Annotated in this window: 93 protein-coding genes, 3 tRNA genes and 1 pseudogene (2 of these 97 running past the window's edge); 60 read left to right on the top strand and 37 right to left on the bottom strand. The window is 73.2% G+C overall.

Features of this window, described 5'->3' with window-relative positions; translation table 11 throughout:
• The 3 genes from BUE45_RS17855 to BUE45_RS17845 form a co-directional block, all read left to right on the top strand.
• Positions 1–398 carry the 3' portion of a type II toxin-antitoxin system PemK/MazF family toxin gene (locus BUE45_RS17855; RefSeq protein WP_073380473.1) on the top strand. Its footprint begins 49 nt before the window's first position, so only the last 398 of its 447 coding nucleotides appear in the window; the start codon falls outside the window, past its left edge; its stop codon occupies positions 396–398.
• Positions 399–567: 169 nt separating this feature from the next.
• Positions 568–1,842 carry a glutamate-5-semialdehyde dehydrogenase gene (locus tag BUE45_RS17850; protein WP_073380472.1) on the top strand — a complete coding sequence of 425 codons (1,275 nt, stop codon included), beginning with the start codon at positions 568–570 and terminating at the stop codon, positions 1,840–1,842.
• Between the two features lie 275 nt (positions 1,843–2,117).
• Positions 2,118–3,089, top strand: a complete 972-nt coding sequence (locus BUE45_RS17845) for a hypothetical protein (protein WP_073380471.1) — start codon at positions 2,118–2,120, stop codon at positions 3,087–3,089.
• An 80-nt stretch (positions 3,090–3,169) separates the two neighbouring features.
• Here BUE45_RS17845 and BUE45_RS17840 read toward each other — a convergent pair whose 3' ends face one another.
• The 5 genes from BUE45_RS17840 to BUE45_RS17820 form a co-directional block, all read right to left on the bottom strand.
• Entirely contained in the window at positions 3,170–4,165 is a 996-nt protein-coding gene (locus BUE45_RS17840) for an ABC transporter permease (RefSeq protein WP_084737434.1), read from the bottom strand.
• Positions 4,165–5,130 (bottom strand): ABC transporter permease, encoded by a 966-nt coding sequence (locus BUE45_RS17835; RefSeq protein WP_073380470.1) that lies wholly within the window; start codon positions 5,128–5,130, stop codon positions 4,165–4,167. Before BUE45_RS17835 ends, BUE45_RS17840 begins: the two co-directional genes overlap by 1 nt.
• On the bottom strand, positions 5,130–6,725 hold the full coding sequence (locus tag BUE45_RS17830; RefSeq protein ID WP_073380469.1) for a sugar ABC transporter ATP-binding protein: 1,596 nt from the start codon (positions 6,723–6,725) through the stop codon (positions 5,130–5,132). The genes BUE45_RS17835 and BUE45_RS17830 overlap by 1 nt, the downstream gene beginning before the upstream one ends.
• Positions 6,726–6,764: 39 nt before the next feature.
• The gene (locus BUE45_RS17825; RefSeq protein ID WP_073380468.1) at positions 6,765–7,871 is read right to left on the bottom strand and encodes an ABC transporter substrate-binding protein; all 1,107 of its coding nucleotides are present in this window, start codon (positions 7,869–7,871) and stop codon (positions 6,765–6,767) included.
• A 185-nt stretch (positions 7,872–8,056) separates the two neighbouring features.
• On the bottom strand, positions 8,057–10,408 hold the full coding sequence (locus BUE45_RS17820) for an AbfB domain-containing protein (protein ID WP_073380467.1): 2,352 nt from the start codon (positions 10,406–10,408) through the stop codon (positions 8,057–8,059).
• Positions 10,409–10,685: 277 nt separating this feature from the next.
• Here BUE45_RS17820 and BUE45_RS17815 point away from each other — a divergent pair, with 277 nt between their 5' ends.
• Together BUE45_RS17815 and BUE45_RS17810 are read left to right on the top strand one after the other, a co-directional pair.
• Positions 10,686–11,699, top strand: a complete 1,014-nt coding sequence (locus BUE45_RS17815) for a LacI family DNA-binding transcriptional regulator (RefSeq protein WP_073380466.1) — start codon at positions 10,686–10,688, stop codon at positions 11,697–11,699.
• Between the two features lie 45 nt (positions 11,700–11,744).
• Positions 11,745–12,467, top strand: coding sequence for an alpha/beta hydrolase family protein (locus BUE45_RS17810; RefSeq protein WP_073380465.1), 723 nt, complete (start codon positions 11,745–11,747; stop codon positions 12,465–12,467).
• A 54-nt stretch (positions 12,468–12,521) separates the two neighbouring features.
• On the opposite strand, the gene BUE45_RS17805 is transcribed toward BUE45_RS17810, so the two are convergent.
• Positions 12,522–13,577, bottom strand: a complete 1,056-nt coding sequence (locus BUE45_RS17805; protein WP_073380464.1) for a M48 family metallopeptidase — start codon at positions 13,575–13,577, stop codon at positions 12,522–12,524.
• A gap of 327 nt (positions 13,578–13,904) precedes the next feature.
• Between BUE45_RS17805 and nadD the strand changes: the two genes are divergently transcribed.
• From nadD to BUE45_RS17775, 6 genes are all read left to right on the top strand, one after another.
• A complete protein-coding gene (gene nadD / locus BUE45_RS17800) occupies positions 13,905–14,537 on the top strand; it encodes a nicotinate-nucleotide adenylyltransferase (protein ID WP_245833321.1) in 633 nt (210 codons plus the stop codon).
• A gap of 17 nt (positions 14,538–14,554) precedes the next feature.
• A complete protein-coding gene (gene rsfS, locus BUE45_RS17795; RefSeq protein ID WP_073380463.1) occupies positions 14,555–14,953 on the top strand; it encodes a ribosome silencing factor in 399 nt (132 codons plus the stop codon).
• Between the two features lie 61 nt (positions 14,954–15,014).
• The gene (locus tag BUE45_RS17790; protein ID WP_178378564.1) at positions 15,015–15,638 is read left to right on the top strand and encodes a histidine phosphatase family protein; all 624 of its coding nucleotides are present in this window, start codon (positions 15,015–15,017) and stop codon (positions 15,636–15,638) included.
• 80 nt (positions 15,639–15,718) lie between these two features.
• Positions 15,719–15,791: transfer RNA gene (locus BUE45_RS17785), tRNA-Ala, on the top strand.
• 2,186 nt (positions 15,792–17,977) lie between these two features.
• A complete protein-coding gene (locus tag BUE45_RS17780; protein ID WP_073380462.1) occupies positions 17,978–18,217 on the top strand; it encodes a hypothetical protein in 240 nt (79 codons plus the stop codon).
• Positions 18,218–18,274: 57 nt separating this feature from the next.
• Positions 18,275–19,246, top strand: a complete 972-nt coding sequence (locus BUE45_RS17775) for a zinc-dependent alcohol dehydrogenase family protein (protein WP_073380461.1) — start codon at positions 18,275–18,277, stop codon at positions 19,244–19,246.
• 30 nt (positions 19,247–19,276) lie between these two features.
• On the opposite strand, the gene BUE45_RS17770 is transcribed toward BUE45_RS17775, so the two are convergent.
• The 3 genes from BUE45_RS17770 to BUE45_RS17760 form a co-directional block, all read right to left on the bottom strand.
• Complete coding sequence (locus tag BUE45_RS17770) at positions 19,277–19,666, bottom strand: RidA family protein (RefSeq protein WP_073380460.1); 390 nt, start codon at positions 19,664–19,666, stop codon at positions 19,277–19,279.
• Between the two features lies 1 nt (position 19,667).
• Complete coding sequence (locus BUE45_RS17765; RefSeq protein WP_073380459.1) at positions 19,668–20,264, bottom strand: CGNR zinc finger domain-containing protein; 597 nt, start codon at positions 20,262–20,264, stop codon at positions 19,668–19,670.
• Between the two features lie 89 nt (positions 20,265–20,353).
• Positions 20,354–21,361, bottom strand: coding sequence for a helix-turn-helix transcriptional regulator (locus BUE45_RS17760; RefSeq protein WP_073380458.1), 1,008 nt, complete (start codon positions 21,359–21,361; stop codon positions 20,354–20,356).
• A gap of 110 nt (positions 21,362–21,471) precedes the next feature.
• Between BUE45_RS17760 and BUE45_RS17755 the strand changes: the two genes are divergently transcribed.
• Positions 21,472–21,894, top strand: a complete 423-nt coding sequence (locus tag BUE45_RS17755; RefSeq protein WP_073380513.1) for a VOC family protein — start codon at positions 21,472–21,474, stop codon at positions 21,892–21,894.
• Between the two features lie 82 nt (positions 21,895–21,976).
• On the opposite strand, the gene BUE45_RS17750 is transcribed toward BUE45_RS17755, so the two are convergent.
• Positions 21,977–22,819: an alpha/beta fold hydrolase gene (locus tag BUE45_RS17750; RefSeq protein WP_073380457.1), complete on the bottom strand. Its 843-nt coding sequence runs from the start codon at positions 22,817–22,819 to the stop codon at positions 21,977–21,979.
• A 93-nt stretch (positions 22,820–22,912) separates the two neighbouring features.
• Between BUE45_RS17750 and BUE45_RS17745 the strand changes: the two genes are divergently transcribed.
• From BUE45_RS17745 to BUE45_RS17730, 4 genes are all read left to right on the top strand, one after another.
• Positions 22,913–23,497 (top strand): TetR/AcrR family transcriptional regulator, encoded by a 585-nt coding sequence (locus BUE45_RS17745; protein WP_073380456.1) that lies wholly within the window; start codon positions 22,913–22,915, stop codon positions 23,495–23,497.
• Positions 23,498–23,676: 179 nt separating this feature from the next.
• Positions 23,677–25,008: an ABC transporter substrate-binding protein gene (locus tag BUE45_RS17740; RefSeq protein ID WP_084737432.1), complete on the top strand. Its 1,332-nt coding sequence runs from the start codon at positions 23,677–23,679 to the stop codon at positions 25,006–25,008.
• 165 nt (positions 25,009–25,173) lie between these two features.
• Positions 25,174–26,022 carry a carbohydrate ABC transporter permease gene (locus tag BUE45_RS17735; protein WP_073380511.1) on the top strand — a complete coding sequence of 283 codons (849 nt, stop codon included), beginning with the start codon at positions 25,174–25,176 and terminating at the stop codon, positions 26,020–26,022.
• Positions 26,019–26,930: a carbohydrate ABC transporter permease gene (locus tag BUE45_RS17730; protein ID WP_073380455.1), complete on the top strand. Its 912-nt coding sequence runs from the start codon at positions 26,019–26,021 to the stop codon at positions 26,928–26,930. The genes BUE45_RS17735 and BUE45_RS17730 overlap by 4 nt, the downstream gene beginning before the upstream one ends.
• On the opposite strand, the gene BUE45_RS17725 is transcribed toward BUE45_RS17730, so the two are convergent.
• Positions 26,920–27,522, bottom strand: a complete 603-nt coding sequence (locus BUE45_RS17725; protein ID WP_073380454.1) for a TetR/AcrR family transcriptional regulator — start codon at positions 27,520–27,522, stop codon at positions 26,920–26,922. The two genes, BUE45_RS17730 and BUE45_RS17725, sit on opposite strands and share 11 nt — an antisense overlap.
• A 54-nt stretch (positions 27,523–27,576) precedes the next feature.
• Between BUE45_RS17725 and BUE45_RS17720 the strand changes: the two genes are divergently transcribed.
• Entirely contained in the window at positions 27,577–28,626 is a 1,050-nt protein-coding gene (locus BUE45_RS17720) for an FAD-dependent monooxygenase (protein ID WP_073380453.1), read from the top strand.
• A 90-nt stretch (positions 28,627–28,716) separates the two neighbouring features.
• Here the strand turns inward: BUE45_RS17720 and BUE45_RS17715 are convergent, their stop codons facing one another.
• Complete coding sequence (locus BUE45_RS17715) at positions 28,717–30,495, bottom strand: ABC transporter ATP-binding protein (RefSeq protein ID WP_073380452.1); 1,779 nt, start codon at positions 30,493–30,495, stop codon at positions 28,717–28,719.
• Positions 30,496–30,645: 150 nt separating this feature from the next.
• On the opposite strand from BUE45_RS17715, the gene BUE45_RS17710 reads away from it, so the two are divergent.
• Positions 30,646–31,245, top strand: coding sequence for a TetR/AcrR family transcriptional regulator (locus tag BUE45_RS17710; RefSeq protein ID WP_073380451.1), 600 nt, complete (start codon positions 30,646–30,648; stop codon positions 31,243–31,245).
• Positions 31,246–31,284: 39 nt separating this feature from the next.
• On the opposite strand, the gene BUE45_RS17705 is transcribed toward BUE45_RS17710, so the two are convergent.
• Positions 31,285–31,578, bottom strand: a complete 294-nt coding sequence (locus BUE45_RS17705) for a GroES family chaperonin (RefSeq protein WP_073380450.1) — start codon at positions 31,576–31,578, stop codon at positions 31,285–31,287.
• Positions 31,579–31,741: 163 nt separating this feature from the next.
• Between BUE45_RS17705 and BUE45_RS17700 the strand changes: the two genes are divergently transcribed.
• From BUE45_RS17700 to BUE45_RS17680, 5 genes are all read left to right on the top strand, one after another.
• Positions 31,742–31,814, top strand: a tRNA-Ala gene (locus tag BUE45_RS17700).
• A 1,354-nt stretch (positions 31,815–33,168) separates the two neighbouring features.
• A complete protein-coding gene (locus BUE45_RS17695) occupies positions 33,169–34,722 on the top strand; it encodes a pectate lyase family protein (RefSeq protein ID WP_073380449.1) in 1,554 nt (517 codons plus the stop codon).
• Positions 34,723–35,096: 374 nt separating this feature from the next.
• Complete coding sequence (locus BUE45_RS17690; protein ID WP_073380448.1) at positions 35,097–35,963, top strand: alpha/beta hydrolase; 867 nt, start codon at positions 35,097–35,099, stop codon at positions 35,961–35,963.
• Positions 35,960–36,931 carry an ATP-binding cassette domain-containing protein gene (locus BUE45_RS17685; RefSeq protein ID WP_073380447.1) on the top strand — a complete coding sequence of 324 codons (972 nt, stop codon included), beginning with the start codon at positions 35,960–35,962 and terminating at the stop codon, positions 36,929–36,931. The genes BUE45_RS17690 and BUE45_RS17685 overlap by 4 nt, the downstream gene beginning before the upstream one ends.
• Positions 36,928–37,734, top strand: coding sequence for an ABC transporter permease (locus BUE45_RS17680; RefSeq protein WP_073380446.1), 807 nt, complete (start codon positions 36,928–36,930; stop codon positions 37,732–37,734). Before BUE45_RS17685 ends, BUE45_RS17680 begins: the two co-directional genes overlap by 4 nt.
• A gap of 128 nt (positions 37,735–37,862) precedes the next feature.
• Here the strand turns inward: BUE45_RS17680 and BUE45_RS17675 are convergent, their stop codons facing one another.
• Together BUE45_RS17675 and BUE45_RS17670 are read right to left on the bottom strand one after the other, a co-directional pair.
• The gene (locus BUE45_RS17675) at positions 37,863–38,042 is read right to left on the bottom strand and encodes a hypothetical protein (RefSeq protein ID WP_073380445.1); all 180 of its coding nucleotides are present in this window, start codon (positions 38,040–38,042) and stop codon (positions 37,863–37,865) included.
• Positions 38,039–39,052, bottom strand: a complete 1,014-nt coding sequence (locus BUE45_RS17670) for a LacI family DNA-binding transcriptional regulator (protein ID WP_073380444.1) — start codon at positions 39,050–39,052, stop codon at positions 38,039–38,041. Before BUE45_RS17670 ends, BUE45_RS17675 begins: the two co-directional genes overlap by 4 nt.
• A gap of 153 nt (positions 39,053–39,205) precedes the next feature.
• Here BUE45_RS17670 and BUE45_RS17665 point away from each other — a divergent pair.
• From BUE45_RS17665 to BUE45_RS17645, 5 genes and pseudogenes are all read left to right on the top strand, one after another.
• Positions 39,206–40,903 (top strand): annotated as a pseudogene (locus BUE45_RS17665) (HAD-IA family hydrolase); the annotation flags it as partial.
• A gap of 55 nt (positions 40,904–40,958) precedes the next feature.
• Entirely contained in the window at positions 40,959–41,891 is a 933-nt protein-coding gene (locus tag BUE45_RS17660) for a DUF8171 family membrane protein (RefSeq protein WP_073380442.1), read from the top strand.
• Positions 41,888–43,612, top strand: a complete 1,725-nt coding sequence (locus BUE45_RS17655) for an ABC transporter ATP-binding protein (protein WP_073380441.1) — start codon at positions 41,888–41,890, stop codon at positions 43,610–43,612. The genes BUE45_RS17660 and BUE45_RS17655 overlap by 4 nt, the downstream gene beginning before the upstream one ends.
• The gene (locus tag BUE45_RS17650; protein WP_073380440.1) at positions 43,599–44,453 is read left to right on the top strand and encodes an energy-coupling factor transporter transmembrane component T family protein; all 855 of its coding nucleotides are present in this window, start codon (positions 43,599–43,601) and stop codon (positions 44,451–44,453) included. The genes BUE45_RS17655 and BUE45_RS17650 overlap by 14 nt, the downstream gene beginning before the upstream one ends.
• A gap of 111 nt (positions 44,454–44,564) precedes the next feature.
• Positions 44,565–44,637, top strand: a tRNA-Ala gene (locus tag BUE45_RS17645).
• Between the two features lie 616 nt (positions 44,638–45,253).
• On the opposite strand, the gene BUE45_RS17640 is transcribed toward BUE45_RS17645, so the two are convergent.
• Positions 45,254–46,201: an AraC family transcriptional regulator gene (locus BUE45_RS17640; RefSeq protein WP_073380439.1), complete on the bottom strand. Its 948-nt coding sequence runs from the start codon at positions 46,199–46,201 to the stop codon at positions 45,254–45,256.
• Between the two features lie 112 nt (positions 46,202–46,313).
• Between BUE45_RS17640 and BUE45_RS17635 the strand changes: the two genes are divergently transcribed.
• Together BUE45_RS17635 and BUE45_RS17630 are read left to right on the top strand one after the other, a co-directional pair.
• On the top strand, positions 46,314–47,114 hold the full coding sequence (locus BUE45_RS17635; RefSeq protein WP_073380438.1) for an NAD(P)H-dependent oxidoreductase: 801 nt from the start codon (positions 46,314–46,316) through the stop codon (positions 47,112–47,114).
• 197 nt (positions 47,115–47,311) lie between these two features.
• Entirely contained in the window at positions 47,312–47,701 is a 390-nt protein-coding gene (locus tag BUE45_RS17630) for a hypothetical protein (protein ID WP_245833319.1), read from the top strand.
• A gap of 1 nt (position 47,702) precedes the next feature.
• Here the strand turns inward: BUE45_RS17630 and BUE45_RS17625 are convergent, their stop codons facing one another.
• Positions 47,703–48,380: a hypothetical protein gene (locus tag BUE45_RS17625; RefSeq protein ID WP_073380437.1), complete on the bottom strand. Its 678-nt coding sequence runs from the start codon at positions 48,378–48,380 to the stop codon at positions 47,703–47,705.
• A gap of 114 nt (positions 48,381–48,494) precedes the next feature.
• Between BUE45_RS17625 and BUE45_RS17620 the strand changes: the two genes are divergently transcribed.
• The 3 genes from BUE45_RS17620 (at position 48,495) to BUE45_RS17610 (ending at position 51,435) form a co-directional block, all read left to right on the top strand.
• The gene (locus BUE45_RS17620) at positions 48,495–48,845 is read left to right on the top strand and encodes an ArsR/SmtB family transcription factor (protein ID WP_073380436.1); all 351 of its coding nucleotides are present in this window, start codon (positions 48,495–48,497) and stop codon (positions 48,843–48,845) included.
• Positions 48,842–49,315 carry an SRPBCC family protein gene (locus tag BUE45_RS17615; protein WP_073380435.1) on the top strand — a complete coding sequence of 158 codons (474 nt, stop codon included), beginning with the start codon at positions 48,842–48,844 and terminating at the stop codon, positions 49,313–49,315. The genes BUE45_RS17620 and BUE45_RS17615 overlap by 4 nt, the downstream gene beginning before the upstream one ends.
• Positions 49,316–49,380: 65 nt before the next feature.
• Entirely contained in the window at positions 49,381–51,435 is a 2,055-nt protein-coding gene (locus BUE45_RS17610; RefSeq protein ID WP_073380434.1) for an ATP-dependent DNA helicase, read from the top strand.
• Positions 51,436–51,492: 57 nt separating this feature from the next.
• Here BUE45_RS17610 and BUE45_RS17605 read toward each other — a convergent pair whose 3' ends face one another.
• The gene (locus BUE45_RS17605; RefSeq protein WP_073380433.1) at positions 51,493–52,017 is read right to left on the bottom strand and encodes a DUF6315 family protein; all 525 of its coding nucleotides are present in this window, start codon (positions 52,015–52,017) and stop codon (positions 51,493–51,495) included.
• Between the two features lie 277 nt (positions 52,018–52,294).
• Entirely contained in the window at positions 52,295–52,639 is a 345-nt protein-coding gene (locus BUE45_RS17600) for a hypothetical protein (protein ID WP_073380432.1), read from the bottom strand.
• 177 nt (positions 52,640–52,816) lie between these two features.
• On the opposite strand from BUE45_RS17600, the gene BUE45_RS17595 reads away from it, so the two are divergent.
• Positions 52,817–54,340 carry a hypothetical protein gene (locus BUE45_RS17595; protein ID WP_073380431.1) on the top strand — a complete coding sequence of 508 codons (1,524 nt, stop codon included), beginning with the start codon at positions 52,817–52,819 and terminating at the stop codon, positions 54,338–54,340.
• 290 nt (positions 54,341–54,630) lie between these two features.
• Here the strand turns inward: BUE45_RS17595 and BUE45_RS17590 are convergent, their stop codons facing one another.
• Positions 54,631–55,431 carry a glutamate racemase gene (locus BUE45_RS17590; protein ID WP_245833318.1) on the bottom strand — a complete coding sequence of 267 codons (801 nt, stop codon included), beginning with the start codon at positions 55,429–55,431 and terminating at the stop codon, positions 54,631–54,633.
• A 232-nt stretch (positions 55,432–55,663) separates the two neighbouring features.
• Between BUE45_RS17590 and BUE45_RS17585 the strand changes: the two genes are divergently transcribed.
• From BUE45_RS17585 to BUE45_RS17560, 6 genes are all read left to right on the top strand, one after another.
• Positions 55,664–57,112, top strand: coding sequence for an FAD-binding oxidoreductase (locus BUE45_RS17585; protein ID WP_073380429.1), 1,449 nt, complete (start codon positions 55,664–55,666; stop codon positions 57,110–57,112).
• Between the two features lie 66 nt (positions 57,113–57,178).
• Positions 57,179–58,468 (top strand): SAM-dependent methyltransferase, encoded by a 1,290-nt coding sequence (locus BUE45_RS17580; RefSeq protein ID WP_073380428.1) that lies wholly within the window; start codon positions 57,179–57,181, stop codon positions 58,466–58,468.
• A 147-nt stretch (positions 58,469–58,615) separates the two neighbouring features.
• The gene (locus BUE45_RS17575; RefSeq protein ID WP_143173395.1) at positions 58,616–59,098 is read left to right on the top strand and encodes a hypothetical protein; all 483 of its coding nucleotides are present in this window, start codon (positions 58,616–58,618) and stop codon (positions 59,096–59,098) included.
• A gap of 271 nt (positions 59,099–59,369) precedes the next feature.
• Positions 59,370–60,656, top strand: coding sequence for a sugar ABC transporter substrate-binding protein (locus BUE45_RS17570; protein WP_073380426.1), 1,287 nt, complete (start codon positions 59,370–59,372; stop codon positions 60,654–60,656).
• A gap of 125 nt (positions 60,657–60,781) precedes the next feature.
• On the top strand, positions 60,782–61,660 hold the full coding sequence (locus BUE45_RS17565) for a carbohydrate ABC transporter permease (protein ID WP_073380508.1): 879 nt from the start codon (positions 60,782–60,784) through the stop codon (positions 61,658–61,660).
• Positions 61,661–61,812: 152 nt separating this feature from the next.
• On the top strand, positions 61,813–62,553 hold the full coding sequence (locus tag BUE45_RS17560; RefSeq protein ID WP_394328522.1) for a carbohydrate ABC transporter permease: 741 nt from the start codon (positions 61,813–61,815) through the stop codon (positions 62,551–62,553).
• Positions 62,554–62,621: 68 nt separating this feature from the next.
• Here BUE45_RS17560 and BUE45_RS17555 read toward each other — a convergent pair whose 3' ends face one another.
• Positions 62,622–64,199 (bottom strand): long-chain-fatty-acid--CoA ligase, encoded by a 1,578-nt coding sequence (locus BUE45_RS17555; RefSeq protein ID WP_073380425.1) that lies wholly within the window; start codon positions 64,197–64,199, stop codon positions 62,622–62,624.
• A 406-nt stretch (positions 64,200–64,605) separates the two neighbouring features.
• Here BUE45_RS17555 and leuS point away from each other — a divergent pair, with 406 nt between their 5' ends.
• The 3 genes from leuS to BUE45_RS17540 all read left to right on the top strand — a co-directional run bounded on the left by leuS (position 64,606) and on the right by BUE45_RS17540 (position 68,427).
• Complete coding sequence (gene leuS, locus BUE45_RS17550; RefSeq protein WP_073380424.1) at positions 64,606–67,101, top strand: leucine--tRNA ligase; 2,496 nt, start codon at positions 64,606–64,608, stop codon at positions 67,099–67,101.
• A gap of 79 nt (positions 67,102–67,180) precedes the next feature.
• On the top strand, positions 67,181–67,768 hold the full coding sequence (locus BUE45_RS17545; RefSeq protein ID WP_073380423.1) for a hypothetical protein: 588 nt from the start codon (positions 67,181–67,183) through the stop codon (positions 67,766–67,768).
• 26 nt (positions 67,769–67,794) lie between these two features.
• Complete coding sequence (locus tag BUE45_RS17540; RefSeq protein WP_084737449.1) at positions 67,795–68,427, top strand: hypothetical protein; 633 nt, start codon at positions 67,795–67,797, stop codon at positions 68,425–68,427.
• Between the two features lie 430 nt (positions 68,428–68,857).
• Here BUE45_RS17540 and BUE45_RS17535 read toward each other — a convergent pair whose 3' ends face one another.
• A complete protein-coding gene (locus BUE45_RS17535) occupies positions 68,858–69,928 on the bottom strand; it encodes an alpha/beta hydrolase family protein (protein WP_073380421.1) in 1,071 nt (356 codons plus the stop codon).
• A 168-nt stretch (positions 69,929–70,096) separates the two neighbouring features.
• Entirely contained in the window at positions 70,097–70,822 is a 726-nt protein-coding gene (gene lexA / locus BUE45_RS17530) for a transcriptional repressor LexA (protein ID WP_073380420.1), read from the bottom strand.
• A 544-nt stretch (positions 70,823–71,366) separates the two neighbouring features.
• Between lexA and nrdR the strand changes: the two genes are divergently transcribed.
• The 5 genes from nrdR to BUE45_RS17505 all read left to right on the top strand — a co-directional run bounded on the left by nrdR (position 71,367) and on the right by BUE45_RS17505 (position 79,069).
• Positions 71,367–71,855 (top strand): transcriptional regulator NrdR, encoded by a 489-nt coding sequence (nrdR, locus tag BUE45_RS17525; RefSeq protein WP_073380419.1) that lies wholly within the window; start codon positions 71,367–71,369, stop codon positions 71,853–71,855.
• Between the two features lie 91 nt (positions 71,856–71,946).
• Positions 71,947–77,094, top strand: coding sequence for an LAGLIDADG family homing endonuclease (locus tag BUE45_RS17520; protein WP_073380418.1), 5,148 nt, complete (start codon positions 71,947–71,949; stop codon positions 77,092–77,094).
• Positions 77,095–77,512: 418 nt separating this feature from the next.
• Positions 77,513–77,878, top strand: coding sequence for a hypothetical protein (locus BUE45_RS17515; RefSeq protein WP_245833317.1), 366 nt, complete (start codon positions 77,513–77,515; stop codon positions 77,876–77,878).
• A complete protein-coding gene (locus BUE45_RS17510; RefSeq protein ID WP_073380417.1) occupies positions 77,860–78,294 on the top strand; it encodes a type II toxin-antitoxin system VapC family toxin in 435 nt (144 codons plus the stop codon). Before BUE45_RS17515 ends, BUE45_RS17510 begins: the two co-directional genes overlap by 19 nt.
• Positions 78,295–78,640: 346 nt before the next feature.
• The gene (locus tag BUE45_RS17505; RefSeq protein WP_073380416.1) at positions 78,641–79,069 is read left to right on the top strand and encodes a CBS domain-containing protein; all 429 of its coding nucleotides are present in this window, start codon (positions 78,641–78,643) and stop codon (positions 79,067–79,069) included.
• Positions 79,070–79,085: 16 nt separating this feature from the next.
• Here the strand turns inward: BUE45_RS17505 and BUE45_RS17500 are convergent, their stop codons facing one another.
• Entirely contained in the window at positions 79,086–79,382 is a 297-nt protein-coding gene (locus tag BUE45_RS17500) for a hypothetical protein (protein WP_073380415.1), read from the bottom strand.
• 277 nt (positions 79,383–79,659) lie between these two features.
• Between BUE45_RS17500 and BUE45_RS17495 the strand changes: the two genes are divergently transcribed.
• Positions 79,660–81,423, top strand: a complete 1,764-nt coding sequence (locus BUE45_RS17495; protein ID WP_073380414.1) for an SPFH domain-containing protein — start codon at positions 79,660–79,662, stop codon at positions 81,421–81,423.
• Positions 81,424–82,866: an SPFH domain-containing protein gene (locus BUE45_RS17490; RefSeq protein ID WP_073380413.1), complete on the top strand. Its 1,443-nt coding sequence runs from the start codon at positions 81,424–81,426 to the stop codon at positions 82,864–82,866.
• 69 nt (positions 82,867–82,935) lie between these two features.
• Here the strand turns inward: BUE45_RS17490 and BUE45_RS17485 are convergent, their stop codons facing one another.
• From BUE45_RS17485 to BUE45_RS17475, 3 genes are all read right to left on the bottom strand, one after another.
• The gene (locus BUE45_RS17485) at positions 82,936–83,127 is read right to left on the bottom strand and encodes a hypothetical protein (protein WP_073380412.1); all 192 of its coding nucleotides are present in this window, start codon (positions 83,125–83,127) and stop codon (positions 82,936–82,938) included.
• 175 nt (positions 83,128–83,302) lie between these two features.
• The gene (locus BUE45_RS17480; protein ID WP_073380411.1) at positions 83,303–83,959 is read right to left on the bottom strand and encodes a hypothetical protein; all 657 of its coding nucleotides are present in this window, start codon (positions 83,957–83,959) and stop codon (positions 83,303–83,305) included.
• A gap of 81 nt (positions 83,960–84,040) precedes the next feature.
• Entirely contained in the window at positions 84,041–84,655 is a 615-nt protein-coding gene (locus BUE45_RS17475) for a DoxX family protein (RefSeq protein WP_073380410.1), read from the bottom strand.
• Positions 84,656–85,024: 369 nt separating this feature from the next.
• On the opposite strand from BUE45_RS17475, the gene BUE45_RS17470 reads away from it, so the two are divergent.
• From BUE45_RS17470 to BUE45_RS17455, 4 genes are all read left to right on the top strand, one after another.
• Complete coding sequence (locus BUE45_RS17470) at positions 85,025–85,723, top strand: ribonuclease HII (RefSeq protein ID WP_084737429.1); 699 nt, start codon at positions 85,025–85,027, stop codon at positions 85,721–85,723.
• A 171-nt stretch (positions 85,724–85,894) separates the two neighbouring features.
• Positions 85,895–88,333 carry an AAA family ATPase gene (locus BUE45_RS17465; protein ID WP_073380409.1) on the top strand — a complete coding sequence of 813 codons (2,439 nt, stop codon included), beginning with the start codon at positions 85,895–85,897 and terminating at the stop codon, positions 88,331–88,333.
• Positions 88,334–88,391: 58 nt separating this feature from the next.
• Positions 88,392–89,123 (top strand): nucleotidyltransferase family protein, encoded by a 732-nt coding sequence (locus BUE45_RS17460; RefSeq protein ID WP_073380408.1) that lies wholly within the window; start codon positions 88,392–88,394, stop codon positions 89,121–89,123.
• Positions 89,124–89,154: 31 nt separating this feature from the next.
• Positions 89,155–89,952 (top strand): tyrosine-protein phosphatase, encoded by a 798-nt coding sequence (locus tag BUE45_RS17455; RefSeq protein WP_073380505.1) that lies wholly within the window; start codon positions 89,155–89,157, stop codon positions 89,950–89,952.
• A 114-nt stretch (positions 89,953–90,066) separates the two neighbouring features.
• Here the strand turns inward: BUE45_RS17455 and BUE45_RS17450 are convergent, their stop codons facing one another.
• Both BUE45_RS17450 and BUE45_RS17445 read right to left on the bottom strand, forming a co-directional pair.
• The gene (locus BUE45_RS17450; protein WP_073380407.1) at positions 90,067–91,659 is read right to left on the bottom strand and encodes a hypothetical protein; all 1,593 of its coding nucleotides are present in this window, start codon (positions 91,657–91,659) and stop codon (positions 90,067–90,069) included.
• Positions 91,660–91,869: 210 nt separating this feature from the next.
• Complete coding sequence (locus BUE45_RS17445) at positions 91,870–92,175, bottom strand: hypothetical protein (RefSeq protein ID WP_073380406.1); 306 nt, start codon at positions 92,173–92,175, stop codon at positions 91,870–91,872.
• Positions 92,176–92,737: 562 nt separating this feature from the next.
• Between BUE45_RS17445 and BUE45_RS17440 the strand changes: the two genes are divergently transcribed.
• Both BUE45_RS17440 and BUE45_RS17435 read left to right on the top strand, forming a co-directional pair.
• Positions 92,738–94,783 carry a SpoIIE family protein phosphatase gene (locus tag BUE45_RS17440; RefSeq protein ID WP_084737427.1) on the top strand — a complete coding sequence of 682 codons (2,046 nt, stop codon included), beginning with the start codon at positions 92,738–92,740 and terminating at the stop codon, positions 94,781–94,783.
• Between the two features lie 315 nt (positions 94,784–95,098).
• Positions 95,099–96,808, top strand: coding sequence for an RNA polymerase sigma factor (locus BUE45_RS17435; protein ID WP_084737425.1), 1,710 nt, complete (start codon positions 95,099–95,101; stop codon positions 96,806–96,808).
• A gap of 316 nt (positions 96,809–97,124) precedes the next feature.
• Here BUE45_RS17435 and yaaA read toward each other — a convergent pair whose 3' ends face one another.
• Positions 97,125–97,916: a peroxide stress protein YaaA gene (yaaA, locus tag BUE45_RS17430; RefSeq protein WP_073380405.1), complete on the bottom strand. Its 792-nt coding sequence runs from the start codon at positions 97,914–97,916 to the stop codon at positions 97,125–97,127.
• 131 nt (positions 97,917–98,047) lie between these two features.
• Between yaaA and BUE45_RS17425 the strand changes: the two genes are divergently transcribed.
• Positions 98,048–98,719, top strand: coding sequence for a GNAT family N-acetyltransferase (locus tag BUE45_RS17425; protein ID WP_073380404.1), 672 nt, complete (start codon positions 98,048–98,050; stop codon positions 98,717–98,719).
• 357 nt (positions 98,720–99,076) lie between these two features.
• Here BUE45_RS17425 and BUE45_RS17420 read toward each other — a convergent pair whose 3' ends face one another.
• Positions 99,077–99,280: a DUF7455 domain-containing protein gene (locus BUE45_RS17420; protein ID WP_073380403.1), complete on the bottom strand. Its 204-nt coding sequence runs from the start codon at positions 99,278–99,280 to the stop codon at positions 99,077–99,079.
• Positions 99,281–99,767: 487 nt separating this feature from the next.
• On the opposite strand from BUE45_RS17420, the gene BUE45_RS17415 reads away from it, so the two are divergent.
• Positions 99,768–101,876, top strand: coding sequence for a DNA gyrase/topoisomerase IV subunit B (locus tag BUE45_RS17415; protein ID WP_073380402.1), 2,109 nt, complete (start codon positions 99,768–99,770; stop codon positions 101,874–101,876).
• Between the two features lie 238 nt (positions 101,877–102,114).
• On the opposite strand, the gene BUE45_RS17405 is transcribed toward BUE45_RS17415, so the two are convergent.
• The 5 genes from BUE45_RS17405 to BUE45_RS33870 form a co-directional block, all read right to left on the bottom strand.
• Entirely contained in the window at positions 102,115–103,242 is a 1,128-nt protein-coding gene (locus tag BUE45_RS17405) for an L-cysteine desulfhydrase Cds1 (RefSeq protein WP_073380400.1), read from the bottom strand.
• 80 nt (positions 103,243–103,322) lie between these two features.
• Positions 103,323–103,649 carry a tetratricopeptide repeat protein gene (locus BUE45_RS17400; protein ID WP_073380399.1) on the bottom strand — a complete coding sequence of 109 codons (327 nt, stop codon included), beginning with the start codon at positions 103,647–103,649 and terminating at the stop codon, positions 103,323–103,325.
• 114 nt (positions 103,650–103,763) lie between these two features.
• Positions 103,764–104,294, bottom strand: a complete 531-nt coding sequence (locus BUE45_RS17395) for a beta-class carbonic anhydrase (RefSeq protein WP_073380398.1) — start codon at positions 104,292–104,294, stop codon at positions 103,764–103,766.
• Positions 104,295–104,369: 75 nt separating this feature from the next.
• Positions 104,370–106,856 (bottom strand): DNA gyrase/topoisomerase IV subunit A, encoded by a 2,487-nt coding sequence (locus BUE45_RS17390; RefSeq protein ID WP_073380397.1) that lies wholly within the window; start codon positions 106,854–106,856, stop codon positions 104,370–104,372.
• A 298-nt stretch (positions 106,857–107,154) separates the two neighbouring features.
• Complete coding sequence (locus tag BUE45_RS33870) at positions 107,155–110,037, bottom strand: glycosyl hydrolase (RefSeq protein ID WP_073380396.1); 2,883 nt, start codon at positions 110,035–110,037, stop codon at positions 107,155–107,157.
• A gap of 221 nt (positions 110,038–110,258) precedes the next feature.
• Here BUE45_RS33870 and BUE45_RS17380 point away from each other — a divergent pair, with 221 nt between their 5' ends.
• Positions 110,259–112,427, top strand: coding sequence for a RecQ family ATP-dependent DNA helicase (locus BUE45_RS17380; RefSeq protein WP_073380395.1), 2,169 nt, complete (start codon positions 110,259–110,261; stop codon positions 112,425–112,427).
• A gap of 84 nt (positions 112,428–112,511) precedes the next feature.
• Here the strand turns inward: BUE45_RS17380 and BUE45_RS17375 are convergent, their stop codons facing one another.
• Positions 112,512–113,456 (bottom strand): carbohydrate kinase family protein, encoded by a 945-nt coding sequence (locus tag BUE45_RS17375; RefSeq protein ID WP_073380394.1) that lies wholly within the window; start codon positions 113,454–113,456, stop codon positions 112,512–112,514.
• Positions 113,457–113,734: 278 nt separating this feature from the next.
• On the opposite strand from BUE45_RS17375, the gene BUE45_RS17370 reads away from it, so the two are divergent.
• Positions 113,735–115,343, top strand: the 5' portion of a protein-coding gene (locus BUE45_RS17370; RefSeq protein WP_073380393.1) for a bifunctional acetate--CoA ligase family protein/GNAT family N-acetyltransferase. 1,103 nt of this gene lie beyond the right edge of the window; 1,609 of the gene's 2,712 nt are visible here — the first part of the coding sequence; it begins with the start codon at positions 113,735–113,737; the stop codon falls past the right edge of the window.

Genomic DNA, 115,343 nt, shown 5'->3' with positions numbered 1-115,343 from the left:
AGGTGCGGGAGGTCCCCACCTCGGAGAACGCCACCAGACTCGTCTACGCCCCCGAGAGGGACGGCCTGGCCGACGCGGGCGAGATCGTGTGGACCTGGGTCCCCTACGAGGAGGACCCCTCCCGGGGCAAGGACCGCCCGCTGCTGGTGGTGGGCCGCAAGGGCCGCCGCCTGCACGGGCTGATGCTGTCCTCCCAGCGCCCCGAGCAGTGGGAGCGCCAGGACTGGCTGCCGATCGGCTCGGGCCCCTGGGACCGCGAGGGCCGCGACTCCTTCCTGCGGGTGGACCGCCTCTTCGAGTTCGACGAGGACGACATCCGCCGCGAGGCCGCCGTCCTGGAGGAGAAGACCTTCTGGCTGGTCGCCGACGTGCTGCGCAGCCGCTACGGCTGGAGCTGACCGCACCGCGGGCCCGGGCGCGCGGGCCCGCACCGCGCCCGCCCCGTGCGGTCCCGGGCGGGGACCGGGGAGGGCGGATAGGCTGGGCGGACCACCCCGGCCCGCTCCCGCGAAGCGGCGGGACCCCGGGCGCGCGGGTGGCCCTCCCGAATCCCGAGAGAGTAACGCCATGAGTGACATCGAGCGCGAGGTCCGCGCGGTAGCCGAACGTGCAGGGGACGCGGCGGCCGACCTCGCCCCGCTCAGCCGGGCGGTCAAGGACGCCGCCCTGGAGGCGATCGCCGAGGCCCTGGTGAAACGGGCCGACGAGATCACGGACGCCAACGCCCGGGACGTGGCGCGGGCCCGCGAGGACGGCACCTCCGAGGCGATGGTCGACCGCCTCACGCTGACCCCGGCGCGCATCGGGGCGATCGCCGACGCCGTCCGCGAGATCGTCGAGCTGCCCGACCCGGTGGGCGAGTCCGTCCGCGGCGGGGTGCTCCCCAACGGCCTGGACCTGCGCCAGATCCGGGTCCCGCTGGGCGTGGTCGGCATCATCTACGAGGGCCGCCCCAACGTCACCGTGGACGCCGCGGCGCTGTGCCTCAAGAGCGGCAACGCCGCCCTGCTGCGCGGCTCCTCCTCGGCCTACGACTCCAACACCGCCATCGTGGCCGTCATCCGCGACGCCCTGGCGGGCACCGGCGTCCCGGTGGACGCGGTGCAGCTGGTGCCCGGCCGCACCCGCGAGTCCTCCCAGGCGCTGATGCGGGCCCGCGGCCTGGTCGACGTCCTCATCCCGCGCGGCGGCGGCTCCCTCATCCAGGCCGTGGTCCGCGACTCCACCGTCCCGGTCATCGAGACCGGCGAGGGCCTGTGCCACGTGTACGTGGACGCCGCGGCCGACCTCGACAAGGCGGTCGCCATCACGGTCAACGCCAAGGCCCAGCGCTGCTCGGTGTGCAACTCCGCCGAGACCCTGCTGGTGCACGAGGCCGTCGCCGAGGCGTTCGTGCCCCGGGTGCTGGCCGCGCTGGCGGACGCCGACGTGACCGTGCACGGGGACGACCGCGTGCGCGCGATCGCCGCCGCCCACTCCTCGCCCGCCACCGTGGTCGGGGCCACCGAGGAGGACTGGGCCGCCGAGTACCTGTCCCTGGACCTGGCGGTCCGGGTCGTGCCCACGGTCGACGACGCGCTGGCGCACATCCGCCGCTACTCCACCCGGCACACCGAGGCCATCGTCACCGACTCGCTCCCGACCTCCCGGTACTTCGTGTCCCGGGTGGACGCGGCCGCGGTGATGGTCAACGCCTCCACCCGGTTCACCGACGGCGGCGAGTTCGGGTTCGGCGCGGAGATCGGCATCTCCACCCAGAAGCTCCACGCCCGCGGCCCCATGGGCCTGGCGGAGATGACCTCCACCAAGTACGTCGTGACCGGAGACGGCCACGTGAGGTGAGCCCGCGCGCTCGCGAAGGCCGCCCGGGACCCCGTCCCGGGCGGCCTTCGCCGTTCCCGGCGGGACGGACGGGCACGTCACCGAGGGTGGCGGGGACGCGTTGTCACCTGGAACGTTTTCTCAGAGGAAACCTGGACAGAAGCGAATCTTCTCTCAGCAAGTATTCCCAAAGCGACGGTGGGTCGGTAATTTCACTGAGGTGTCTTCCGACGCTCTTCCCCGCTCAGAGAACCAGAGCGTCGCCCCCACGGTCACGACGAAAGGAATCCCCCCGCATGAAGATCCGGAGTTCGGTCGCGGCTGCGGCCACGGCCGCTTTGGCCGTCGGCGGCGTCACGCTCATGGCCGCTCCCGCTCAGGCGGACCTTGTCACGCTCTGCTCGGGCCACGGCGGCGCCATCACGCTGCCCACGGACCTCGCGGTCCCCGCCGGCAAGAGCTGCTTCCTGGACGGCACGGTCATCCAGGGCGACGTCACCGTCCGCAAGGGCGGGAACCTGCACATCCTGGGCGGTGAGATCCAGGGCGAGGTGATCGTCCAGCAGGACGGCTACTTCGACGCCTCCGACACGTCCGTCGACGGCCGTGTGGTCAACCGCGGCTCGTACGGCACCTACCTGGAGGAGAGCAGCGCCGGTGCGGCCCTGCGGACCGTCCCGGTCGAGGGCGCCGCCAACGACGGCTTCGCCTTCGTCGTCGACTCCTCCGTCAAGAACATCAACGCCGAGACCGGCGCCGTCTACGTCGAGGGCTCCCGCATCGGCGGCGCCGTCAAGGGCACCGGTGTCGAGTACGTCGACATCTACGACTCCGTCGTGCGCGGCGCCCTGACCGTCAGCGGCTCCGCCTCCGGCGGCATCCTCTGCGACAGCGAGGTCATCGGCGCGGCGTCCTACACCGACGGCGCCGGCCCGGTGGCCGTCGGGACGGGCGAGCAGGAGGGCTTCTGCTCGTCGGTCAACTACATCGACGGCACGCTGACCGTCACCGGCATCTCCGGTGGCGCCTACATCGACAACAACATCGTCGGCGGCGACCTGGTCGCGTCGGGCAACACCCCGACCGCCCAGATCGGCGACGCCAACCGCGTCCGCGGCGACATCCTCACCCAGGAGGTGGCGCTGCGCTCCTTCAGCACCGCCGTGGTGGAGGAGTTCGAGGCGCACCAGGACGACCTGGCCGGAGAGGTCGAGGCCGCCCGCGCCGAGACCGTCGACGCGGCCCTGGCCGCCGGCCCGGCCTTCTAGGACCGGCGACCGCACCACCGCTCCACGCGCATCGGCGCCGCCGGCCCCCGCCGGCGGCGCCGAGCTTCATGTGCGCGGGGTCAGGGGGCGCCCGTCCGGGCCGGCCCGGAGGGACCGTGCGGGGCCGTGGGGGCCGCCGCGCCGGGCCGGCTCAACCACTTCTGGGCCAGCACCACGACCACCAGGAACAGTCCGCTGACGACCTCCTGGTAGGCGGAGGACAGCCCGCCCACGGCGTTGATGACGTTCTGCACCACCTTGAGGAGCAGGACACCGGCCAGCGTCCCGGCGACGAACCCGTAGCCGCCGGTCAGCAGGGTGCCGCCGATGACGACGGCGGCGATCGCCTCCAGCTCGGTACCGATGCCGAAGATGGTCACGCCCGACCCGAGCCACACCGCGTTCAGGGTGCCCGCCAGGCCGGCGCACAGGCCCGACAGCGTGTACACGGCGGCCTTGACGCCTCCGACGGGCACGCCCATCAGCGCCGCCGACTGCTCGTTGCCGCCGACCGCGTACACGTACTGGCCCCACCGGGTGCGGCCCAGGACGACGCCGCCCGCGGCGAACAGCACGACCACCAGCAGCACCGGGTGGCCGACCAGGCCGAGCAGCCGCCCGTGCACCAGCGGGGTCAGCGCCAGGCCGTCGGGCACCAGGTGGGTGACGGTGCCCTCCCGGGAGACCGCCAGCATCAGCCCGAGCGAGCCGAGCATGCTCGCCAGGGTCACGATGAACGGGGCCAGCCCCGCCCGGGCGATCAGCGCGCCGTTGAGCGCCCCGATCGCCCCGCACACCACCAGCGGCACCAGCAGCGCCGCCGCGGACCCGTACTGGGAGGCCCAGGCCGCCAGCACGCCGGCCAGGGCGAACACCGTGCCCACGGACAGGTCGATGCCGCCGGTGACGATCACGAAGGTCATCCCCAGGGCGATGACCGCCAGGAACGACGCGCCGACCGCCACGTTGTCGAGATTGCCCGCGGTCAGGAAGCCGTCCAGGCCGGCCCCCGCCGCGACCACCACGGCCGCCAGCACGATGAGGGCGCCGTGCCGCTGGAACAGGTCACGCCACATCAGGTCCGCCTCCGATCCCTGGCCAGGTACACCGCGCCGATGATGACCGCGGCCTGGGCCATCTGCGTCCACGACGGCGGCAGGTCGTGTTTGATGAGCGTCGCCACCAGCAGCTGCATCAGCACCGCCCCCGCGATGGTCCCGGCGATGCGCACCCGCCCGCCGGTGAGCGGGGTCCCGCCCACCACCACGGCGGTGATCGCCGACAGCTCGATCAGCACGCCCACCGAGTTGGGGTCGCTGGCCTGGAGCCGGGCCGTGGTCAGCACCCCGGCGACCGCCGCCAGCACCCCGCACAGCACGTACACCAGCAGCAGGGTCCGCCGCACGGGCAGCCCCGACAGCTCGGCGGCCCGCCGGTTGCCGCCGATCGCCACCAGCCCCCGGCCGAACACGGTGCGCCGCACCAGGAACACCACCACGGCGACCAGCACCGCGGCGATCCACACCACGTACGGAACCGCGAGGAACGACCCCGAGCCCAAGGCCCGCAGGTCCTCGTTGCGGATGCCCTGGAGCCGGGGGACCAGCACCAGTGCCAGTCCCCGCCCGCCGATCATCAGCGCCAGGGTCGCGATGATCGCCTGGATCCCCGCGAACGCCACCAGCAGGCCGTTGACCGCCCCCGCCGCGGCGCCCGCCACGAGCGCCACCAGCACCGCGACCACCGGCCCGTAGCCCAGGTACAGGGCGATTGCCGAGGCGGACAGGGCCATCACCGCGCCCACCGACAGGTCGATGCCGCCGGTGGCGATGACCAGGGCCATGCCCAGAGCCACGATGAGCACCGGGGCCACCTGGACCGCCTGCACCCGGAAGTTCTCCAGGGAGAGGAAGTTGGGTGTGAACACGATGTTGAACAGCACGATCACGGCGACGCCGACGTACACGCCGTAGTCGCGCGTCCAGGCGAGCAGCGTCGCCCGGTCCACCCGGGGCCGGACCCCGGAGACGGCCCGCACCATCACCGCACCTCCTCTCCGCCGCGGACGGCCGGTGCGCCGTCCCCGGCGCGCTCCCCGGCCGCCGTGACCGGCTCCCCGGCGATGACGGCCATGAGCGCCCGCTCGGTGACCTCCCCGCCGGACAGCTCACCCACGACCGCGCCGTCCTTGAGGACCAGCACCCGGTCGGCCCCCTCCACCAGTTCCTCCAGGTCGGAGGAGATCAGCAGCACGCCCAGCCCCTCCGCGGCCAGCTCGTCGACCAGCCGCTGCACCTCGGCCTTGGCGCCGACGTCGATGCCGCGGGTCGGCTCGTCCAGCAGCAGCACCCGAGGTTCGAGCGCCAGCCAGCGCGCCAGCAGCACCTTCTGCTGGTTGCCGCCGGACAGCTCCTCCACCTTCTGCTCCGGTCCCACCGCCTTGATACGCAGGCGCTCCATGAACACCCGCACCACGCGGTCCACCCGCCGCTCCGACACCAGGCCGAACCGGCTCAGCCGGGGCAGCGCCGCCAGCGCGATGTTCTCCCGCACCGACGAGCCCGGGACGATGCCCTCGTGCTTGCGGTCCTCGGTGAGCATCCCGATCCCGGCGGCGATCGCCGCCGCCGTGGACCGGCGCCGCACCGGGACCCCCAGCACCGAGACCCGGCCGGAGTCCAGGGGCAGCGCGCCCGCGATCGCCTGCGCGGTCTCGGTCCGGCCCGAGCCGAGCAGGCCGCCCAGGCCCACCACCTCGCCGGGCCGGATCCGCAAGGACACCCCGTGCAGCCGGTGGCGGGCGGCCAGGTCCGCGGCCTCCAGCACCGGTTCCGACGACACCTCCGTGTGCTCGCCGGAGAACGTGGTCACGCCCTCCCCGGCGACGTCGGCGACGTCCCTGCCCAGCATCAGCGAGATGAGCCGCAGCCGCTCCAGCTCCGCCATCGCCCCCGTGTGCACCACCCGGCCGTCCCGCAGGACCGTGACCCGGTCGCAGATCCGGTACAGCTCGTCCAGCCGGTGGCTGACGTAGACCACCCCGATGCCGCGTTCGCGCAGGGTGCCGATGACCTCGAACAGGGTCTCCACCTCGCGCGGCTCCAGGGACGAGGTCGGCTCGTCCATGATCACCACGCGGGCGTCCGAGCCCACCGCGCGGGCCAGCGCCACCATCTGCCGGGCGCCCATCGACAGCTCCCGCAGCGGGCGGCGCACGTCCACGTGCACGCCGTACCCGGACAGCGCCTCCCGCGCCTCGCGGTGCATGCGGGCGAAGTCGATGAGCCCGAACCGGCGCGGCTCGCGCCCCAGGAACAGGTTGCGGGCCACGCTCAGCAGCGGCAGCAGGTTCACCTCCTGGTAGATCGTGGCGATCCCCGCCCGCTGGGCCCGGAGCGGGCCGGCGAACCGCACCGGAGCGCCCAGGTACTCCAGGCCGCCGCCGTCGGGGCGGTACACCCCGGTCAGCAGTTTGATCAGGGTGGACTTGCCCGCCCCGTTCTCGCCGACCAGCGCGTGGACCTCACCGGGCAGCACCTCGAAATCGACCCGGTCCAGGGCGAGGACCCCGGGGAACCTCCTGGTCACCCCGCGGGCCCCCAGCACGGCCGGGCCGCGCTCCACCGGTCCCGTCATCGCACCGCCCTCCGGGAGCGCCGGGCGGCCGGCGCCGGCCTAGTAGGCATCGCCGACCTCCGCCTCCGCGTTGGAGGCGTCGTACTCGCGGTCGGTGATGATGAGGTTCGTGCCGACCTCCTCACCGGAGCCGAACGCCTCGGCGGCCTCGAACGCCAGCGGGCCGAACCGCGGGTTGGACTCGATGACCGCGTGGATCCAGCCGTCGATGATGTACTCGACCGCGCCGCGGGTCCCGTCCACGGTCACGATGGCGACATCGCCGGGGCCCTTGCCCGCGCCCTCCAGGGCGGTGACCGCGCCGATGCCCATCTCGTCGTTCTGGGCGTAGATCGCGTCGATGCCGGGGTCGGACTGCACGAGCTGCTCGGTGACCGACTGGCCGCCCTCGCGGGTGAAGTCGCCGGACTGTTCGAACACGATCTCGATGCCCGGCGCCTCGGCCCCGATCCGCTCCTTGAAGCCCTCGGTCCGCTGGGTGGTGACGTTGTTGCCCGCGGTGCCGAGCAGGATCGCGACCTCGCCCTCCCCGTCCAGGGCCTCGATCGTCTTGTCGGCCGCCCGGCGGCCCTGCTCGGCGAAGTCGGAGCCGATGAAGGTGACGAAGTCCTCGCAGGCGGTGCCGTTGATGGCCCGGTCGACGGTGATGATCGGGATGCCCCTCTCTCTGGTCTCGTCCAGCACGGGCTTCCACCCGTCGGAGTTGAGCGGGGCGATGATGAGCACCTCCGCACCCTGGGAGATGAGGTCCTGCACGTCGGTGATCTGACGGGAGAAGTCCGACTGGGCGTTGGAGGTGATGAGCTCGACGCCCCGCTCCTGTGCCTCGGCCTTGATGGACTCGGTCTCGGTGATGCGGAAGGGGTTGGACTCGGCCTCGGACTGGGAGAAGCCGACCTTGACATCGGACAGGTCGTAGCCCTGGCCGCCGTACTGGTCGATGGCACAGGTCTGGTCCCCGGCCGCGGCCTCGTCCAGCACCTGGGCCTGGCCCTCGGTGTCGCCTCCGCCGTCGCCGCCGCCCGCGGGCTCCTCGCCCCGGGCGCAGGCGGTCGCGAGCAGGACCAGGGTGCAGGCGGCGGCCACGGTCAGCAGCCGCGGGCGTGAACGCGGGGACGGGTGCGCGTACTCGGGGGTGTCGTTCATGTCGTTTCCTCCGGGTCTTCTCGTTCCGTGGGGGGAGGGCGCGGGCCGCCGGCCCGCGCCCCGCGGCGACCTGCCGCGGGGCGTCGGGGCGGCCGTGCCCCGGCGCCGGGCCGGGGACGCGGGCGCGCTCGGGGCGGACGCGCGGGGCGACCGGGTTCAGGGGCCGTGCGCGGCGTCCGGGCGGGTCAGGGGGCCCAGGGGTCCTCGACCGCCCAGGTCACGTCCTCGGCGTAGCGGTCCGAGGTCTCGTAGGGCTCGGTGACGCCGCCCGCGCCGGACAGCCACAGCTCGCCGTCGTAGTGGCGCAGGTACTCGGCCGGGTAGTTGTAGGAGCGGAAGGACACGCCCTGGCCGGACAGGCCCGGCACCGGGCACCAGGTGGCGTCCTCGGCGAACAGGGTGCCGCCGTCGGAGGCCTCGCGGCCCACCCGGGAGTCCTTGTGGCGCAGGTGCTCGCCGGGGAAGTTGCGCGACTCGAAGGAGACGCAGGAGCCGTCGGCCAGGCCGGGCACGATCCTCCAGGTGGCGTCGGCCTTGAGCACGTCGGAGCCGGAGTCGTCCACCGGCTCGGTGTGGGCCAGCCCCTCGCGGTGGCGCAGGTAGCGGTCCCCGTGTCCGGGGGTGGTCACCCGCAGGGAGTGGAACCCGCCGGTCTCCAGGTCCTCCCGGCCGCCCACCGGGTCCCCGGCGACGAGGTCGGCGTGCGCCGCCGCCACCGCCGCGGCGTCCACCTTGAGGACCCGGCGGTCGTAGGTCCACATGCCGTTGAGCTCGTTCTCCACGTCGGTGATCTCGGTGTAGATCGCCGCCGAGAGCCCGTGGGTGCGCTCCAGCCGCTGCACGCCCGCCATCAGCCCGGTGTAGCGGGTGGTCAGGGACCCGGAGTCGGAGAGCATCTCGTAGCCGAACCCGTCGCCCGGGCTCCACTCGTGGCCCTCGGTGCGCAGTCCGTAGCCGCCGAACTCGCCGAGCACCGAGATACGGGTGTCCGACGCCGGGACCGGGTTCCCCGGGCCCACGTAGATGTGGGAGTCCACGGCGTCGCCGTTGCCGGTGTCGTGCCAGCCCGAGGCGCCGGTGACCAGGCGGGACGGGTCGGCGTCCTTGACCTCGTCGGTGATGCGGGCCCCGTCGTACTGCCCCCAGCCCTCGTTGAAGGGGATCCAGTGGGTGATGGACGGGAACGACCGGTGCTCGTCGATCATCTCGTGCAGCTCGGCCTCGAACTGCTCGCGGTCGGCCGCCGACGGCTCGTGGGCCATGTTGGGCATGTCCTGCCAGACGATGAGCCCGAGCACGTCGGCCCAGTGGTACCAGCGGTCCGGCTCGACCTTCACGTGCTTGCGGACGGTGTTGTAGCCCAGGTCCAGGTGGGCCTGGAGGTCGAAGCGCAGGGCCTCGTCGGTGGGCGCGGTGGAGATGCCGTCGGGCCAGTACCCCTGGTCCAGGGTGCCGACCTGGAACACGTACTCGCCGTTGAGCAGCGGCCGCAGCACCCCGTCCACCTCGCCGGTGGTGATGGAGCGCATCCCCGTGTAGCCCTCCACCTCGTCGACGGTCTCCCCGTCGCGCTCCAGGGACACGTCGAGGTCGTACAGGAAGGGGTCGTCGGGCGACCACAGGCGGGGGTCGGGCACCGGCACGGTGATCGCCGACCCCGCGGGGCCGGAGGCCGTGCCCACCACGGTGTCGCCGTCGCGGACGTCCACCCGGGCGGTGGCCCCCTCGGCGCCCGCCGCGTTGACCACCACCTCGACCTGCTCGCCCGGCACGTCCGGGGTGACGTCGAGCCGGGTGACGTGCGCGGGGGAGACCGGCTCCAGCCACACCGTCTGCCAGATCCCGGAGTAGGACGTGTAGAAGATGCCCGACGGCTCGTCGCGCTGCTTGCCCACGGGCTGGCCGCCGCCGTCGGTGGGGTCGTACACCCCCACGACGATCTCGTTGCCGCCCGCGGCGAGGTGGTCGGTGATGTCGAAGGAGAACTTGTCGTAGCCGCCGGTGTGGACGCCGACCTCGGCGCCGTTCACCCAGACGGTGGCCTCCCAGTCCACGGCTCCGAAGTTGAGCAGCACCCGGCTCCCGTCCCAGTCGGCCGGGACCTCGAAGGAGCGGCGGTACCACATGCGCTCGTGCTTCTCCTGGACCCCGGAGAGCGCGGACTCGACCGGATACGGGACGAGGACCTCCCGGTCCAGCGCCTCGCCCAGCGGCGGGGCCTGGCCGGCGGAGGCGGGCTCCCACTCCCAGGTGCCGTTGAGGTTGAGCCAGTCCTCGCGCACCATCTGCGGGCGCGGGTACTCGGGCAGGGCGTTGTCGGGGGAGACCTCGGCGGTCCAGGGGGTCTCCAGCGGCGCGGCCTCGGCACCGGCGGAGGGGGCGGACGCGGCGGTGGCCGCCAGGGCGGCGGCCGGGACGAGCAGCAGGGCGGTCACGACCGCGCCCCACCGGGCCAGGGGGGACCGGCGGGCCGGTGCGGACGGGGGCTCGGGGGTGCGGCGGTCGGACGACGGGGGGACGGGGGGTCTGCCGTGCATACGGTTTCTCCGTGTTCGCGAGCGGTGCGGCCCGGGGTGCCGGAGTCCCAGGTCCGCACTTTTTACAACGTGGAAAACCTGACGTCACGAAGATGAGAGCACGATGCTCGACGCCTGTCCAGACCTCCGGGAACGGAAAAGGGGAACCGCCCCCACCCTGCCGTTTCCCCGCGTTTCCCCATCCGTCCTGCTTACGGTGGTGGTGCAGACTCGGCGCCCATGTTGTATAACGATGGAAAATCACCGCCGCCAGCCGCGCCAGCCACGAGGAGGCCCCGTGGGCATCAGCCTGAAGGACGTCGCACAGCGGGCGGGGGTGTCGATCAAGACCGTGTCCAACGTGGTCAACGGGTACCGGCACGTCACACCCCAGACCCGCCAGCGCGTCCAGCGGGCCATCGACGAACTCGGCTACCGGCCCAACCTCACCGCCCGCCACCTGCGCAAGGGCCGCACCGGGATGATCGCCCTGGCCGTCCCCGAGCTCACCAACCCCTACTTCGCCGAACTCGCGGACGCCGTCATCGAGCACGCGGCCGGGCTCGACTACATCGTCCTGCTCGACCACACCGGAGGCCGCCGCGACCAGGAGGTCCTCTTCGCCCAGGGCTTTCGCGCCCGCGTCATCGACGGGCTCATCCTCAGCCCCATCGAGCTGGAGAACGAGGACCTGCTCGCCCGGGAGAGCGACGCACCCCTGGTCCTGCTGGGCGAGCGCGAGTACAGCGCCCCCTACGACCACATCGCCATCGACAACGTCGCCGCCGCCCGCACCGCCGCCGCCCACCTGGTGGAGATCGGCCGCCGGCGCGTCGCGTTCGTGGGAGCCCGGCACGGCCGCGCCCGCGCCACCGCCCACCTGCGGCTGCGCGGCTGGCGGGAGGTCATGGGCGAGTCCGGGCTGCCCTCCGACGACGCGCTCATCGCCGTCACCGACGGCTACAGCCGCGAGGACGGGGCCCAGGCCGTGGCCCGCCTCCTCGACTCCGGGCAGCGGCCCGACGCGGTGTTCTGCTACAACGACCTCATCGCCGTGGGCGCCATGCGCACCCTCGCCGAGCGCGGGCTGCGCGTCCCCGACGACGTGGCCGTGGTCGGCTTCGACGACATCGAGGAGAGCCGCTACGGGGCCACCACCCTGACCACCGTCGCCCCGCACAAGCGGGCCATCGCCCGCGCCGCCACGGACATGCTCCTGGACCGGCTGGCCGGGGAGGCCGACACCCCGCCGCGGCGGATCCAGCCGGGCTTCGCGCTCATCACCCGGGAGAGCACGGTCGGGCGGCCCTGACGCGCGCGCCGGCTGCTACGGTGCGGGGCGACCGAGGAGGAGAACATGCCCGTCACCGAGCCCTACGGCGACCACCCCAGCGCCGTCGTCCACCGGTGGGAGCCCGCGGGGGGCGCCGCCGGCGGCCCCGCTCCGGTGGCCGTGCTGCTGCACGGCGGCTGGTGGCGCGACCTGCACGACGCCTCGCTCATGGACCCGCTCGCCCGCGACCTCGCCGGCGCGGGGTGGGCGGTGTGGAACGTCGAGTACCGGCGCACCGGCCGCGACGGCGGCGGCTGGCCGCGGACCCTGGACGACGTGAACGCCGCCCTGCGTCTGGTCGGCCGTGCCCTGCGGGCCGCGCCGGAGCGCTACGACGCCTCCCGGGTGGTGAGCGCGGGCCACTCCGCGGGCGGGCACCTGGCCCTGCTCAACGCGCTGGAACCGGACACCCCCGTCACCCGGGTGGTCGCGCTGGCGCCCGTCACCGACCTGGAGCGCTGCGCCCGCGAGGGGCTCGGCGAGGGCGCGGTCGGGCCCTTCCTGGGCGAGCACCCGCACGGGGAGCCCTCGCCCCTGCGCCGGCTCCCGATCGGGCGGCCCCACCTGGTGGTGCACGGGGACGCCGACCCCAGGGTCCCGGTCGGGCACAGCCGCGACTACGCGGCGGCGGCCCGCGCCGCGGGCGACGACGTGGAGTATCGCGAGGTGCCCGGCGCCGACCACTTCGCGGTCATCGACCCCGCCCACCCGGCCTGGGCGGCGGTGCGCGCCCGCCTGCACGCCTGAGCGCACACGGCGGGGGCGGCCCGGCCGGGCCGCCCCCGTCTCCCGCGGTGCGGGCTAGTTGTTGGTGGTCTGGTCCTGGCCGCCGCGCGGGGAGCCGTTGCGCCAGCGGTCGGCCACCGAGTCGAAGATCTTGCCGCCCGCGCTGGCCGCGCTGCCCGCGACGTCGCGCAGGGTGCCCAGCAGCGGGTCCCCGGTGCGCTCCCAGGACTCCTTGTACGACTTGGCGGCGCTGCGGGCCTCCTCGCCCACCTTCGCCTCCTTGTCGGTGGAGCGGCGCGGGTAGTCGCCGTCCAGGATGCGCTGGTAGGAGCCGTCCTCGATCCACCGGTGCAGCTCGGCCAGGCGCACCACCGCGAACGGGTGGGTCTGCCCGACCAGGCTCAGCAGCTTGAGGAGGCCGTCGCGGGCGTCGCCGCCGCTCTCGTACTCGCGGGCCTGCTCCAGGAAGGAGTCCGGGTTCATCTCGGCCAGGCGCGAGCCGCCCGCCAGCTTCATCAGCGCGCGCTTGCCCGCCTCGGGGTCCTGGGCGGCGAGGATGCCCGCGCGGTCACAGGACAGCTCGGACTTGCGGTACCACTCCTCCAGCGCGGCCACGATGGCCTGGAGGCCGATGTAGCCCAACGGCACCCACGCCACCCGGGTGGCCAGCCGGATCAGGGCCAGCAGCATGGTGCGGTACACGGCGTGGCCGCTGAGGATGTGGCCGACCTCGTGGCCGATGACGAACCGCTGCTCGTCGGCCTCCAGCAGGTCGAACAGGCCCGTGGTCATGACGATGAACGGCTTGTGGCTGCCGATCGCCATGGCGTTGGGCTTGGGGTTCATCTGGATGTACAGCTCCGGGACCTCGTCCATGTCCAGGACGTAGGCCGCGTCGCGCACGTAGTCGTACACGTGGGGGAACTGGGTCGGGCCCACGCGGACCGCGCTGGAGAGGAACATCAGGCGCAGGGCGCGCTCGTTGAACAGGCCGGAGAGGCGTTTGAAGACCTCGTCGAAACCGCGCAGGGACCGCAACGCGACCAGGGCGCCGCGGTCGGCCGGGTGCTCGTAGGCACGGGGTGAGATGTCGGAGAGCCGTACACGGACGCGATCTGGTGAGTTGGACATAACGGCATGCTATGCGCCCGGATCCCGCTTGGCCACGGTTTCGGGGCAACGAGATATGACGCGTTTGTCCGGTCCGCGGCCGGAAGCCGAGGTGGCGCCCGGGGAGCGGGCGCCCGGGCCGGTGCCGTGGTCGGGGGAACCTCAGGGAGAACCCCGGCGTACCTCAGGGGTTCCGCGCGGGGAAGCAGGAGGGCGTCGCGGCCGTTGTTCCTGTGCACCGGAAAAAGGTGCGAACCAGGGGAAAGGGTGCGGTGTTCCCCGGCCGCGTCGGTTAATCTCGGTTGGCCGAATCCGGCACGCCGGACCGAGGAACGGAGCAGTCGAGTGGTGCACGGGCACAACAGCGGGCGGAGGTCCTCCGGGGCGGGCCGGCCCCCCCGGATCGGCATCATGGGCGGCACCTTCGACCCCGTCCACCACGGCCACCTCGTGGCGGCCAGTGAGGTCGCCCACCTCTTCGAGCTCGACGAGGTGGTCTTCGTGCCCACCGGGCAGCCCTGGCAGAAGGACCCGGACAAGGTCACGCCGCCGGAGGACCGCTACCTCATGACGGTCATCGCCACGGCGGAGAACCCGCAGTTCCGGGTGGACCGCATCGAGATCGACCGCGACGGGCCCACGTACACGATCGACACGCTCCGCGAACTGCGGTCCTCCTACGGCCCCAGCGTGGAGCTGTTCTTCATCACCGGCGCCGACGCGCTGGGTGCGATCCTGGGCTGGCACAACGCCGACGAACTTTTCGAGCTCGCGCATTTCGTAGGCTGTAACCGTCCCGGTCACCGGCTCAGCGACACCGGACTGCCCGAGGGGAAGGTCTCCCTGGTGGAGGTCCCGGCGCTGGCCATCTCCTCGACCGAGTGCCGCGAACGCGTGCGCAAGGGCGAACCCATCTGGTACCTGGTCCCGGACGGCATCGTCCGCTACATCAACAAGACCGGGCTCTACCGAGACAGCTGAAAGGCAGCAAGCACAACGTGACAGCCACCGACAAGGCGCTGGAAATGGTCAAGGTCGCCGCCGAGGCCGCCTCCGACAAGCTCGCGCAGGAGATCATCGCCTACGACGTCAGCGAGCAGCTCGTCATCACCGAGGCCTTCGTGCTCTGCTCGGCGCCCAACGACCGCCAGGTCCGCGCGATCGTCGACGAGATCGAGGACCAGCTGCGCCTCAAGGCGGGCGCCAAGCCCGTCCGGCGCGAGGGCGAGCGCGACGGCCGCTGGGTGCTGCTGGACTACGCCGACATCGTCGTGCACGTCCAGCACGAGGAGGAGCGCGGCTACTACGGGCTGGAGCGCCTGTGGAAGGACTGCCCCGGTATCGAGCTGCCCGAGGGCTCCCACGGTGCCGAGCGCACCCCGCTGGAAGAGCCGTAACCGCACCGCCGCCCCGGCCGCGGGGCTCGCGCAACACCCCCGAGTGGAGAGACGCACCAAGGTGACCGACACCCGTCGCGTGCTGTTCTGGCGGCACGGCCGTACCGCGTGGAACGCGGAGAACCGCTTCCAAGGGCAGACCGATATCGAACTCGACAAGGTGGGGCACGCCCAGGCCGAGCGGGCGGGCCGCCTGCTCGCCACCCTGGAGCCCGACCTGATCGTGGCCTCCGACCTCAAACGGGCCGCCGACACGGCCGGCCGCCTCGGCCGGGCGACCGGGCTGCCGATCGAGTACGACAAGGGGCTGCGCGAGCGGTTCGGCGGATCCTGGGAGGGGTTCACCGGCAAGGAGCTGGCCGCGCGCTGGCCCGACCGGCACCCGCGCATGGACATCCCCGACGGAGAGCCCATCGGGGAGGTCGGCGACCGCATGCACGCCGCCGTCCGGCGGGCGCTGTCCCGCACCCCGGAGGGCGGCCTGCTGGTCGTGGTCAGCCACGGCGCCGCGCTGCGCGTGGGCATCGCCCGCATGCTCGGCCTCGCCGACGAGCAGCGCGAGATCCTGGGCCCGCTCAGCAACTGCTGCTGGTCGGTGCTCCAGCAGCGCAGGGGCCACTGGCGGCTCATGGAGCACAACGCGGCCAGCCTGCCCGAGCCGGTGGTGCTCAGCGACGACGCGTAATCCGTTTCGACGTTCGGACGGGATTCCGCTATGGTGTGGGAGTCGGCAGCGCGCGAAAGCACGAGGTCCGACTCCCACAAGGGGCTATGGCGCAGTTGGTAGCGCGCCTCCATGGCATGGAGGAGGTCTGGGGTTCGAATCCCCATAGCTCCACTCCACTCGGAACGACCCCGCTCGGCGGCCATCGGCCACCGGCGGGGTCGTTTCGTCGTCCCCACCCGCCCGGAGCGCCCGGCTCCAGCCGGTCGGCGGACCGCGACCCCGGCCACAGCCGGAGGGTGTCGCTCCCCGCTCAGGTGGCGGGGGTGAGAGCTCGACCGGAGTTCTCCAGAAGCTCAGCCGCTTGGAGTGGGCGGCCGGCGGAGCGTGGACCTGGCCCCGGCGCAGTCGGCGCACGGCAGACCGCAAGGCCAGCGCGTTGGGCTCACGTCCGTGGTGGTGGGGGTGTCATCCGGGGCTGGGTCAAGCGAGGCGATCCCAGCCCAGACACAGCGGCGGGAGGAATGCCCCCTGAAAACGGTGGTGGGCGCGACAAGCGGCCCGTACGTAGAGCACACCCATGCCCTCCTCAACGCAATGGGGGGTGGAGCGTGCGCTGTCTCTGGGCCCCGGGCACAGCCGGTCAGCGTTGATCCATACCCCGGCTCCAGGGGGTTGACGAGGGCGTACTCGGCTCCGCGAACCCCTGGGGGTGAAGGCCGCGCGCACCTGACCCGCCGCGCCCCTGGGGGTTGTTCACCTTCTTGGAGCCCCCGGCCACAGCCGGAGGGCATCGCTCTCACGCAAGGGCGTGCGGGGTAGGGCCGCGGGTGCTTGCTGGCCGCGCCCCTGGGGGTCGTCCACCCGCTTGGAGCGCTCAGCCGTAGCCGGAGGGTGCCGCTCCCAGGACGGGTCGCGCGGGGTAAGGCCGCGCGTTCTCGCTCGGCCTGGCCACAGGGGGTGTCGGGTCACGCTCCCGCGTGCTCCGCGCCAGGGGGTGAGGCGGACTTGGAGGCTTCCAGGACGGTCACCCGCTGGAAACGGCGGTCTGTGGTCGCGCCCGACCAGAACCTTTGGTTTCCAAGACGGTCACCGCTTGGGAAGGTACAGACCGGCGGAGCCGGATCCGCCCCCACGATACGAGGGGCGGCAGAGTGGCAGGCGGGTGCGTGGGCCGCACGTCCCGGGTGGTGGGGGTGTGCTGTCCGGGGGCGGGTCCGGGCGAGGCCTGCCCCGCCCGACCACGCGGAAAGGGAGGAAAGGTCCGACCGGGGCCGCGCGGTCGCTCACAACCTCGCTTGGAACACCAACCACAGACGTAGTAACCCGCACCGAAGCTCCCTCCCGCACCACGACGGGTCGAGGCCGCGCGCACGCACAGCTCTCGCGCGGCGTGGGGCGCCGGGCGGGTGGACGACCCTGGGCCCGGGTCGCGGTTCTCCCTCCCACAACCCCCAGGGGCTCGGCGCGAAGGTACGCGCGGCCTTCACCCCGCGCGACCTGAGGCAGCGGGACACCCTCCGGCTGGGGCCGAGGGCTCCAGGCGGGTGGGCAACCCCCGGCGGCGGGGCGCGAAGGTACGTGCGGGCTTCACTCCGCGCGACCTGAGGCAGCGGGACACCCTCCGGCTACGGCTGAGCGCTCCTGGCGGGTGGACAACCCTCAGGGGCGCGGCGAGCAGATACGCGCGGGCTTCACCCCCGTGTGTCTGCGGAGGGAGGTACGCCCTCCCCACACCCCCCGGGGTCGGGGTGTGGATCAACGCTCACCGGCTGTGCTGGAGGCCCAGAGAGAGCGCACGTTTCACCCCCTACGGCGTTGGGAGGGCATGGGTGGGCTCTACGTACGGGCTGCTTGTCGCGCCCACCGCTCTTTTCAGGGGGCATTCCTCCCGATCCGGGCGGCTGAGCTGGGATCGCCTCGCTCGACCCAGCCCCGGATGACACCCCCGCCACTGACGACGTGCACCCAACGCTTCCCACTGAAAATCTGCCGCCCGCCGACCGCGCCGGGGCCAGGTCCACGCTCCGCTGGCCGCCCTTTCCAAGCGGCTGAGCTTCTGGAGAACTCCGGTCGAGCTCTCACCCCCGCGACCCGGGGTGGGAGCGACACCCTCCGGCTGTGGCCGGGGTCGCGGTCCGCCGACCGGCAGTGGCCGGGCGCTCCGGTTCGGAGAACAACAACTACGGCACAGGCCCCGGTCCAATCCCGGGCTGCGGCCCGGCGCTCCAAGCGGGTGGGAAACCGCGTGGCCGGGGCCCCGGTCCGCCGACCGGCAGTGGTCGGGCACCCCGCTCGGGACGAAAACTACTGTTACTCTTTGTGATTGATTTTGTTCATACCGTAATTGGAGTTGTCGCATGAAGAAAACCCTCGTCACCGCCTTCCTCGCCCTGGCCGCCCTGGGGGTCGGCTCTCCCGCCCACGCCGCCGACGACTCCAACTTCGGCGGCGGGGTGAACGCCGCGAACAACTGGAACTTCACCTCCGCGGCGGTCTGCCTCCAGGAGGTCGCGGTGGTCCCCGTCCTGGGCGACTACGTGAGCGACCACGTCGACAACTGCTCCAACGGCAACGTCATCGACCACTCCGGCCGCTGACCGCCGCGCCCTAGAATCGCGGTGACCCCCGGAGCCGTCCGCGAAGGAGCCCGACCCGTGATCGGTGCGGTCGCCACCACCCCCGGCCCCGCGGCGGACGTCGTGCGGATCACCGACCTGGCCGAGCCCCCGCCGCCGGGCCCCGGCGAGGTCCGGGTGCGGCTGGCCGCGAGCACGGTCAACCCGTCGGACCTGGTCACGGTCTCCGGCGCCTACGGCTCCCGGACGGCCTTCCCCTTCGTCCCCGGCTTCGAGGGCGTGGGCGTGGTCACCGCCGCGGGCCCCGGTGTGCGGGGCGGGATGGTGGGACGCCGGGTGCTGCCGATCGGCTCCGCGGGTAACTGGCAGGAGGCCAGGAACCTCTCCGCGGACTGGTGCGTCGCGGTCCCCGACGACATCGCGGACCGCGACGCCTGCTTCGCCTACATCAACCCGCTCACCGCCGTGGCCATGGTGGACCGCCACATCACCGGCGGGACCCGGGCCGTGGTGGTCGACGCGGCGGCCTCGACCATCGCGGGGCACCTCGCGGAACTGCTCCGCCTCCGCGGTATCGCGCCGGTCGGGCTGGTCCGCGGCTCCGGCACGGGCGCCGTGGCCGACCCCTCGGCGTGGGCCGCCGTGCTGGACGCCGAGGACCCCGACGCCCCCGCGCGCCTGCGCGAAGCCCTCGGCGGCCCGACCGCCGACGTCGTCTTCGACTGCGTCGGCGGCCCCGGGGGAGTCCACCTCACGGAGGTACTGCGCCCGGGCGGGGTCCTGGTGCACTACGGGCTGCTGTCCGGGGTCCCGCTCCCCGCCGCCTGCTTCGCCGGGGACCGGGGGACGAGGGTCGAGATGTTCCGCCTCCGCGACCTCGTCCACTCCGGCCGGACACCCCTCGCGGACCTGTTCCGCCCGGTCTTCGGCCACCTGCGGCAGGGGCGGCTGCGCACCCGCCTGGGCGGCAGCCACCGCCTGGGCGACCTGGAGGCCGTGCTCGGCTCCCCGGGCCGCGGCGGCGCCAAGCCCCTGATCACCTTTCCCTGAGGCCCGGAGCGGCGGCCGGGCGCCCTCCGGTCAGGGGACCACGGCGAGGGCGTCGATCTCCACCAGGGCGTCGGGCCGGGCGAACCCCGCCACCTGGAGCACGGTGATCGCGGTCGGGTGCGGCCCCCACACCTCGCCCGCGGCCCGGTACCCGGCGGTGACGTCCTCGCCCGCCTTCAGGTGGACGGTCAGTTTGACGACGTGGCCCTGGTCGGCCCCCGCCTCCGCGAGCACCGCGAGCACGTTGCGGAACGCCTGGACCGTCTGCGCGCCCAGGCCGCCCGGGACGACGGCGCCGTCGCCGCCGGTGCCGTTCTGCCCGCCGACGACGACCAGAGACCCGCCGTCCGCGCGCACCCCCTGCGAGAAGGCGGGGTTGGTGTGCAGTCCGGCGGGGTTCAGGTGGGTGATTCCCGGCATCTCAGTTCTCCTCTGTCACGTTTCGAGTGGTGTGTCCGGCCGCGCGCCGTTCGCGCAGCCGGCGGATCTTGTGCCGGTTCCCGCACCGGCTCATGGAGCACCAGGTGCGCGAGCCGGCGCGCGAGGTGTCCAGGTAGACGAGTGCGCAGTCGTCGGCGGAGCAGGCGCGCAGGCGGTCGGTCCGCCGGAGTGTCCCGACCGCGTCGCGCGCCACCGCGGCGAGCAGCCGTTCGTGGGTGGGGGCGACGGGCGTGCCGAGCTGCGGCGGCAGGTCGGGCATCGCCGCGTGGCGGTCGATCGTCGCGGCGTCGCCGGCCGGGACCGCCAGCCCTCCGGAGACCGCCAGCGCCCCGCGGGCGACGGCCCCGCGCAGGGCGCGCGCGTCCTCGTACGCCGACGCGTCGACCTCCACCTCCGCCCCGAACCGCTCCCGCCACCACCGCTCCACGTCCGCGGGACCGTGCCAGTCCTCCCATTCGGGAGGTCCCTCGAACCCGCCGGTGTAGGCGAAGTCGAGGGACCGTGCGCCGGGGTCGAACCACCAGCGCTGACCGTCCCGCGAGACGATCCAGCGTCCCGTTTCCGCGCGCTCGCTCATGTAACCACCTTAGGGAGTTACAGATGGCGCCGCAAGGGCGCGGCACGGCGGAGGACCGCCGCGCGGGCGGGAACCGGGCGCGCCCCCGTTCAGGGGGAGCCCGCCCCCGGGCGGCCGACCGCCGCGGCGAAGCGTTCGGCCAGCCGGGCGACGGCGTCCCGGAGCCCGTCCGGTCCCACGACCTCGATCCCCGCGTCGAACCGGGCGATGTCCGCGGCCATTCCCGTCCACGACCACGAGTCCAGGACGAGCCTGCACCGCCGCGGCCCCAGCTCCTCGACGGTGCCCTCCCGCACGAACGGGGCCGCCGCCGCGGCGGGCAGGTCCAGCACGACCTCTCCCCGGCACGGCGGGCCCCCGGGGCCGTCCGCGCCCTGGAACCGGGCGGCGACGAACGCCCCGGCGTCCCCGCCCGGGATCTCGCGGGGGGTGAACCGCGGCCCGGCGGGCGGGCGCGGGGTGAGGCGGTCCACCCGGAAGGTGCGCCAGGCGTCCCGGTCCAGGTCCCAGGCGAACAGGTACCAGCGGCCGGCCCGGGCCACCAGGCGATGGGGCTCCGCCCGGCGCGGAGGGGGACCGAGGGGGCCGCCGTCCCCGGCCGCCCCGCCGGGGGACGCGTAGTCGAACCGCAGCACCTCCCGCGCGTGCACGGCGGAGCCCAGGGCCGCGAGGACGCCGGTGTCGACCGGCGGGTCCGGCCGGGACCCGGGCGGCCGGGCGGTCGCGACCTCCAGGGTGTCGATCCGGCGGCGCAGCCGCGCGGGCATGAGCTGGCGGACCGTCAGCAGGGCGCGCACCGCGTCCTCCGCCACGCCCGAGCCCTCGGCGGCGGCCAGCCGCAGGGCCACCGCCAGGGCGACGGCCTGCCCGTCGTCGAACAGCAGCGGCGGCAGCTCGGCGCCCGCGTCGAGCCGGTAGCCGCCGTCGGGGCCCTTGACGGCCGCCACCGGGTAGCCGAGCCCGCGCAGCCGGTCGACGTCGCGCCGCACGGTGCGCGGGCTGACGTCCAGGCGGTCGGCCAGCAGCGCCCCCGGCCAGTCCCGGCGGGCCTGGAGCAGCGAGAGCAGTTTCAGCAGCCGCACGGAGGTTTTCTGCATGGCCCCATCCTGCCCGCAGAAGAGGCCACCACCTGGCCGCTTCCCCTGCGAACTTGGTCGTCGAACGGGCCGCCGGCCCGTGGGGATCCACCGAGGACGAGGGAACGAAGATGACCATCGGCACCACCATCCACGCGAACTTCCGGGGCGAGGCCCGCGCGGCGCTGGAGTTCTACCGGAGCGTGTTCGGCGGCGAGATCGCCGTGATCACGTACAAGGACGCCCACAGCGTCACCGACGAGGCCGAGGCCGACCAGGTCATGTGGGGCCAGGTGGAGTCCGCCGAGGGCTTTCGCCTGATGGCCTACGACGTCCCCGGCCACACGTCGTGGAACCCGGGTGAGAAGCCCTACTTCGTCTCGGTGCGCGGCGACTCGGTCGAGCAGGTCGCCGCCTACTGGGAGGGGCTGAGCGAGGGCGCCGAGATCGTGCAGCCCCTGGGCGCCTCCGCCTGGGCGCAGGTGTACGGCATGCTCAAGGACCGCTTCGGCCTGACCTGGGTGCTGGACGTCCCCGCCCCGTACGGGGCCTGACCCCGGCGCGCCCCCGGGCGCGCCGGACGCGCGCAGGGCCGTGGCCCCGAGGGGCCGGGCCCTGCGCGCCGGGACCTGCGCGTCACCCGGTGACGAAGGGCACCAGGGCCCGGTTCACCTGTTCGGCGTGGGTCCACAGCAGCCCGTGCGGAGCGCCCTCGACCTCCACGTACTCCGCCTCGGGCACGGCCTCGTGGAACGGGCGCCCGGTGGAGTCGACCGGCAGGATGTTGTCGGCGGTCCCGTGGAGGATCAGGACGGGCTTGCCCGACTCCCGGACCGCGGCCACGTCCCGGCGGAAGTCCTCCAGCCAGGCGGGCACCACGGCGTAGGCGGCCACGGGGGCGCTGCCGACGGCGGTGTTCCAGTTGGCGTTCACGACCTCCTGGGAGACGCGCTTGCCCAGGTTCTCGTCCAGGTTGTAGAAGTCCTTGAAGAACTGCTTGTACCAGGCGTAACGGTCGGCGCGGGCGGCCGAGACGATGCCGTCGAACACCTCCTGCGGGACCCCGGCCGGGTTGTCGTCGGCCTTGAGCAGGAACGGCTCCAGTGAGGCGAGGAAGGCCAGCTTGGCCACCCGCTCGTGCCCGTGGCGGCCCACGTACCGGGCCAGCTCCCCGGTGCCCATGGAGAAGCCGACAAGGACCACGTCGCGCAGGTCCAGGATCTCCAGCAGGGTGTTCAGGTCGGCGGCGAAGGTGTCGTAGTCGTACCCCTCGCCGACCTTGGAGGAGCGGCCGAAGCCGCGCCGGTCGTAGGTGATCACGCGCTTGCCGGCCTTGAGCAGCTCGCGTGCCTGGAGCTCCCAGCTGGAGCCGTCGAGCGGGTAGCCGTGGATGAGGACGACCGGCTGCCCCTGGCCGTGGTCCTCGTAGTACAGCTCGATGTCGGTGCCGTTCTCGGTGCCTACCTTGACGAATGCCATGGCGATGCCTTTCCCCGTTCGGGAGAACGGCCGTTCTCCCCTTGGTCCGCTAGAGTAGAGAACGATCGTTCTCATTGCAAGGGGGCACACGGAGTGGCGGCAGCGGTGGACGACGGGCGGGCCCGCCGGGAGATCGTGGAGGCGGCCGACGGGCTGTTCTACGCCCACGGGGTCAACGCGGTGGGCATGGACGCGGTGCGGGAGCGGGCCGGGTTCCCCCTCAAGCGGATCTACAAGCTCTTCCCGTCCAAGGAGGACCTGGTCATCGCCGTCCTGGAGCACCGGTCTCGGATGTGGAACGAGGGCATCACCCGGGCGGAGCGGGGCTCGGCCGACCCCGTCGCGCGGCTGCTGGCCGTGTTCGACTTCCTCGCGGCCTGGTTCCGCGAGGACGGCTTCCGGGGGTGCGCCTTCATCAACGCGTACGGCGAGCTGGGCCCGGGCTCCACCCGGGTCGCGCGCGCCGTGCGCGAGCAGAAGGCGTCCTTCCGCGTCCACGTCGCGGACCTGGTCGGGCGGATCGGCGGCTCCCCGGCGCTGGCCGCCCAGCTGGTGCTGCTGGCCGAGGGCGCGCAGACCACCGCAGCGATCGCGGGCTCCCCGGAGGCGGCGGACGTGGCCCGCGGCGCCGCCCTGACCCTCATCGAGGCGGACACCGGGGCGTCCCGCACCGCCTAGCGCCCATTCTCCGGGTCGGCGGGAAACGGCCCCACCCGTCCCTGCCGCCCCACCCGTTCTCCTCGCCGCGCACGTCCCCCGCGCCGGACCGCGATGTTTCCGTTCCGGTTTCGGGGAGATGACTCCAGAGCACGTCCGACTGCTCGCGCAGTGTCACCGGGACGCGGAAGGAGAGGTCCATGCCCTTCGCACAGGCGCGCCCGGCGCGGCCGGGCGGACTCCGGCCACGGGGGCGCGGCCGGCGGGCCGCGCGGTCGCTCGCCGCCGGGGCCGCCGCCCTCCTGCTGGTCCTGTCCACCGGGTGCGGCGCGCCCCCGGGCCAGGAGGGCGGGGGCGCCGGGCTCGCCGACGACCCCCGGTTCGTCTGGGCCGTCACCGGCGCCGACCGGGCCGTCCACGAGCAGGTCGCCACGCTGTGGAACGAGACCCACCCCGACCGGCAGGTGGAGATCTACTTCCTCGCGCCCACCGCCGACGAGCAGCGCCAGGCGATGTTCCAGGACCTCCAGAGCCGGGCGGGGCAGTTCGACGTCCTGGGGCTCGACGTGATCTGGACCGGCGAGTTCGCCGACTTCGGCTACGTCGAGAGCCTGGAGGACCTGCGCCCGGAGGTCGAGGGGGTGAGCCTGGACGGCGCCGTCGACACCGCCCAGTGGCGCCAGGAGCTCTTCGCCCTCCCGTACTCCTCCAACGGCGCCTTCCTCTACTACCGCACCGACCTCGTCGACGAGCCGCCCCGGACCTGGCAGGAGCTGTACGAGACCGGGATCGAGGCCGCCGAGGAGGAGGGGATCTCCGGCTTCGTGGGCCAGGGCGACCGGTACGAGGGCTTCGTCGTCAGCTACCTGGAGCTGTTCTGGGCCGCGGGCGGCGAGCTGTTCGACGAGGAGCAGACCCGCACCACCTTCCTGGAGGGCGGCGCCGCCGCCACCGCGCTCGACTTCATGACCCGCGCCCACGCCGACGGGCTCTTCGCCGAGGGCTACGACTCCATGGTGGAGGACGACGCCCGGGCGCTGTTCCAGGCCGGGGAGGCGGTCTACATGCGCAACTGGCCCTACGCCGTGCCCCTGCTGTCGGGAGAGGCGGGGGAGGAGAGCGCGGTCGCGGACGACTTCGCCGTCGCCCCGCTGCCGACCTTCGACGGGCAGGGCGGCACCAGCGCCCTGGGCGGTCTCAACAACGCCGTCAGCACCCTGAGCGACGAGAAGGAACTGGCCCGCGAGTTCGTCCTGTGGGCGGCCACCGATCCCGACGCCCAGGCGCTCCTGGCCCGGAACAGCCTGCCGCCCACCATGGAGTCCGTCTACGACGACGCGGAGGACCCGAACTTCCGGATGCTCGGCGACATCCTGGCGCAGGCGCACGCCCGGCCGCCGGTCCCGGGGTACAACTCGCTCTCCCTGGCGATCCAGGACGGCCTCCACCCCGCCTTCCTGGGCCAGGCCGAGGCGGAGCCCTCCCTGGAGGCCGTGGAGCGCGCCGCCGACGACGCCCTTCGGCAGGAGTAGGACATGGCGATCCGACAGAGCAGCGAGAACGGACGCGACGGCCGGACGGGGGGCGTGCCCGCCCCCCGCGGCGGCGGAGGCGGCAGCGGCGGGGGCGGCCGGACCGCCCGGGGAGGGGGCCGGCCGCCCCGCCGCCCCCGGCGCCGCGGCCTGGGCGAACGGGCGATGGGGCGGATCTTCCTGACCCCCTCGTTCGCCTTCATGGCGGTCATCGCGCTCTTCCCGGTCTTCTACGCCGTTCTGATGAGCCTCTACGAGATCCGGGGCTTCCACCAGGACTTCGCGGGGCTGGGGAACTACGCGCGGGCCCTCACCGACCCCGGCTTCTACAACGCGGCGCTCAACACCCTGGTCTTCACCGCGGCCTCGGTGACGCTGGAGTTCACGGTCGGCCTGGGCTTCGCGCTGATCATGCACCAGGCGTTCGTCGGCCGCGGCCTGACCCGCGCGGTGATCCTGGTGCCGTGGGTGATCCCCACGGCGGTCGCGGCACAGGTGTGGCGCTACATGTTCGACCACAACCCGGGTTTCGTGAACGCGGTGCTCGGCACCGACGTCAACTGGCTGCGCGACCCGGTCTGGTCCATGGTCGGCATCATCGCCGCGGACGTCTGGAAGACCGCGCCGTTCGTGGCGCTGCTGCTCCTGGCGGGACTCCAGACGATCCCCAAGGACTACTACGAGGCGGCCGAGATCGACGGCGCCGGGGTGTTCCAGCGCTTCTGGTCGGTCACCCTGCCGCTGCTGCGCCCCGCGATCGTGGTGGCGCTCCTGTTCCGCACGGTGGACGCGCTGCGCATGTTCGACTTCGCGTACGTGTTCGCCGGGTACTCCAACTCGCTGGCGACACTGTCGGTGTACGCGCAGCGCTTCCTCGTCGCCGAGCCCCGGCTCGGGTACGCGAGCGCGCTGTCCACGGTCACCTTCGTGATCGTCATGCTGGTCGGCCTGGCCTTCATCTCCCGGATGGGGCGCCACATGGTCGGCGACACGGCCCGGGAGGTGAAGCGGTGACGACGTCGGAGGAGGCCAGGGCCCGCGAGACGGTGCGGGAGGCGCACCGGCCGCGCCGGAGGACGCCGCCGTGGGCGTTGGGCGCGCTCAAGCTGCTCGGCCTGGCCGTGGTGGTGGTGTGGTGCCTGTTCCCGTTCCTGTGGATGGCCATGACCAGCCTGCGCTCCGGGGCGGACGCGCTCACCGACCCCGACATCTTCAGCGGGCCGTTCGGGCTGGACAACTACGAGCAGGTCTTCGGGCTGGGGTTCCAGTACGCGCTGCGCAACTCGCTGGTCGTGGCGGCGCTGACCACCCTCGTGTGCATCCCGGTGGCCGCGCTGGCGGGCTACGCGCTGGCCCGGCTGCCGCTGCGCGGGAGGTTCCTGGTCCTGGCCCTGACCCTGGTGGCCACGCTCTTCCCGCCGGTGGCGCTGGTCAACCCGCTGTACCAGATGTACCTGGAGCTCAACGCGCTGACGGGCATCAACCTGCTCAACAACTACCTGGGCATGGTCGTCCCGTACGTGGCGCTCACGCTGCCGCTGGCCGTCTTCATCCTCGCCACGTTCTTCGCGGGCATCCCCCGGGAGATCGAGGAGTCCGCGAAGGTGGACGGGGCCACGCCGTTCCAGGCGTTCTGGCGGGTGGTCGCCCCGCTGGCGGCCCCGGGGGTGGGCGCGGCGTCGATCCTGACGTTCGTGTACGCCACCAACGAGTTCCTGCTGGCGTTCTCGTTCGCGCCCCGCGACCTCAACGTGCAGACGGTCCCGGTGTTCATCGGCACCTTCCAGCGCGTCGGGTACGAGAACCCGATCGGCCAGATCATGGCGGCCTCGGTGCTGGTGTCGGTGCCGCTGATCCTCTTCGCGCTGGTGCTCCAGCGCCGGATCGTGGCCGGGCTGACCTCCGGGGCGGTCAAGGGCTGAGCGGGGCCGGATCGCCCCGGCCCCGCTCCGGGCCGTCCCCGGGCCGGCCCAGGCAGGCCCGGACCACCGCGGCCATCCGCTCCCGGGGCTCGGCCGTTCCGGGGCGGAGCAGCCCGCGCAGCATGAGCCCGTCGGCGTAGGCCATGAGGGTGCGCATGGCGGCCTGCGGGTCGGCCGCGCCCAGGTCGGCGAGGACGCGCGCCCCCCACTCCTGGATGAGCCCGGCGCCCCGGGCCAGGGCCTCGGCGATCCGCGGGTCGTGGGTGGCCTCCACCGACAGCGCGTAGCGGGCGACGGTGCGGACCCGGTCGGTGGTCACCGAGATCTCGACGAACCTCTCCACGGCGTCCAGGAACAGGTCGAGCGTCGGCTCCCGGGGCAGGTTCATCGCGGCCCAGTCGCGCCGGTCCAGCTCCTCCAGCCGCTCCACGGCGGCGGCGACCAGGGCGTCGCGCGTGCGGAAGTGGTTGGAGGCCGACCCCCGGGGCAGGCCCGCCTCGGCGTCCACCCGCCCGTGGGTGAGGGCGTGCACGCCCCCCGTGCCGAGCAGGGTGATGGCGGCGTCCAGGGCGCGTTCGCGGGTTTGCGACATGGACAGGACTATATTCGTAGTGACTCCTTACTATGATCGTAGTAGCGTGGGCGCATGAACGGTAGAGCACTCATCGTCGGCGGCGGCATCGCCGGGCTCGCGGCCGCCCGCGGCCTGCTGGACCGCGGCTGGGAGGTCGAGGTGCGCGAGCGCCATCCCGGACCCCCCGACATCGGCGGGGCGCTGGGCATGTGGCCGCCCGCGCTGGAGGCCCTGGACCGCCTCGGCCTGGGCGCGCGGGTCCGCGCCACCGGCAGCGTCCCCACCGCCGCCCGGCTGCTCGCCTCCGACGGGCGCTCCCTGGCCCGGCTCGATGCCCGGGCACCCTCCGCGCGCCTGGTCGCCCGCTCCGCGCTGCTGGAGATCCTCGTCGGCGCCCTGCCGGAGGGGACGGTCCGCTGGAACACCCCCGTCACCGCCGAGGAGGTCGCCTCGGGCACGGGCACGGCCGGGTTCGCCGTGGTCGTCGGGGCCGACGGGCTCAACGGCGCGGTCCGCCGCGGCGCCTTCCCCGGGGCGCCGTCCCCGAGGGAGCTGGGCACCGTCGCCTACCGCGGCGCCGTGCCCGGCCACACCGGAGTCTTCACCGAGACGTGGGGGAGGGGCCGCGTCTTCGGCGCCACCCCCATGGACGGGCACGCCACCAACTGGTACGCCGCGGTGCGCGCCGACCTGGCCCCCGACCCGCGCGCCGACCCCCTCCCCCTGCTGCGCCGGCTCTACGGGGGGTGGCACGCGGGCGTCGTCCGGGTCCTGGACGCCCTGCCCGGCACCCCCGTCGACCGCCGCACCCTCTACGACCTGCCCGCCCTGCCCTCGTACGTGCGCGGGCGCCACGTCCTCATCGGCGACTCCGCCCACGCCATGGCCCCCAACCTGGGCCGGGGCGCCTGCGAGTCGCTGGTGGACGCCGCGGCCCTGGCGGCGGCCCTGGGGGAGGCGCCCGCCGTCGCCGCGGGACTGGCCCGCTACGACCGGGTCCGCCGCCGCCCGGCCGGGCGCCTGGTCCGCGCCTCCCGCGCGATGAGCGGGCTGGCCACCGCCACCCGCCTCACCGGGCTGCGCGACGGAGCCCTGCGCACCGCGGGCGCGCTGCTCGGATGAGCGCCCGCGGCCGATGACCCGGACCGGACACGGGACCGCCCCGGCCCGGGGACTCCCGGACCGGGGCGGCGCGGCCGAACGCCCCGCGGCTCAGCCGGCCGCGGTCGGCTCCGGTACCTCGGCCTCGACCTCGGCGATGTGCAGCGCCGAGACCAGGTCCCGGTACAGGGTGTCGCGCTCCAGCAGTTCGGTGTGCGTCCCCTGGGCGCGCACCCCGCCGTCCTCCATCAGGATGATCCGGTCCGCGTGGATCACCGTCGACAGGCGGTGCGCCACCGTCACCACGGCGTTCCCGGCGGCGTGGCGCCGCACGCTCTCGGTGATCGCCGCCTCCGTGATGGCGTCCACCTGCGAGGTCGCCTCGTCCAGCAGCAGCACGTCGGGCGAGCGCAGCAGCGCCCGGGCCAGGGCCACCCGCTGGCGCTGGCCGCCCGAGAACGCCGTGGCGTCCAGCGGGGTGTCCAGCCCCTCCGCCAGGGCCTCGACCTTGTCGGCCAGGCGGACGTCCCCGATCACCCGCAGGATCTCCTCCTCGGTCGCGTCCGGGCGGCTGAACAGCAGGTTCTCCCGCAGGGTGCCCGGGATCACCGGGGTGTCCTGCTCCACGTAGGCGAAGTGCGCGCGCACCTGCTCGGGGGTCAGCTCCCGGTAGGGGGTGCCGCCCACCCGCAGCTCCCCGCCCTCGGGCTCCAGGAAGCGCAGCAGCAGCGAGAGCACCGTGGTCTTGCCCGCGCCCGACGGGCCCACGATCGCGGTGTGCCCCCGCCGGGGGATCACCAGGTCCACCGCCGTCAGCGCGGGCGCGGCGCCCGGGGCGTAGCGGGCGGTCACCCCGCGCAGCTCCAGCAGCGCCTCCGGGGCGTCGCCGCGGCCGGGGGCGGCGTGCCCGCCGACCGCCGGGCCGGGACCGGGAGGGACCGCCGGAGCCTCGGCCGCCGGCTCCAGCGGGATCGCCTCCACCTCGCGGATCCGCTTGGCGGCGGCGATGCCCGACTGGAGCGTGCTCACGCTCTGGGAGAGCTCCATGACCGGGGTGAGCAGCGTGAACGCGTACAGCAGGAACGCGATCAGGGTGGACACCCCGATGTCGCCGGAGGCCACCCGCAGGGCGCCGAAGCCCAGGATGGCGATGATCGCCAGCTGGACGCCGCTGAACGCGATCGTCCAGGCCACCGCCTCCCGGCGGACCGCCCGCACGCCGTGCTCGGCGGACTCGCGGGCGTGCTCCAGGATCTTGTCGCCCAGGCGTTCCTCGGCCCGGCTCACCTTGACGGTGCGGATGGCCCGCAGCGCGCCGTCCAGCACGCCGCCCATCAGGCCCAGCGAGTTCTGGGCCTTCTCCTGGGCCCTGGCCAGGGCGGGCATCAGGGCGAGGAACAGGACCGTGACCACGAGTACGGCCCCCGCGGTGACGGAGACCAGCACCAGGTCCAGGACCGCCATCATGACCAGGGTGCCGACCAGCAGCACGCCGCCGTTGATGAGGCTGATGACGCTGCTGGAGGCGGCCTCGCGCAGCAGCACGGTGTCGGAGGTGGCCCGGGTGACCAGCTCGCCGGTGGGGCGCCTGGACAGCGGTACGAGCGCGGCCCGGAAGTAGCGGCGCACCAGGGAGGTGCGCGCGTCCAGCACGACCTTCTCGGCGACCGTGCCCAGCAGGATCCAGTGGTAGACGCCCAGCACCGCGCCGACCGCGAACAGGCCCAGCAGCAGGGCGATGGGCACCGCCAGCCCGCCGCCGTCGGACAGGGTGTCCAGGACGAGCTTGACCACCATGGGATTGGCCAGCTCCAGCGCCGAGCCGAACAGGGCCAGCACCAGGCCCAGCAGCAGCTTGCGGCGGTGCGGCCGTACGAACGACCACAGCACCTTCAGTTGGGCGAAGCGGGGTTCCGCCTCGGGCGAGGACTCCGCCGAGGGCGGGTCGTCGGTTGTCGCAATACGTTCAGCCATGCTTGAAATTAGGTCACAGGTGACCGATTATTGTCAACCAAATACCCATCACTCTAGGATGGACGCATGGTGAAGAGCGCACCCTCTTCGGAGGAAGAGACGAGGACCCGTGCCCGCACCCGCCGCGCCATCCTGGACGCGGCCGTGCAGGTCCTCGGGGACAACCCCGCCGCCCCGCTGTCCCAGGTCGCCAGAACCGCCGGGGTGGCCCGCAGTACGCTCCAGCGCTACTTCGCCGAACGCACCGACCTCACCGAGGCCCTGAGCGAGTACGCCGGTGAGCTCATCGACGAGGCGTGCGAGCGCGCCCGCACCACCGAGGGCACCGCCATCGAGGCGTTCACCCGGCTCGTCGCCGAGTACTTCACGCTGCGCAAGGTGATCATGCTGGCGTTCGGCTCCGACGACCTCGCCGAGGGCGCGACGGAAGAGGAGGAGTGCGGCCCCGCGGACCTCGCGCTGCGCGCGCTCATCGAACGGGGCCACGAGGACGGCACCGTCGATCCCAGGATCGGCCCGCTGTGGGCCGAGCAGCTGCTCTGGGCGGGGCTGTACGCCGGCTGGACGTACGTGGGCACGGCCAGGGTCCCCGCCTACGAGGCGCTCACCCTGTGCCTGCACTCCCTCGTGAAGGCGGTGGAGGCCCGTCCCGGGCGCGACGGGTGACGCGGGCGGCGGCGGTGTTCCGCGCGGGCCGGGAGAGGGCTACAGGTACAGGCCGGTGCCCCGCTCCGGGGCCTCCTTGGCGATCGCGTGCACGTCCCGCTCCCGCAGGATGGTGTAGCGCTCGCCGTTGAGCTCCACCTCGCCCTGCTCCTCGGGGTCGAACAGGACCCGGTCGCCGGTCTTGACGTGGCGGGCCCCGGTCCCCGCGCCGACCACCTCGCCCCAGGCGAGCCGGGTGGCCAGCTTCACCGTGTCCGGGATGACCAGGCCCGCGCTGCTGCGCCGCTCGCTCTTGTCGGGGACCGTCTTCACCAGCAGGCGGTCGTGGAGCATCTGGATTTCAAGCTTTGATTCGGGCACCCGTCCAGGGTATTCGGCCCCGCGCCGGCACTGCCGCCTCCACCAGGTGCCACGGCGGTGACCCCGTGGCTCAACCGTCCCTTAACCTCCGGTACAGTGAATCCATCGCCGACCGGGGTAACCGAGCGGCGCACCAGGGGCTATGGCGCAGTTGGTAGCGCGCCTCCATGGCATGGAGGAGGTCTGGGGTTCGAATCCCCATAGCTCCACTCGACTCTGGGACGACCCTGCTCGGTGGCCTTCGGCCGCCTCGCGGGGTCGTCTTCGTTGTGTCCGCCGGGGGGAGACCCCCCGAAACCCCCCGAGGTGACCCCCTGGGGTCGGGGTCGCGGGTGTCGGGGCTGTTCTTCCGGGGTTCTCTTACGTCGTGTGCGGGGCGACCCGGCCCGGCGGCCTTCGGGTGCTTCGTGGAGTCGTCTTCGTTGTGTCTGCCGGGGGGAGACCCCCCGAACCCCCCGAGGTACCCCCCTGCGGCCGGGGGCGTGGTGATCGGTGGGGTGGGCGGGGTGCTCTCTCACGACGCGGGGCTTCGCCCCGGGGGTTGTGGTTGCGTTGCCCCAGGCCCACTCGGCTCTGGGACGACCTGGCTCGCGCGTGAACGCGCTCGCGGGGTCGTCTTCGTTGTGTCTGCCGGGGGGAGACCCCCCGACCCCCCCGGGGTGACCCCCTGGGGTCGGGGTCGCGGGTGTCGGGACTGTTCTTTCGGGGTTCTCTTGTGTCGTGTGCGGGGCGACCTGGCTCGGCGGCCTTCGCCCGCCTCGCGTGGGCGTTTCGTCATTCCTGCCGGGGGAGGTCCCCGAAGTCTCCGCGTTGCCCCTGGGGCCGGTGTCGTGGTGATCGGCGGGGCGGGGCGCTCTCTCACGGCGCGGGGCTTCGCCCCGGGGGTTGTGGTTGCGTTGTCCAAGGTTCATCGGACTCTGGGGCGAACCTGCTCGGCGGCCTTCGGGCGTCTCGTGGGGGCGTTTTCGTTGTGTCTGCCGGGGGAGGTCCCCCGACCCCCCCGGGGTGACCCCCTGGGGTCGGGGTCGCGGGTGTCGGGGGTGCGGGGCGGCTTCGCCCGGTCCGGCGGGAGTGCGGGTGTCCGGCTCCCTCGCGCTCGGTGGGTTTTCATGTCGTGTGCGGCGAAAGCGCTGGTGGCGGGGGCTTTCTGCGCGGTGTTCCGGGGCGGTGCGCGGGATGGTCGTGGACAGCGCTTTCCTTGATATTTCGGTGCGGCGTGTGACGGGGGGATTTCCCCGGTGTGGCGCTTCGGAATTGCGGTCGTGCGGTGTTCCGGGGGCGGCCGGTGCGCCGGGGCGAGGCGGGGAAAAGGGCCACGATCCCTTCTTGAACTCCTCCCGCCTGCACAATCGTGGCGTTCCTGTGGACGGTGGCGGGGCCCGTTGGGTACGCGATCCCGAATTTTGGACGGGCTCGCGATGAAACGGCAGGTTGCGACCGTGAGAAGAGTGCGGTGGGTTCGGGTCCCGAATAAAGGTGTGAATGCACCCCTTGACTCGGAAAGCGCTTTCCCTGACTCTCGTGGAAGACCTACCCGAACCCATCCCTCGGAAAGGGGAAACGGTGAGACGAACAACGGTGCGTCGACTCCTGTCGACGGTGGCCGCCGCGACCTTGGTCGCGGGGGGCCTGACCCTGTCGATGTCCCAGGTCGCGGCCCAGACCGGCAGCGCCACGGGTTACGCGACCCAGAACGGCGGCACCACCGGCGGCGCCGGCGGCCAGACCGTGCGGGCCACGACGGGGACCCAGATCCACCAGGCCCTGTGCTCGCGGCCCAGCACCAGCACCCCGATCGTCATCGAGGTGCAGGGGACCATCAACCACGGGAACACGTCCAAGGTGTCGGGCCCCGGCTGCGACACGGCGGCCGACGTGATCGAGCTCAAGAAGATCAGCAACGTCACGCTCGTGGGCGTCGGCAGCGGCGCCGTGTTCGACCAGCTGGGCATCCACATCCGCGAGTCCAGCAACATCATCATCCAGAACGTGACCGTGCGGAACGTCAAGAAGTCCGGCTCGCCCACGTCCAACGGCGGCGACGCCATCGGCATGGAGAGCGGCGTCCGCAACGTGTGGGTCGACCACGTCACCCTGGAGGCGTCGGGCGGTGAGTCCGAGGGCTACGACGGGCTCTTCGACCTCAAGAACAACAGCCAGTACGTCACCCTCTCCTACAGCATCCTGCGCAACTCCGGCCGCGGCGGCCTGGTCGGGTCCAGTGAGAGCGACCGCTCGAACGGCTACGTGACCTACCACCACAACGTCTTCCAGAACCTGGACTCGCGCGCGCCCCTGCTCCGCGGCGGCATCGGGCACATGTACAACAACCACTACGACGACATCGCCGAGTCCGGGATCAACTCCCGGGCCGGGGCCCGTGCGAAGGTGGAGAACAACTACTTCCAGGACTCCAAGGATGTCCTGGGCACCTTCTACACCAACGAGCGGGGCACCTGGCAGGTCGCCGGCAACGTCTTCGACGGCGTGACCTGGTCCAGCCAGGGCAGCGAGAACTACCCTGCGGGCCCCAACCCCGAGTCCACCACCTCGGTGAGCATCCCGTACTCCTACTCGCTCGACGACGCCGGCTGCGTCCCCGCGATGCTGGGGGAGATCTCCGGCGCGAACAAGGGCAACCGCGTCTCGGACGGCAACTGCGAGGCCGAGAACCCGACCGACCCCGACCCGACGGACCCGGACCCCACCGACCCCGACCCCACGGACCCGGACCCGACCGATCCCCCCGGCGGGAGCAACCTCAGCCTCGGCGCCGGCGCCGACGGTTCGAGCAAGGCGAGCGGGACCGGCTACGGGAACGTCATCGACGGTGACCTGGGCACCTACTGGTCGCCGAACGGAACGACCGGCCGCATCTCGGTCAAGTGGGGCACGCCCGCCACGGTCTCCGCGATCAACATCCGGGAGGCCTCCGGCGCCACCGGCGCCATCGGCTCCTGGCGCGTCGTCAACCACGACACCGGCGCCGTCCTGGCCACCGGCAGCGGGGCGGGCGTGATCACCTTCGCCCCGACGACGCTGCGCAAGATCAACTTCGAGATCACCGGCTCGAACGGCACGCCCCGCGTCGCCGAGTTCGAGACGTACGCCGGATAGCCGTTCCGCGGCACCGGAGGGACCCCGTCGCCCCCGCGACGGGGTCCTTGCGCGTCCGCGGACACGAACGCGCGCGGTGCCGGGGAACGGTGACGGTTCCCCTGGATTTCCCGGCGCGTTCGCACGGTGTGCGGGCGATGAACGGTCGATGGCCGAAACCGGACGCATAAGAAGGGGAACCGCCCGGAATTCCCGCCGGAGAAAAGAGGATCCGCAGTTCACGGCGGCTCCACCACTTTCGTCGGTAGTGCCACCACCACCCCTGTGGTGGGCGTGGATGGACGCCGAATCGGGAGTCGGCACCCTCGAATGGCGGGGACCGCGCATCTAACGTCGAAAGCGTCAAGGAGAATCCCTCGATCCGACGGAGGATCATGATCACGGCGGGCCCCCGGACCGCGCCGCCCCCGGCGCCCCTGCACTACCGGGACCAGGAGTGGAACGGCATTCGACTGCTGGCTTACGACGACACCGGCGACGGCCGGATCGTCGAGGCCCTGGGCGATGTGGCGACCGCCGACCACATCGTCGTCCTCGTCCCGGGAAACGACAATTACCTCGGGAATTACTTCGATCCGAGCCGTCCCACCCGCCCCCGGGTGAACGGTGCCACGCTCTTGAGGACCATGGGCACCATCGCCCGCGGAGAACGGTTCGCCGTCGTGGTGTGGATGGGTTACGACACCCCTCGCGGATTCGTCGAGGGGGCGTTCCGCGGACCCGCCCGCCAGGCCGCCCCCGACCTCGTCCGGCTCACCCGCTTCCTGCCCGGCAACGCCCACATCACGCTGGTCGGCCACAGCTACGGAACGGTGGTGTGCGGGCTCGCCCTGGCCCAGGCCCGCGTCGACGACTGCATCGTCCTGGGCAGCCCCGGCATGGGCGGCTCCTCCACCGCGGACCTGCGCTACTCCGGGAACCTGTGGGCCGCCCAGGGCCGCGAGGACTGGATCCGCTTCTTCCCGCGCGGCCGTGCGGGAGACCTCGGCCACGGTCCCACCCCGCTGCGCCCCGGCTTCGGCGCCCTGCGCATCGAGACCGGCGAGATCCCCGGCCACTGCGCCTACTACACCGACGGCAGCGAGTCGGTGCGCAACATGGCCCGGATCGGGCTGGGCCGCTACGAGGAGGTCACCCTCGTCGACCCGCTGGTCCGCGCCCCGCTGCCCCGCCCCGTCGTCGCCGTCCGGGAGCGGGCGGGCACCACCGTCCCGGCCCCCGGGGAGAGGATCGCCCCGTGACCGGCACCACCGAGGCGGTGATCCTCGCCGAGGGCGTCCGCAAGACCTACCCGTCCAGGAGCAGGCCCTCCCTGGACGGGTTCGACCTGGCCGTGCGCCCCGGAACGGTGCACGCCCTGCTCGGGCCCAACGGGGCGGGCAAGACCACCGCGGTCCGGGCGATGGCCACCCTGGTCCGCTTCGACGCGGGCCGTGTCCGGGTGGCCGGGTGCGACGTGGCCTCCGAGAGCCGCCGGGTGCGCGAGCGCATCGGGCTCACCGGCCAGTACGCCGCCCTGGACGAGGTGCTCGGCGGACGGCGCAACCTGGAGATGTTCGCCCGCCTGCACCACCTGCGCCCCGGCGCCGCCAGGGCGCGGGCCGCCGAACTGCTGGAGCGGTTCGGCCTCGCCGACGCCGCCGAGCGGCCGGTCCGCCAGTACTCGGGGGGCATGCGTCGCCGCCTGGACCTGGCGGCCAGCCTCATCCTCGACCCGCGGGTGCTGTTCCTGGACGAGCCCACCACCGGTCTGGACCCGCGCAGCCGGGCCGAGGTGTGGCGGGCCGTGCGCGACCTCGTCGACCGGGGCACCACCGTCCTGCTCACCACCCAGTACCTGGAGGAGGCCGATCGGCTCGCCGACACGGTCTCGGTGGTGGAGGCCGGCCGGGTGATCGCGGAGGGGCCGCCCGAGGAGCTCAAGAGGCGGGTCGGCGGCAGCCGCGTGGAGGTGGTGGTCGCCGACCCCTCCGAGGTCGACAAGGCCGCGGAGGTGCTGGGCCGGGTGTGCGGCGCCCCGCTGGACGTCGACCCGGACACGCAGACCGTGCGCGCCCCCGTGGGCGGGCGCGGCAGTGAACTGGCCAAGGTGGTACGGGCCCTGGACGAGGCCGGGCTGGAGGTGGAGGACATCGCGCTGCGCAGGCCCAGCCTGGACGAGGTGTTCCTCAGCCTGACCGGCCGCCGCACCGGGGAGGGGGAGGGATGAACGCGACGGTGAGGCGCCTGGGCTGGGCGCTGTCCGACACCGGGGTGGTGGCCCGCCGCTACCTGTCCCACCTGGTGCACAAGCCCGACGAGCTGATCGGCACCCTGCTCATTCCCGTGCTGGCCGTGCTGCTGTTCGGGTTCGTGTTCGGCGAGACCATGGGCGCCGCCGCGGGGGTGGACGACTACCGCGACTTCCTGATGCCGGGCCTGTTCGCGCTGACGATGGCGTTCGGCATCGGCAACACCACCATCGCCGTGGTCTCCGACGCCGGGCGCGGCGTCATCGACCGCTTCCGGACCCTGCCCATGGCGCCGTCGGCGCTGCTGGCCGGGCGCAGCGTCTCCGACGTGGTCGCCGGAGTGGTGGACCTGGCCGTGCTGGCCGGGATGGGGCTGCTCATCGGCTGGCGGTGGAACGAGGGGTGGCCGTCCGCGCTGGCGGCCCTGGGGCTGCTGCTGTGGCTGCGGCTGGCCTTCACGTGGATCGGCATCTACCTGGGGCTGGTGGTGCGCAGCCCCGAGGCGGCGATGAAGTTCTTCTCCCTGGTGTTCCCGCTGGCGATGGTCGCGGACACGTTCGTGCCCACCTCCAGCATGCCCGGCTGGCTGGCGCCGCTGGCGGAGTGGAACCCCCTGTCGGCGACGGTGGTCGCCGCCCGCGACCTGTTCGGGTCGCCCGGGGTGGTGTCCGACTCGTGGGTGGCCCAGAACGCGCTGCTCATGGCGCTGGTGTGGCCGCTGGTCCTGCTGGCGGTGTTCGTCCCGCTCGCGGTGCACCGCTACCGGTCCGCCGCCCGGTAGGGGCCGTGCCCCCGCCGGGCCCGCGGCCCGCCCCCACGGTCCGGGAGGGTGCCGTCGGAACAGGACGGGACGGGGTGGCGCCGGCGCGCAGCGGTGGGGACCGGGGTCCGCGGGGGCGGCCGCGGTCCTCACGGGTGCGCGTCGACGAACTCCAGCAGGCCGGGATCGCCCGAGACCAGGCGGTCCATCTCCTCGCCGCCGTCGCACCGGCACAGCGACACCGTCACCTCGGAGTCCGTGCGCGCGACCACCCGCCACACGCCGCCGTGCTCCTCCCAGCGCCGCAGGACCTGGACCGGATCCGTCATGGCGTACCGCCTCCCCGCCGTTGCCCGGGCGGTGCGGTGGAGTCCCGCACCACCAGTGCCGGGGCCAGGACCTCGTGCCTGTCCCCGGTCCGGCCGCCCATGCGCTCCCACAGCAGTTCGGTGGCCAGCCTCCCCATGATCGCGCGCGGCTGGTCGACGCTGGTGAGCCGGGGCCGGGTCACCTCCGCCAGCGACGTGTTGTCGTAGCCCACCACCGAGACCTCCGGCCGGGCGTGGTCCAGCACCGCCAGCGCCGCCAGGTCGTTGACCGCGAACACCGCGCCGGGCCCGTGCGCCAGCAGTGCCGCCGCCGCTCGCTCGCGGTCCTCGCCCACCGGGTGCACCAGCATCCCGTCGGCCAGCCCCGCCTCCCGCATGGTGTCCCGGTACCCCTCCTCGCGGGAGAGCGACGACGGGCTGCCGCTGCCGGACAGGTGCCCGATCCGCGTGTGGCCCAGCTCCAGCAGGTGCCGGACCGCCGCCCGCGCCCCCGCCTCGTCGTCGTTGGCGACGGTGTCCACCCCCGGGGCGAACTCCCGGGGCCGGCCCACCATCACCACCGGCACCCGGCGCGCGGCCTCGGCCAGGGCCGCGGGCCCCACCCAGGAGCTCACCACCACGACCCCGTCCACGTTGAGCTGGAGCAGCGAGTCCAGCTGGCGCTCCAGCCGCACCCGGTCCCGGCGGCCGTGCGCCAGCAGCACCGTGAACCCGCGCGCCTCCGCCGCCGCCTCCACCCCCGCCACGACCTCCGTGTGGTACGGGTTGGCCAGGTCGGTGAGCAGCACTCCCAGGATCATCGTGCGCCCCTGCACCAGCCCGCGCGCCAGCCGGTTGGAGCGGTAGCCGAGCCGGTCGGCGGCGGCCATGATGCGCGCCCCCGTCGCTTCGCTCACGCCCGGGTCACCGCGCAGCGCCAGCGACACCAGGGATTTGGACACCCCGGCGGCGGCGGCCACGTCGACGATGGTGGGGCGGCGTCCGGGTCGGGTTCCTGTCACGCCGACCATTGTGTCCTGGATCGGAGTGATCCGCCCGCCCCGGACTGGAACGTTCCAGACCCGTTTCCCGACCGGCCACCGAACGGCCTCCCCACGGCTCGGACCCCTGCCTACCGTCACCGGTGAACGCACCTTCCGCCCCCGTGACCCGCAGGAGAGACCTTGGACCCGACCCCCGCGCTGAGCCGACGCCCCGACGCCCTGCTGCTGGACTTCGGCGGCGTCGTCTTCCAGACCCGCAAACTCCCCGGGGGCCGCGACGCCTTCGCCCTGCACCTGCGCGAGACCCTGCTGCGCGCCGGGCACGACGTGCCCGCCGCGGACCTGCGCGCCTCCCTGGACGCCGGCCTGGCCGCCCTCAAGGACTGGAAGAACGCGGCCGGGCGCCGCCGCACCCCCCGCGAGCTGACCCACCGCGAGATCTGGACGGACTTCCTCGCCTCCGACCTGCCCGACCCGGTCCGGGAGACCCTCGCAGGCAGCGCGGGCCCCCTGCTCGCCGACATGTCCACCCTGCTGTCCGAGCACCGCCTGCGCCCCGGCATCCGCGACCTCCTGCACGCCGCCCGCACTCTGGGCGTGCGCGTGGGCATCGTCTCCAACGCCCACTCGGGCCGCGCCCACCGGTCGCTGCTGCGCGAGGCCGGGCTCCAGGACCGGGTGGGCGTGCAGGTGTACTCCGACGAGGTCGGCATCCGCAAGCCCCACCCCGAGATGATCGCCCTGGCCGCCCGCGCCCTGGGCACCGTCCCCGAACGCTGCTGGTACGTCGGCGACACCCAGGACCGCGACGTCGTCGCCGGGCGGCGCGCCGGTGCCGCCGCCGTCGTCCTCACCCGCCACCACCACACCGACACCCCGCCCTACCCGGTCCGGGAGACCGCCGACGCCGTCTTCGACACCCCGGAGGGCCTGGTCGACCCCCTCTGGCACAGCGTTCCGGAGCAGGCCGCCGACCTCGTCCCCGCCCAGGCGCGCACCGCCGCCCCCGGCGCCGGGGAGGACGACCTCGTCCGGGTCGCCCCGCCGCGGGCGTACGGGCCCGCCGCGGCCCGCCGCGCCCTGGGCCCCGGCGGGCCCGGCGCGCTCCTGCTCGACCAGGGCGGGGTGATCGCCGTCTCCAGCGCCACCCCCGGCGTCCAGCGCGACTTCGCCGCCTCGCTCGCACGCCGCCTGGACCGGGCGGGCTACGCCACCACCACCGGGGACGTCCTGTCCCTGGTGCGCACCGGCCGCGACCGCTACCGCGACTGGAAGGCCGGCCACGACGAGGACGGCCCGATCCCTGAGATCACCCCCCGCGCGTTCTGGCACGACATGGTCGGCCGCGACCTGCCCGAGCGGGCCCGCGCCTTCCTGTACGCCGAGTCCGCCCAGCTCACCCTGGAATACGCCGACTCCAAGAGCCTGGCCCGGATGCGCACCGGCGTGCGCGAGGTGCTGGAGCACTGCGCCGAGCACGGCATCCCCGTCGCGGTCGTCTCCAACACCGTGTGCGGCCGCGCCGTCCGCGAGGAGCTCGACCGGTTCGGCATCGCCCACCTCATCGGCGCCCACGTGTACTCCGACGAGCTGGGCCACCGCAAACCCGACCCCGCCACCGTCCGCTCCGCCCTCACCGCCCTGGACGCCGACCCCGCCCGGACGTGGTTCGTGGGCGACAAGCCCTGGCGGGACACCGCGGCCGCCCGCCGCTCGGGCGTGGGCACCGCCGTCGTCGTGCGCGGCGGCTCGGCCTCCGACGAGCGCATCGAGCAGGCACTGACGGGCGGGGACCCGCTGCTGCGCCCCGACCACGTCATCGACGAGATGGGCGACCTGCTCCGGCTGTGGACGGGCGCCCCGGCGCCCCTCGCCCCCTGAGCGGTCCCCGCACCCCGCCTCCCCATCCCCCTCTCCGAAAGGTCGACCCGCGATGGCCGCCTCCCCCCAGCCCGCCGACGTCCGGGAACCGTCCCGGACCCCCGCGCTCAACTCCGGGCAGAAGCTCATGATCTTCGTGCTCTCGATGACGCTGTTCGGTCTCGCGAACATCATCACCGAGGTCCTGCCCGAGGTCCGGCTCGGCCCCGTCGAGCTGTCCGTGTCCTACCTGGCGTTCGTCCCGGTGGTCATGGCCTCCCTCTTCCACCCCCTCTACGCCGCCCTGGGAGCCCCGCTCGGCGAGATCGTCTTCGTCGACCTGCTCATGGGCGACTTCTCCGGAATCGGGGAGCTGGAGGGCTACCTCCAGATGTTCCTGGGGGTCTACATCGCCGGGTGCCTGGTCCGGGACCCGCGCCGCCGCGGCCAGCTGTTCCTGGCCGGGGTCACCGTCGTGTTCGTCGACAAGCTGCTGTCGGCCGTCGTCGACATCGGCAAGGTCATGGTCGGTGTCGAGGACGCCGAGTTCGTGCCCGGCCTGCCCGAGTCCGTCCTGCTGCTGGAGGCCGTCGGCCTCACCACCGCGCTGCTCATCAGCGGCGTCCTCTTCGGGGCCCTGCCCGCCATGGCCCTCGCACCCCGGCTGTACGGCAAGATCGAGCCCCTGCTCGGGCTGGCGCCGCGCGACCCCGCCCGCCCGCACGCCCTGGCCGAACGCGGCACCGGCGCGTTCCTGCTGCTGGCCCTGGTGCTGACGTTCGTGTCGATGATCGCCGCGTTCACCTCGGAGATCTTCGACAACTTCGGGGTGTGGCAGCCCGACTTCATCGACCTGTACGGGCAGCGGTTCCTGTGGATCGGGGTCTCGGCCGCGGTCATCGTGCTGGCCGCCCTGGTCATGGCCGTCCGGTTCGTCGTCCACTCCCGCCGCGAGCGCGCCGCCCAGGGCGCCGGCGGCGCGGACGGCACGGGGGAGGAGCGGTGAGCGGCGGAGACCCCGGCGCGCCCGCCGTCGAGATCCAGGGGCTGCGCTTCCGCTATCCGGGAGCCGGCGCCGACACCCTCACCGGCGTCGACCTGCGCGTCGAGCGCGGCGACATCACCGCCGTCATCGGCGGCAACGGCTCCGGCAAGACCACCCTGTGCAAGACCTTCAACGGCCTCGTCCCGCACTACTGGTCGGGCTCCTTCGAGGGCACCGTGCGGGTGTGCGGGACCGACACCCGCACCGCCTCCGTGGCCGCCCTGTCCCACCTGGTCGGCTACGTCTACCAGGACTTCGGCAACCAGCTGGTGCGGCCCACCGTCCGCGACGAGGTGTCCTTCGCCCCCGTCAACTTCGGGCTCGACGACCACGCCGAGCGCACCGAGGAGGCCATGGAGCTGCTCGGTGTCGCCCACCTCGCCGACCGGTTCACCTGGCAGCTGTCCGGCGGGCAGCAGCACCTGGTGGCCCTGGCCAGCGTGCTGGCGCTGCGTCCCGAGGTCGTCGTCGTGGACGAGCCCGTCGCCGAACTCGACCCCGCCCGGGCCGAGCGGATCTACGAGGCGCTCACCGACCTCAACGCCCGGCTCGGCACCACCGTCGTCGTCATCGAGCACCACGCCGAGTTCGTCGCCCGCTACGCCCGCTCGGTGGTCCTCATGGCCGACGGGGCGCCGGTGTGGCACCTGCCGGTGCGCGAGGCCCTGGAACGGCACGACGAACTCGACCGGCACGGCATCCCCGCGCCGCAGATCGCGCAGGCCGTGCGCGCCCTGGTCCCCGGCGCACCCGTTCCGCTCACCGTCCCCGAGGCCGCCCGCGCACTCGCCGGGACCCCCCTGGGCGGGGCCGCCCCCGCCCGGCCGGCACCGCCGCCCGGCGAGGCCGTCGCCGAACTCGCCGGCGTCCACCACGGCTACCGCGAGGTCGGCGGCGGCCTCACCCCCGTGCTGCGCGGCATCGACCTCACCCTGCGCTCCGGCGAGCGCGTCGCCCTGGTGGGGGGCAACGGGGCGGGCAAGTCCACCCTGCTGCGCCTGCTCACCGGCCTGAAGGTGCCCCGTTCGGGCACCGTCCGCGTGGAGGGCACCGACACCCGCGCCGTGCGGCCCGCCGACCTCGCCGACCGGGTCTGCCACCTCTACCAGCGTCCCGAGCAGATGTTCCTCAAGGACAGCGTGCGCGAGGACATCGCGATGTTCCCCCGGGCGCGCGGCGTCCCCGACACCGACCGCCTCGTGGACACCGTCCTGGAGCGCATCCGGCTGGCCGGCCTCGCCGACCGCGACGGGCGGCTCCTGTCCGGCGGCCAGCAGCGCCGGGCCACCCTGGGCATCGGGCTGGCCGTGCGCCCCGCCCTGCTGCTGCTCGACGAGCCCACCTCCAGCCTGGACACCGCCAGCCGCGACGCCGTCATCGCCATGCTCGACGCGCTCGCCGACACCATCCGCTGCACCGTCGTCGCCACCCACGACATGCACCTGGTCGCCACCTGGGCGCAGCGCGTCCTGGTCCTGGACGGCGGCCGGGTCGTCGCCGACACCGACCCCGCGGCGCTCTTCGCCGACCCCGGCCTCATGGCCGCCGCCGGCCTCGTCCCGCCCCAGGTCGTGCGGCTCGGCCTGGAGCTGGGCCTGGAACCGCCGCCGCTGTCCGTGGCCGAACTCCTCGGCCGCGGACCCGCCACCACCGGACGGAGGGCCGCCGATGGCCGCCGCTGAACGGACCCGGGACCGCAGGGAGAGGGACACCCTCTCCGTCGAGTGGGTCAAACTCGAACTCCTGCGTACCGCCTACGCCACCCGCGGCGGGCTGCTGGCCTCCCGCGACCCCCGGTTCGTCCTCGGGTGGTACCTGGTCTTCGCCGTGGTGCCCTGGCTCACCCACGACCTCACGGTGCTCACGGGACTGTTCCTGGTGTGCGCGGCCGCCGTCGTGCTCAGCCGGGTCGGGCCGCTCATCCTCGGGCTGTTCGTCTTCGGGTTCGTGCTGGAGAGCGGATACCTGCTGATCGCTTCCTGGTTCTTCGGCGGCGACCTGGGCACCGTGCTGGCCCTGGCGGAGCTGACGCTCAAACTCGCCACCGTCAGCCTCGCCAGCATGGCGGCCTTCGTGTCGCTGGACCCCGAGAAGCTGTCCGACGCCCTGCTGGCGCTGCACGCGCCCGCCATGGTCGCGTTCGGCGTCAGCTACGGGTACCGGATGCTGCCGGTGCTCATGGAGGAGTTCCACACCGTCGTCGACGGGTACCGGCTGCGCGCGGCACCGCCGCCCCCGCCGGGGTTCCTCGGATGGCGGGCGGTGGTGCGGGTGGGGACCACGGTCGTGGCGGCGTTCTACCCGCTCATGCTCAACACCGCCAAGCGCACCCGCACCACCGTCGAGGCCCTGGAGACCAAGGGGTTCACGTACGCCGCCGAACACCCGGCGGGGCGCCGCATCCGCCTCGCCCACCTGCGGGCGGACCGGTGGGACGTGCTGCTCATCGCGGTCACCGTGCTGCTGGTCGCCGCCTGCTTCGCCCTCGGCCGGGCCCACCCGCTGCCCGTGCAGCCGGGCTGAGTCCGCGGTGTCGGGCGGTGTGGGCCGCCCGACACCGCGCGGGGTCACGACGGCCTCCCGAATCCGATAGACTCGACACCGTCGGCGGCCACGACCGCGCGACACCCACCAGGGGCTATGGCGCAGTTGGTAGCGCGCCTCCATGGCATGGAGGAGGTCTGGGGTTCGAATCCCCATAGCTCCACTCGACTCTGGGACGACCCCGCTCGCGCGTGAACGCGCTCGCGGGGTCGTCTTCGTTGTGTCTGCCGGGGGGAGACCCCCCGAACCCCCCGAGGTGACCCCCTGCGGCCGGGGTCGCGGGTGTCGGTGGGGTGGGCGGGGTACTCTCTCACGACGCGGGGGCTTCGCCCCGGGGGTTGTGGTTGCGTTGCCTCAGGCCCACTCGGCTCTGGGACGACCTGGCTCGCGCGTGAACGCGCTCGCGGGGTCGTCTTCGTTGTGTCTGCCGGGGGGAGACCCCCCGAACCCCCCGAGGTGACCCCCTGGGGTCGGGGTCGCGGGTGTCGGGGCTGTTCTTCCGGGGTTCTCTTGTGTCGTGTGCGGGACGCCCTGGCCCGGCGGCCTTCGCCCGCCTCGCGTGGGCGTTTCGTCATTCCTGCCGGGGGAGGTCCCCGAAGTCTCCGCGTTGCCCCTGGGGCCGGTGTCGTGGTGATCGGCGGGGCGGGGCGCTCTCTCACGACGCGGGGCTTCGCCCCGGGGGTTGTGGTTGCGTTGCCCCAGGCCCACTCGGCTCTGGGACGGTCTTGCCCGGTGGCCTTCGGGAGGTTCTTCGGGGGCCGTTGCCGGAGGGCCTCGGATCAGGTGTGGGCGAGGGCGCGGTGGTGGCTGGGGCGGATGCCGTACTCCCTGGTGAAGGCCGCGCTGAGGGCGTAGGCGCTGGAGTAGCCGACGCGGCGGGCGATCGAGGCGAGGGTGTCGTCGTCGCGCTTGAGCAGGTCGTAGGCCAGGCACAGGCGCCAACCGGTGAGGTAGGCGATCGGCGGCTCGCCCATCAGCTCGGCGAACCTGCGGGCGAACGTCGCCCGCGACACCCGCGCCTCGTCCGCCAGCGAGCCCACGGTCCACGGGCGGCCCGGCTCCTCGTGCATCGCGCTGAGCGCCGGACCCACCACGGGGTCGGCCGCCGCCCGGTACCAGCGCGGCGCGGACGCCTCCGGGAGCGCGAACCAGTCGCGCAGGGTGCCGACCAGCACCAGGTCCAGGAGCCGGTCGAGCATCGCCTGCTGACCGGGCTCGTCCCGGGCGATCTCCGTCTCCAGGAGCTCCAGCGGAGCCGACCGGCGCAGCCCGTGCGGGACCACCAGGACCCGCGGCAGGGCGCCCAGCAGGTGGTCGGCCACCCGCCCCGTGGCGGTGTAGGAGCCGGTGAGCAGCGCGTGCTCGGCGTCCAGGCGCGTGCCGCAGGTCCGCACGCCCAGGACGATGCTCTCGTCGGAGAGGACGTTGCCCGCCTCGTCGGTGCACACGCCCGCCTCCGTCGCGACGTACAGGGGTGCGGCCCGCCCCCCGGCGTCGCTGGAGACGTCGAACGGTCGGGCGCCGGTCACGATCGCCAGGTCGCGGTTGCCCAGGCGGACCGGGGCCTCCCCCTCCGGAACGATCCAGCCGTCACCGCGCAGCATCGTGACCAGGGTCATCGACGCGCCCTCGTCGAACCGCACCGTCCACGGCGGGGACATGAGGTTGCGGCCGAGCAGCGCCCCCGCGGAGCGGATGTGCGTCAGCACCTCCGTCAGAGTGTCCATGCCGCCAGCTTAGACGATGGCGTATCCGGTTGAGCCGTTCGGATATTCAACGTCTCACCCCCGCGCGCTTGAATGGGTCCGACCAGCCGGTCCGAGCACGAGAAGGTGGCCCATGACGATCATCCATCCGCCGCAGCCCCGCACCGCCCTGTGGGTGCACGCCCACCCGCGCCGGGGCTCGCTGAACGACCGCCTCTTCCGGGCCGGGACCGAGGCGCTGTCCCAGGAGTACGAGGTGGCGACGTCGGACCTGTACGCCCAGGGCTTCGACCCCGTGCTCGGCGAGCGCGACTTCGGGGAGCCCGCGGGCCGCCCGGGGAACATCGCGGCGCTGGCCGGGCAGGCGCTCGCCGCCGGCCGGGCCGCCCCGGACGTGCGGGAGGAGCAGGCCAAGCTGGCCGCCGCGGAACTGCTCGTCCTGCAGTTCCCGCTCTGGTGGTACGGCCCCCCGGCGATCCTGAAGGGCTGGTTCGACCGGGTGCTGACCGAGGGGTTCGCCTACGGCGACCTCGACCCCGAGCTGGGCGTCCCCCGCCGCTACGGCGACGGCGGGCTGGTCGGGCGCAGGGCGCTCGTCGTGGTGACGGCCGGAGAGGACGACCGCTCCATCGGCAGCCGGGGGATCAGCGGTGACATCGACTCCCTGCTCTTCCCGCTGACCCACGGCGTCCTGTGGTACGTCGGCATCGACGTGCTGGACCTGCACGTGGTCCACGACGCCGACGGCCTGGGCGCGGAGGGCGCCGACCGGGAGACCGGGCGGCTGCTCGACCGGCTCAAGGGCATCGACGCGCAGACCCCGCAGCGGTTCCGGCGCCTGAGCGACGGCGACTACCAGGGCACGCGCGCGCTGCGGGAGGACCTGCTGCCCGGCCGCACGGACCTGGGCATCCACCTGGCCGACGGCGCCTGACACCTCGCCGGGGGCGGAGGGGGACGACCGCGGCGGGGTCCCTCGCAGGGGAGGGGGCCGGGCCTCCTGCCGGGAGGAGGCCCGGCCCGGGGACCTTCGGCACCGGCCCGCGCCCGGGCCGGGTCGCTAGCCTGGCCCCGCGGAGCCGGGACGGGAAGGGGCGCGGTCATGGGGGGGCGGAGGCGGTCGCCACCGCGGTGGTGTTCGTGTGGCTGGGGATGGTGCTGGCCGTCTCGTTCCTGGAGGCGCCGCTCAAGTTCCGCGCGCCGGGGGTGACGGTGCGCGTCGGGCTGGGGATCGGCAGGCTGGTGTTCCGGGCGCTCAACGGGGTCGAGGCGGTGTTCGCCGCGGTTCTGGTGGCCGTCGCGCTCTTGGGGGCGGTGCCGGTCCCGGTCCCGGCCCTGGCGGCGGCGGGGGTGCTGGCGGTCCAGCTGCTGGCGGTGCGCCCCGGGCTGAACCGGCGCTCGGACGCTGTCCTGGCGGGGGAGGAGGCGCCCCGCTCGCGCGCCCACCTGGTGTACGTGGTGTTGGAGGTGCTCAAGGCGGCGGCCCTGCTCACCGGCGGTGTCCTGCTGCTGGCCGGCTGACCTACCCGTCGAACCGGTCCCAGGCGAGGGGGAGGTCCCGCAGGGCCGAGAGCGCACCCGGGTGCGCGGCGCCCGCCCACACGTCGAACAGCGCGCCCGAGGCGGAGACCGAGACCACCAGGTCCTGGCCGGCGTAGAGGAGGGTGGGCATCCAGGGGGCGAGGAAGGGCCGCAGCGGGACCGGGGCCAGCGCCCCCGTCACGGCGTCCGCCTGCGCCGCCGGGACGGCGGACGCGCAGGCGCCGTACCCGGAGCAGACGGCCGCCTCGTAGAGCGCGAACTGCAGCAGGAAGCCGCTCAGCGGCTCCTGCTCGGCGACGGGCTCCTCGCCCTCCACGGAGAACCACACGACCGGGTCGTCCCCGAACCCCTCCGCCGTGCGCCGCAGCTCCCACGAGAACACCCCCTGGTTCTCCTCGCCCAGCACGTGCACGGCGCCGCCGCCGGATCCGTGTGGCGGGAGCAGGCGGTTCTGCCCGCCCAGGAGCCGCGGCCGGGCCGCGGCCAACCGGTGGAACCGGGCCAGGGGGCCGGGCAGCCCCGGATACGCCCCGGTGCCCGGGGGCCGCTCGGCCGGGTACCAGCCGGCGGCGAACTCCTCCAGGGCCCGCATCGGGTCGGAGGCCGCGAGCTCCGGCCAGGAGGGTGCGCCCGCCCGCGCCGTGCCGGTCCGTGCCATCGTGGCTCCTTCCGGGATTTTCACCCGGGTGAACCGTACCGGGTGTCGCCGCCTGTCGGTGGCGTGGTCCATAATCAACACATCTGTTGATCAACAAGGAGGTTGAATAAGAGGATGGCCGACGACCCGTTGAGCCTCACCTTCGCCGCGCTGGCCGACCCGACGCGGCGGGCCCTGCTCGCCCGGCTGGCCGAGGGAGAGGCGACCGTCAACGAGCTCGCGGAGCCGTTCCCCATCAGCCTCCAAGCGGTCTCCCGGCACCTGAAGGTCCTCGAACGCGCCGGGCTCATCACCCGGGGCAGGGAGGCCCAGTGGCGCCCCTGCCGGCTGGAGACGGCCCCCCTGCGGGAGGTCTCCGACTGGCTCGGCCGCTACCGCGGCCGGTGGGAGGACCGCTTCGGGCGCCTGGAAGCCGAGATCAGCAGGATCAGGGAACAGGCACGCGAACAAGGAGAAGGACAATGAGCGACCTCGAGATCATCGCCGAGCCCGGCCGCCAGGACATCGTCGTCAAGCGCCACTTCGACGCGCCCCGCGACGTGGTGTTCCGGGCCATGACCGAGCCCGAGCACCTGGCCTCCTGGTGGGGCCTGGCCTCGTCCGAGACCGTCATCGACCGGGCCGACGCGCGCACCGGCGGCAGCTGGCGCTTCGTCGAGAAGGCCGGCGGCGAGGAGTACGGCTTCCACGGCGTCTACCACGAGGTCACCGCACCCGGGCGGATCGTGCAGACCTTCGAGTTCGAGGGCATGCCCGGCCACGTGGCCATGGAGACCCTGACCCTGGAGGAGGCCCCGGACGGCCGCACCCTGTACACCAACGTGTCCCTCTACCAGAGCGTCGAGGACCGGGACGGCATGGTCGCCTCCGGCATGGAGACCGGCCTCGGCCAGTCCCTGGACGCCCTCGACGAGCTCCTGCGCGGACTCGTCTGACCCCGCGGCGGGCCGGGCCTGTGGACGGGGCCCGGTCCGTCCCCGGCGGCCGGTACTGTCGATCCGTGGCAGATCTCCCCGACGTCCCGACCCTGCTCGACACCGCCGTGGCCGCCCTGGGCGGCACCCGGCGCGAAGGCCAGTCCACCATGGCCGCCGCCGTCGCCGACGCCGTCGACAGACGCGAGCACCTCGTCGTCCAGGCCGGAACCGGCACCGGCAAGTCCCTGGCCTACCTGGTCCCCGCCCTGCGGCGCGCGATGGACAAGGACACCACCGTCGTGGTCTCCACCGCCACCATCGCCCTGCAGAACCAGCTCATCGACCGCGACCTGCCGAGGCTGGCCCGGGCCGTCGGCCCCGGGCTGCGCCGGGAGCCCACGTTCGCGGTCCTCAAGGGCCGCCGCAACTACCTGTGCCGCAACAGGCTCACCACCGCGGCCGAGGAGTCGGACGAGGCCGAGCTGTTCGACCCCCGGCAGCTGTCCTCCCTGGGCAAGCAGGTGGCCCGCCTGCACGAGTGGGCCGAGGAGACCACCACCGGCGACCGCGACGAACTCGTCCCCGGAGTCACCGACCTGGCCTGGCGCCAGGTCTCGGTGGCGGCCAACGAGTGCATGGGCGCCCGCGTCTGCCCCTTCGGCCAGGAGTGCTTCGCCGAGTTCGCCCGCGAGGAGGCCAAGGGCGTAGACGTGGTCGTCACCAACCACGCCATGCTGTCCATCGACATGACCCAGGGCAACCACATCCTGCCCGAGCACGACACGATCATGATCGACGAGGCCCACGAACTCGTCGACCGGGCCACCTCCGTGGCCACCGGCACCCTGGCCGAGCGCACCGTCACCCTCGCCGCCAAGCGCGCCAGCCGCCTCATCGAGCCCATGGTCGCCGAGCGGCTCACCGAGGCCGGCGAGGGCCTGGCGCTGATGTTCGCCGACGCCCCCGAGGGGCGCATCGACCACATCGACGAGGGCCTGGCCGGGGCCGTGACCGTCGTCCGCGACACCGCCGCCGCGTGCGTCACCGCCATCGGGCCCTCGCCCGGCGAGCAGGAGGCCGAGGCCGCCAGCGAGCGGCGCCTGGCCCTGGCCGCCCTCACCGAGGTCCACGACACCGCGGTGCGCGTCCTGGAGTCCTTCGAGCCCGCCCTGCGCGACCGCACCGACGTCGTGTGGCTCACCAAGGCCCCGGGCCGCCGCCCCGCGCTGAGCGTCGCGCCGCTGGCCGTGGGCGGGCTGCTGCGGGAGAAGCTCTTCGGCGACCGCACCGTCGTGCTCACCTCCGCCACCCTCACCCTGGGCGGCTCCTTCGACGCGCTGGCCCGCCAGTGGGGCCTGGGCCGGGAGGTCGGCCGGGAGGAGGCCGAACGCTCCGCGGCGCCGCCCTCCGCCGGGGGCGACGACGAGGACGGCCCGCACCGCGCCGCGGGCGAGCCCCGGTGGCGGGCGCTGGACGTCGGCTCCCCGTTCGACCACGCCCGCAGCGGCATCCTCTACGTCGCCGCCCACCTGCCCCCGCCCGGCCGGGACGGGCTCTCGCCGGCGTACCTGGACGAGATCGCCGAGCTCATCGAGGCCGCGGACGGCCGCACCCTGGGGCTGTTCTCGTCGATGCGCGCCGCCCAGCAGGCCGCGGACGAGCTGCGCGAGCGCCTGGACCACCCGCTGCTGTGCCAGGGGGAGGACTCCACCGGGCAGCTCGTCCGCCGTTTCTCCGAGGACGAGAACTCCTGCCTGTTCGGCACCCTGTCGCTGTGGCAGGGGGTGGACGTGCCGGGCCCGTCGCTGTCGCTGGTGATCGTGGACCGCATCCCGTTCCCGCGCCCGGACGACCCGCTGGCCTCGGCCCGCCAGCGCGCCGTGGCCGCCCACGGCGGCAACGGCTTCCTGTCGGTGGCGGCCACCCACGCGGCCCTGCTGCTCGCCCAGGGCACGGGGCGCCTGCTGCGCTCCACCGGGGACCGGGGCGTGATCGCGGTCCTGGACCCGCGGCTGGCCACCGCCCGCTACGGCGGGTTCCTGCGGGCCTCGCTGCCGCCGTACTGGGGCACCACCGACCCCGGGGTGGCCCGGTCGGCGCTGCGCCGCCTGTCGGGGCGGACGGCCCCGGCGGTCTGACCCCGGACACGGCGACGGCCGGGCGCTCTCGGGGCGCCCGGCCGTTCCACGTCCGTGTCAGCCGCGGGTGCGGTAGCCGAAGAGCCGGACGGCGTATCCGGGGGAGTCGTCCTCGGACTCCTGGATGAACCAGCGGTCGTCGTGCTCTCCCACCAGGAGCTCGTTCCACATCATGTCGATGAGTTTGAGCCGGGACACCACCGACGCCTCGGGGTCGAGCACGATCGAGTACGCGCGGTCGGTCAGCCGCTGGGTCACCATGCCCACGGACTGTCCGTCCCAGATGGCGGGAACGGGGGCGTGGCCCACGTCGACCCCGCACAGCCGCAGCTGCTCGACCTCTTCGTCGAGGGCCTCGGCGGCCAGCGCGCCGTCCAGGCGCAGGGCGTCCTCCAGCTCGTCGCGGTCCTCGTCGGCACGCAGGTAGGCGTGGTAGGTGCGACGGTTGCAGGTGCGGCACTTGCGCCAGACGACGCACCGGGCCAGTCCGTAGGCGGACTGGGCCTCGCCGACACTCTGGTAGTCGCTCACCTCGCGAATCGTGCCGCAGTCGCAGCACAGGGCCGTGAGATCCTGCTTCATCAGAGTCCCCCCTCCCAGGTGAGTATGCGACGGATGCGGGTCGTTAGGGAACCCGTTCGGTGAGGAAGTCGCGGCAAGGACTCGTCATCAATGCCCAAAATGACCCGGTGACGGGTTTCGCGTGGGCCGGTACCGGTTCTCCACGTGTCCGTTCTCACCTTCTTCGTCCGGGCGCGTCCCCGTCCGAGGGGGCGGGGAACGGCGCCGGGAGCACACGTGAGGTGACCTACGTCTCATAGATCCGGTCGGGGGGAGGAGGGGTCGCGGCCCGCCTGGATCAGTCCAGGCTCCGGCCGTTCTTGTTGCGGGCGCTCCAGTCCCGCATCCGCTGCGGATAACCCATGATCTGCACGTCGTACACGGGGATGCCCCGTTTGGACGCCACCTTGCGGATGACCTCGGGGGAGCCGCAGCGGCGCCGGATCCACTCGCCGTCGGTGGCCACGGCCACCGCGGTGGTCTGGGTCGCGAAGGTCTCCGGCTCGACGAAGAATTCCACCCCCACCTTGCTGTCGGCGAACTCGATCAGCGCCTTGATGTCGCCGTCCTCGGTCGCCCGGTCGAACCGGGCCTTGCCCGTGCGGTTGGCCTTGCGCAAACCGAAACGGTCTCGCCATCCCATCGGTGTCCTCGTCCCCTCACGGCGGCGGCGTGGCTGAATGGCCCCGAGTCTATCCGGCCGACTTTCATGATCCGAGGCCCCGACCGCCTGTCCTGCACCGGTTTCACGCGTTTTCCGGACAGGCTCACAAGTCGGCTGCTACGTTCTGTTCCCACGGCACTACAGGGGGAGACAATGATGCCGATGTGGATGTGGGCAGGGGAGACCGCACGCCGACTCGCCGATGCCGGACAGGCCGAGCTGGCCGAGGCCGTCACCGGCCTGCCCGAGCTGGCCGAGGCGGGCGACGCCGTCCAGGTGGAGGCGGTCGCCCGCTCCGCGCTGCGCACCGCCCGCCGCCTGGTGGCCGAGGCCGGGGCGGAGAAGGCCGAGGTGCCGGGGGTGTTCGGCCCCGCCACCCTGTTCTTCCTGGCCCACTGGCCGCTGTCGGTGCGGGTCTCCGCCCTGGCCGAGGGCGGCCGGGCGCTGTCCCGCGCCGTGGCCGCCGCCGAGGACGAGCCGGGGCCGCACGTACACGGGCCGCTGCCCGTCTCCGCCCTGGAGACCCTGGCCCGCTGCCACGCCAACGTCGACGCGGCGGGTACCGCCGGCCTGCGCCGCGAGCTGCTGTCCTCGCGCAACCTCGCCGGATGGGAGCGCACCCCCGCCTGGCCCGCCTTCACCCTGGCCCGCGTGCACCTGCTCATCGACGAGGACGACCCCGGCCGGGCCGAGGCCGAGCTGCGCCGCTACGAGCACACGGCCACCGGACCCGCCCTGCTCGGCGCCGACGGCATCTTCACCCTGGTCCGCGCCCTGCGCCGCCGCGACGAGCACACCCAGGCCCTGGAGGTCCTGGACCGGATGGAGGCCGAGCTCGCCCTCGAACCGCACAACCCGCGCCGGCCCGCCCTGCGCCGCCGCATCCGGTTCGAGCGCGCCCGCCTGCTGTCCTGGCTGGCCCGCCTGGGCCAGTGCCCTCCCCGCGAGGCCGTGGCCCCGCTGCCCACCGTCGAGGAGGCCGAGGCGTACCCGTCCCTGCGCCCCGCCTGGGTGGAGGCCGTGGAGAACCTGGTGTGCCAGGGCATCGTCCGCAACGACTGGCGGCTGGGCGTGCGCGTCACCACCTGGTCCCGCTACTTCGAGCGCGTGGGCGCGCCGCGCCGCGGCGCCGAACTGGCACTGGCCGCCGCCCGCCTGGCCGTGGGCCGGGGCGCGCTGTGGGTGGCGGGGTGCTCCGCCCGCCGGGCCGAACGCCTCATCGGGGAGCTCTCCGCCACCGGGGAGATCCTCGGCGACCTCGCCGAGGTGCACGCCATGATCGCCGCGATGCCGCCGATCCGGCCGCTGGCCCCGCCCGACCGCATCCTGGACTTCCTGCGCGCCCAGCCCGCCGAGGAGGTCGACCCGGAGAACCAGGCCGAGCAGGTCAACGCCGCCCTGGTGCACCGCCCGCACGACTCCCTGATGCTCACCGCGCTGGGCCAGGTCGGCCGCACCCTCATGCTCTCCGACGCCGCCACCGAGCCCCAGTGGCGCCACGTCCGCGAGCAGCCCGGAGACCAGCGCGCCGCGCTGTCGCTGCTGGAGACCCTGCTGCACGACAACGACACCGCGGGCGTGCGCGACCTGGTCCGCACCCTGGCGGCCGGCGCCGTTCCCGGCGTCCCCGGCGATGTCCTGGCCCCCGACCGCACCGCCGAACTCGCGCCGCACCGCTGATCCGCCGCGGGTCCCGGGGCCGGTGCGCTGGATGCGCTCGTGTGGTTCGGTGCCCAGGTGCGGGAGCTGTCCCCGGGCGCCCTCCCGCCGGACGGCGCGTGGCGGTGCCCCTGCCGTGCGGTGCCCGCGGTGCCGTACGGCGGGGGCCGGCCCGGTCGGCCGTCGAGCGGCGCGGCGCGGGAGGAGGCGAGCGCGGCCGACGGCCACCGGGGGTGTCGCGGTCCGCACCGGTTCCGGGGGACCCCTTCATGGGCCGGTACGGGCGCCGCCGACCTCCACGGACGGTACGCCTAGCGGGCGGGCGAGCGCTCCCCGGCGGCCAGGGCGCGGCCCGCCGGGTAGGACAGCGCGGACGAGGGCAGCCGCGCCGGACGGCCGCTGGCCAGCACCCGCACCCGGCCCCCGCCTCCCGCCGCCGCGGCCCCGCCGATCCGGCGCAGCGCCTGCGCCGCCACGGCGTCCGCAGCGGTGAACAGCTCCACCCCGCCGACGGCGCCGGACCGCTCCCGCAGAGCCCCGGTGATCGCCTCGCCGACCAGGTCGTAGTGCGTGCACCCCAGCACGATCCCGCGCACCCGGCCCGGGGTGCGCTCCGCCGCGTAGGCCACCGCCGCGGCGATCCGCCCCGGATCGGCCGACTCCACGGCCTCCGCCAGCCCGACGCACGCCACGGGCGTCACGTCCACGTCCTGTGCGAAGGTCTCCACCAGCCGGCGCTGGTACTCGCTGCGGGTGGTCGCCTCGGTGGACCACACCGCGATCGGGGTGCCCGCCGCCGACGCCGGCTTGATCGCCGGGACGGTCCCCACCACCGGCACCTCCGGCTCGAACCGCGTCCGCAGCTCCGCCAGTCCGTGGACCGACGCCGTGTTGCACGGGACCACCACCGCGTCCACGTCGCCCCCGGCCGCCCGCACGGCGGCCTCCGCGCCCGCCAGGGCGCGCTCGACCACCTCGGCCGGGGTACGCGGACCCCACGGCATGTGGTCCGGGTCCATGGACAGGTACAGCTCGGCGTCCGGCCTGGCGGCGAACAGCGCCGCGGCCGTGGACAGCATGCCGATACCGGAATCAACGAGAGCGATGCGCACGACCCCCGATCCTATCCGCGCGTCCCGACGGCCCACACGACACGCCCGGCACCGCGTCCGCGCCCCGGCGCGCCCGGGCCGCGACACGAACGGCACATGACGAAAATGGGGTGGTCTCCTTCGTTACCGATAGGTAGAACTGAGGGGATCGGTCCGCACCGGCTCCTCACGGCCGGCCCGGCCGACGCACGCCGCGCCTCACTCGCGCCGACGACCGGGAACGGGATCAGGGATGAGTCCTCAACGGCAGGGAACGAACAGCGACACCGCCTCCGGCGGCGACACGGGCCTGGCCCGGCACATCGCGGCGGTCAACCGCCTCCGCCGCGACTACCGGTCCCTGCCCTCCGACGCCCCGGTCCGGCTGGCCAAGCCCACCTCCAACCTCTTCCGGTTCCGCGAGCCCACCTCCGCGCCCGCCCTCGACGTCTCGGCCTTCACCGGCGTCATCTCCATCGACCCCGTCGAGCGCCTCGCCGACGTCGGCGGCATGACCACCTACGAGGACCTGGTGGCCGCCACCCTCCCGCACGGGCTCATGCCCACGGTCGTCCCCCAGCTGCGCACGATCACCCTCGGCGGCGCCGTCACCGGCATGGGCATCGAGTCGTCCTCCTTCCGCGGCGGGCTCCCCCACGAGGGCGTCCAGGAGATGGAGATCCTCACCGGCTCCGGCGACGTCGTGACCGCCACCCGCGACAACGCCCACGCCGACCTCTTCCACGGCTTCCCCAACTCCTACGGCACCCTCGGCTACAGCCTGCGCCTGCGCATAGAACTGGAGCCCGTCTCCCCGTACGTGCACCTGCGCCACCTGCGCTTCCACGACGCCGCCGAGGCCATGGACGCCCTGGCCCGCATCTGCGCCGACCGCTCCCACGAGGGGCGGCCGGTCGACTTCGTCGACGGAGTCGCCTTCTCCCGCGACGAGCTGTACCTGACGGTGGCCCGCTTCACCGACCGGGCCCCGTGGCTCGGCGACTACACGGGCGCGGACATCTACTACCGCTCCATCCAGGCCAACGCCGGCGGCCCCGGCGACTACCTCACCGTCCACGACTACCTGTGGCGCTGGGACACCGACTGGTTCTGGTGCTCGCGGGCCTTCGGCGTCCAGAACCCGCTGGTGCGCTCCCTGTGGCCGCGCTCCCTCAAGCGCTCCGACGTCTACCGCCGGCTGGTGGCCTGGGACCGCCGCACCTCCTTCTCCCGGCTGCTCGGCCACTACCGGGGCCGCCGCCCCCAGGAGCCCCTCATCCAGGACATCGAGGTGGGGGTGGAGCGCGGCGCGGAGTTCCTCGACTTCTTCCACGACGAGATCGGCATGACCCCGGTCTGGATGTGCCCGCTGCGGCTCAGGGAGCCCCGCCGCCCCGGCCTGGCGCCCGACGAGCACGTCTGGCCGCTCTACCCGCTGGAGAGCGACCGCCTCTACGTCAACTTCGGCTTCTGGGGCCTGGTCGACATGAAGCCCGGCCAGCGCCGCGCCCACCACAACCGGCGGGTGGAGGAGCGCGTGGCCGAACTCGACGGCCACAAGTCGCTGTACTCCGACTCCTTCTACACCGAGGAGGAGTTCTGGCGGCTCTACAACGGTCCGGCCTACACCGGCCTCAAGGAGGCGTACGACCCCCGGGGGAGGCTGCTCGACCTGTACGCCAAGTGCGTACGCAACGGATGACACCGCACACGAACGGGAGGCGACCCGGGAGCGGGCCGCATCCGCGAGAGGAAGGGAAAGAAGAACATGCGGCTCGCCGAGATCTTCGAGCGCGTCGTGGGACCCGACGCGCCCATCCGCTTCACGGCCTATGACGGCAGCGCCTCCGGAGACCCGACCAGCGACGTCCACCTGCACGTCCGCACGCCCGTCGCGGTCAACTACCTGGCCCAGTCGCCCAACGCCCTGGGGCTGACCCGCGCCTACGTCTCCGGGCACCTGGAGCTGGAGGGCGACATGTACACCGCCCTGCGGCGCATGGCCGACTTCGTCTTCGCCGAGGGGGTCAACGTGTCGCCCCGGGACCTGGCCGCCGTCGTACGCTCCCTGGGCTGGGTCAAGTTCGCCAACCGCGTCGCCCCGCCGCCGCAGGAGGTGACCCGGGGCCGCCTCGCCGGGCTGGGCTGGCGCCATTCCAAGCAGCGCGACGCGGAGGCCATCCACCACCACTACGACGTTTCCAACGCCTTCTACGAGATGGTCCTGGGCCCTTCCATGACCTATACCTGCGCGGTGTTCGACGACGCGGACGGCGCCCTGGACAGGGTGGGGGAGAACGACGGGGCCCTGGAGGGCGCCCAGTTCCGCAAGTACGGGCTGGTCGCGAAGAAGCTCGGCCTGGAGCCGGGCATGCGCCTGCTCGACGTGGGCTGCGGGTGGGGCGGCATGGTCATGCACGCCGCCCGCGAGCACGGGGTCAAGGTGCTGGGGGTCACCCTGTCCAAGGAGCAGGCCGACTGGGCGGCCAAGCGGATCGCCCAGGAAGGGCTGTCGGAGCTGGCCGAGGTCCGCCACATGGACTACCGAGACGTCCCCGACGGCGGCTTCGACCGGATCAGCTCCATCGGCCTGACCGAGCACATCGGCTCGCGCAACCTCGACGCCTACTTCTCGTCGCTCCACGACAAGCTCGCGCCGGGCGGGCGCCTGCTCAACCACTGCATCACCCGGCACCGCAACGACCTGCGCCCGATGAACACCGACGGCGTCATCAACCGCTACGTGTTCCCCGACGGGGAGCTGGAGGGGCCGGGGAGGATCCAGTCGGCCATGAACGACGCCGGGTTCGAGATCCGCCACCAGGAGAACCTGCGCGAGCACTACGCGCTCACCCTGCGCCACTGGGGCGCGAACCTGGAGCGGAACTGGGACGCGGCGGTCGCCGAGGTCGGCGAGGGCACCGCCCGGGTCTGGCGGCTCTACATGGCCGGGTGCGTCCTGGGCTTCGAGAACAACGTGGTGCAGCTCCACCAGATCCTGGGCGCCAAGCTCGACGGAACCGACGCGCGCATGCCGCTGCGCCCGGACCTCGGCTAGGGCCCGTTCGGCGGACGCCTTCGCGGCGGTCCGCCGGGCACGCCCCGCGCCCCGGCCGGGAGCGCCGTTCGCCCGCGGCGATCCCGGCCTGTCCGCGCCCCGTCCGGGGCCGCGGCACGGCATCATGGACGCAAGACCGTACGAGGAGTGCCCGTGACCGAGAACGCCGAGGGGCAAGGCCCCCTCGTCCCGGACCAGCCGGACCACGTCAAGCGCACCGCGATCGACCTGATCGCGGCCTACGCCGACCGCAACCGGGACGAACTGGAGCGGGTGATCCCGCGGGCCGCAGACGACGCCGAGGCGGTGCGGTCCGAGCTCAAGGTCGTCTCCGCGTTCCTGGGCCGCCGGGTCCAGGGCACCGGGGTGGTCTGGAAGCCCGCCGACTCCCGGGAGGCCGTGGCCCGCACGGTCGCGGAGATGCTCCCGCCGGAGCTGGAGTTCGCCGTCTCCACCGCCTGGGAGGCGCACTCCGTGGGGGAGGAGGAGGCCGCCGAGCGCTTCACCCGCGGCGACCCCATGGTCTACGTCCACATGCTCGCCGCCTTCTCCGCCGCCATCGGCCTGGCCGTGTACAAGCGGACCGAGCTGATCTCCACCCTGCGCCAGGTCACCGGCCTGTCCGAGTGAGGCCGCGCGAGGGTGCCCGCGGACCCCGCGGGACGGGGGCGGGGGGCCGCGGGGTGCGCGCCCCGGAAAGGGGCGCGCCGCGCCACCACCGGTGCCGCGCCCTCCCCGTGGTCCCGGGAACCCCTGCGGCCACGGGGTTCCGGTCCCGCGCGGCCGCGCCCCCTAACAGCTCAGACACAAAGTGCAGTGGTTTACTTCACTCCGCGGCGTTCTTTACGTAGGTTTCCTACCAACCCCGAGGGGACCCACGAAAGGAACGGGAGGCGAGCCGATGGCCCGCAGACGAATCCGCAAGCACGTTCCGCTCCCCGCAGCCGCGCTGGCCCTGACCCTGGCGGCGACCGCCTGCTCGGGAGGGGGCGGAGGCGGCGGCGGAGGCACCGACGGCCTCACCGTCTGGATCATGCAGGGCACCAACCCCGACGAGTCCGGGTTCTTCGAGGAGGTCAACGCGGCCTTCACCGAGGAGACGGGCATCGACGTCGAGGTCGAGTTCGTCCCCTGGGACGGCGCCCAGGACAAGATCTCCACCGCCATCGCCGGCGGGACCACGCCCGACGTCATCGAACTCGGCAACACCTTCGTCCCCGGCTTCGCCGACGCCGGGGCCCTGCACGACCTCTCCGCGTACGACGTCGACACCTCGCTCTACGTCTCCGGCCTCATGGACATGGGCGCCGTGGCCGAGGGCGTCTACGGCGTCCCGTGGTACGCCTCCATCCGCTCCATGGTCTACCGCACCGACGTGTTCGAGGAGCACGACCTGGAGGTGCCCCGGACCTGGGACGAGCTCCGCGAGACCGCCCTGGAGGTCAAGGAGGCCGAGCCGGACATGGTCGCCCTCCCGGTGCCGGGCGACGCCCAGTACTCCGTGATGCCGTGGATCTGGGGCGGGGGCGGCGAGATCGCCGTCCAGGAGGACGACGGAACGTGGGTGTCCGGGGTGGACTCCCCCGAGGCGCGCGAGGGCATCGAGTTCTTCACCGGCCTGTCCACGCAGGACGGCACCTCCACCACCGGCGCCGTCAACTGGAACGAGATCGACATCATGGAGGCGTTCTCCGACGGCGACGCCGCCATCGCCCTGCTGGGCAGCGCCAACCCCAAGGCCATCCTGGAGAACAACCCCGACCTGGAGGGCAGCCTCGGCTCCTTCCCGATCCCGGGGGCGGACGCCGACACCTACACGCCGTCCTTCGCGGGGGGCTCCCTCCTGTCGGTGTTCGAGGGCACCGGCAACGAGGAGGCCGCCTGGAGCTACGTGGAGCACCTCACCGCCGAGGACAACATGATGCTCTGGGCCGAGCAGACCGGCTTCTTCCCCGGCCTGACCGCGAGCGTCGACACGTTCACCGACTCCGCCGACCCCGTCCTGGAGGCCTACGCCGTCCAGCTCAACGAGGCGAGCCGGGGCGTGCCCACCGCGCCCGCCTGGAGCCAGGTCGAGGCGGAGAAGGTCCTGGTCGGCATGCAGCAGGCCATCCTCAACGGCACCTCGGTGGACGAGGCCACCACGCAGGCCGCCGAAGACATCGAGCGCATCCTCAACGGGGGTTGACACACGTGGGAACACCGGTCGGGCAGGTCACCGGAGGCGCGGAACCGGGGCTCCGGGCGTCGACCGGCCCGCCCGGCCGGGGGCGGCCCGGACCCGCCCTCGGCCTCAGGCGGCGCCGCGCGCTCCTGCCCTGGGCGCTCCTGGCCCCCGCCCTGGCGGTCATCGCCGCCCTGCTCCTCTTCCCCCTGGCACGGATCGTCTGGCTGTCCTTCCGCGAGTACCGCCTGCGCAACCTCGTGTCGGGGGAGTCGGACTTCATCGGTCCGGCCAACTACGTCACCCTGTTCACGGACTCCTACCTGTGGCGGGTCGCCCTGCCCAACACCGTGGGGTTCGCCGTGGTCGCGGTCGTCTCCACCGTGGTGCTGGGCACCCTCGTGGCGCTGCTGCTGGCCCGGCTGCGCCCCGTCACCCGGGTCGTCGTGGTCTCCTGCATCATGGTCGCCTGGGCCATGCCCGCCGTCAGCGGCACCTACGTGTGGCTGTGGATCTTCGACGTCGACGACGGCATCGTCGCCCAGGCCCTCCAGGGCCTGGGGTTCCTGGGGCCCGAGGGGTACAACTGGTTCGCCGACCGGCTGTTCTTCTACGCCGTCGTCGTCCTCAACGTGGTCCACGGCGGGTTCCCGTTCGTCGCCGTCACCGTCCTGGCCGGGCTGCTCACCGTGCCCCGCGAACTGCACGAGGCCGCCCTGCTGGACGGCGCCGGAGCCTGGAAGCGGTTCTGGCACGTCACCTTCCCGGTCCTGCGCCCGGTGTTCGCCGTCGTCACCATCCTGTCCACCATCTGGGACTTCAAGGTGTTCGCCCAGGTCTACCTGATGCCCGGCGGCGGGGTCGGCGGCTCGGAGATGCTCAACCTGGGCGTGTGGACCTACGTGAGCTCCTTCGGGCAGAGGGACTACGGCATGGGCTCGGCCATCGCCGTGCTCCTCACCCTGCTCCTGCTGGCGGTCACCGCGGTCTACCTGCGGGCCCTGTTCCGAGAGGACGAACTGCGTTGAGCGCCCCCGCCGACACCGCGGCCGCCGCCGACTGGGAGAGCCGGGTCCGCAGGGCCCGCCGGCGCGGAGGGGCGGTGCGCCTGACCCGGCTCGCCGGACGCGCCGCCGGGGTGACCGCGATCCTGCTCTTCACCCTGTTCCCGGTCTACTTCATGCTCACCAGCGCGTTCTCCGACCGGATGACCTCCACGGTCGGAACGCTGCTGCCCAGCCAGCCCACCCTGGACAACTTCGTCCACGTCCTGACCGAGGGCGACTTCGGGACGTACATGCTCAACTCGCTGGCGGTCGCCTGCATCACCGTCGCCGGGGCGTGCGTGCTGTCCCTGCTGGCCGCCGTGGCCGTGGCGCGCTTCCGGTTCCGGTTCCGCACCTCGGTCCTGATGCTGATCCTCATCGTCCAGATGGTCCCCCTGGAGGCGCTGGTCATCCCGCTCTTCCTCCAGGTCCGCGACCTCCAGCTGCTCAACACCGTGCTGGGCCTGGGCATCGTCTACATCGCCCTGTCGCTGCCGCTGGCCGTGTGGATGATGCGCGGGTTCGTGGCCGCCGTCCCCAAGGAGGTCGAGGAGGCCGCCTACATCGACGGCGCCTCCTGGCCGGTGATGTTCTGGAAGGTGCTCTTCCCGCTGGTCGCGCCCGGCCTGGTGGCGACCGCGATCTTCTCGTTCATCATCGCCTGGAACGAGTTCGTGCTGGCGCTGACGTTCATGCAGCAGAGCGACAAGTACACCGTCGCGGTGGGCCTGCGCCAGTTCTTCGGCGAGTACGCCAACGAGTGGGGGCACGTCATGGCCGCCTCCACCCTCATCACGCTGCCGGTCATGGTCTTCTTCGTGATCGTGCAGCGCTGGCTGGCCTCGGGGCTGGTACAGGGCGCCGTCAAGGGCTGACCGCGCCCCGGGCGGGGACGGCGCAGCGGCGCGGGGGGCGGGACCCGCCCCCCGCGCCGCCCGCGGCGTCAGCCGCGCAGCTCGCGCTTGAGGATCTTGCCGGTGGCGGTCATCGGCAGGCCCTCGCGGAACTCGATCTCCCGCGGGTACTTGTACGCCGCCAGGCGCTCCCGGGACCACTCCGCCAGCTCCTCCGCGGTCAGCGAGGAACCCTCCTTGAGGATCACGAACGCCTTGACCTCCTCGCCGTGGGTGTCGTGGGGGACCCCGACGACCGCCGCGAGGCTGACGGCCTCGTGCCCCATCAGGACCTCCTCCACCTCCCGCGGGTACACGTTGTACCCGCCGCGGATGATCATGTCCTTGGAGCGGTCGATGATGAAGTAGAAGCCCTCGTCGTCGCGGCGGGCGATGTCGCCGGTGCGGAACCAGCCGTCCCTCATCACCTCGGCGTTGACCTCGGGCCTGTCGTGGTACCCCTTCATCACCAGGTGGCCGCGGACGGCGATCTCGCCGACCGGCTCCTCGTCTGCGGCCCCGACGACCTCGTTCCACTCCGGGTCGATCAGCTTCATCTCCACGCCCCACACCGGCTTGCCGATGGACCCGGTCTTGGCCTGGACCGCGGGGTTGTTGAACGACGCCACCGGGGAGGTCTCGGACAGGCCGTACCCCTCCTTGATGCCGACGCCGAAGGTGTCCTCGAAGTCCCGGGCGAGCTGGGCGGGCAGCGCGGCGCCGCCGGACACGGCGTCGACGATGTTGTCCGCGATCGCCTTGACGTCGTACCGCTCCTCCCCGGCGGAGCGCACCGCGTTGAGCAGGCCCCAGTACATGGTGGGCACGCCCGCGAAGCCGGTGACGCCCTCCCGCTCCATGAGGCGCAGCGCCTCGCCGCCCTCGAAGCGCGGCATGAGCACCAGTGTCGCGTGCCGGTACAGGGCCGCGTTGAGCATGACGGTCTGGCCGAAGATGTGGAACAGCGGCAGGACCACCAGCGCCACGTCGCGGCCGTCCGGGTGCGGGTTGACCAGGCTGGAGGAGACGACCGCGTTCATCATGAGGTTGTTGTGGCTCAGCTCGGCGCCCTTGGGCTTGCCGGTGGTGCCGCTGGTGTAGATGATGACCGCGGTGTCGTCCGGCCCCGCCTGCACGGTCTCGAACGTGCCGGGCTGCCCCTCCAGGGCCTTCCACAGCGTCTCGGCGCCCTCGATGGCGGACTCGGTCGCCCCGGGGGAGGCGGGCAGGTCGATGTAGGTCTCGCAGGTGTCCACCTGCCCGAACGCCTCGAAGGAGCGCTCGCCCAGCGGCAGCTCCGGCGTCCCGGTGAACGCGAGGAGCGCCCGGGCCCCGGAGTCCTCCAGGTGGTAGGCGATCTCACGCGGGGTGAGCAGCACGTTGAGCGGGACGACCACCGCTCCCGCCTTGAGCGCGCCGAAGTACACGAACGGGAAGTACGGCAGGTTCGGGCTGGCCAGCGCCACCCGGTCGCCGGGCCGGATCCCCCGGGAGACCAGGAGGTTGGCCACCTGGTTGGCGATCATGTCGGTGACCGCGTAGTTCAGGCGCAGGTCGCCGAAGACCAGGCAGTCCTTCTCCGGAACGGCGCGGGCGCCGTCCTCCAGGACCACGGACAGGTTGAACATGGGGGCCTCCCGCAGGCGGATGTGTCCGGGCGGGCTGAGGCGCCCGGAGACGACGAAAGAGGCGCATCCGGATGTGACCCGGATCGCGTGTTCTGCGCCACTTTTACGGAAGAGTAACAAACCGGACAGTCGGTGTGGAGGGGTCAGAGACCCGTAATATCACGCAATATCCGGTGACAATGGGTGACGGGCGAGGTGAGGGGTTCACGGGGGACGGCCGGCCGCGGAGGCGCGGTCCGGACGTTCCCGAGGCCGCGCGGAGCCCTGTCCACAGGCCGGGAGACCTGGCCGCGGCCCGGCCCGCCAGCCGATAACCTGAGGGAAAAGCACAAGGCCCATTGCGGGACACGGGCTCCACCCCGGAACGCAGTGTGCGGATCCGACCGGACCGAGGGAACAAGCAGCGATGACAGCGGTAGACGGCGACCAGACGACGGGCGACACCTACGACGCCCGCGCCCTCCAGGACAAGTGGCAGGCGCGCTGGGCCGCCGAGCTCCCGTTCCAGGCCGACACCGACCCCGGCGACACCCGGCCCCGCAGCTACATCGTGGACATGTTCGCCTACCCCTCCGGCGACCTGCACATGGGCCACGCCGAGGCCTACGCCATCGGCGACGTCATCGGCCGCTACCGCTTCCAGCGCGGCGACAACGTCCTGCACCCCGTCGGCTGGGACTCCTTCGGCCTGCCCGCCGAGAACGCGGCCATCAAGAACAACTCGCACCCCGCCGAGTGGACCTACGCCAACATCGAGACCCAGGCGGCGTCCTTCCGCCGCTACGGCATCGCCGTCGACTGGTCCCGGCGCCTCCACACCAGCGACCCCGAGTACTACAAGTGGAACCAGTGGCTGTTCACCCGGTTCTTCGAGCGCGGGCTGGCCTACCGCAAGGACGGCCAGGTCAACTGGTGCCCCAAGGACCAGACCGTGCTCGCCAACGAGCAGGTCGTCCAGGGGCGCTGCGAGCGGTGCGGCACCGATGTCGTGCGCCGCAGCCTCAACCAGTGGTACTTCAAGATCACCGACTACGCGCAGCGCCTGCTGGACGACATGGACCAGCTGGAGGGCGGCAACTGGCCCGACGAGATCCTGGCCATGCAGCGCAACTGGATCGGCCGCTCCACCGGCGCCGACGTCGACTTCGCCATCGAGGGGCGCGACGAGCCGGTCACCGTCTTCACCACCCGGCCCGACACCCTGTACGGCGCCACCTTCTTCGTGGTGGCCGCCGACGCCGACCTCGCCGACGAGCTGTGCGCCCCCGAGCGGCGCGAGGCGTTCGAGGCCTACCGCTCCGACGTCGCCAAGCTGTCCGACATCGAGCGCCAGACCACCGAGCGGCCCAAGACCGGCGTCTTCCTGGGCCGCCACGCCGTCAACCCGGTCAACGGCGAGCGCATGCCCGTCTGGGCCGCCGACTACGTCCTGGCCGACTACGGCCACGGCGCCATCATGGCCGTCCCCGCCCACGACCAGCGCGACCTCGACTTCGCCCTGGCCTTCGACCTGCCCGTGCGCGTCGTCGTCGAGACCGGGGAGGCCGACCCCGCCGAGACTGGCACCGCCACCGCCGGCGAGGGCACCCTGCGCGATTCCGGCCCCCTGGACGGCCTGGGCAAGACCGAGGCCGTCCAGCGCATCATCGGCGTCCTGGAGGAGCGCGGCACCGGCAGGGGCACGATCAACTACCGCCTGCGCGACTGGCTGCTGTCCCGCCAGCGCTACTGGGGCACGCCCATCCCGATCGTCCACTGCCCCGCCTGCGGCCAGGTGCCCGTCCCCGACGAGCAGCTGCCCGTCACCCTGCCCGAGCTCAAGGGCGCCGAACTGGCCCCCAAGGGCGTGTCCCCGCTGGCCTCCGCCACCGACTGGGTCAACGTCGACTGCCCCGCCTGCGGCGGCCCCGCCCAGCGCGACACCGACACCATGGACACCTTCGTGGACTCGTCCTGGTACTTCCTGCGGTACATCTCGCCCGGCCTGGACACCGCGCCCTTCGACACCGCCGCGGTCAACGAGTGGGGGCCCGTCGACCACTACATCGGCGGCAAGGAGCACGCGACCCTGCACCTGATGTACGCGCGCTTCTTCACCAAGGTCCTGCACGACATGGGCATGGTGTCCTTCACCGAGCCCTTCCGCCGCCTCACCAACCAGGGCCAGGTCATCAACCAGGGCCGGGCCATGTCCAAGTCCCTGGGCAACGGCGTCGACCTGGGCAGGGAGATCGACGCCTACGGTGTCGACGCGGTCCGGCTGACCATGCTCTTCGCCAGCCCGCCCGAGGAGGACGTCGACTGGGCCGACGTGTCCGTCGTCGCCGCCCAGAAGTTCCTCAACCGCGCCTACCGGGTGATGAACGAGGCCGGGGCCGCCTCGAAGCCGGGCGCCGACCCGGCCGCCGGGGACGCCGACCTGCGCCGGGCCACCCACCACGCCATCGACCAGGTCACCAACCTGATCGAGTCCAAGCGGTTCAACGTGGCCATCGCCCGTGTCATGGAGCTGGTCTCCGCCGCCCGCAAGGCCATCGACTCGGGCCCCGGCGCCGCCGACCCGGCGGTGCGCGAGGCCGCCGAGTTCGTGGCGGTCTCCCTCTCCCTGTTCGCGCCCTACGTGGCCGAGGAGGGCTGGGAGCGCCTGGGGCACACCGGCACCGTGGCCGTCGGCAACTGGCCCGACGCCGACCCCGCCCTGCTCGTCCAGGAGACGGTGACCTGCGTCGTGCAGGTGCAGAGCAAGGTCCGTGACAAGCTGTCCGTTGCGCCCGACATCGACCCGGCGGAACTGGAACGGCTCGCGCTGGCGTCAGAGAAGGCGCAGGGCTTCATCGGCGACAAGCAGATCCGCAAGGTGATCGTGCGGGCGCCGAAACTGGTGAACATCGTCGTCGGCTGACCACCGGGACGGCGGCCGCGACCCGCGGCCGCCGTCCCGGCACGGTCGACCGGCGACCGGACAGGGAGGCGGTGACCGGTTGGGTCCCCTCGCACGGGCGGGTGTGATCGCGGTGGGCGCGGTGGTGGTGTCCGCGGCGGCGATCGGCGGCGGCCTGTGGGCCGCCCGGGACGACCCGGACCGACCCCACCCCGGGGACGTCCACACCGCCGCGCCCGGCTGCGGCGACCTCGGCGAGCTGATCGACGAGCACCTGCCCGGCGCCGTCAACGACCTCGCCGGGACGGGGCCGCTCACCGGCGGCGAGAGCACCGTGTGCCGCTGGACCTCCGCCGGGACCTCCGACACCTCCCGCCAGGGCGTCCTGCGGGTCGAGTACTCCGCGCTGTTCACCGACCCCACCGCCGAGGAGCCCGTCGCCGGCGAGGACCGGGCCCGCCGGGCCGGTGCCGCACTCGCCCCCGCCGCCGCGGAGACCGTGGACCTGGCCGCCGGGGAGGGGCTGGTGTGGAGCGGCGGATCCGGCGGCACCGAACTCGCCTTCCCCGCCGACAACCTCCTGGTCCGGATCTCCTACACGGCCGTCACCGGTGGCGAGCCCGTCTCCCCCGACGAGGGCCGGGCCACCGCCGTCGCCTTCGCCGAGCGGATCGGGGCCGAGCTGTGACGCCTCCGGGCCACCCGCCCGAGACCGTGCCCTCCAGCCAGCCGCAGAGCCGCGGCTGCGCCACCGCCGCCGTGATCGGTGCCGCCGTCCTGCTGCTGTCCGCCGCGGGCGGCGCCGCCTGGTACGTGCTCACCCGTGAGAACCCCGAGACCGGGGTGTACGACGCCGCGCCGGCCTGCGAGGTCGGTGAGACCGAGGCCCTGGACGCCCGGGTGCCCGAGCGCGAACTCACCCTGGAGGAGTCCGTCGGCGGTGCCGCGGACCCCTTCGGCCAGGGCCGGCAGTGCCGCTGGGCCACCCCCGGAGGCGAGGGGGAGTCCGTCCCGGCCACCGCCACCCTCGTCATGGTGGCCGCGCCCAACCCGGGCGGGGTGGTCACCGCGCAGGAGAACTTCCAGGCGACCACCTCCGCTCAGAACGCCTTCCCGGTCGACGACCTGGGAGACCAGGCCGTGGCCTGGATCGACGCCGGCGGCTACACCACGGCCTGCGTGGCCGTGCGGGTGTCCAACCTGTACCTGGAGAGCTGCCACTCGGCCGCGGCCGGGTACGACGGGCGCGTCCCCGCCGACGAGGAGCGCGTCACGGCCGGTGCCGAGGAGATCGCCCGCGCCACCGTGGACGCCCTGCCCGAGGAGATCACCCGCGAGGAGGACTGACCGCGAGGGTGCGCGGTGGCCTCTCCGACGGGTCCGGCTCACGGACCGACCGACACCGGAAGGTCGTCCTTCACGGGATTCGTCGGCCTGCACGGGGAGGCCGCCACTCGGCCGGACGGGCGACCGTGACCTCGGAGGAGCTTGGTCGAAAAGCCCCGCCACGGTCTTGTCCGCCCGCCCGGCCGGCTGCGTCCCCGCCCCGCGGCTATGCTGCGCCCCTGCCGTGTGCCCGCCCCGTGCCCGGCCGGTGTCCGTGACGGCCGCTCCGGCCGTGTGCCGGGGCGGGGGGCGGACGTGCCCGGCCGGCCTGCGCCCCTGCCGGTCCGGCGGGTCGCGCGGGGCCGGCTCCCCGGGTTCACGGACCGGTTCCACCACGGGCGGGCCGGGGGGCCGACGGCTCCCGCGGGTGCCGCGGGGCACGGCGGGGGCCTCACCAGGCGGTGTCGACGAACTCCGCCAGCGCCGGGGCGATCTCCGGTGCGAAGGGCCGCTCCGCGTCCAGCACCGTGGCCCCCGGCCGGTCCTCGTAGCGGCGGAAGACGTGGTCGGTCTCGGGCAGGTCCAGCCGCTCGGCGGAGGGCAGCGCGGTCATCAGCCGGTCCACCTCCTCGCGGGTGATCTGCGCGTCGGCCTCGCCCCACAGCACCAGCACCGGGGTGTCCGCGGGCAGCTCCCCGGCCAGCTCCACCGGGTCCATGGCGTCCATCCGCGCCAGGAACGGCGCGTTCTGCCGGGAGTACAGGGAGCCGACCATGTCGGAGAGGTCGTCGGGCACCGCCCGGCCGCCGCGCACGGCGGCCCGCCCCGCGCGGGCGTCGGAGAGCATCGTCACCGCCTCGGTCTCGGGGAGCCCGCCCGCAGCCTCGGCGGCGCGCACCTGCTCGGTGAGCTGGCGGTCCAGCACGTCCAGGTAGCGGTCGCCCACCGGTGCGGCCAGTACCAGCGCCGGGGCGGCGTCCACCAGCGCGTGGGAGCGCAGCGCGTACAGCGACCCCTCGCTGTGCCCCACCACCGCCGTGCGGGACGGGTCGACCTCGCTCCGGTCCACCAGCGCCTCGTAGGCCGCCGCCAGCTGGGCGTCGAACACGTCCGGGTCCACGGGCTCGTCGGGGTCGAGGTCCCCGAGGCCGGTCTCGCCGCTGCCGAGCTTGTCGTAGCGCAGCGAGGCCACCCCGGCCTCGGCCAGGACACGCGCGAAGTTGAGGTTGGTGTCCGCGTTCGGGCGCATCTCGCCGTTGCCGTCCCGGTCGGTGGGACCGCTGCCCGAGACGATCAGCGCCCCCGGCACCGGACCGGACACCCCCTCCGGAAGCGTGAGGGTGGCGAACACCTCCGTGCCGTCCACGGTGAAGCTCAGCTCCTGCTCGGACCCCGCCACCCCGGGCAGGGGAGCGGTGTCCTCCTCCTGCGGAGCGCAGGCGGAGGTCAGCAGCAGGGCGGTGGCCGCGGCCACCGCCGCGGCGCGCCCGCGGACACGCGGGGACGAGAGGGAAGAGAACACCCGTTCACCCTAGGGCAGTACGGGGGGACCGTGTCCGGCGGCGGTCCCCGACCGGCCGTCACCGGCGGCACCCGGGCGGTCGCCGGCCCGCGTCGCGTGCGCTCCTTTCCGGGGCACCCGGCACCCGCCCCCGGTGCGGGGGAGGGCCGGGACGGGGGACGGTCCGGGTCAGACCCGGCGCATCACGGTGACGACCTTGCCCAGGATGGTGGCGGCGTCGCCGTTGATCGGCTCGTAGGCGTCGTTGCGGGGCATCAGCCACACGTGCCCGTCGTCGGTGCGGCGCAGCACCTTGACCGTGGCCTCCTCGTCCAGCAGCGCGGCGACGATGTCACCGTTCTCGGCGTCCGGCTGCTGGCGGACCACCACCATGTCCCCGTCGGTGATGGCGGCGTCGGTCATCGAGTCCCCGACCACGGTGAGCATGAACAGCCGGCCCTCGCCGACGAGCTGCCGGGGCAGGGACAGCACCTCCTCCACCGACTCCTCGGCCAGGATGGGACCGCCCGCGGCGATCCGGCCCACCAGGGGCACCCGGGCTGCGCGGGCCGGGTCCAGGTCCTCGGCGGGAGCCAGCGCGCGCACCCCGGGACGCCCCGGCTGGCGCAGCTCGACGGCCCGCGGCCGGTTCTGGTCGCGGTAGAGGTAGCCCTTGCGCTGGAGGACCTTGAGCTGGTGCGCGACGCTGGAGGGGCTGGACAGCCCGACCGCCTCGCCGATCTCCCTTATCGACGGCGGATAGCCGCGCTCGCGCAGGTACCGCTGAATGCAGTTGAGAACGCTCTGCTGGCGTGCGGTGAGCTTGGGCGCCTCCTCGGGCGCACCCGTATCGCCCGCGGGCGAGAGAACGGTGGTGGTTCCGGAATCCAGGGGTACGGGATTCTCCTCCGGCACGGCCGGCCTCCTCGGCATAGGTTCGGTCAGGGCCTGCTCGCACGACTGGCCACCACCCTTCGGCGACCGCTCCGGCCCCTGGGTCCACGTGATGGCGAAACCGGCGTTGAATCAAGGCCCAACGTTAGTCGTTGCGCACGGTGATATCAAACAAGCGTTCGAGACCTGTGGACAATTGCCCGAGGGCTTTTCCCGCGGCGATTTTCCGGCCTCACTTACGTGTGTACACGTGTTCACGTCGCGTCGCCTCCCGAATGGTCGAAGATCTGCTTCCCGGCTCCAGAACGGGGGATGCGGGGCTCACCTGTCCGCCGCAAGGTGCCGACCGAAAACCCCGAGTCGCGCCGGGGAAGGGGGTTCGCGGCGATATCCTGGGCGGCGTCCGCGGAGGTGACACGCGGGGTCCGCGAAAGTTGCGGTCCCTCCTTTCCTCCGACTAGGTTCGACCACAACATCTGGTGTCGACTTCGCAGGAGTCGGTCCAGGGATTGTGGTTTGGTAGACTCAGGGTTGTCCGTTCGGCGAGGGAAGCAGGTGAAGCGGGATGCACTGTCCGTTCTGTCGCCATCCGGACACCCGGGTGATCGACAGCAGGTCCACCGACGACGGGGCCGCCATCCGCCGCCGCCGCACCTGCCCCGCCTGCGAGCGCAGGTTCACCACGCAGGAGACCGTCCTGCTCATGGTGGCCAAGCGCTCCGGCGTCACCGAGCCCTTCAGTAGGGCCAAGATCATCGCCGGCGTCCGACGCGCCTGCCAGGGCCGCCCGGTCTCCGAGGACGCGCTGGCCAAGCTCGGCCAGCAGGTCGAGGAGGAGATCCGCGGCCGCGGCGTCGCCGAGGTCCCGGCCCACGAGATAGGCCTGGCCATCCTGGGCCCGATGCGCGAGCTCGACGAGGTCGCCTACCTGCACTTCGCCAGTGTCTACCGCGGTTTCGAGAGCCTCTCCGACTTCGAGGCCGAGATCGCCGGCCTGCGCCGCGACCGCGAGGCCGAGGCCCGGGCCAGGGAAGGGGCCGACACCACGGCCTGACCGCTCCCCGGGGGCGTCGGAGGGCGGGCGCCCCCGCGCGGCGACTGCGCGCGCGGGCCGTACCCGCGCCCGACCTACGGGGGACTCCGCCATGACGGGAACCACCAGCGGATCGACGGGACGCAAGGGCAAGGGGAGGCGCAAGGGGCTGAAGATCCCGCGGATCTTCACCACCGAAGGCGTCCATCCCTACGACACCCTGGAATGGGAGCGCCGGGACGTCGTCATGACGAACTGGCGCGACGGAACGGTCAACTTCGAACAGCGCGGGGTCGAGTTCCCCGCCACCTGGTCGATGAACGCCACGCAGATCGTCACCGGGAAATACTTCCGCGGTGCGCTCGGCACCCCGCAGCGCGAGTGGAGCCTCAAACAGCTCATCGACCGGGTCGTCGGCGTCTATACCCGCACCGGCCGCGAACACGGCTACTTCGCCGCCGAGGCCGACGCCGAGGTCTTCGACCACGAGCTCAAGTACGCGCTCTCCCACCAGCTGTTCAGCTTCAACTCACCCGTCTGGTTCAACGTCGGAACCCCGTCGTCCCAGCAGGTCTCCGCGTGCCAGCCGCACGATGCCCCGGTCAGCACCCCCGCGGGCCTCGTCCCGATCGGGGAGCTCGTCGCCACCGACGCGGTCGGGACCAAGGTCTACGACGCCCACGGGATCACCCGGATCACGGCCACCAAGGCCAACGGGGTCAAACCGGTCCTGCGCCTGCACACCGAGTCGGGCCACACCCTCGACGTCACGGCCGACCACCTCGTCTGGCGCAGCACCGGCGACGCCCCCGACCAGGGACGGTTCGTCCCCGCGGGACGGCTCCGTCCGGGAGACACCCTCCAGTGGCACCGCAGGGACGCCCACGGTGAGTCCGAGATCCTCCCCGCCGACATCGCCGAGGCCGCCCTGGCCGGATGGCTGCGGTCCGACGGGTCCGTCGGCCGTCACCAGGGGACGAACGGGTCGCTGACCGTCGAGGCGACGACGGTCACCCCGGCCGAACTCGCCTGGGTGAGCGCGGCCCTGGACACCGTCTTTCCCGGGGTGCACCGCGAGGAGACCCGGGTCCCCGCCCGTGGCGAGTCCCCGGACCGCCGCCGCACCCGCCTGCACGGGAACGGCCTCGCGGACTTCGCGGAACGCTGGGGGCTGATGTCCCGCGGCACGGACACGACGGTTCCGCCAGGGCTGTTCACCGCCCCGTCGCCGGTCGTCCGTGCCTACCTGCGCAGCATCTTCCAGGCCGAGGGGTACGTCTCCGACCGCGAGCACTCCGCCCTCGTCGGCGTCGACATGACCTCCGGTGAGTTCCTACGCGGGGTACAGCGCCTCCTCCTGCGCTTCGGGATCTTCGCCGGCCTCCGGCGCAAGGAGGAGCCCGGGGGGAACCGCGGGGACCTGTGGTCGCTCGGCATCCGGTCCCTGGGAGACCGGGAGCTCTTCCACACCCTGATCGGGTTCGTCGACGGCCGCAAAGCGGATCTCCTGGAGGCGAGCCTCGACCGGCCCGGCCGTGCCGCCGCCCCCACCGAGCGGCTGACGATCGACCGTGTCGAGGCGCTCGGCGACCGGGAGGTCTACGACATCCAGACCGAGAGCGGCGAGTACCTCTCGGGGAACCTGCGGGTGCACAACTGTTTCATCCTGTCCGTCGACGACACGATGGAGTCGATCCTCGACTGGTACAAGGAGGAGGGGGTCATCTTCAAGGGCGGCTCGGGGGCGGGGGTCAACCTCTCCCGGATCCGCTCCAGCAGGGAGCTGCTCTCCTCCGGCGGGAGCGCCTCGGGGCCGGTGTCGTTCATGCGCGGTGCCGATGCCTCGGCGGGCACCATCAAGTCCGGCGGGGCCACCCGGCGGGCCGCCAAGATGGTGGTGCTCGACGTCGACCACCCCGACATCGGGGAGTTCATCGACACCAAGGCGCACGAGGAGCGCAAGATCCGGGCGCTGCGCGACGCCGGGTTCGACATGGACCTGGGCGGCGCCGACATGGCCAGCGTCCAGTACCAGAACGCCAACAACTCGGTGCGGGTCTCCGACGCGTTCATGCGCGCGGTCGAGAACGGCGAGCGCTTCGGCCTGGTCGCCCGCACCTCCGGCGAGGTCGTCGACGAGGTCGACGCCCGGGCCCTGTTCCGGCGCATGGCCGAGGCCGCCTGGGAGTGCGCCGACCCGGGCGTCCAGTACGACGGCACCATCCAGGACTGGCACACCACCCCCGAATCCGGGCGTATCAGCGCAAGCAACCCGTGTTCCGAGTACCTCCACCTGGACGACTCGTCCTGCAACCTGGCGTCGGTCAACCTGCTCGCGTTCCTGCGCGAGGACGGCACTTTCGACGTGGAGGGGTTCACCCGGCTGACCGAGCTGGTGATCACCGCGATGGACGTCTCGGTCACCTTCGCCGACTTCCCGACCGAGAAGATCGCCGAGGTCACCCGCGCCTACCGCCAGCTCGGCATCGGCTACGCCAACCTCGGCGCCCTGCTCATGGCCACCGGCCACGCCTACGACTCCGAGGGCGGCCGCGCCGTCGCCGCCGCGGTCACCTCGCTGATGACCGGTGTCGCCTACCGGCGCAGCGCCGAGCTGGCGGGCGTGGTGGGCCCCTACGAGGGCTACCGGCGCAACGAGGAGGCGCACACGCGGGTCATGCGCGAGCACGCCGCCGCCAACGACGCCCTGCGCACCGTCGGCACCCTGGAGGAGCCGATCCTCGCCGCCGCCACCCGGGCCTGGGCCGGGTGCCTGGAGACCGGCGAGCGCCACGGCTGGCGCAACGCCCAGGCGAGCCTGCTCGCGCCCACCGGATGCCTGACCGGGGACACCCTTGTCGCCACCGACCGGGGGCTGGCCCGACTGACCGAGCTGGGCGACGTGTACGGACCCCGCTGGCAGGACCTGTCCGCCACCGTGTCCACGGACGAGGGTCCGCGGCGGGCCACGAAGTTCTACGTCAACGGCGAGGAGCCCACCCGGCGCATCGTCACCGAGGGCGGTTACCGGCTCCAGGGAACGCACGCGCACCGGATCAAGGTGGTGGGCGCGGACGGGGCCTGGGAGTGGAAGCGCTTCGCGGACATCTCCGAGGGCGACCTCGTCCCCTTGCAGACGGGCACCCTCGTCGGCGCTCCGCGGAACGTGGCCCTACCGGTCCCGGACCAGGCGTACCACACCGGCGATCGGGGGGTCACCGTTCCCGACGCGGTCGACGAGGAGCTCGCCGAGCTCGTCGGCTACTTCACGGGCGACGGCAGCCTGCGGCCCGAAGGGATCCGGCTCCGCGTCGCCGACACCGACGAGGACGTCGTCGAGCGCCTGGCGGTCCTGGCCAAGGGCTGCTTCGGCCTGGTCCCCGGGGTCACGCGCAGGCGGGGATACCGGGAGGTCGTGCTCTCCTCGGTCCGGCTGGCCCGGTGGTGGAGGGCGGCCGGGTTCGCCGGGGGGCCGCCCGGACAGGACCACACCGGCGAGGGGTGGACGCCGCGGGTGCCCTCGGCGGTCCTGGAGACCAACGACCCCGCCGTGTACGCGGCCTTCCTGCGCGGTCTCTTCGAGGCGGACGGCACGGTGCCCGAAGGGGTGCCGAGCCTGTCCACCCCGCACGACTCCTTCGCCGGGGAGGTGCGCACCCTGCTGCTGTCCCTGGGCATGGCGACCACCACCCGGGCGGCCCGCGGCGGCCCGCACACCGTCCGGCTGCGCGACCTCGACCACGTGCTGCGCTTCGACGAGACCGTCGGTTTCATGGGCGACCGCAAGAACCGGCTCGTGGCGGCTCTGGAACCGGACCGCGCCCCGGGGCGGGACCGGATCGTCCTGCCGCGCACGGTCTGGGAGCACCTGGTCCCGCCGGGGCACCCGCTCCGCGGTGACGTCCTACGGGCTCTGCGCGAGGACGCGGGCGTGCCCCGGCGCCTCGCCTCGCTGGTCCACGCCCAGAGTCCGGACGCCCGTCTGGGCCATGCCCTCGGGTACCTCTTCGAGCGGGTGGCGGCCAACGAGCACGGGGGCGTGCAGCCCACCTACGACCTCTCGGTCCCCGACAACGTCACCTATGTCGCCAACGGGCTCGTCAGCCACAACACCATCGGCTTCATGATGGACTGCGACACGACGGGGATCGAGCCGGACTTCTCGCTGGTCAAGTTCAAGAAGCTGGTCGGCGGCGGGTCCATGCGGATCGTCAACCGCACCGTCTCGCGCGCGCTGGACCACCTGGGGTACCGGCCCGAGCAGGCCGAGGCGATCGTGGCGTACATCGCCGAGAACGGGCACGTGGTCGACGCGCCCGGCCTGCGCGAGGAGCACTACGGGGTGTTCGACTGCGCCATGGGCCGCAGGTTCATCGAGCCCATGGGCCACGTGCGCATGATGGCCTCGGTGCAGCCGTTCCTGTCGGGGGCGATCTCCAAGACCGTGAACGTGCCCGAGAGCGCGTCCGTCGAGGACTTCGAGCACCTCTACTTCCAGGGCTGGAAACTGGGCCTGAAGGCGCTCGCCGTCTACCGGGACAACTGCAAGGTCGGCCAGCCGCTGTCCACGGCGGGCTCGGGGCCGGAGGCGGCGCAGGAACCGCCCCGGCCGGTGCGGCGGCGCCTGCCCAAGAAGCGCCCCAGCGAGACGACCTCGTTCTCGGTGGGGGGAGCCGAGGGGTACATCACCGCGGGCTCCTACCCCGACGACGGGCTGGGGGAGGTGTTCATGAAGCTCGGCAAGCAGGGGTCGACCCTGGCCGGGGTGATGGACGCGTTCTCCATCGCCATCTCCATCGCGCTCCAGTACGGGGTGCCGCTGGAGACGTACGTGGAGAAGTTCACGAACATGCGGTTCGACCCCGCCGGGATGACCGACGACCCCGACATCCGGATGGCCCAGTCGGTGATGGACTACATCTTCCGCCGCCTGGCCCTGGACCACCTGTCCTACGAGGAGCGGGCGGCGCTGGGGGTGCTCTCGGTGGACGAGCGGCGGGCGCAGCTGGCGGGGGAGGACCCGGCCCAGGTCGCCGCGCAGGTGGAGTCCTACGCCCAGTCGGCGCCCACCGGCGCCGACGGGGAGCGGGCGGCGCCGTCCGCTCCGCCGGAGGGAGCGCACTCCACCGCGGAGGTGGTCGAGAGCACGCAGGGCTTCGTCGCCGACGCCCCGCTGTGCGTCACCTGCGGGACCAAGATGCGTCCCGCCGGGAGCTGCTACGTGTGCGAGGGCTGCGGCTCCACCAGCGGCTGCAGCTGACCCCGGGGCGCCCCCGCCGCCGCTCCGGCCGTGGGGGCGCCCGAGGCGCGCACCAGCCCCCGCGCGGGGGCCGTCCGGCGGGGCCGGTCGCCGATCGGCCTGCGGTACGGCCGCGGCCGCCCGTCCGATCCGGTGGTGCGCCGGGCGCGGGTGCACGGGCTCGCCCGTGTGCTCTTCCGGGGCCCTTGCCGGACCGGCGCGCGCCGCCCTCGTGCCGGCGGGGCCGACGGCCCCACCCGCCGTGCGGTCACGGTCGGCGGCGGATTCTCACCGGTGCCGCCGAGGGCTCCGGGTGGTCCCGCGACCCGCACTCCCGCGATGCCCTCTGGCACGGCTGATCACGTCGGGGTGTATCAGGCGATACACCGGGCATGATGTTGCCACCACCGGTAGCATCATCCAGGTGAAGGTCGAACCCATGGAATCCAGAGACGTCGAACGCCTGCTCGCGAGGTACACGGAAACCGGCACGCCGGCGTCGGCTCTGCGCCTCCACCGTGCGATCGAGGCCCTGGGGGCCGAGCGGTCCGAAGACGCCCCCACCGACGGCCCCGGCGGAGGTCGCGCCCGCAAGGTGAGCGTCTCCATGCCCCAGGAGCTGACCGCCGCCGTACGGCAGCGTGTCGGTTCCGGTGAGTTCAGTCGATACGTCACGGAGGCCGTCGCGCGCCGGCTGGAGACCGACCTGTTGGTCGAGCTCGTCGCCCTGTTGGAGGAGGAGTACGGCCCGGTGGACGAGGCCGCGCTGGCAGAGGCGGAGGCGCTGTGGCCGGACACCGACTGAAGGGCGGGGGGACGCTCGTCCTCGACAGTGAGGGCCTGTCCAAGCTCGCCTCCGGTGACCGACCGGCCCGGGCCCACCTCCAGGTCGCGTTGAAACGCGGTGCCACCGTCGTGATCAGCGCCATCACCCTCACCGAGGTCCTGCGGGGCGGCTTTCGCGACACCGAGGTGCACCGGGTCCTGGCCCGCGTCACCGTGGTACCGGTGTCGCCGGAGGCCGCCCGTGCCTCCGGCGAACTCCTCGGGCGGACCGGCCTGTCCGGCCACCGCTGCGCCATCGACGCGGTCGTCGCCCAGAACGCGCTCCGCCAAGAGCGTCCCGTGCTCCTGTTGACCAGCGATCCCGACGACATGCGCCGCCTGGTCGAGGAACCCGACCGCCCCAAACACGAACGGGTCGTGGTGGTCCACATCTGAGTGCCTCACACGGGCCGGGGTGATGTGCGGAGCATCCCCGCGGGACCGGCACGAACGAGCCCCCGAACGCGTGGCGGGCCCGATGCCCGGCGCCGGGCTCCCCGGACGAACACGTCCTGTGCCCGCGTGCCCGGGGATCCCTGGAACCTCGGTCGCTTCTTCGAGGAGGCGCGGGGCCCGCGTCGCGCGACCGAACCGGAACCGCCGCCGGTGCTGTGCGCGTTCGCCCGAGGCGCGCACCAGCCCCCGCGCGGGGGCCGTCCGGCGGGGCGGACACCGGGGGTTGGCGGGGGGAGGGGGCGGGTAGCCCTCACAGCAGCGACCCGGCCGCGGGAAGGTGGCGCCCATGCTGATCGCAGCGATCCTCCGGACGAAGGGGCCCGACGTGGTGCGCGTGCCCCCCGACACGACCGTCGCGCTGCTGCTCAGCGAGCTGGCGCGGCACAACATCGGCGCCGCGGTCGTCGCGGACGGCGACCGGCTGCTGGGCATCGCCTCCGAGCGCGACGTGGTGCGCGGACTGGAGCGGGAGGGCGCCGGCCTGCTGGCCGCGCCGGTCTCCTCGATCATGACCGCCGACGTGGTCACCTGCACCCCGCGCGACAGCGTGGAGGAGGTCGGGGAGACCATGACCCGGCGCCGGTTCCGGCACGTCCCCGTGGTGGAGGACGGCCGGCTGGCGGGCATCGTCAGCATCGGCGACGTCGTCAAGAGCCGGGTGCGGGGCCTGGAGTACGACCGGGCCCAGCTGGAGGCCTACATCCACGGCGGCTGAGGTCCGCCGCGGCCGGTCAGTCGCGCTCGGCGGCGACCGCGAGCGCGGCGGTGGCGGCGGTCACGCCGAGCACCGCGGGCCAGGCGCCGATCCTCTTGGCGAGCGGGTGCGAGAGCCCGAAGGCCCCCACGTACACGCCGGTCAGGGCGAGGGCGGTGCCCAGGCCGGGGCCGCGGCGCCAGGTCTCGAACGCGGCCGCGCCGAACCCGGCCAGCACGGCGCCGCCCAGGGGCCGGTTCCCGGTGGCGCGGGCGACGGAGTAGCCCCCGATGAGGCCGGCGGTGGTCAGGACGGCGCTCGGCACGGCGGCCATGGGCACTCCTCGTGTCTCGGTGCGGGGCGGATCGTGCGACCGACGTTATCGCCCGTCCCGCGGGGGTGCCATCCGGCGCGCTCCGGGCGCCCCGGGATCACCGTACGGCCACGCTCCGGTCCCACCTCTGGGTTCCGGCCATGACATATGCGATGGTCAGAACCATCCGCTATCGATCCCTTCGGTGGGAAACCGGCGCCGACCTGGAACCGACCCCCGGTACGCGGCGTCGAAGCGGTTGGTTCCCACACATCTCCCGATCTAGGAGTTCCCGCCCATGTCGTTCGCGCAGACGGTGCGCGGCGCGGCCGCGGCGGTCGCCCAGGGGGGCGACCCGCGGCAGGCCGTGACCGACGCCCTGCAACAGACCTCCCAGCAGGTCACCGAAGGGGGTGGACTCGATCCGCGCGACTTCGTCGCCGCCCGTGAGCAGGGCGGTTCCGTGGGCACACGGATCGAGCAGAAGACCGCCTCCCTCAACAACGCCGGCGAGGCCATCAACCGCAGCAGCTACGAGCGCGGCCCCAACGGCCCGGTGCACGTGGTCTGCCCGATGGTCATCCCCCGGGGCCGCACGTTCCTCACGATGCTCCCGGCGGTGGCGCTCATCGCGCTGGGCCTGGTGGGCTCCCTCGTGATCCTGGTGCCCTACTCGCTGGCCGGCGGCAACGCGCTGCTGAACCCGTTCTTCGGCCTCCACTACTGGATCATCACCATCGCCGTCACGGCGTTCATGTGGTGGCGCCAGGGCATGGTCATGGTGCCCGAGGGCTGCGTCGCCATCGTCACCCACTTCGGGCGGATGGAGCGCATCTACCCGCCGGGCCTGGTGACCCTGTTCAACCCGTGGAAGCGGGTGTCCTACATCGTGAACGTGGTGCGCGAGTACCCGTTCAACGCCCCGATCCGCTCGGCCCCCACCAAGAGCGGGGTGCAGGCGTCGGTGGACCTGTTCGTCCAGTTCCAGATCAAGAACCCGGAGGGGTTCGTCTACACGCTGGGCGGCGTGCACGGCTTCCAGGAGAAGCTCAACAACGCGATCAGCGAGACGACCCGCAGCCTCATCTACGAGCAGGAGGCCTCGTCGATCTACGACCTGGTCGGTGAGAGCACGCAGGGCCTGCTGGACCAGCTCAACCGCCAGTTCAGCGACATCGTCGTGGTGACCAGCGCCAACATCACCCACGCCGAGCCCTCCAGCCAGGAGTACCGGATGGACCTGGCGGCGCCGGAGATGGTGCGCGTCGCCAAGGACGCCTACACCTTCGAGTACGAGCTGCAACTGCGCAAGGAGCAGAACGAGGGCGACCTGAACAAGGAGCTGGCCACCCTCAACGAGACGCTGTCGGCGATCCAGGCCGACATCGCCCAGTACCAGGCGCAGATGGACACCGCCCTGGAGCGGGAGACCAACCGCGCCCGCTCGCTGGCCCGCCAGCGGTTCGTGGAGGCCGAGTCCGAGGCCAACGCCAACGCGGCCCTGCTGCAGGCCCAGGCCCTGGACATCCGCGCGGTCAGCGCGGCCGAGGCCCCCGAGATCCTCAACTACCGGTTCCGCGAGAGCCTGCTGGAGAAGCTGGCGGAGGTCGCCGACAGCCTGCCGCAGGTGCTGCGGATCGGGTCGGGCGACGCGGCCAGCGTCGACTACCTGCGCATCGCGCAGGAGATCATCGGCCAGGCCGACGCCGCCCTGTTCTCCCAGGAGGACATGGACGCCATCCGCGCCCGCCTGGGCGAGATCAACACCCGCATCGCCGAGCGCCAGGAGGAGATCGACTCCCTGCTGCGCGAGGACGGCGCCGAGCCGGAGCGCTCCGGCTCGGCGGACGAGGACGACGACCTGGTGGAGGAGATCCGCCAGTCGGTGTCCGACGAGGCCATCGGCGAGCGGCTGTCCGAGGCCCGCGACACCGCGGAGCCGGAGCCGCAGGGCCCCGGCTTCGACGCCCCGCCGCCCGCGGGCGAGCCGTACCCCGGGCCGCAGGACCCGCCGCTGCCGCCGTGGTCCCAGGGACCCGGCCCGTTCGAGGGAGGCCGCTAGATGAGCCAGCCGGTCAATGTCAGGAGCGGCTCCAGCATCAAGGAGTCCCTCTCCTCGTGGAGCGACCTCGCCGGGCTGCTGCGCGGCGGGGACCAGGGCGCCGTGGTGCCCGTGGTCATTCCCAAGGACAACCGCGGCCTGCGGTGGATGGTCCTGGTGTGGATCGGGCTGTTCGCCCTCACCTCGGGCCTGGTCATGTCCCTCAACGTGGCGATCGAGGGCCCGCTGTCCGCCCCGGTCAACTTCGCGCTGGCGCCGGTCGCGCTGATCGTCGGCGTCGTCTCGATCGTGGTGGCGGTGCTGTGGTGGTGGCGCGGCTCGATCATCGAGATCGAGCACGGCACCCAGGGCATCCTCACCAAGTACGGCAAGGTGCAGAAGGTTATCGCCCCGGGCCGCCACTACCTGTGGCACCCGTGGAAGCGCGTGGACTACGTGGTGGACACCAGCACGGAGATCCCGTACACGGCCCCGGTGGTGGCCTGCCCCACGCGTGAGAACGTGCCGCTGAAGTCGATCGAGTTCTTCCTGAAGTTCCGCATCCACGACCCGCAGCGGTTCGTGCTGACGATCGGCGCCAGCAACTTCGACCTGGTGCTGTCCAGCGCGGTCCAGGACGCCATCCGCCAGCGCAGCCGCCTGGTGCGCACGGAGTCCGCCTACGACCTGCGCGGCTCCAACGTCGAGGACATGCGCAACCTGCTCAACCAGCAGCTGGAGAAGTACGGCGTCGTCATCACCGGCTGCAACATCCCCGACGTGCAGCTGCCCAACCAGTACCAGCAGCACCTGGCGACCCGGGAGCGGGTGTCCAAGGAGCTGGTGGCCTACGAGCAGGAGTGGGAGCTGACCCGCAAGCGCCGTATCGACACCCTGCTGATGGACATCGAGCGGTCCAAGAAGGTCCGGGACGCCAAGATCGTCGAGGTCAACGCGTCCCTGAACAAGGCCCGCAAGGACGTCGCCCAGATGCTCCAGGAGCAGGAGACCGAGGCGCAGCGGGTGCGCTACGAGATCGAGACGCGCGGCCGGGCCGACCTGGTCGCCGCCGAGAACGAGGCCAAGGCCCAGCAGCGCCTGGCCACGGCCTACCGGGACAACCGGGCGGTCCTGGAGTACGAGCTGGCCCGCCGCCGCCTGGACGTGGGCACGACGCTGGCCGAGCGCGCCCCGCGCCCGGTCGTGGTGCAGACCGAGGCCGGGTCGGGGGACTCCTCGGCGCTGTCGACGCTGCTCACCGCCCAGCTGCTGCCGCAGATCATGGGCGGCGCGCGGTCCGCGGGTTCGTCCGCCAGGGCGGCCGAGGGCCTGGAGTCGGCGCGCGGGGCGGTCGCCGCCGCCGCGGCCCGCCAGCAGCAGCTGGCCGAGGAGTACCAGGAGCAGCAGGACGTGGCGATGCGGCGCCAGTTCGAGAACGGGGAGGGGTTCGGCGGGCGCCGCTGACCCGTTCCGCTCCGCAACGGGGGAGGGGCCCCGCGACCGTCACGGTCGCGGGGCCCCTCGCCGTTCCGGTCAGCCGCGGGGGGAGAGGTCGGCGTAGCCCGCTCCGATGTCGATGCCGTTGCGGGCGGCCAGTTCCACCAGGTCCTCGATCTCCCCGGCCTGGCTGGTGGCCAGGTCGTCGTCGCCCCGGGCGTGGGCCCGGCGCAGCGCGGTGATCGAGTCGTGGATCCGCAGATGAAGGGTGAGCGTGAACTCGCGCATGAATCCTCTCCTCAGGGTCCGCCGCGGGGACGGGGCCAGGGGGACCCCTGCCGGGCGACTCCCTGTCTACACGGCCAAGGTGAGAGCCGTGTTGGAGAATCACAAGCGGCGGCAAAGGGACGGGAAGGGGCCGGGGTGCTCCCGCCCCCCGGCCCCTTCCCGTGCGTGTTCCGGGTCAGTGCTCGACCCACACGTACCAGTCGTCGGTGACGTGCTCGTAGATGCGGGTGCCCTGGCCGTTGACGAACACGCCCTCGGGCAGGTCCCCGTCGCTGTGCGCCAGGCCGGCCCGGCCCACGAGCCCGGCCCCCTCCACCTCGTAGTGCAGGACCCCCTCGGCCACGCTGAGGCTGCGCAGGGAGTAGAGCCCGGCCCGCTCCCCGTTGAGGGGGATGGCGGAGGACTCGTCGGCCCGCTCGGACAGGGCGAGCAGGTCCTGCGCGGAGGCCTGCACCCGGGCGCTCAGCGGCACGTCGGCCGCCGAGACGCCGATGGCCAGGGCGGCGATCAGCGGGGCGGAGATCCAGCGCAGCCAGTAGTGGCGGATCATCGGGCGGGCGACGGCCAGGGCGATGCCCAGGCGCAGCGCCCCCATCCCGGCCAGCAGCAGCCCGCCGGCGAGCCCCGCGACGAAGGTGGGGAGGTGGCCCGACGGGACGCTGTCCTCGAAGAGGAGGACGGCGCCGACCACGGCGCACGCCGGGATGTAGAGCCGCCCCGGCGGGCGCGAGGCCCAGCTGATGAGCCGCCGGCCCAGGGTGGGCTTCTCGGCGATCTCGATCAGTTTGGCCACGGACCCGTCAGGGGTCGGGCCGGAACCTACGGCGGACATGGTGTTCCCCCCACCGAATCCATGCTGGCGACGGACGCGGTCCCGGGAAGGAGCGGAAAGGAGGAGCCGCAACGGGCCGCGTCACAGTTGATACGGCCGACGTACCGCGGCCTGACCCACAGGATAGAGCAGAGGCGGGGCGTGTTCGGGGCGACGGGTGGAAACGGCCGGGGGATCGCCCTGCGTGTGCTTGGGCCGGGCGCGGTGTGACCTGGGGTGTTCGGCCCGTTCGGGGGCGTCGGGCGCCAGGACCAGGTGATCCCAGGACCATCGCCCGCCGTTGACGGCCATCAGCAGGCACACCGCCGTGACCAGCACCGTCACCGGCCAGGAGTCGAACGGGGAGAGTCCCGGGGCGGCGGGGGAGAACGCGCCCAGGACGGCGCACAGGGCGAGCAGGGGGCCGGCGAGCCATGTGAGCAGACCCACGGCGAAGGACAGCGACGTGGCGACCACGAGGGCGGGCAGCAGGTGGACCGCCAGGGCGGGCAGGGGCGTCCCCGACTCCGCGAGGTGGGCGGCCAGCCGGGCCTCCTGGCCGCGCAGGGCCAGGCCGTGGTCGGCGAAGACCCAGCCGACGCCGACGCGGGTCAGCGCCGCCCCGACGTCGTACAGGCCGCGGCGGCGCAGGCGGACGCGCGGTCGGGGGCGTGGCCTCCGGCGCCGGGGAAGCGGGGTGGGGCGCTGCATGTCCATTCCTCCGGGTCACACCTGTGCGCGATCCTGACAAGCGGAAACTACCGAAAGTCATGGAGCATGACGCGCTGTGATAAACGGCGAGTCGTGCAAAAACCCGTCCCGGACGCCCGTTCCCGGTCTCGGCTCGCACATGATCGACCTCGCCGTTCCCCCCGGCCGGCGCGCCGGGCACTTCTCGTGGGCCTTCGCCGCCCGGAGCGCCGGCTTCGCCGCCGGCGGCGCCGCCCCGGCCGCGGTCGGGGCGGCCCGTGCTCCTCGTGGCCGCCTCCCCGGCCACCCCGGCCGCACTCGCCGCCGCCGTGGGGCCCCTCCCGTCCCCTGCGCGAACCGGCGGCACGGGCCGCCGCGGCCCTCTAGTCTGGGGGCGTGTCGATCTCCGAGCCCGCAGCCAAGGCCCCCGCCGCGCCCACCTACGAGGTGGAGGAGCGGCTCCGCGCCGCCGGAGCGCGGATCGTCGCCGGAATGGACGAGGTGGGGCGCGGGGCCTGGGCCGGCCCCCTGCTGGTCTGCGCCGCCGTCCCCGGCCCGGGCGAGCCGCCCGCGGGCCTGACCGACTCCAAACGCCTCACCCCCGCCCGCCGCCGCGACCTGGCCGCCCGGCTGGAGCCCTGGGTGGCCGACCACGCCTTCGGGTGGTCCGAGGCCGCCGAGATCGACGAGGTCGGCATGACCGAGGCGCTGGGCCGTGCCGCCCGCCGCGCACTGGAGGGGCTCTCGGTCCGTCCCGACGCCGTCCTCCTGGACGGCTCGCACGACTTCATCGGCCGCCCCTGGCGGGTCCGCACCCAGGTCAAGGGCGACCTCACCTGTATCAGCGTGGCCGCCGCTGCCGTCCTGGCCAAGGTCCGCCGGGACGCCCACATGGCGGCACTGGCCGAGGAGCACCCCGGCTACGCCTTCGAGCGCGCCGCGGGCTACCCCTCGCCCGTCCACCGCGCCCACCTGGCCGAACACGGGCCCACCCCGCAGCACCGGATCAGCTGGGCCTACCTCGACGACCTGCCCCGCTGGAGCCACCTGCGCAGGCCCCGACCCGCCGCCGGGGGCCAGATCCCCCTGCTCTGACCGCTTCCCCCGGGCCCGGTGCGCGGGGAGACACGCCGCCCCGCACTGGACAACCGGGGGCGGTTAAGGCAAGGGTGAAGGCGTGGCCGTCGACCCCTCGACCGCCCCTCCGGCCAGCCGACCCCCGGCCGGAGGCCCGCCTCCGGACCCCCCACGCAGGAAGGGGCACCGATGACGCGCGACACGCGCCCCGGTACCGCGGCACCCGGGCCCTCCGGCCTGGAACGCCTGCGCGCCCGCTACCGGGCCGTCCCCCCGGCCCGCAGACTGGTCGCCGGGCTGGTCGTGCTCGCCGTCGTGGCGGTCGCCGCCCTGGTCTCCCCCGTCCCCGTGCTCACCGCGGTCTCGGTCGCCCTGGCCCTGATCCTGCTCTTCGCCGCGCTGATGCGCTCGGCCGACGCCCTGGTCACGGTGGTCGTCTGCCTGATCTGGTCCGCGGTCGCCTTCCCGCTCTTCCAGCTCCCGCTCCCGGGCGAGCCGGTCACCCTGCTCGTCCCGCTCCTGCCGTTCCTGGTCGTGGCCGCCGCCACCGCCGTGCGGGAGTTCCCGGTCTGGCACACCGCGGTGCTGTCGCTCACCGCGGGCCTCATCTTCGGCTTCTCCGTGGCCCTGGTCGGCATGGTCGCCCCCGCCGTCTCCTCCGCCTGGGGCATCGGGGCGCTCTACGCCGCCGCGGGCGCCTGCCTGCTCTGGCGGCTGTCCGCCTCCCGGCAGATCCGCCGGGAGTCCGACGCCGCCCGGGAGAGCGCCCAGGCCGAGACCCGGCCGGTGTCCCGCGGCACCCGCACCGAACGCGTCAAGGACCGCTCCGACACCGCCCGCCCGGCCCCGCGGACCCGCGGGCGCGGCGCCCCCGGCGACGACGCCGAACCGGTGCCCGTCGACGAGGCCCTGGCCGAACTGGAGGCGATGATCGGCCTGGACCCGGTCAAGCAGCAGGTCCGGGGCCTGGCGGCGTCCATCGAGGCGGCCCGCCTGCGCGCCGACGCCGGGTTCCCGGTCGAGCGGCCGCTGCGCCACCTGGTCTTCTCCGGGCCGCCGGGCACCGGCAAGACGAGCGTGGCCCGCACCCTGGCCACCATCTTCCACTCCTTCGGCCTGCTGCCCACCGCCCGCGTGGTGGAGGCCCAGCGCGCCGACCTGGTGGGGGAGTACCTCGGGGCGACCGCCATCAAGACCAACGAGCTGATCGACGGGGCCCTGGGCGGGGTGCTCTTCATCGACGAGGCCTACTCCCTGGTCAACGAGGGCGACGGGCAGAGCGACCGGTTCGGCAACGAAGCGGTGCAGACCCTCCTCAAGCGCGCCGAGGACGACCGCGAGCAGCTGGTCGTCGTGCTGGCCGGGTACGACAAGGAGATGGACGCCTTCCTGTCGTCCAACCCGGGCCTGGCCTCGCGCTTCTCCACCCGCATCACCTTCCCCAGCTACAGCGCCGACGAGCTGTTCCGCATCGCCGAGTCCCTGGTCGGCCAGCGCGGGGACGTCCTGGACCCCGAGGCGGCCCGGACCCTGCGGCGAAGACTCGACCAGACCGTGCAGCGCGAGGCCGTCGACGAGCTGGGCAACGGCCGCTTCGCCCGCTCCCTGGTGGAGAAGGCCGCCCAGGCCCGCGACGTGCGCGTGGTGACCTCCGGGGTGACGGGCGACCGCCCCGCGCCCCGCCCCGAGGCGGAGGAGCTCATCACCCTGCGCCAGTCCGACGTGATCGCCGCCTACGACGAGCTGACCGCCCGCCTGCCCGGGTTCGGCGAGGCGCCGGGCATCGAGGAGGCCCTGGCCGAACTCGACGCCATGATCGGCCTGGAGCCGGTCAAGGCGCAGGTCCGCTCCCTGGTGGCCCAGCTGCGGGTGGCCCGGCTGCGCGAGGAGCAGGGCCTGCTCAACCACGCGCCCATGCGCAACTTCGTCTTCACCGGGCCCCCCGGCACCGGCAAGACCACCGTCGCCCGGGTACTGGGCCGGGTCTTCTCCGCCCTGGGCATGCTGGCCCGCCCCGACGTGGTGGAGGCGCAGCGCGCCGACCTGGTGGGCGAGCACCTGGGGGCCACCGCCATCAAGACCAACCGGCTCGTGGACCGGGCCCTGGGCGGGGTGCTGTTCGTGGACGAGGCGTACTCGCTCATCAACCCGGGGTACGGGGGCGGCGACGCCTTCGGCGCCGAGGCGGTGCAGACCCTCCTCAAGCGGGCCGAGGACGACCGCTCGCGCCTGGCGGTGGTGCTGGCCGGCTACCCGGCGGAGATGGAGCGGTTCCTGGCGTCCAACTCGGGGCTGGCCTCGCGGTTCAACGTGCGGGTGCGCTTCCCGTCCTACAGCGCCGACGAGCTCACGGCGATCGCCGAGGCCCTGGCCGCCCGCACCGGCGACGCGTTCGAGGACAGCGCGGTGGACGACCTGCGCAGCATCTTCTCCCACGTGTGCGCCGAGGGGTGGATCGACGAGCTGGGCAACGGGCGCTTCGCCCGGTCCCTGTTCGAGAAGGCGTGCTCCCAGCGGGACCTGCGGGTCTCGCAGGAGGTGGGGGACGCGGCGACCGCCGCCGAGCTGACCGTCCTCACCAGCGCCGACGTCCGCTCCGCCTATTCCGAGGCCACCCAGCAGACCTGACCGGGAGGGCCCGCAGGAGTACCGGACACCGCCCGGCGCGTGCTGCTAGTGTCCGCTCATGACCGCTTCTCCCTCACCCTCCGCGGCGCCCGTCACCCAGGCCCTGATCCTGGCGGGCGGGCAGGCCACCCGGCTGCGGCCCTACACCGACACCCGCCCCAAGGCCATGGTGGAGGTGGCCGGACGGCCCATCATCGACCACCAGCTCGCCTGGCTCGCGGACCACGGCGTCGAACACGTCGTGGTCTCCTGCGGCTACAAGGCCGAGGTGCTGCGCGAGCACCTCGGAGCCCGCGCCGACGGGCCGCGGACCACCCTCCTGGTCGAGGACGAGCCCCTGGGCCGGGGCGGCGCCCTGCGGTACGCCTCCCAGGGGCTGCCCGAGCAGGACGCCCCCTACTTCGCCCTCAACGGCGACGTCCTCACCTGGTTCCCGCTGGACGAGATGACCGCCCACCACCGGGACCGGGGCGGCCTGGCCACCCTGGCGCTGACCCGGTTCCGCACCACCTGGGGCGTCGTCGACATCGACGACCGTGACCGGGTCGAGGGCTTCACCCAGAGCCCGCTGCTGCCGGTGTGGATCAACGCCGGCGTCTACCTGTTCGAACCCGGCATCACCCCGCTGCTGCCGGTCAAGGGCGACCACGAGTCGTCCACCTTCCCCGAGCTGGCCGGCCAGGGCAGGCTCACCGCCTACCGCATCGACGGGTTCTGGCGCGGGGTGGACACCGCCAAGGACGTCAAGGAGGCGGGCGAGGAGATCGCCGCCCTGCGGCAGGAGGCCTGACCCCGACCGGGTCCGGGGCGCCGGAGGGGTACTGGGTATCGTCGCCTTCGTGACGAACGACGGATTCATCCTCTCCAGCGCCCCCAACTTCCGCGACCTCGGCGGCCACCGGACCGCCCAGGGAGGCACGGTCCGCCACGGCCTGCTGTACCGCTCCGACGCCCTGCACACCATCTCCGAGCCGGACCTGCCGGTCTACAACGGACTGGGCATCCGCCAGCTCGTCGACCTGCGCACCGCCCACGAGCGGGAGAGCCTGCCGGACATCACCCCCGAGGGCGCCGCCTACACCGCCGTCTCGGTGCAGGGCCCGACCGCGGCCGGGGGCAACTTCTCCGAGGCATTGCTGGACCGCGAGCGCGCCCGCGCCATGTTCGCCGACGGCGCCGCGGACCGGTTCATGTTCGACGTCTACCGCGAGCTGGTCACCGACCCCGTCGCCCTGACCGGCTACCGCGACCTGGTCGAGCGCGCGGCGGAGGGCCCCACCGCCCTGGTCTTCCACTGCAGCGCGGGCAAGGACCGCACCGGCTGGGGCGCCGCCCTGCTGCTCACCCTCCTGGGCGTGGACCGGGCGGCCGTCGTCGCCGACTACCTGGCCAGCAACGCCCGCCAGGAGAACACCGACAAGTGGATGCGGCTGCTGGCGGAGCACAGCGGCCTGGAGTGGGACGAGCTCATCCCGATGACCCGGGTCCGCGCCGAGTACCTGGAGTCCTCGTTCGCCCACATCGACGAGGTGTACGGCTCCTTCGACGGGTACGTGTCCGACGCCCTGGCCGTGTCCCCGGCGACGGTGGCCGCGCTGCGGGCCCGCATGGTCGCCTGACCCGGGTGCGCCCGGCGGGGAGGGCCGCGTCCGCGGAGGCGGTCGCGCCGTCCGGTGGTCCGCCCCCGTGGGCGCACCGGACCCCGCGGGTCGCGTCCCCCGCGGTCGGTACGCCTAGAGGGAGTCCAGGCGGCGGCGCAGGTCGGCGCCGTCGGCCGCGGCGTCCAGCACGCCGCCCAGCTCGGCCAGGACCGAGGCCCGGTCCCGGCCGCGGTCGAGCAGCCGCCGGGCGGCCGACCACAGCTCGGCCGGACGGCCGGACCACAGCCGCTCGGCCAGCCGCTCGTGCCGGTCCAGCTCCCGCTCCCGGTCCGGGTCGTCCCCGGTCACCGGCCGGTACCAGTGGTCTTTGCCGGTGGAGTGGCGGCCGCTGGGCGGGGTGGCCGCCTCGTACTCGCCGTAGTGGTCCAGCCGCAGCAGGGCCCGCCGTCCTCGCGGGGTGGCCGGGTCGAACTCCTCGGGGGCCCAGGAGATCAGGTCGCTGGCCAGCAGCGGGAACGCGAACATGCGCCGGGCCAGCGCCGAGAAGTCGCCGTCGGGCAGCAGCCTGCGCACGGCCTCCTGGCGCAGCCCCAGCGGGCGGGCGGGGTCCCGGTAGACCCGGGTGAACTCGGTGGTGTACTCCCACACGGCGTCCAGGGTCGCCCCCACCGCGACCTCCGGCAGCCCGGTGCGCGGCCCCGCCCAGCGCACCCAGGCCGCCAGCACGTGCGGCATGGCCTCCTGCTCCTCGGGGAGCAGCACCACCCGGCCGGGCAGCCAGCGCAGCAGGAACGCCTCCACCTTGCGGGGGCTCACCCGCAGCGGCCGCCCCGCGTCCACGTCGCACCCGTAGGCGATGATGTGGTCGGCGCAGCGGCTGGCGGTGTAGGAGTCCGACAGCTCGGCGGCCTCGTCGGAGGCCAGGAAGCGGGCGGCGAGCACCGCGCGGCGGTCGCGCCGCCACACCTGGACGCCGTCGTCGGCGGCGGTGCCGAGGGGCTCGGGCAGGGTCCGCACCCGGGCGTTGGCCAGCGCGAAGTGGGTGGCGAGGGAGCCCCCGGCCAGGTCGGCGGCGTTCGGTCCGACCGGCAGCGGCGCGGCACCGGCGCCCCCGCCCGAGATCACCCGCTCGGTGACGCGCAGGGCGCGCACCAGCCGGCTCCGGGCCTGCGCGGGCTCCAGCTCGGCGAACCGGGTGAACTCGTCGGCGGCGGCCCGCTCCCTGCACCCCTGGAGCAGCCGCTCCACCTTGGTGGTCACCCAGGCGTCGCGCAGCACCCCTCCGGCGTTGTGGTCCACCACCAGGATGAGGGCGTGCTCGGGGACGCTCGCGCCGTCGCCGTCCCCGCGTCCGAACACGCACACGACGTCGTCGGTGTCGCCGAAGAGGTCGCTGTTGACGTAGGCGCCCAGCGGCACGACCCGGCCCAGCTGGGAGGCCCACTCGGGGACCTGGAGGCCCTGCTCGCGCAGCGCGATCATCCCCTGCTCGGCGAGCCGGCGCTGGCCGGGCGAGGTGCCCAGGGCGGCGATGGCGGCCAGCACGCCCAGCCCGGCGGGCTTGCCGGAGGCCGCGGCGTGGGTGATCAGGCCCTCGCCGAGGACCCGCTCGACGTCGAGACCGGGCACGCGCTCGCCCCACCAGGTGCCGAGCAGCTCGCTGAAGGCCAGCTCCGCGTCGAGCGGGTGCCGCATGGCGAGCATCGCCCGGGAGGCGCGCAGCATCTCATCGAAGGCCGCACCGGGAACCGGTTCGGGGTTCGCGGACGAGGGAGGTGTAGGGGAGGGCACGAACCGAGCGTATGACAGCCGCGGGCCCCGGATTCACGCTCCGGGCCTTTCTCCGGTCCTCCTCCCGCGGGTGTCCGTTCGCCCGGAGCGGCGGACGGGGCGCACCCGCGACGGGCGCGCCCCGTGCCGCACGGGTCCGCCGGATCACTGCGGCCGGGCCGCCATCCGGTGGCCGGCGAACAGCCCCGCCCCCGGGTGCCGGGCCGCCGCTTTGGCGGCTCTGCGGGAGACCTGTGAGGGCGGCACGGAGTTGACCATCGCCTCCAGGTGCTCGCGGGCGACCCGCTCGACCAGGTGCGGCGTGACCGCGATGCCCAGGTGTTCGACGCAGTGCCAGGTGTCGCTGACGCACCGCTCGACACAGCGGTGGGACAGACCACTGAACTCGTCGTACAGACGGGCCGAGATCTGCCGGAGATCCTGATCCTGGACCGGGAAGGTCTGGAGCATTCTCGCTCACACTCCTGGTTGAAGATGGTCTGGACGGTGACCTCCACCCATTCCACTTGTTCTGAGCGGACTGTCAACCCCTGTCCCGGTGCGCGGTTGATAAAACCTCCCGTGTCCATCGTTTACCCACTCGCCACCGTCACCCCAGGTCAACGAGGCGAAAGGGGCGTTTCGGGCATATAACGGATCTGTTTCCAAGGTATGAGGCCAAAGCAGACAAGTGTCTCGATGCCTGGTAATTCAGAGAAAACCTCTTGTGGAAAACCAATGGTCTCCCCTGACGGGGTCCGCCGGTGGCCTACTATTTACCTTCACGTCCGAGCCCGGGCGGCTCCCCGCGGCCCGTTGCGCCCGGACGCCCGTGTCCTATGCTTGAGCCGTGACAGCGGCCGAGAGGAGTCGTCGGAGTGACTCCCGAGGGCCGTGAAGCCCCCCGATCGCATTTCGGTACCGCACCCCGGACGTCCGTCGCCCCCACGCGGTCCGATCCCCGCGTCGACGGGTCAGCGCGCTCGGCCGGTCGTGTCGGGAAATCCGAGGGTTCAGCGGAGGTGTCGAGCAGGTGAGCGCCGAGACGTCCATTCCCCCACCCCGTTCCGACGGAAACGCCGTTCCGGGTGACGCGGTACGCGCACTTCTGGACGATTCCCCCGTCGGATTCGCACTGCTGGATTCGACCGGCCGGATCGTGGCCGCGAACCGGCTGGTGGCCGAGATGCTCGGGCGGTCCCCCGAGCTGTGCCCGGGGTACGAGCCCGCGGAGCTGATGCGCGCCTGCGGTGTCCCCGCCGACGCCGCCGAGACCGCCGACGCCGCCGAGGCCCCCGACCGGGTCGTCCGCGTCCGCCACCGCACCGGGGACGGCCGCCTGTGGGCCCTCACCTGGTTCCCCGTCGCCGACCCCGTCACGGGCGACCCCCACCTCGCGCTCATCGCCCTGCGCGACGGCGACGAGGCGCACCGGGACGAGCAGCGGCTGCGCGCCCTGCTCCAGATCGGCAACCAGATCGTCTGGACCGCCGACGCCCGCGGCGAGATCCACGAGGACAGCCCCCAGTGGCGCAACGTCACCGGCCAGAGCACCCGGGACTACCTGGGCCGGGGCTGGCTCGACTCCGTGCACCCCGACGACCGCGACTCCGTCGAGCGCGCCTGGAACGACGCCGTCCTGGACGGCACGCCCTTCGACGCCCTGTTCCGGGTGCGCACCCGCTCCGGCGGCCACGACCACTACCGGGCGCGGGCCAAGCCCGTCACCGAGGGCGGCGCGCCCGTCGAGTGGGTGGGCAGCCTCGTCGACGTCACCACCGAGCGCGAGGCCGACGAGCTGCGCAGACGGCTCAACCAGCAGCTGAGCGAAGCCGCCATGCGCACCGCCCGCCTCCAGCAGGCCACCTCCGACCTGGCCGAGGCGCTCACGGTCGACGAGGTCGTCGCCGCCATGTCCGTGATCGGCCGCTCCGGCGTGGGCGCCGACCACACCAGCGTCGTCCTGCTCGACCGCAACGGGGCCCGGCTGGACACCGTCGTGGCCGCCGGGTCCCACCCGCTGCCCCGCGGTTCCTTCCCGCTCGGCCACCCCGAGATCGCGGCCCGGGCGATCGCCGACCGCGCCCCGCGCACGGCGGCCGACCCGGCGGAGCTGGCCGCCCTCATGGAGGACGCCCCCGAGGTCGGGGAGCTGGTCGCGCTCACCTCCGAGCGCGCCTGGGCGGCGCTGCCCATGATGGTGGCCGGACGTCCCATCGGCGCCCTGCGCCTGGCGTTCGACTCCCCGCGCGAGATCGGCGACGAGGAGCGCGTGTTCCTGGAGGCCCTGGCCGGGCAGTGCGCCCTGGCCATCGGCCGGGCCGCCCTCTACGAGCAGGAGCACAACACCGCCGAGGAGCTCCAGCGCAGCCTGCTCCCGGACGAACTGCCCGAGGTGCGCGGCGTGCGCCTGGCCGCCTACTACCGCTCCGGGTCCCGCCACGTCCAGGTCGGCGGCGACTGGTACGACGCCTTCCCGCTGTCCGACGGCCGCATCGCCGGGGTCCTGGGCGACGTCATGGGCAAGGGGATCCCGGCCGCCGCGGGAATGAGCCGCATCCGCAACGCGTTGCGCGCACTGGCGTTCTCCATGCCGGAGCCCGCCGACGTTCTCACCGGCCTGGACCGCATGTTCAGCGCCACAGAGGGAATGGACCAGGTCACCACACTGGTGTACTTCGTCCTGGACCCGGTCACCGGCCAGCTCGACCTCAGCAACGCGGGGCACCCGCCCCCGCTGGTCGTGGCGGGCGGGGCGCCGCCCTCGCTGCTGGACACCGACCCCGACACGCCGCTGGGCATCACCTCGCCGCGCGGCCACCACAAATTCTTCGTCCAACCCGGTAACACCGTCGCCCTCTACTCCGATGGACTGGTCGAGAACCGCAAACGGTCCGTCGACTCCGGACTCGACGAGCTCGTCGACGTGGCGTCCTCGGCTCCTCCGGAAGTGGTGGGCGATCCACAGCAGATGCTGGAGTACCTTGTTGAGAGCATGCTCGAAGGGTATGAGCAGGACGATGACGTCACTCTGCTCGCCGTCCAGCTCCCGGTGATCGAATCCGTCACGGACCGATGAGGCCCGTACGGGGGAGGGCGCCGTGAGAAGGAGCGGTAGACCGTACGAACAAGTCCATTGCCTTGCCTACAGTGAAGAAGCCGTTCCGCCCCGCACGGGGGTGATCCCGCACGGCCGCCCGGAGAGCCCACAGCTCCCCGTGCGTCTCCTGCGGGGGATGATCTCCGAGAGCGCATACGCTTGAAAGACAAACGGCTTCCCCGCCCCGGCGGGGACGATCCCAGGCCGCAGGCGGGAGAGGGCGCGGTGCCCGGTCCCGGTCAGGCGGACCACCGGGTCCGACAATCTCGCCACACGTCCGTTCGAGAGGTGTTTGTGTCATCTGCCAGTTCGACTCGCTCGAAGCAGTCCGAGTCACTGCAAGAGCCCGTCATTCAGCAGCTGATCGAGCGTGGGCGGTCCCAGGGCTATCTTGAGCCCGAGGACGTGCGCCGTGCCTTCGAAGAGGCCGAAATCCCGATGTCGCAGGCGCAGTCCGTGCTCCGCAGCCTCGCGAAGGAGGGTGTGACCGTTCTCGTTCCCGAGTCGGCCTCCTCCCGGCGCAAGACCACGCGGCGCAAGACGGCGGCCACGCGGTCCACCTCGACCAGGTCCACCAAGGTCACCACGACCTCCACCACCACGGCCCGGACCGCCAAGCCGGTGCGCGCCGCGGCGGCCCAGGAGCAGCCGGAGACGGTCACCGCCGTCGTCGACTCCGCCGAGGCCGACAAGAAGTCCCCCGCCCGCAAGGCCGCCGCCAAGAAGGCGGCACCCGCGAAGAAGACCGCCGCGGCGGCCAAGAAGACGACGGTCAAGAAGGCCGCCGTCGCCAAGGACCCCGCCGCGGCCAAGAAGACCGCCGCCCGCAAGACGGGCAAGAAGGACCTGGAGCTCGCTCCGGAGGCGGAGGGCGAGGAGTTCGACGAGGAGGACCTCGACGACGACCTCGAACACACCGGCGCCGAGCTGGAGCTGGTCGAGGACACCGTCGAGGAGGTGCCGGAGAAGGACGCCAAGCCGGCCCGCCCCGAGGCCGTGGGCTCCCCGGTCAAGACCGGCAACGAGGACGAGTCCTTCGTCCTGTACGACGATGACGACGACGCCCCCGCCGCCCAGGTGGTCGCCGCCGGAGCCACCGCCGACCCGGTCAAGGACTACCTCAAGCAGATCGGCAAGGTGCCGCTCCTCAACGCCGAGCAGGAGGTCGAGCTCGCCAAGCGGATCGAGGCCGGCCTGTTCGCCGAGGAGAAGCTCGCCGACGAGGGCGACGTCCTCTCCTTCGAGCTGCGCGACGAGCTGGAGTGGATCGCCGAGGACGGCGGCCGCGCCAAGAAGCACCTGCTGGAGGCCAACCTCCGCCTGGTCGTCTCGCTGGCCAAGCGCTACACCGGCCGCGGCATGCTCTTCCTGGACCTGATCCAGGAGGGCAACCTCGGTCTGATCCGCGCGGTGGAGAAGTTCGACTACACCAAGGGCTTCAAGTTCTCCACGTACGCCACGTGGTGGATCCGCCAGGCGATCACCCGCGCGATGGCCGACCAGGCCCGCACCATCCGCATCCCGGTGCACATGGTCGAGGTCATCAACAAGCTGGCCCGCGTCCAGCGCCAGATGCTCCAGGACCTGGGCCGCGAGCCCACCCCGGAGGAGCTGGCCAAGGAACTCGACATGACCCCGGAGAAGGTCGTCGAGGTGCAGAAGTACGGCCGCGAGCCGATCTCCCTGCACACCCCGCTGGGCGAGGACGGCGACAGCGAGTTCGGCGACCTCATCGAGGACTCCGAGGCGATCCAGCCGGGCGAGGCGGTCAGCTTCACCCTGCTCCAGGAGCAGCTGCACTCGGTGCTCGACACCCTGTCCGAGCGCGAGGCGGGCGTGGTCTCCATGCGCTTCGGCCTGACCGACGGCCAGCCGAAGACTTTAGACGAGATCGGCAAGGTCTACGGGGTCACCCGCGAGCGCATCCGGCAGATCGAGAGCAAGACGATGTCCAAGCTCCGTCACCCGTCCCGCTCCCAGGTGCTCCGCGACTACCTGGACTAGGCCGTCCCGGACGTGTCGCGGCCCGAAACGGCCTGAACCCGTGCGCCCTCCCGCTCGCAGAGCAGGGGGGCGCACGGGTTCCGCGGTGCCTTCGTCGGTCGGCGGGTGTGGCGACAGCCCGCGTTCCGCACCGTCGGCCCGCGCGTTCCCACGCGCGCGGACCTGACCGGGTACCGCCCGGCCGCGGTGAATCGATCCCAGGTGTGTTTCCGTCGTCCATCCGACACCGCCCATGGTCGCGCAGTGCCTGTAGGTGCGGGATAAAGTCGCGATACCGGTTCGTTATCCCACGCAGGGTGACGGTGCGGTCCCGGAATCAGTCCCGGACGACCACGTCGAGGACCCGCGGGGCCCCCGCCCCGGCCTCGGGGACCTCCACGGTGTGCCCCAGGTCCCGCAGGGCGTCGGCCAGCTCCCGCACCCCGGCCGCCTCGACCCCCTCCGCCAGCAGCGACCGGGCGATGTCCCCCCGGGTCGCCTTGGCCATGTGGCTCACCACCGAGCGCTTCACCTCGCCGCCCACGGTCCGCTCGCGCAGCACCCGCACCGCGACCAGCCGCTCGGCGGCCGCCCCGCGGGGCCGGAACGCGGCGGCGTAGGTCGCCGACCGGCAGTCCACCAGCAGGCGGTCGGCGGCCAGCGCGCCCAGCGGCCCCGCCATCGCCCTGCGCCAGTAGGCCCCCAGCCCGCCCAGCGGCGGCAGCTTCACGCCCATGGACAGCCGGTAGGGCGGCAGCGCGTCCGCCGGGCCGACCACGCCCCACAGGCCGGAGAAGACCAGCACCCGCTCCCGCACCCGGCCGGGGTGCGCCGCCAGCAACTCAGGCAGGCCCAGGCGGTCGTAGAGGACGCCGGTGTACAGCTCGGCGGCGGGCAGCGTCGGCGCGTCGGCGGCGCCGAGGTCGCGCTTGACCGCGTCGGCCTGCCCCGGGGTCAGCCCCAGCACGTCCAGCGCCGTGTCCTCGGGCCCCGAGCACAGTTCCTCCAGCGCCGCCAGGACCTCCCGGCGGGCGGGGGCCAGCTCGGGCAGTACGAGGGACTCCGGGTCGACCGGGGGCCCGGTACCGGAGGTGGCCTTGCCCTCGGACGGCGGCAGCAGGATGAGCATGAGTGAACGGTCTCCAGGGTCGGACGTGCTGGTCGGTCCACATGCTAGGCCTTCGGGGAGCCCCGCCGCCCGGGGCCGGGGAGGGCGCGGGCTAGGATCGCCGCTCTCGGGAGCGGCGGAGGGCGGCGGGCATGCACGGATGGGCGGCACGTGTGGCGCGGGACTGGCCCGCGTTCGAGGTCGTCGAGCGGGACGGCTGGCGGCTCGGCTCCGCGGAGGGCGTGACCAAGCGCGCCAACAGCGCCCTGCTCCTGGACCCGGGGGCCGACCCCGCCGGGGTCACCGCGTTCTACCGCGAGCGGGGGACGCCGCCCTGCGCCCAGGTGTGGCCCGGGGAGGAGGAGGCGGACGCCCGCCTGGCCAGGCACGGGTACGCCGTGGTGGAGCCCACGCTGGTGCTGGCCCGGGAGCCGCGGGAGCGCCCCGACGCACCCGGGACCACGGCGGTGACCGCCGCCCCCGGGGCCGGCTGGCTCGCCCACGGGCCGGCCGGGGTGGACGTGATGGCCCGCATCCTGGGCGGGACCACCGCCCTGTACGGCACCGCCCCGGGCGGCGCCGGGCGCGGCTGTGCGGTGCTGTCGGGCCGGACGGCGGCGGTCTGCGCCATGGTCACCGCCCCCGCGGCCCGGCGCCGGGGCGTGGCGTCCGCGCTCCTGGCCGACCTGCTGGCGCGGGCGCACGACGAGGGCGCGACCGACGCCTACCTGTGCGTGGTGACGGAGAACACCGCGGCACGCCGCCTCTACGAGGGGTTCGGGTTCACCGAGGTGTCCCGCTACCACAACCGCGTCCTGGGCTGAGGCGCCCGGCGGGACCCGCGTACCGCCCGGGGAGCGGGCCGGCGCGGTCGGCCGGCGCGGGTGGTCCGGGTGTTCCGCCGGCGGTGTGAGCCCGCCGGGGAAGCGGGGACGGTGCCGTCGGCCGCCACGGCCCTTCATCCCGGTCCGGTGCGGGCGGCTCCCCATGTCCCCTGGGGCGGTGTGAGTCCGCCCGCACTTCGGGGGCGGCCCGCGCCCGAACGGCCGGTGCTCCCCGCCGTGGGGCGGGGCACGGCGGCGCCGCCCGTGCGCCGGACGGGGCCGGCGCACGGGGCGGACACGCGACGGGCGGCGGCCCCCGGTGGGAGCCGCCGCCCGTGCCCTGTCGTGTGACCGACGCTACTTGTCGGTGAGCTTGTCGGTCTCGTCCTGGATGTCCGAAGCGATCTTTCGGAGGGACTCGTCGTGCTTGCGCATGTGGTGAGCGCAGAAGAGCAGCTCGCCGCCGGAGTTCAGCAGCACCCGGACGTAAGCCTGTGCACCACAGCGGTCGCAACGGTCAGCAGCCGTCAGCGGCTGAGTGGGGGCAAGGGTTCCAGTCACTTCGCCATCCTCAATACTCGGCGTCGGTCACCTCAGACAACATCTAACCCGACCCAGACGTTCCCAACCCGGGGACGTGTACGCCGACAGCGGAATCCGCCTGATTGGTGCCTGGAAATCTCCCTCTGGGGCCTTTTGGGCCGCTCGTCGTTTCTACTCCTTGGTGTACCCCCTGAACGCCCGACGCATCCCCGGAAAAGGGGAGTATCCAGGTCGCATCCACCAGAGGTGGTAGTCTCGCGCGGGGCAGGCTCCTTCCGACCGCCGCCACCCGGTTCCCGGGGCGCACCCGGTCGTCGCGGACCCGCCCCGGGCGACCGTCCGGCCCGAGCGCCGGACCCGTACGAACCCGCCCGAAACTCCCTCGGCGCGCGAGGTGATCCGACCCGTACGCCGTGGCCTGGCCCTTTTCGTCGGTGTGGCGCGGTACAAAGGGCACGCACCGCACCGAGCCCCCGATGGCCCTCAAGACGCAGGAGATGTCCGAGTGACCGCCTTGACCGCAGCCGTCCACGACCCCGAGGACTATTCCGCCCGGCACCTGTCGGTCCTCGAAGGTCTTGAGGCGGTGCGCAAACGGCCGGGCATGTACATCGGGTCCACCGACAGCCGCGGCCTCACCCACTGCATGTGGGAGATCATCGACAACTCCGTCGACGAGGCCCTGGGCGGCTTCTGCACGCGCATCGACGTCGTCCTGCACGGCGACGGCTCGGTGTCGGTGGCCGACGACGGCCGCGGCATCCCCGTCGACATCGAGCCCAAGAGCGGGCTCTCCGGTGTGGAACTGGTCATGACCAAGCTCCACGCCGGCGGCAAGTTCGGCTCCGGCTCCTACACCGCCTCCGGCGGCCTGCACGGCGTCGGCGCCTCCGTGGTCAACGCCCTGTCCGCCCGCGTCGACGTCGAGGTCGACCGCCAGGGCCACACCCACGCGCTGTCGTTCCGCCGGGGCATCCCCGGCCGGTTCGCCGGCTCCGGGCCCGACGCCGAGTTCACCGGCGTCTCGGGCCTGGAGCAGGTCCGCAAGATCGCCAAGAAGCTCACCGGCACGCGGATCCGCTTCTGGCCGGACATGCAGATCTTCATCAAGGGCGCCGAGATCGCCCGGGAGGCCCTGCTGGAGCGGGCCCGCCAGACCGCCTTCCTCGTGCCGGGGCTCACCATCTCCGTGCGCGACGAGCGCGTGGAGGGCGAGGAGAAGCCCTTCGAGGAGGAGTTCCGCTTCGACGGCGGGATCAGCGAGTTCTGCACCTTCCTGGCGCCCGACGACGCGGTCAGCGACGTCCTGCGCATCCAGGGCAGCGGCAACTTCACCGAGACCGTCCCCGTGCTCGACGACGCCGGGCACATGGTGCCCGCCGACGTCGACCGCCGCCTGGACGTCGACGTGGCGCTGCGCTGGGGCACCGGCTACGACACCACGGTCCGCTCGTTCGTCAACGTCATCGCCACGCCCAAGGGCGGCACCCACATCACCGGGTTCGAGCGGGCGCTGGTCCGGGTGATCAACGACCAGCTGCGCGCCGTCAAGCTGCTCAGGAACAGCGACGACCCGGTCACCAAGGACGATACCCAGGAGGGGCTCACCGCGGTCGTCACCGTCCGCCTGCCCGAGCCCCAGTTCGAGGGCCAGACCAAGGAGATCCTGGGCACCTCCGCGGCGGCCCGCATCGTCTCCCAGGTGGTCGGCCGGGAACTGCGCGAGTTCCTCACCTCCGTCAAGAAGACGGACAAGGCCAAGGCCCGCACGGTCATGGAGAAGGTGGTCAACGCCGCCAAGGCCCGCCTGGCCGCCCGCCAGCAGCGCGAGACCCAGCGGCGCAAGACCGCCCTGGAGAACTCGGCGCTGCCCGCCAAGCTGGTGGACTGCCGCAGCGAGGGCCTGGACCGCAGCGAGCTCTTCATCGTCGAGGGCGACTCGGCGCTGGGCACCGCCAAGCTGGCCCGCGACTCCGAGTTCCAGGCGCTGCTGCCCATCCGCGGCAAGATCCTCAACGTGCAGAAGTCGTCGGTCGCGGACATGCTCAAGAACGCCGAGTGCGCGGCCATCATCCAGGTCCTGGGCGCCGGCTCCGGCCGCAGCTTCGACCTCGACGCCGCCCGCTACGGCCGGGTCATCCTCATGGCCGACGCCGACGTCGACGGCGCGCACATCCGCTGCCTGCTGCTCACCCTCATCTACCGCTACATGCGGCCGATGCTGGAGGCGGGCCGGGTGTTCGCCGCGGTGCCGCCGCTGCACCGCATCGAGCTGACCAACACCCGCCGCAAGCGGGGGGCCAAGCCCGAGGACAAGTACATCTACACGTACTCCGACGCCGAGCTCCAGCGCACCCTGCTGGACCTGGAGAAGCGCGGCATCTCCTGGAAGGACCCGGTGCAGCGCTACAAGGGCCTGGGCGAGATGGACGCGGACCAGCTGGCCGAGACCACCATGGACCCGCAGCACCGCACCCTGCGCCGCATCCGGGTGGAGCAGGCCGAGGAGGCCGCGGCCGTGTTCAACCTGCTCATGGGCAACGAGGTCGCGCCGCGCCGCCGGTTCATCCAGCAGGGCGCCCAGGAACTCGACGTCGCCCGCATCGACGCCTAGGCGTCCCGGTCGCGGTGGCCGGTCGCATTCGTCCGGCCCCCGGGCCGCCGGGTCGGCGGGGTCCGGTTCCGCGGCCGTCGACGGGGGCACCACCGCTGCCTGAGGCGGTCGTCCCCGGTGCCGGCCGTGCCCCGCAGGCCGACCGGGAGGCCCGCACCGCGCGCACCGTCCGCGGCGCCGCGGACGACGGGCCCCGGGGAGTGCGCTCCCCGGGGCCCCGTGCCGTTCCGGGGCGGGGTCAGGCGGCGGGCGGGGACCATCCGCCCCCGTCCAGGAAGCGGTCGATCGCCTCCCGGTACGGGGCGGGGTCCAGGTCGCGCTCGGCGACCCACGCGTCGTTGTAGTAGCTGTGCCGGTAGCGTTCGCCGCCGTCGCAGATGAGCGTGACCACGCTGCCCTGGCGCCCCTCGCGGAGCATCCGCGCCACCAGGTGCCACACGCCCCACAGGTTGGTCCCGGTGGAGCCGCCCGCGGACAGCCCGGTGCGGTCGTAGAGGTGCCGCATGGCGGCGATGCTCGCCGCGTCGGGCACCGGCATCATCAGGTCGATCACCGACGGCACGAAGCTCGGCTCCATCCGCGGGCGGCCGATCCCCTCGATGCGCGAGGGCATCCCCGTGCCGTAGTCCGAGGCACCGGTCACCCACCCGGGGAAGAACGCCGAGTTCTCCGGGTCGACCACGGCCAGCCGGGTGTGCAGCCGCCGGTAGCGCAGGTAGCGGCCGATCGTCGCCGAGGTGCCGCCGGTGCCCGCGCCCACCACGATCCAGTCCGGGCACGGGTGCCGCTCCATCGACAGCTGCTCGAAGACCGACTCGGCGATGTTGTTGTTGCCGCGCCAGTCGGTGGCCCGCTCGGCGTAGGTGAACTGGTCCATGTAGTGGCCGCCGCTCTCCGCGGCCAGCCGCTCCGCCTCGGAGTACATGTCCGGCGGGGAGTCCACGAAGTGGCAGCGCCCGCCGTACCGCTCGATGAGGGCGATCTTCTCCGGGCTCGTCCGGCGGGGGATCACGGTGACGAAGTCCAGGCCCAGCAGCCGGGCGAAGTACGCCTCCGACACCGCCGTGGACCCCGAGCTGGCCTCCACGATGGTGGTGCCCTCCTCGATCCACCCGTTGGCCAGCCCGTACAGGAACAGCGACCGGGCCAGCCGGTGCTTGAGACTGCCGGTCGGGTGGACCGACTCGTCCTTGAGGTAGAGGTCGATGCCCCACTCGGGGGGCAGCGGGAACACGTGCAGGTGGGTGTCGGCCGAGCGGTTCGCGTCGGCGGTCACCTTGCGGACCGCCTCGTCGGCCCAGGAGCGCCGGGAATCGCTGCACCGGTCCACCCAGGGGGTGTCGCCGGGGTCTGTCGAAGGTGCCATGACCAGCAGGGTAGTCGGCGGACGCGGCGGGGCCCCCGGGACGTGTGCCTCCGGGGGCCCCGCCGCGCTCCGCGGGCGGCTCAGTCGAGCGAGCCGCCCGACATCACCGCGTGCATGCGGCGGTAGGTCGCAGCCTCCTCGTGCCTGCTCTGCCGCTCCAGGGTGCGGGCCAGGGCGATGTGCGCCCAGTTGTCCACCGGGTCCAGCTCGATGATCCTGCGGAACGTGCGCTCCGCCTTGTTGAGCTGCGCTGAGTGGAAGTAGGCGCGGCCGAGCAGCTCCAGCAGGGAACGGCTCTCGGGCTCGTCCTCCACGGCCGGCTCCAGTGTCCTGGCCGCGTAGATCGGGTCGCCCAGCTCCATGAACATGCGGGCGCGGTTGAAGATGTCGTACGTGCTCTCTTCCACGAGTGCTCCTCCCGGCGGCACGGGGGCCGTCCTCGGGTCACAACGGCCGGGGAGACGGCCGCATTCCCTTGGTAGATCCCCGGCCACGGCGGGCGCACACGCCCCGTGGCGCCCTCAGAGGTCGACGGGGGAGATCCGCCCGGTGTCCACGTCGTAGACCGCCCCCGCCACCGGCAGGCCGTCGGGCAGCAGCGGGTGGTGGCGGATGCGCTCCAGATCGTGCCGGAGCGCCCCCAGCTGGTCGTTGTCGGTGTGGAACTCCAGGCTGCGGGTGTCCACCCCGTACTCCTCCAGGATGGTGTCGTGCACCGCTTCGTCGCTGGGCACGGACGCCATCTTGCAGCGGGTGTGCGGCAGGACCAGCACCCGCTCCACACCGAGCAGGTACACGGCCAGGACCAGGGTGCGCAGGGTGTCGTCGGTGACCCGGGCGCCGGCGTTGCGCAGGATTTTGGCGTCGCCGGGCTTGAGGCCCAGCATGTCCAGCGGCTCGATCCTGGAGTCCATGCAGGTCACCAGTGCCAGGCCGCGCGCGGCCACGGGCTTGAGCCCGGCCAGCGAATGGCGGGCCGCGTAGTCGTCGTTGGCGGCGATGACGTCGTCGAACGCACCGCCGGCCGGTCCGGTCCCGCTGCCGTCACTCATGGGTCCCCCTCGATGTCCGTGCTCATGACGAAGCCGTGCGCGCCGGGTCGGCGCGCACGGCCTGGTACCGCGTCCTCAGGCGCCGGGGCCCGGCGCCGTGATGCCGAAGTCGGTCCGTCCGCTCCCCACCGTAACGATCGCGCGCGGCAGGGGCTCGCCCGACCCGTCCCGTCGCTCGGTCGTGTCGGGCAGGCGCACCGGCTTCCCGTCCGCGCGGGCGGCCCGCGCGGGGGCCCGGCCGATCCACGCCATCAGCAGTGTGTCCTCGCCCTTGAGGTACCGGTGGCAGCGCACGCCGCCGGTGGCGCGTCCCTTGGCCGGGTAGGACGAGAACGGGGTGACCTTGGCCGCCCCCGCCTGGGAGCCCTCCAGGGCGTTGGCCGCGCCGGACACGGTGACCACCACCGCGTCGTCGGGGCTGCTCACCGCGCCGAACCACAGCACGCGCGCCTCCTCGGGCAGGCGGACGCCCGCCACGCCCCCGGCCGGGCGGCCCTGCGGGCGCACCGCGCTCGCGGGGAAGCGCAGCAGCTGGGCCTCGGAGGTGACGAACGCCAGGTCCTCCTCACCGGTGGACAGCTGGGAGACACCGAGGACGCGGTCGTCGTCCTTGAGGGTGATGACCTCGAAGTCGTCCTTGTTGGGCGGGTAGTCCGGGGAGACCCGCTTGACCACGCCGCCGACGGTGCCCAGGACGAAGCCGGGCCCCGCGGCGTCCATGGAGACCACCGACACCACGCGCTCGTCCTCCTCCAGCTGGACGAACTCCGTCACCGGCAGGCCGGACGCCAGCGGCGGGGCCTCCCCGCCCTCGTCGGGCAGCTCCGGCAGCTCCACCACCGGGACCCGGATCATCCGGCCCAGGTCGGTGACCAGGCCGACGTCCGACCGGGAGGTGGTGGGGACCGACACGGCGATCGCGTCGTGGCGGACGCGCAGCCCGTCGTACATCTGCGGCGGCGCGGCGCCCTTGCTGCGGCCGATCTGCCCGTCGACGTCCATGAGGACGTGGCAGGGCTGGTCGGCCATCTCCAGCGGGATCACCGCGGCGCGGGAGGCGCCGTCGCTCTCGCGCAGCTGCGTGCGGCGCGGGGTGGCGAACTTCTTGGAGACGTCGCCCAGCTCCTTGGAGACGACGCGGCGCAGCTTCTTGTCGGACTCCAGGATCGAGGTGAGCTCGTCGATCTCGTTGTTGAGCTGGTCGCGCTCGGTCTCCAGCTCCAGCCGGTCGAACCGGGTCAGGCGGCGCAGCGGGGTGTCCAGGATGTAGCGCGCCTGGATGTCGGACAGGCTGTAGGCGGCCATCAGCGACTCGCGGGCCGCGGCGGTGTCGTCGGCCTCGCGGATGAGCGCGATGACGCGGTCGATGTCGAGCAGGGCCACCAGCAGGCCGGCCACCAGGTGCAGGCGCTCGCGGCGCTTGCGGCGGCGGAACTCGCTGCGGCGGCGCACGACCTCCAGGCGGTGGCCCACGTAGACCTGGAGGAGCTCGCGCAGGCCCAGGGTCTGGGGCTGGCCCTCGACCAGGGCGACGTTGTTGATGCCGAAGGACTCCTCCATCGGCGTCAGCCGGTAGAGGTCCTCCAGGACGGCCTCGGGGTTGAAGCCGTTTTTGAGCTCGATGACCAGGCGCAGCCCCTGGGTGCGGTCGGTCAGGTCCTTGAGGTCGGAGATGCCCTGGAGCTTCTTGGACTGCACCAGCTCCTTGATGCGCGCGACGACCTTCTCCGGGCCGACGTTGTAGGGCAGCTCGGTGACGATGAGGCCGGTGCGCCGGGCGCTGACCTTCTCGATGGCGACGCTGGCGCGGGTCTTGAACGTGCCGCGGCCGGCCCGGTAGGCGTCGCGGATGCCGTCCAGGCCGACGATGGTGCCGCCGGTGGGCAGGTCGGGGCCGGGGACGAACTCGGTGAGCTCCTCCAGGGTGGCCTCGGGGTGGGCGATGAGGTGGCGGGCGGCCGCGATGACCTCGCCCAGGTTGTGCGGGGCCATGTTGGTGGCCATGCCGACCGCGATGCCGGACGCGCCGTTGACCAGCAGGTTCGGGAAGGCCGCGGGCAGGACCTCGGGCTCGGTCTCCTGGCCGTCGTAGTTGGGCTTGAAGTCGACGACGTCCTCGTCGATGCCCGACACGAGCAGCTCGGCGGCCCGGTCCAGACGGGCCTCGGTGTACCGCATGGCGGCGGGGGCGTCGTCGCCGCCCAGGGAGCCGAAGTTGCCGTGGCCGTCGACCAGGGGGACGCGCATGGCGAAGGACTGGCTCAGGCGCACCAGCGCGTCGTAGATGGCGCTGTCACCGTGGGGGTGCAGGCGGCCCATCACCTCACCGACCACGCGGGCGCACTTGACGTGTCCCCGGTCCGGTCGCAGACCCATCTCGTTCATTTGGTACAGGATGCGGCGCTGGACGGGTTTCATGCCGTCACGCGCGTCGGGCAGGGCGCGCTGGTAGATCACCGAGTACGCGTACTCGAGGAAGCTGCCGCGCATTTCCTCGGAGACGTCGATGTCGATGATCTTCTCGGCGAGATCCTCGGGGGGACGGGAAGTTGTACGGGCCATGTCCGTAATTCTGGCCCGAACCAGAGACTGAAACGTACGCAGACGCGTGGTCGGGCGTGTGTGAGTCGCGCGACTGGTGGGTTTCGTCCGTGCCGGGGAGGCTTTATGACCTCGTCCGGGGGGTCTTCGCGCCCGTTCGCGAGGTCCGCGCGGATCGTCGCGGACGGCCGCCGAGCGATCGCTCACAGGGCCGCCGCGGGGGGCCGGGGCGCCGCCCGGGGGCGGGAAAGGGGCGGACCCCGCTCCGGGAACGGACCGGAGCGGGGTCGCCGCGGGTGTCGACCGGTGTCGGCCGGGATCAGCCGCCGAAGGGGACGGTCAGGGTCGCACCCCCGTCCGGACCGGTCCGCACACGGGAGTCGGCGGAGCCCAGAGCGCTCCAGATGCGCAGGCGCACGGTCCCGTCGTCGAGGTCGGCGAAGGAGCCGCTGGCCGAGGACGGGCCCGAGCCCTGCGTGTAGGCCTCCCAGCCGTTGACGTCGTTCGTGGCGAAGTAGGGGTAGTTCTCCGTCCGGTCCACCGTGCCGTCGCCGTCGAAGTCGTACTCGACGCGCACCTGGACGGCGTTGCCGACCGAGCCCCCGGAGTCCGCGGGCAGGGAGAACGCGGTCTCGCCCCCGTCGAAGGAGCCGCTCACGCCCTCCAGTTCGAGCACGACAGCGTCCGCGGGCGGGTCGCCGTCGCGGTTGGCGCCGCCGGCGCCGGGCACCGTGATGAGGCCCTCGGTGCCGGGCGGGTCGGCCGACAGGCCGGAGCCGCTCGCGTACAGCACGCCGTCACCCAGCTCGCCCCCGCCGCCGGGGTCGGGGCTGGGCGTGGGGTCGGGACCGCCGGGCTCGCCCGGGTCGCCCCCGCCGCCCTCGCCGACGGTGGAGGCCAGGGTGCCCGCCGCCACCTCCAGCTCGGTGCCGTCGGAGAACGTGACGGTGATCGGGGAGGTGCCGGGGTTGAACGCGGTGTAGGCGCGGTCGCCGCCGCTGGAGAACACCGCGTAGTGGGCGGTGTCGGCCGTGACGGAGGTGTCCACGGTGCCGACCTCGGCGAGCGTGGAGACCCACTGGTAGGTGTGCGGCTTGGAGCCGCCCGCCTCGGGCTCGTAGGTCTGCCACTGCGATTCGAACATGGCCAGGGCGTCGTCGCCGTCCGACAGCGCCCGGTGCGCCCAGTGGATGTCGCGCCAGATGGCGGGCTCGCCGCCCAGGCGGTCCACCAGGGACTCGTACATGGCCCCGGCGTGCGCGGTGTCGTGTCCCAGGTAGAGGGAGCCCGCGGTGATCGGCAGGTAGTTGATGCCGTAGTGCTCCTCGTCGCCGCCGTCCCACCAGATGCGGTAGTCGCCGCCGTCGCCCCACACCATGCCGACCACGTCGTGCTGGTAGGAGTCGGGGAAGGACTCCCCGCCGGCGTTCTGCCAGTAGCGGGTGACGGTGGAGGCCTGGGTGGTGTGCAGGAACACGCCCAGGTCGCGCACCTCGTCGTTGCCGGTCAGCGCGCCGAAGAGCGCGGTGGCGGAGGCGAAGTGCATGCCCTCGGAGGAGGACTCCTGGTTGTTGCCCGCGGCGAACCCGGCGTGGCCCGAGGCCCAGCCGTGCCCGGCGTAGGGGGAGAAGGAGCGCAGGCGCGGGAAGAGGCCGTCCTCGGTGGCGGCCACGTCGTCGATGACCATGCGGACCATGCCGCCCCAGGCGTCCTCGTCGGCCCAGTCGCGGTCGTAGCGGGCGATGGTGGCGGCGGCCGAGACGAGGTAGCCGTAGTGGAAGTCGTGGTCGTTCAGCTCGGTGGTCGCGCCGAAGCTGTCCGGGTAGCCCAGGAGGGTCCCCCAGTCGGCCTCGTAGTGCAGGCCGCGGCTGCCGCCGGCTGTCAGCCAGTCCTCGACCCGGCCCTTGAGCAGGCCCAGGAGCTCGTCACGGGCCTCGGTGTGGCCGATGGAGTCGGCGATGGGCACCAGCTGGGCCAGGCGGCCCATGGCCTTGCCGTCCCAGTAGGTGTCCCCGGGGGAGGGGAAGTGCTCGTCCTCGGCCAGGACCTCGTCGATGAGCAGGCGCAGCCGGTCGTGGTCGGCGGAGTCCACGGTGGGCAGGCTCGGCAGGATGCCGTTGGTGGTCAGCTCCGTGGTGAAGGAGGTGCCCAGCGCCGCCCGCATCTCCCCGCGCGGGGAGGCGTAGGTGAGGCCCGCGACCTCGTCGTCGCTGTTGTCCCAGTGGTGGGGGTACATCGCCTGGACGGTGCCCTCGGTGTCGCCCTCCAGGGCCTCGGTCTGCACCCGGTAGGTGCTGGTGAGGGTGGAGCCGGCCTCGTCGTAGTCGTACTCGACGACCGACCCGGTGACGGCGGAGTGGGCGTAGGGGGCGAAGTCCTCCAGGGCGTCGGTGGAGGGCAGCAGGGCGACGGAGTAGTGCCCGTCGTCGGAGGTGGGCGCCGTGAAGGTGTTCCCCGACCGGACCCAGGGGGAGCCGGTGGGCGAGAACAGGGCGTAGTGGTTGCCGTTGAGGGTGGCGCCGACGGTGGAGCCGTCCTCGTGCCAGACGTCCGGGGACCCGGTGAAGGAGACCTCGGCGTCGGCGCCGTCGGTGCGGGCGTGCGCGAAGGGCAGGCCCTGGCCGATGGTGACGTCCAGGGTGGGGCCGCCCGTCCAGCGCGCGGTCACGGTCCAGTCGCCGCTGTCGGCGACCCGGGTGTCGGGGGAGTCCAGGCCGACGGCGCCCAGGCTGAGGTCGGCGGTGTGCGGGAACTCGTACTTGAGGCCGTCGGCCACGAGCACGGGCTCGGCGGGGTGGCCCATCTCCAGGCCCCCGGAGTGGGGCTTGTAGGTGGCCGGGTGGGCGTAGAGGTTCTCGCCGTAGGGGTTGTCGGGGTAGCGCTGGAAGATGAGCGAGGACCACCACTCGTTGGTGGGGGCCGGCCCGGTGTAGTCGTCGGTGACCTTGGGGTCGACCGGTGCGCCGTTGAGGTCGGAGGGACCGCTGGCGCCGGGCGGGAGCTGGTCGTCGTAGCTCCCGGAGCCGACCGGCACGAGGGCCGCGGCGGACGCGGGCGACGCGTTCGGGCCCGCGACGATCGTGGTGACGGTGAGGGCGGTCGCGCCGCCGATCGCCAGCGCCGCCAGCACGGCGACGGTGCCGCGGCCGGGGGAGCGGCGGCGGGGGGATTCGGGGGAGGGTGGTCGTCGGTGGTCGTCCATCGGTGCGCCTCTCTTGGTTCAGCGGGGGATCCGCGCATGGGAGCGCTCCCAAGCGTGAGGAACCGTGTTCAGAGTGTGCTCAAGGGAAGATGTGAGCGCAATGGAGGAAACTTCGAAAGTTTCTGTTTTGTTACCGTCGTCGTCCGGTGGGCCCGCTGGTGCGCGGCAGGGCCCCGGCGGGGACGCGCCGGGGCGTCGGCCCGCTCTGGTACGAAGGGAGCATGGCCACCACCCCTGAACCCGACCCCACCGCCGCCCCCGCCGACGGGGGGCTGCGCGAGCGCGCCGAGGCGCACCTGCGCGCCCTGGCGGGCGACTCCGCCCGGCTCCGCGAGGACCAGTGGACCGCGATCCACGCCCTGGTCGCCGACCGGCGCCGGGCCCTGGTCGTCCAGCGCACCGGCTGGGGCAAGTCGGCGGTGTACTTCGTGGCCACGGCGCTGCTGCGGGCCGGGGGCGCCGGCCCCACCGTCATCGTCTCCCCGCTGCTGGCCCTCATGCGCAACCAGATCTCCGCAGCCGAGCGCGCGGGCATCCGCGCCCGCACCGTCAACAGCGCCAACACCACCGACTGGCAGGCCGTCTACGCCGACGTCGAGGCGGGCCTGGTCGACGTCCTGCTGGTCAGCCCCGAGCGCCTCAACAACCCCGAGTTCCGCGACCGGGTGCTGCCCGAGCTGGCCGCCGGGGCGGGCCTGGTCGTCATCGACGAGGCCCACTGCGTCTCCGACTGGGGCCACGACTTCCGCCCCGACTACCGGCGCATCCGCTCCCTGCTGCTGGACCTGCCCGACGGCGTCCCCGTGCTGGCCACCACCGCCACCGCCAACGAGCGCGTCACCCGCGACGTCGCCGAGCAGCTGCGCGCCGGGGCCGACCGCGACGAGACCCTGGTGCTGCGCGGGCCCCTGGACCGGGAGAGCCTGCACCTGTCGGTGGTGGACCTGCCCGAGCCCACCGACCGGCTCGCCTGGCTGGCCGAGCAGCTGCCGCGCATCCCCGGCTCCGGGATCGTCTACGCGCTCACGGTCGCCGCCGCCGAGGAGACCGCCCGGTTCCTGGCCGAGCAGGGCATGCCGGTGCGCTCCTACACCGGGCAGACCGACCCCGACGAGCGCCGCGCCGCGGAGGACGACCTGCTGGGCGACCGGGTCAAGGCGCTGGTCGCCACCAGCGCCCTGGGCATGGGCTTCGACAAGCCCGACCTGGGCTTCGTCGTGCACCTGGGCGCCCCGTCCTCGCCCATCTCCTACTACCAGCAGGTGGGCCGCGCCGGGCGCGGCGTCGAGCGGGCCGAGGTGGTCCTGCTGCCGGGCCGGGAGGACACCCGCATCTGGGAGTACTTCGCGAGCCTGTCCTTCCCGCCCGAGGAGACGGTCCGCCGTACCATCGACGCCCTGGCCCAGGAGGGCGGACCGCTGTCCGTCGCACGCCTGGAGACCCGGGTGGACCTGCGCCGCAGCCGCCTGGAGCAGATGCTCAAGGTCCTCGACGTGGACGGGGCGGTGCGCCGGGTGCGCGGCGGCTGGGAGGCCACCGGCCGGGCCTGGTCCTACGACGCCGAGCGCTACGAGGCGGTCGCCAAGGCCCGGGAGACCGAGCAGCGGGCGATGCTGGACTACATCTCCCTGGACGCCTGCCGGATGGAGTTCCTGCGCCGCCAGCTCGACGACCCGGAGGCGACGGCCTGCGGGCGCTGCGACAACTGCACCGGACGCACCTGGGAGACCGGCGTCGACCCCGGCCGCCGGGACGCCGCCGCGGCGCACCTGGACCGGCCGGGCGTGGTCGTCGAGCCGCGCCGCCAGTGGCCCACCGGCATGGACACCCTGGGGGTCTCGCTGTCCGGGCGGATCAAACCCGAGCTCCAGGCCGCCCCGGGCCGCGCCCTGGGCCGGTTCACCGACATCGGCTGGGGCAACGAGCTGCGCGCCCTGCTCGCCGAGGACGCCCCGGAGGCCCCGGTGGGCGACCACGTCCTCCAGGGGCTGGTGCGCGTCCTGGCCTCCTGGGACTGGGAGCGGCGGCCGGTCGGCGCGGTCGCCATGCCCTCGCTCACCCGGCCGAGGATGATCAACGACCTCGCGGGGCGGCTGTGCTCGCTGGGCCGCCTCACCCCGGTGGGGTCCCTGGACTACCGCTCCCCGGAGGGGCCGGGCCCGCGGCGGCACAACAGCGCCATGCGCCTGGCCCAGGTCCACGGTGCCCTGGTCCCGGGCGACGGCCTGGCCGAGGCCATGGCCGACCTCCAGGCGGCCACCCCGGGCCCGGTGCTGCTCATCGACGACCACACCGACACCGGGTGGAGCCTCACCGTCGGCGCGGCGATCCTGCGCGGCCTGGGCGCCCCCGCCGTCCTGCCCCTCACCCTGGCCACCACCGGCGGCTGAGCCGGTCCCGGGCGCCCGCCGCGGACACGCGAACGGGGCCCGGCCCCGGCCGGGCCCCGTTCGGGGACGTCGTGAAGGCGCGGGTCAGCGGATGCGCTGGCCGCGCGGGGCGCCGCGCCGCACCGGCTGGCCGTCGCCCAGGTCCGGGCGGGCGCCCGGCTGGTGCAGGGCCCGGCCCGCCAGGCGGTGGGCCCGCGCCAGGGCCTCCTTGGGGTGGCGGCCCGCCAGCCACGCCGGCAGGAAGCCGGCGATGAACGCGTCGCCCGCGCCCACCGAGCCCGGCGAGGGCTCCACCTGGTCGGCCGGGGCCCGCACCACGTCGTCGCGGGTCTTGGAGGCCCACAGGCCGCCGTCCTCGCCCAGCTTCAGCACCACGTTGGGGTACCAGGCGGTGAGCACCTTGGCCGCGGCCTCGGGCTCCTCCCGGCCGGTCAGCACCTTGGCCTGCGCCGCGTTCGCGAACAGCAGCCGGGCGCCCTGCGTCCATTCCAGGAAGTTCTCCGCGCCCGCCCGCTCCAGCGGGGCGTGCGAGCCGCCGTCCACCGAGATGGACATGCCGCTCTCGCGCGCCATCCGCAGCGCCACCCGCGCCGCCCGGCGCGAGTCCGCGTTGATGAGCGTGTAGCCCGACACGTGCAGGTGCCCGTCGGGCCCGAACACGTCGCGGGGCAGGTCCTCCGGCTGGAGCCGGGCGTTGGCGCCCGGGTCGCTGAGCATCGTCCGGTCGCCCCGGTGGGTGATCATCACCACGCAGGTCCCGGTCGCGGACTCGGGGTCCATCACCATCCGCGAGTCCAGCCCGTAGCCCATCAGCTCCATCTCGCGGGTGCGCCCCGTGATGTCGGAGCCGCGGCGGCCCACGAACGTCGTCTCGGTGCCCTCCACGGCAAGCCAGGAGGCGATGTTGGCGCCCGAGCCGCCGCCGTACATCACCACCGAGGCCGGGGTATCGCTACCGCGGGCCAAGGGGTGGAACGCGCGCGCGACGGCGTCGGTCATCAGATCACCGATCACGACTACTCGTGTCATATCGCCAGCCACCACCGAGTCATGAGAATTCGTGCCCGCACGACGTTAACAGGTGAATCGTCAGCGGTGTGTAACGAAGTGACGGCACCCCGGACACACGTCGCGCCGCGGGCCCTCCACGGGCACAGGGCCCACGGGCAAGGGTATCCGGCCGCGGAGCGCCCGCCCACGGCCCGGGACGCGCGGCCCGCGGGGGAAGCCCGGTGAGCACGGGTGTTTTCGCGCCGACCGCATCGACTTTCCCCGGAATCGACCGATTGTCGTCTAGTCTCGCAGTCGTGCAGTCCTACCCGAACCGCTGGGAAGCCGACGTCGTCCTCACCGACGGAGGCACCGCCCACCTGCGCCCCATCACCCCGGACGACGCCGAACTGCTGCGCGAGTTCCACGGCAGGCTCTCCCCGGAGACCATCTACTACCGGTTCTTCGCGCCCTACCCCCGCCTCTCCGACCGCGACGTGAGGCGCTTCACCACGGTCGACTACGAGGACCGGGTCGCCCTGGTCGCCACCATCTCCGACGCCCTCGTCGCCGTGGTGCGCTACGACAAGGTCGCCCCGGAGGAGGCCGAGGTCGCCTTCGTCGTCGAGGACGCCCACCAGGGCCGGGGCCTGGCCTCCGTCCTGCTGGAGCACATCGGCGCCGCCGCCCGCGAACGCGGCATCCGCCGGTTCATCGCCGACGTGCTCCCCGAGAACCGGCGCATGATCAACGTCTTCCGCGAGGCCGGGTACACCGCCCAGCAGACCTTCGACGAAGGGGTCATCCGGCTCACCCTGGACATCCAGCCCACCGACGACTCCACCGAGGTCATGCGGGCCCGGGAGCAGCGCGCCGAGTCGCGCTCCATCGCCCGGCTGCTCTTCCCGGAGTCGGTCGCGGTCATCGGTGCCAGCCGCACCGCCCACACCATCGGCCAGACCGCCCTGCGCAACCTCCTCGACAGCGAGTTCCAGGGCCCCGTCTACCCGGTCCACCCCGAGGCCAAGGCCGTCGTGGGCGTGCGGGCCTACCCCTCCGTGCTGGACATCCCCGACCAGGTGGACCTGGCCGTCGTCGCCGTGCGCGCGGACATGGTGGTCGACGTGGTGGAGCAGTGCGCGGAGAAGGGCGTGCACGGACTGGTCGTGGTCAGCTCCGGGTTCGGCGAGACCGGGCCCGAGGGGCGCGCCCGCCAGGACGAGCTGGTGCGCACCTCCCGCGCCGCCGGGATGCGCGTGGTCGGCCCCAACTGCCTCGGTATCGCCAACACCGACCCCGCGGTCTCCCTCAACGCCACCCTCTCGCCCGACCTGCCGCGCAGCGGGCCCATCGGGTTCTTCTCCCAGTCCGGCGCGCTGGGCCGGGCCATCCTCCAGCGCGTCGCCGACCGGGGCATGGGCCTCTCCACGTTCGTCTCCGCGGGCAACCGCGCCGACGTCTCCGGCAACGACCTCATGCAGTACTGGCAGGAGGACCCCGCCACCGAGGTCGTCCTCCAGTACCTGGAGTCCCTGGGCAACCCGCGCAAGTTCACCCGCCTGGCCCGCCGTCTGGCCAAGCAGAAGCCGGTCGTGGCGGTGCGCAGCGGCGGCTCCGCGCAGACCACGCCCACCGGGCACGCGGCGGGCGGGCTGGCGCTGCCCGACTACGCCGTCACCTCGCTGTTCCAGCAGGCCGGGGTGGTCCGGGTCGACGACATCACCCAGATGTTCGACGCCGCCCAGGTGTTCGCCTACCAGCCCCTGCCGCAGGGGCCCCGGGTCGGCATCATCGGCAACTCCGACTCCCTGGAGCTGCTGGTCAAGGACGCCGCGGTCCGCCAGGGCCTCAAGCCCCACGACCCGGTCAACCTGGGCCCCCAGGCCACCGCCGACGACTTCGACCGGGCCCTGGAGACGGCCCTGG

The organism is Nocardiopsis flavescens (assembly GCF_900141985.1).
GTDB classification, from domain to species: domain Bacteria; phylum Actinomycetota; class Actinomycetes; order Streptosporangiales; family Streptosporangiaceae; genus Nocardiopsis; species Nocardiopsis flavescens.
This window is presented reverse-complemented; position numbering and strand designations above follow the sequence as displayed.

Bases quoted from the DNA above. Each gene is read 5' to 3' on its own strand.
- BUE45_RS17850 (WP_073380472.1), top strand. From the start codon at position 568: ATGAGTGACATCGAGCGCGAGGTCCGCGCGGTAGCCGAACGTGCAGGG.
- BUE45_RS17845 (WP_073380471.1), top strand. From the start codon at position 2,118: ATGAAGATCCGGAGTTCGGTCGCGGCTGCGGCCACGGCCGCTTTGGCC.
- BUE45_RS17840 (WP_084737434.1), bottom strand. From the start codon at position 4,165: ATGTGGCGTGACCTGTTCCAGCGGCACGGCGCCCTCATCGTGCTGGCG.
- BUE45_RS17835 (WP_073380470.1), bottom strand. From the start codon at position 5,130: ATGGTGCGGGCCGTCTCCGGGGTCCGGCCCCGGGTGGACCGGGCGACG.
- BUE45_RS17830 (WP_073380469.1), bottom strand. From the start codon at position 6,725: ATGACGGGACCGGTGGAGCGCGGCCCGGCCGTGCTGGGGGCCCGCGGG.
- BUE45_RS17825 (WP_073380468.1), bottom strand. From the start codon at position 7,871: ATGAACGACACCCCCGAGTACGCGCACCCGTCCCCGCGTTCACGCCCG.
- BUE45_RS17820 (WP_073380467.1), bottom strand. From the start codon at position 10,408: ATGCACGGCAGACCCCCCGTCCCCCCGTCGTCCGACCGCCGCACCCCC.
- BUE45_RS17810 (WP_073380465.1), top strand. From the start codon at position 11,745: ATGCCCGTCACCGAGCCCTACGGCGACCACCCCAGCGCCGTCGTCCAC.
- BUE45_RS17805 (WP_073380464.1), bottom strand. From the start codon at position 13,577: ATGTCCAACTCACCAGATCGCGTCCGTGTACGGCTCTCCGACATCTCA.
- BUE45_RS17780 (WP_073380462.1), top strand. From the start codon at position 17,978: ATGAAGAAAACCCTCGTCACCGCCTTCCTCGCCCTGGCCGCCCTGGGG.
- BUE45_RS17770 (WP_073380460.1), bottom strand. From the start codon at position 19,666: ATGCCGGGAATCACCCACCTGAACCCCGCCGGACTGCACACCAACCCC.
- BUE45_RS17765 (WP_073380459.1), bottom strand. From the start codon at position 20,264: ATGAGCGAGCGCGCGGAAACGGGACGCTGGATCGTCTCGCGGGACGGT.
- BUE45_RS17760 (WP_073380458.1), bottom strand. From the start codon at position 21,361: ATGCAGAAAACCTCCGTGCGGCTGCTGAAACTGCTCTCGCTGCTCCAG.
- BUE45_RS17755 (WP_073380513.1), top strand. From the start codon at position 21,472: ATGACCATCGGCACCACCATCCACGCGAACTTCCGGGGCGAGGCCCGC.
- BUE45_RS17750 (WP_073380457.1), bottom strand. From the start codon at position 22,819: ATGGCATTCGTCAAGGTAGGCACCGAGAACGGCACCGACATCGAGCTG.
- BUE45_RS17740 (WP_084737432.1), top strand. From the start codon at position 23,677: ATGCCCTTCGCACAGGCGCGCCCGGCGCGGCCGGGCGGACTCCGGCCA.
- BUE45_RS17735 (WP_073380511.1), top strand. From the start codon at position 25,174: ATGGGGCGGATCTTCCTGACCCCCTCGTTCGCCTTCATGGCGGTCATC.
- BUE45_RS17725 (WP_073380454.1), bottom strand. From the start codon at position 27,522: ATGTCGCAAACCCGCGAACGCGCCCTGGACGCCGCCATCACCCTGCTC.
- BUE45_RS17720 (WP_073380453.1), top strand. From the start codon at position 27,577: ATGAACGGTAGAGCACTCATCGTCGGCGGCGGCATCGCCGGGCTCGCG.
- BUE45_RS17710 (WP_073380451.1), top strand. From the start codon at position 30,646: ATGGTGAAGAGCGCACCCTCTTCGGAGGAAGAGACGAGGACCCGTGCC.
- BUE45_RS17705 (WP_073380450.1), bottom strand. From the start codon at position 31,578: ATGCTCCACGACCGCCTGCTGGTGAAGACGGTCCCCGACAAGAGCGAG.
- BUE45_RS17690 (WP_073380448.1), top strand. From the start codon at position 35,097: ATGATCACGGCGGGCCCCCGGACCGCGCCGCCCCCGGCGCCCCTGCAC.
- BUE45_RS17680 (WP_073380446.1), top strand. From the start codon at position 36,928: ATGAACGCGACGGTGAGGCGCCTGGGCTGGGCGCTGTCCGACACCGGG.
- BUE45_RS17675 (WP_073380445.1), bottom strand. From the start codon at position 38,042: ATGACGGATCCGGTCCAGGTCCTGCGGCGCTGGGAGGAGCACGGCGGC.
- BUE45_RS17670 (WP_073380444.1), bottom strand. From the start codon at position 39,052: ATGGTCGGCGTGACAGGAACCCGACCCGGACGCCGCCCCACCATCGTC.
- BUE45_RS17660 (WP_073380442.1), top strand. From the start codon at position 40,959: ATGGCCGCCTCCCCCCAGCCCGCCGACGTCCGGGAACCGTCCCGGACC.
- BUE45_RS17650 (WP_073380440.1), top strand. From the start codon at position 43,599: ATGGCCGCCGCTGAACGGACCCGGGACCGCAGGGAGAGGGACACCCTC.
- BUE45_RS17640 (WP_073380439.1), bottom strand. From the start codon at position 46,201: ATGGACACTCTGACGGAGGTGCTGACGCACATCCGCTCCGCGGGGGCG.
- BUE45_RS17635 (WP_073380438.1), top strand. From the start codon at position 46,314: ATGACGATCATCCATCCGCCGCAGCCCCGCACCGCCCTGTGGGTGCAC.
- BUE45_RS17625 (WP_073380437.1), bottom strand. From the start codon at position 48,380: ATGGCACGGACCGGCACGGCGCGGGCGGGCGCACCCTCCTGGCCGGAG.
- BUE45_RS17620 (WP_073380436.1), top strand. From the start codon at position 48,495: ATGGCCGACGACCCGTTGAGCCTCACCTTCGCCGCGCTGGCCGACCCG.
- BUE45_RS17615 (WP_073380435.1), top strand. From the start codon at position 48,842: ATGAGCGACCTCGAGATCATCGCCGAGCCCGGCCGCCAGGACATCGTC.
- BUE45_RS17605 (WP_073380433.1), bottom strand. From the start codon at position 52,017: ATGAAGCAGGATCTCACGGCCCTGTGCTGCGACTGCGGCACGATTCGC.
- BUE45_RS17600 (WP_073380432.1), bottom strand. From the start codon at position 52,639: ATGGGATGGCGAGACCGTTTCGGTTTGCGCAAGGCCAACCGCACGGGC.
- BUE45_RS17595 (WP_073380431.1), top strand. From the start codon at position 52,817: ATGCCGATGTGGATGTGGGCAGGGGAGACCGCACGCCGACTCGCCGAT.
- BUE45_RS17585 (WP_073380429.1), top strand. From the start codon at position 55,664: ATGAGTCCTCAACGGCAGGGAACGAACAGCGACACCGCCTCCGGCGGC.
- BUE45_RS17580 (WP_073380428.1), top strand. From the start codon at position 57,179: ATGCGGCTCGCCGAGATCTTCGAGCGCGTCGTGGGACCCGACGCGCCC.
- BUE45_RS17570 (WP_073380426.1), top strand. From the start codon at position 59,370: ATGGCCCGCAGACGAATCCGCAAGCACGTTCCGCTCCCCGCAGCCGCG.
- BUE45_RS17560 (WP_394328522.1), top strand. From the start codon at position 61,813: ATGCTCACCAGCGCGTTCTCCGACCGGATGACCTCCACGGTCGGAACG.
- BUE45_RS17555 (WP_073380425.1), bottom strand. From the start codon at position 64,199: ATGTTCAACCTGTCCGTGGTCCTGGAGGACGGCGCCCGCGCCGTTCCG.
- leuS (WP_073380424.1), top strand. From the start codon at position 64,606: ATGACAGCGGTAGACGGCGACCAGACGACGGGCGACACCTACGACGCC.
- nrdR (WP_073380419.1), top strand. From the start codon at position 71,367: ATGCACTGTCCGTTCTGTCGCCATCCGGACACCCGGGTGATCGACAGC.
- BUE45_RS17520 (WP_073380418.1), top strand. From the start codon at position 71,947: ATGACGGGAACCACCAGCGGATCGACGGGACGCAAGGGCAAGGGGAGG.
- BUE45_RS17515 (WP_245833317.1), top strand. From the start codon at position 77,513: ATGGAATCCAGAGACGTCGAACGCCTGCTCGCGAGGTACACGGAAACC.
- BUE45_RS17505 (WP_073380416.1), top strand. From the start codon at position 78,641: ATGCTGATCGCAGCGATCCTCCGGACGAAGGGGCCCGACGTGGTGCGC.
- BUE45_RS17500 (WP_073380415.1), bottom strand. From the start codon at position 79,382: ATGGCCGCCGTGCCGAGCGCCGTCCTGACCACCGCCGGCCTCATCGGG.
- BUE45_RS17495 (WP_073380414.1), top strand. From the start codon at position 79,660: ATGTCGTTCGCGCAGACGGTGCGCGGCGCGGCCGCGGCGGTCGCCCAG.
- BUE45_RS17490 (WP_073380413.1), top strand. From the start codon at position 81,424: ATGAGCCAGCCGGTCAATGTCAGGAGCGGCTCCAGCATCAAGGAGTCC.
- BUE45_RS17485 (WP_073380412.1), bottom strand. From the start codon at position 83,127: ATGCGCGAGTTCACGCTCACCCTTCATCTGCGGATCCACGACTCGATC.
- BUE45_RS17480 (WP_073380411.1), bottom strand. From the start codon at position 83,959: ATGTCCGCCGTAGGTTCCGGCCCGACCCCTGACGGGTCCGTGGCCAAA.
- BUE45_RS17475 (WP_073380410.1), bottom strand. From the start codon at position 84,655: ATGGACATGCAGCGCCCCACCCCGCTTCCCCGGCGCCGGAGGCCACGC.
- BUE45_RS17465 (WP_073380409.1), top strand. From the start codon at position 85,895: ATGACGCGCGACACGCGCCCCGGTACCGCGGCACCCGGGCCCTCCGGC.
- BUE45_RS17460 (WP_073380408.1), top strand. From the start codon at position 88,392: ATGACCGCTTCTCCCTCACCCTCCGCGGCGCCCGTCACCCAGGCCCTG.
- BUE45_RS17450 (WP_073380407.1), bottom strand. From the start codon at position 91,659: ATGCTGCGCGCCTCCCGGGCGATGCTCGCCATGCGGCACCCGCTCGAC.
- BUE45_RS17445 (WP_073380406.1), bottom strand. From the start codon at position 92,175: ATGCTCCAGACCTTCCCGGTCCAGGATCAGGATCTCCGGCAGATCTCG.
- yaaA (WP_073380405.1), bottom strand. From the start codon at position 97,916: ATGCTCATCCTGCTGCCGCCGTCCGAGGGCAAGGCCACCTCCGGTACC.
- BUE45_RS17425 (WP_073380404.1), top strand. From the start codon at position 98,048: ATGCACGGATGGGCGGCACGTGTGGCGCGGGACTGGCCCGCGTTCGAG.
- BUE45_RS17405 (WP_073380400.1), bottom strand. From the start codon at position 103,242: ATGGCACCTTCGACAGACCCCGGCGACACCCCCTGGGTGGACCGGTGC.
- BUE45_RS17395 (WP_073380398.1), bottom strand. From the start codon at position 104,294: ATGAGTGACGGCAGCGGGACCGGACCGGCCGGCGGTGCGTTCGACGAC.
- BUE45_RS17390 (WP_073380397.1), bottom strand. From the start codon at position 106,856: ATGGCCCGTACAACTTCCCGTCCCCCCGAGGATCTCGCCGAGAAGATC.
- BUE45_RS33870 (WP_073380396.1), bottom strand. From the start codon at position 110,037: ATGGACGACCACCGACGACCACCCTCCCCCGAATCCCCCCGCCGCCGC.
- BUE45_RS17380 (WP_073380395.1), top strand. From the start codon at position 110,259: ATGGCCACCACCCCTGAACCCGACCCCACCGCCGCCCCCGCCGACGGG.
- BUE45_RS17375 (WP_073380394.1), bottom strand. From the start codon at position 113,456: ATGACACGAGTAGTCGTGATCGGTGATCTGATGACCGACGCCGTCGCG.